The 102,568-nt window shown below is 67.6% G+C and carries 91 protein-coding genes and 1 pseudogene; 36 read left to right on the plus strand and 56 right to left on the minus strand.

The genetic code is table 11. The features are described from left to right. Nucleotides 1–361: 361 nt before the first annotated feature. From ahcY to GS4_RS00070, 13 genes are all read right to left on the minus strand, one after another. Nucleotides 362–1,870, minus strand: a complete 1,509-nt coding sequence (gene ahcY / locus GS4_RS00010; RefSeq protein ID WP_040508846.1) for an adenosylhomocysteinase — start codon at nucleotides 1,868–1,870, stop codon at nucleotides 362–364. Between the two features lie 132 nt (nucleotides 1,871–2,002). Then, nucleotides 2,003–3,559, minus strand: coding sequence for an amino acid permease (locus GS4_RS00015; protein ID WP_007616188.1), 1,557 nt, complete (start codon nucleotides 3,557–3,559; stop codon nucleotides 2,003–2,005). A 138-nt stretch (nucleotides 3,560–3,697) separates the two neighbouring features. Beyond that, entirely contained in the window at nucleotides 3,698–4,624 is a 927-nt protein-coding gene (locus GS4_RS00020) for a cation diffusion facilitator family transporter (RefSeq protein ID WP_007616189.1), read from the minus strand. Nucleotides 4,625–4,810: 186 nt separating this feature from the next. Beyond that, nucleotides 4,811–5,107: a WXG100 family type VII secretion target gene (locus GS4_RS00025; RefSeq protein WP_007616190.1), complete on the minus strand. Its 297-nt coding sequence runs from the start codon at nucleotides 5,105–5,107 to the stop codon at nucleotides 4,811–4,813. Between the two features lie 40 nt (nucleotides 5,108–5,147). Beyond that, the gene (locus tag GS4_RS00030; protein ID WP_007616191.1) at nucleotides 5,148–5,480 is read right to left on the minus strand and encodes a WXG100 family type VII secretion target; all 333 of its coding nucleotides are present in this window, start codon (nucleotides 5,478–5,480) and stop codon (nucleotides 5,148–5,150) included. A gap of 85 nt (nucleotides 5,481–5,565) precedes the next feature. Further along, nucleotides 5,566–6,372: an ESX secretion-associated protein EspG gene (locus tag GS4_RS00035; protein WP_007616193.1), complete on the minus strand. Its 807-nt coding sequence runs from the start codon at nucleotides 6,370–6,372 to the stop codon at nucleotides 5,566–5,568. Continuing rightward, nucleotides 6,369–7,424, minus strand: a complete 1,056-nt coding sequence (locus GS4_RS00040) for a PPE domain-containing protein (RefSeq protein WP_007616195.1) — start codon at nucleotides 7,422–7,424, stop codon at nucleotides 6,369–6,371. The genes GS4_RS00035 and GS4_RS00040 overlap by 4 nt, the downstream gene beginning before the upstream one ends. Before the next feature lie 97 nt (nucleotides 7,425–7,521). Further along, a complete protein-coding gene (locus GS4_RS00045; protein ID WP_007616197.1) occupies nucleotides 7,522–7,827 on the minus strand; it encodes a PE family protein in 306 nt (101 codons plus the stop codon). A gap of 77 nt (nucleotides 7,828–7,904) precedes the next feature. Next, nucleotides 7,905–9,230 carry a hypothetical protein gene (locus GS4_RS25915; protein ID WP_007616199.1) on the minus strand — a complete coding sequence of 442 codons (1,326 nt, stop codon included), beginning with the start codon at nucleotides 9,228–9,230 and terminating at the stop codon, nucleotides 7,905–7,907. Next, nucleotides 9,227–9,535, minus strand: a complete 309-nt coding sequence (locus GS4_RS00055; protein WP_007616201.1) for a type VII secretion target — start codon at nucleotides 9,533–9,535, stop codon at nucleotides 9,227–9,229. Before GS4_RS00055 ends, GS4_RS25915 begins: the two co-directional genes overlap by 4 nt. 96 nt (nucleotides 9,536–9,631) lie before the next feature. Then, nucleotides 9,632–9,955 (minus strand): YbaB/EbfC family nucleoid-associated protein, encoded by a 324-nt coding sequence (locus GS4_RS00060; RefSeq protein WP_007616203.1) that lies wholly within the window; start codon nucleotides 9,953–9,955, stop codon nucleotides 9,632–9,634. Nucleotides 9,956–9,965: 10 nt separating this feature from the next. Next, on the minus strand, nucleotides 9,966–10,334 hold the full coding sequence (locus GS4_RS00065) for a hypothetical protein (protein WP_157226431.1): 369 nt from the start codon (nucleotides 10,332–10,334) through the stop codon (nucleotides 9,966–9,968). Nucleotides 10,335–10,722: 388 nt separating this feature from the next. After that, nucleotides 10,723–11,934: an acyl-CoA dehydrogenase family protein gene (locus tag GS4_RS00070; protein WP_007616211.1), complete on the minus strand. Its 1,212-nt coding sequence runs from the start codon at nucleotides 11,932–11,934 to the stop codon at nucleotides 10,723–10,725. Nucleotides 11,935–12,072: 138 nt separating this feature from the next. On the opposite strand from GS4_RS00070, the gene GS4_RS00075 reads away from it, so the two are divergent. The 9 genes from GS4_RS00075 (at nucleotide 12,073) to GS4_RS25805 (ending at nucleotide 22,749) form a co-directional block, all read left to right on the plus strand. Then, a complete protein-coding gene (locus tag GS4_RS00075) occupies nucleotides 12,073–13,491 on the plus strand; it encodes a 4-hydroxyphenylacetate 3-hydroxylase N-terminal domain-containing protein (RefSeq protein WP_007616213.1) in 1,419 nt (472 codons plus the stop codon). After that, nucleotides 13,488–14,723, plus strand: a complete 1,236-nt coding sequence (locus tag GS4_RS00080) for an acyl-CoA dehydrogenase family protein (RefSeq protein WP_007616215.1) — start codon at nucleotides 13,488–13,490, stop codon at nucleotides 14,721–14,723. The genes GS4_RS00075 and GS4_RS00080 overlap by 4 nt, the downstream gene beginning before the upstream one ends. Before the next feature lie 75 nt (nucleotides 14,724–14,798). Then, entirely contained in the window at nucleotides 14,799–15,890 is a 1,092-nt protein-coding gene (locus GS4_RS00085) for a homogentisate 1,2-dioxygenase (RefSeq protein WP_007616217.1), read from the plus strand. Between the two features lie 47 nt (nucleotides 15,891–15,937). Beyond that, entirely contained in the window at nucleotides 15,938–17,089 is a 1,152-nt protein-coding gene (locus GS4_RS00090) for an acyl-CoA dehydrogenase family protein (RefSeq protein ID WP_007616219.1), read from the plus strand. A 21-nt stretch (nucleotides 17,090–17,110) separates the two neighbouring features. Next, nucleotides 17,111–18,325, plus strand: coding sequence for an alpha/beta hydrolase family protein (locus GS4_RS00095; protein ID WP_007616221.1), 1,215 nt, complete (start codon nucleotides 17,111–17,113; stop codon nucleotides 18,323–18,325). Continuing rightward, a complete protein-coding gene (locus tag GS4_RS00100) occupies nucleotides 18,322–19,566 on the plus strand; it encodes a CaiB/BaiF CoA transferase family protein (protein ID WP_007616223.1) in 1,245 nt (414 codons plus the stop codon). The genes GS4_RS00095 and GS4_RS00100 overlap by 4 nt, the downstream gene beginning before the upstream one ends. Further along, nucleotides 19,566–20,483, plus strand: coding sequence for a hydroxymethylglutaryl-CoA lyase (locus GS4_RS00105; protein WP_007616225.1), 918 nt, complete (start codon nucleotides 19,566–19,568; stop codon nucleotides 20,481–20,483). The genes GS4_RS00100 and GS4_RS00105 overlap by 1 nt, the downstream gene beginning before the upstream one ends. 31 nt (nucleotides 20,484–20,514) lie before the next feature. Continuing rightward, on the plus strand, nucleotides 20,515–21,114 hold the full coding sequence (locus tag GS4_RS00110; protein WP_007616227.1) for a TetR/AcrR family transcriptional regulator: 600 nt from the start codon (nucleotides 20,515–20,517) through the stop codon (nucleotides 21,112–21,114). A 105-nt stretch (nucleotides 21,115–21,219) separates the two neighbouring features. Then, entirely contained in the window at nucleotides 21,220–22,749 is a 1,530-nt protein-coding gene (locus tag GS4_RS25805; RefSeq protein WP_007616230.1) for an AAA family ATPase, read from the plus strand. Nucleotides 22,750–22,785: 36 nt separating this feature from the next. On the opposite strand, the gene GS4_RS00120 is transcribed toward GS4_RS25805, so the two are convergent. After that, complete coding sequence (locus GS4_RS00120; protein ID WP_007616232.1) at nucleotides 22,786–23,448, minus strand: DedA family protein; 663 nt, start codon at nucleotides 23,446–23,448, stop codon at nucleotides 22,786–22,788. A gap of 167 nt (nucleotides 23,449–23,615) precedes the next feature. Between GS4_RS00120 and GS4_RS00125 the strand changes: the two genes are divergently transcribed. The 3 genes and pseudogenes from GS4_RS00125 to GS4_RS00135 form a co-directional block, all read left to right on the plus strand. Next, nucleotides 23,616–24,668, plus strand: a complete 1,053-nt coding sequence (locus GS4_RS00125; protein WP_245555522.1) for an alpha/beta fold hydrolase — start codon at nucleotides 23,616–23,618, stop codon at nucleotides 24,666–24,668. Between the two features lie 41 nt (nucleotides 24,669–24,709). Beyond that, complete coding sequence (locus GS4_RS00130) at nucleotides 24,710–25,252, plus strand: TM2 domain-containing protein (RefSeq protein WP_007616237.1); 543 nt, start codon at nucleotides 24,710–24,712, stop codon at nucleotides 25,250–25,252. A gap of 49 nt (nucleotides 25,253–25,301) precedes the next feature. Then, nucleotides 25,302–25,661, plus strand: a pseudogene (locus GS4_RS00135) (hypothetical protein); the annotation flags it as partial. A 34-nt stretch (nucleotides 25,662–25,695) separates the two neighbouring features. Here GS4_RS00135 and truA read toward each other — a convergent pair. From truA to GS4_RS00180, 9 genes are all read right to left on the minus strand, one after another. Beyond that, nucleotides 25,696–26,592, minus strand: a complete 897-nt coding sequence (gene truA, locus GS4_RS00140; protein ID WP_040508809.1) for a tRNA pseudouridine(38-40) synthase TruA — start codon at nucleotides 26,590–26,592, stop codon at nucleotides 25,696–25,698. Continuing rightward, nucleotides 26,592–27,227 carry a 50S ribosomal protein L17 gene (gene rplQ / locus GS4_RS00145; RefSeq protein ID WP_007616241.1) on the minus strand — a complete coding sequence of 212 codons (636 nt, stop codon included), beginning with the start codon at nucleotides 27,225–27,227 and terminating at the stop codon, nucleotides 26,592–26,594. The genes truA and rplQ overlap by 1 nt, the downstream gene beginning before the upstream one ends. Before the next feature lie 60 nt (nucleotides 27,228–27,287). After that, nucleotides 27,288–28,343: a DNA-directed RNA polymerase subunit alpha gene (locus GS4_RS00150; protein ID WP_007616242.1), complete on the minus strand. Its 1,056-nt coding sequence runs from the start codon at nucleotides 28,341–28,343 to the stop codon at nucleotides 27,288–27,290. A 73-nt stretch (nucleotides 28,344–28,416) separates the two neighbouring features. After that, entirely contained in the window at nucleotides 28,417–29,022 is a 606-nt protein-coding gene (gene rpsD, locus GS4_RS00155) for a 30S ribosomal protein S4 (RefSeq protein ID WP_007616243.1), read from the minus strand. Between the two features lie 24 nt (nucleotides 29,023–29,046). Next, entirely contained in the window at nucleotides 29,047–29,454 is a 408-nt protein-coding gene (rpsK, locus tag GS4_RS00160) for a 30S ribosomal protein S11 (protein WP_007616245.1), read from the minus strand. Next, complete coding sequence (gene rpsM / locus GS4_RS00165) at nucleotides 29,454–29,822, minus strand: 30S ribosomal protein S13 (RefSeq protein ID WP_007616246.1); 369 nt, start codon at nucleotides 29,820–29,822, stop codon at nucleotides 29,454–29,456. Before rpsM ends, rpsK begins: the two co-directional genes overlap by 1 nt. Before the next feature lie 228 nt (nucleotides 29,823–30,050). Further along, complete coding sequence (gene rpmJ / locus GS4_RS00170) at nucleotides 30,051–30,164, minus strand: 50S ribosomal protein L36 (RefSeq protein WP_005207978.1); 114 nt, start codon at nucleotides 30,162–30,164, stop codon at nucleotides 30,051–30,053. Nucleotides 30,165–30,252: 88 nt separating this feature from the next. Continuing rightward, a complete protein-coding gene (infA, locus tag GS4_RS00175; RefSeq protein WP_007616247.1) occupies nucleotides 30,253–30,474 on the minus strand; it encodes a translation initiation factor IF-1 in 222 nt (73 codons plus the stop codon). A gap of 280 nt (nucleotides 30,475–30,754) precedes the next feature. Beyond that, entirely contained in the window at nucleotides 30,755–31,966 is a 1,212-nt protein-coding gene (locus GS4_RS00180) for an FAD-dependent monooxygenase (protein WP_007616248.1), read from the minus strand. Nucleotides 31,967–32,053: 87 nt separating this feature from the next. Here GS4_RS00180 and GS4_RS26290 point away from each other — a divergent pair, with 87 nt between their 5' ends. Together GS4_RS26290 and GS4_RS00190 are read left to right on the plus strand one after the other, a co-directional pair. Continuing rightward, on the plus strand, nucleotides 32,054–32,539 hold the full coding sequence (locus GS4_RS26290) for a MarR family winged helix-turn-helix transcriptional regulator (protein ID WP_007616249.1): 486 nt from the start codon (nucleotides 32,054–32,056) through the stop codon (nucleotides 32,537–32,539). Further along, nucleotides 32,536–33,030 (plus strand): hypothetical protein, encoded by a 495-nt coding sequence (locus GS4_RS00190; RefSeq protein ID WP_007616250.1) that lies wholly within the window; start codon nucleotides 32,536–32,538, stop codon nucleotides 33,028–33,030. Before GS4_RS26290 ends, GS4_RS00190 begins: the two co-directional genes overlap by 4 nt. A 17-nt stretch (nucleotides 33,031–33,047) precedes the next feature. Here the strand turns inward: GS4_RS00190 and GS4_RS00195 are convergent, their stop codons facing one another. Continuing rightward, nucleotides 33,048–34,262, minus strand: a complete 1,215-nt coding sequence (locus tag GS4_RS00195; protein ID WP_007616252.1) for an alpha/beta hydrolase family protein — start codon at nucleotides 34,260–34,262, stop codon at nucleotides 33,048–33,050. Between the two features lie 122 nt (nucleotides 34,263–34,384). On the opposite strand from GS4_RS00195, the gene GS4_RS00200 reads away from it, so the two are divergent. Then, entirely contained in the window at nucleotides 34,385–34,774 is a 390-nt protein-coding gene (locus tag GS4_RS00200; RefSeq protein WP_007616254.1) for a phage holin family protein, read from the plus strand. Next, entirely contained in the window at nucleotides 34,771–35,499 is a 729-nt protein-coding gene (locus GS4_RS00205) for an SIMPL domain-containing protein (RefSeq protein WP_007616255.1), read from the plus strand. The genes GS4_RS00200 and GS4_RS00205 overlap by 4 nt, the downstream gene beginning before the upstream one ends. Nucleotides 35,500–35,512: 13 nt before the next feature. Here GS4_RS00205 and GS4_RS00210 read toward each other — a convergent pair whose 3' ends face one another. The 3 genes from GS4_RS00210 to GS4_RS00220 are packed head-to-tail and all read right to left on the minus strand — an operon-like array spanning nucleotide 35,513 to nucleotide 40,057. Continuing rightward, complete coding sequence (locus tag GS4_RS00210; RefSeq protein WP_040508857.1) at nucleotides 35,513–37,315, minus strand: ABC transporter ATP-binding protein; 1,803 nt, start codon at nucleotides 37,313–37,315, stop codon at nucleotides 35,513–35,515. Nucleotides 37,316–37,341: 26 nt separating this feature from the next. Beyond that, nucleotides 37,342–39,111 (minus strand): ABC transporter transmembrane domain-containing protein, encoded by a 1,770-nt coding sequence (locus GS4_RS00215; protein WP_007616257.1) that lies wholly within the window; start codon nucleotides 39,109–39,111, stop codon nucleotides 37,342–37,344. A 49-nt stretch (nucleotides 39,112–39,160) separates the two neighbouring features. Then, nucleotides 39,161–40,057, minus strand: coding sequence for an LLM class F420-dependent oxidoreductase (locus tag GS4_RS00220; RefSeq protein WP_007616258.1), 897 nt, complete (start codon nucleotides 40,055–40,057; stop codon nucleotides 39,161–39,163). A gap of 132 nt (nucleotides 40,058–40,189) precedes the next feature. On the opposite strand from GS4_RS00220, the gene GS4_RS00225 reads away from it, so the two are divergent. The 4 genes from GS4_RS00225 to GS4_RS00240 all read left to right on the plus strand — a co-directional run bounded on the left by GS4_RS00225 (nucleotide 40,190) and on the right by GS4_RS00240 (nucleotide 44,533). Then, the gene (locus GS4_RS00225) at nucleotides 40,190–41,548 is read left to right on the plus strand and encodes an LLM class flavin-dependent oxidoreductase (RefSeq protein ID WP_007616259.1); all 1,359 of its coding nucleotides are present in this window, start codon (nucleotides 40,190–40,192) and stop codon (nucleotides 41,546–41,548) included. Between the two features lie 63 nt (nucleotides 41,549–41,611). After that, the gene (dtd, locus tag GS4_RS00230) at nucleotides 41,612–42,049 is read left to right on the plus strand and encodes a D-aminoacyl-tRNA deacylase (protein ID WP_040508824.1); all 438 of its coding nucleotides are present in this window, start codon (nucleotides 41,612–41,614) and stop codon (nucleotides 42,047–42,049) included. Nucleotides 42,050–42,121: 72 nt separating this feature from the next. Then, nucleotides 42,122–43,006, plus strand: coding sequence for a formate dehydrogenase accessory sulfurtransferase FdhD (fdhD, locus tag GS4_RS00235; protein ID WP_007616261.1), 885 nt, complete (start codon nucleotides 42,122–42,124; stop codon nucleotides 43,004–43,006). Nucleotides 43,007–43,108: 102 nt separating this feature from the next. Further along, nucleotides 43,109–44,533 carry an alanine--tRNA ligase-related protein gene (locus GS4_RS00240; RefSeq protein ID WP_007616262.1) on the plus strand — a complete coding sequence of 475 codons (1,425 nt, stop codon included), beginning with the start codon at nucleotides 43,109–43,111 and terminating at the stop codon, nucleotides 44,531–44,533. A 39-nt stretch (nucleotides 44,534–44,572) separates the two neighbouring features. On the opposite strand, the gene GS4_RS26360 is transcribed toward GS4_RS00240, so the two are convergent. Then, nucleotides 44,573–44,758, minus strand: a complete 186-nt coding sequence (locus GS4_RS26360; RefSeq protein WP_051989564.1) for a hypothetical protein — start codon at nucleotides 44,756–44,758, stop codon at nucleotides 44,573–44,575. 461 nt (nucleotides 44,759–45,219) lie between these two features. Here GS4_RS26360 and GS4_RS26365 point away from each other — a divergent pair, with 461 nt between their 5' ends. Beyond that, nucleotides 45,220–45,717: a hypothetical protein gene (locus GS4_RS26365; protein ID WP_369403288.1), complete on the plus strand. Its 498-nt coding sequence runs from the start codon at nucleotides 45,220–45,222 to the stop codon at nucleotides 45,715–45,717. A gap of 448 nt (nucleotides 45,718–46,165) precedes the next feature. On the opposite strand, the gene GS4_RS00250 is transcribed toward GS4_RS26365, so the two are convergent. The 13 genes from GS4_RS00250 to GS4_RS00310 form a co-directional block, all read right to left on the minus strand. Beyond that, entirely contained in the window at nucleotides 46,166–46,618 is a 453-nt protein-coding gene (locus GS4_RS00250; protein WP_040508866.1) for a hypothetical protein, read from the minus strand. Between the two features lie 163 nt (nucleotides 46,619–46,781). After that, a complete protein-coding gene (locus GS4_RS00255) occupies nucleotides 46,782–48,917 on the minus strand; it encodes a bifunctional lysylphosphatidylglycerol flippase/synthetase MprF (protein WP_007616268.1) in 2,136 nt (711 codons plus the stop codon). Then, the gene (locus tag GS4_RS00260) at nucleotides 48,914–50,206 is read right to left on the minus strand and encodes an alpha/beta hydrolase (RefSeq protein WP_007616269.1); all 1,293 of its coding nucleotides are present in this window, start codon (nucleotides 50,204–50,206) and stop codon (nucleotides 48,914–48,916) included. The genes GS4_RS00255 and GS4_RS00260 overlap by 4 nt, the downstream gene beginning before the upstream one ends. 462 nt (nucleotides 50,207–50,668) lie before the next feature. Continuing rightward, entirely contained in the window at nucleotides 50,669–51,466 is a 798-nt protein-coding gene (gene map, locus GS4_RS00265) for a type I methionyl aminopeptidase (protein ID WP_040508826.1), read from the minus strand. Nucleotides 51,467–51,487: 21 nt separating this feature from the next. Next, the gene (locus GS4_RS00270) at nucleotides 51,488–52,045 is read right to left on the minus strand and encodes an adenylate kinase (RefSeq protein ID WP_007616274.1); all 558 of its coding nucleotides are present in this window, start codon (nucleotides 52,043–52,045) and stop codon (nucleotides 51,488–51,490) included. Further along, nucleotides 52,042–53,370, minus strand: a complete 1,329-nt coding sequence (secY, locus tag GS4_RS00275; protein WP_007616276.1) for a preprotein translocase subunit SecY — start codon at nucleotides 53,368–53,370, stop codon at nucleotides 52,042–52,044. Before secY ends, GS4_RS00270 begins: the two co-directional genes overlap by 4 nt. 225 nt (nucleotides 53,371–53,595) lie before the next feature. After that, nucleotides 53,596–54,036, minus strand: a complete 441-nt coding sequence (rplO, locus tag GS4_RS00280) for a 50S ribosomal protein L15 (protein ID WP_007616279.1) — start codon at nucleotides 54,034–54,036, stop codon at nucleotides 53,596–53,598. Nucleotides 54,037–54,040: 4 nt separating this feature from the next. Continuing rightward, on the minus strand, nucleotides 54,041–54,220 hold the full coding sequence (gene rpmD / locus GS4_RS00285; RefSeq protein ID WP_007616281.1) for a 50S ribosomal protein L30: 180 nt from the start codon (nucleotides 54,218–54,220) through the stop codon (nucleotides 54,041–54,043). Between the two features lies 1 nt (nucleotide 54,221). Further along, a complete protein-coding gene (rpsE, locus tag GS4_RS00290) occupies nucleotides 54,222–54,890 on the minus strand; it encodes a 30S ribosomal protein S5 (protein ID WP_007616283.1) in 669 nt (222 codons plus the stop codon). Between the two features lie 46 nt (nucleotides 54,891–54,936). Continuing rightward, nucleotides 54,937–55,338 carry a 50S ribosomal protein L18 gene (gene rplR / locus GS4_RS00295; protein ID WP_007616285.1) on the minus strand — a complete coding sequence of 134 codons (402 nt, stop codon included), beginning with the start codon at nucleotides 55,336–55,338 and terminating at the stop codon, nucleotides 54,937–54,939. Nucleotides 55,339–55,341: 3 nt separating this feature from the next. Further along, the gene (rplF, locus tag GS4_RS00300; protein WP_007616287.1) at nucleotides 55,342–55,878 is read right to left on the minus strand and encodes a 50S ribosomal protein L6; all 537 of its coding nucleotides are present in this window, start codon (nucleotides 55,876–55,878) and stop codon (nucleotides 55,342–55,344) included. A 12-nt stretch (nucleotides 55,879–55,890) separates the two neighbouring features. After that, nucleotides 55,891–56,289, minus strand: a complete 399-nt coding sequence (gene rpsH / locus GS4_RS00305) for a 30S ribosomal protein S8 (protein ID WP_007616288.1) — start codon at nucleotides 56,287–56,289, stop codon at nucleotides 55,891–55,893. A gap of 288 nt (nucleotides 56,290–56,577) precedes the next feature. After that, the gene (locus GS4_RS00310; protein ID WP_007616291.1) at nucleotides 56,578–57,291 is read right to left on the minus strand and encodes an EthD domain-containing protein; all 714 of its coding nucleotides are present in this window, start codon (nucleotides 57,289–57,291) and stop codon (nucleotides 56,578–56,580) included. A 164-nt stretch (nucleotides 57,292–57,455) separates the two neighbouring features. Between GS4_RS00310 and GS4_RS00315 the strand changes: the two genes are divergently transcribed. The 6 genes from GS4_RS00315 to GS4_RS00340 all read left to right on the plus strand — a co-directional run bounded on the left by GS4_RS00315 (nucleotide 57,456) and on the right by GS4_RS00340 (nucleotide 66,288). Further along, nucleotides 57,456–58,544 carry a PQQ-dependent sugar dehydrogenase gene (locus tag GS4_RS00315; RefSeq protein WP_007616293.1) on the plus strand — a complete coding sequence of 363 codons (1,089 nt, stop codon included), beginning with the start codon at nucleotides 57,456–57,458 and terminating at the stop codon, nucleotides 58,542–58,544. Nucleotides 58,545–58,845: 301 nt separating this feature from the next. Then, nucleotides 58,846–59,121: a hypothetical protein gene (locus GS4_RS00320; protein WP_007616294.1), complete on the plus strand. Its 276-nt coding sequence runs from the start codon at nucleotides 58,846–58,848 to the stop codon at nucleotides 59,119–59,121. A 615-nt stretch (nucleotides 59,122–59,736) separates the two neighbouring features. Further along, a complete protein-coding gene (locus GS4_RS00325; RefSeq protein WP_157226433.1) occupies nucleotides 59,737–61,554 on the plus strand; it encodes a hypothetical protein in 1,818 nt (605 codons plus the stop codon). A 161-nt stretch (nucleotides 61,555–61,715) separates the two neighbouring features. Further along, nucleotides 61,716–63,086, plus strand: coding sequence for a hypothetical protein (locus GS4_RS00330; RefSeq protein WP_157226434.1), 1,371 nt, complete (start codon nucleotides 61,716–61,718; stop codon nucleotides 63,084–63,086). Beyond that, nucleotides 63,083–64,588 carry a glycosyltransferase gene (locus GS4_RS00335; RefSeq protein WP_007616299.1) on the plus strand — a complete coding sequence of 502 codons (1,506 nt, stop codon included), beginning with the start codon at nucleotides 63,083–63,085 and terminating at the stop codon, nucleotides 64,586–64,588. Before GS4_RS00330 ends, GS4_RS00335 begins: the two co-directional genes overlap by 4 nt. Nucleotides 64,589–64,620: 32 nt before the next feature. After that, nucleotides 64,621–66,288: a glycosyltransferase family 39 protein gene (locus GS4_RS00340; protein WP_007616301.1), complete on the plus strand. Its 1,668-nt coding sequence runs from the start codon at nucleotides 64,621–64,623 to the stop codon at nucleotides 66,286–66,288. A 5-nt stretch (nucleotides 66,289–66,293) separates the two neighbouring features. Here the strand turns inward: GS4_RS00340 and GS4_RS00345 are convergent, their stop codons facing one another. Continuing rightward, a complete protein-coding gene (locus GS4_RS00345) occupies nucleotides 66,294–67,406 on the minus strand; it encodes a glycoside hydrolase 5 family protein (RefSeq protein WP_040508834.1) in 1,113 nt (370 codons plus the stop codon). Between the two features lie 312 nt (nucleotides 67,407–67,718). Here GS4_RS00345 and GS4_RS00350 point away from each other — a divergent pair, with 312 nt between their 5' ends. Next, nucleotides 67,719–68,285, plus strand: coding sequence for a DUF4262 domain-containing protein (locus GS4_RS00350; RefSeq protein WP_007616305.1), 567 nt, complete (start codon nucleotides 67,719–67,721; stop codon nucleotides 68,283–68,285). A gap of 113 nt (nucleotides 68,286–68,398) precedes the next feature. Here the strand turns inward: GS4_RS00350 and GS4_RS00355 are convergent, their stop codons facing one another. Genes GS4_RS00355 through rplN form a run of 4 tightly spaced genes read right to left on the minus strand, consistent with a single transcriptional unit; the run spans nucleotide 68,399 to nucleotide 69,853 of the window. Continuing rightward, nucleotides 68,399–68,584 carry a type Z 30S ribosomal protein S14 gene (locus tag GS4_RS00355; protein WP_004019490.1) on the minus strand — a complete coding sequence of 62 codons (186 nt, stop codon included), beginning with the start codon at nucleotides 68,582–68,584 and terminating at the stop codon, nucleotides 68,399–68,401. A 1-nt stretch (nucleotide 68,585) separates the two neighbouring features. Beyond that, nucleotides 68,586–69,164, minus strand: a complete 579-nt coding sequence (gene rplE / locus GS4_RS00360) for a 50S ribosomal protein L5 (RefSeq protein WP_007616318.1) — start codon at nucleotides 69,162–69,164, stop codon at nucleotides 68,586–68,588. Between the two features lies 1 nt (nucleotide 69,165). Then, the gene (gene rplX / locus GS4_RS00365) at nucleotides 69,166–69,483 is read right to left on the minus strand and encodes a 50S ribosomal protein L24 (protein WP_007616319.1); all 318 of its coding nucleotides are present in this window, start codon (nucleotides 69,481–69,483) and stop codon (nucleotides 69,166–69,168) included. A 1-nt stretch (nucleotide 69,484) separates the two neighbouring features. Continuing rightward, on the minus strand, nucleotides 69,485–69,853 hold the full coding sequence (rplN, locus tag GS4_RS00370; RefSeq protein WP_040508872.1) for a 50S ribosomal protein L14: 369 nt from the start codon (nucleotides 69,851–69,853) through the stop codon (nucleotides 69,485–69,487). A 398-nt stretch (nucleotides 69,854–70,251) separates the two neighbouring features. Between rplN and GS4_RS00375 the strand changes: the two genes are divergently transcribed. From GS4_RS00375 to GS4_RS00390, 4 genes are read left to right on the plus strand one after another with little or no spacing between them, the layout of a single operon-like run. Further along, nucleotides 70,252–84,222, plus strand: coding sequence for a non-ribosomal peptide synthetase (locus GS4_RS00375; protein ID WP_007616325.1), 13,971 nt, complete (start codon nucleotides 70,252–70,254; stop codon nucleotides 84,220–84,222). Further along, nucleotides 84,219–84,479, plus strand: coding sequence for an MbtH family protein (locus GS4_RS00380; RefSeq protein WP_007616326.1), 261 nt, complete (start codon nucleotides 84,219–84,221; stop codon nucleotides 84,477–84,479). Before GS4_RS00375 ends, GS4_RS00380 begins: the two co-directional genes overlap by 4 nt. Next, on the plus strand, nucleotides 84,472–85,677 hold the full coding sequence (locus tag GS4_RS00385; RefSeq protein ID WP_007616328.1) for an ATP-binding cassette domain-containing protein: 1,206 nt from the start codon (nucleotides 84,472–84,474) through the stop codon (nucleotides 85,675–85,677). Before GS4_RS00380 ends, GS4_RS00385 begins: the two co-directional genes overlap by 8 nt. After that, nucleotides 85,667–86,449 (plus strand): ABC transporter permease, encoded by a 783-nt coding sequence (locus GS4_RS00390; protein ID WP_007616330.1) that lies wholly within the window; start codon nucleotides 85,667–85,669, stop codon nucleotides 86,447–86,449. Before GS4_RS00385 ends, GS4_RS00390 begins: the two co-directional genes overlap by 11 nt. Nucleotides 86,450–86,561: 112 nt before the next feature. Here the strand turns inward: GS4_RS00390 and GS4_RS00395 are convergent, their stop codons facing one another. The 5 genes from GS4_RS00395 to GS4_RS00415 form a co-directional block, all read right to left on the minus strand. Further along, nucleotides 86,562–88,361, minus strand: coding sequence for an alkyl/aryl-sulfatase (locus tag GS4_RS00395; RefSeq protein ID WP_007616332.1), 1,800 nt, complete (start codon nucleotides 88,359–88,361; stop codon nucleotides 86,562–86,564). A 188-nt stretch (nucleotides 88,362–88,549) separates the two neighbouring features. Further along, the gene (locus GS4_RS00400; protein ID WP_007616334.1) at nucleotides 88,550–89,398 is read right to left on the minus strand and encodes an anti-sigma factor; all 849 of its coding nucleotides are present in this window, start codon (nucleotides 89,396–89,398) and stop codon (nucleotides 88,550–88,552) included. Further along, the gene (locus GS4_RS00405) at nucleotides 89,391–89,966 is read right to left on the minus strand and encodes a sigma-70 family RNA polymerase sigma factor (RefSeq protein ID WP_007616336.1); all 576 of its coding nucleotides are present in this window, start codon (nucleotides 89,964–89,966) and stop codon (nucleotides 89,391–89,393) included. Before GS4_RS00405 ends, GS4_RS00400 begins: the two co-directional genes overlap by 8 nt. A 159-nt stretch (nucleotides 89,967–90,125) precedes the next feature. Beyond that, a complete protein-coding gene (locus tag GS4_RS00410) occupies nucleotides 90,126–90,407 on the minus strand; it encodes a LuxR C-terminal-related transcriptional regulator (RefSeq protein ID WP_245555524.1) in 282 nt (93 codons plus the stop codon). A 261-nt stretch (nucleotides 90,408–90,668) separates the two neighbouring features. Beyond that, entirely contained in the window at nucleotides 90,669–91,373 is a 705-nt protein-coding gene (locus GS4_RS00415; RefSeq protein ID WP_007616339.1) for a response regulator transcription factor, read from the minus strand. A 200-nt stretch (nucleotides 91,374–91,573) separates the two neighbouring features. Between GS4_RS00415 and GS4_RS00420 the strand changes: the two genes are divergently transcribed. Both GS4_RS00420 and GS4_RS00425 read left to right on the plus strand, forming a co-directional pair. Beyond that, nucleotides 91,574–92,362: an acetoacetate decarboxylase family protein gene (locus GS4_RS00420; protein ID WP_007616341.1), complete on the plus strand. Its 789-nt coding sequence runs from the start codon at nucleotides 91,574–91,576 to the stop codon at nucleotides 92,360–92,362. Between the two features lie 93 nt (nucleotides 92,363–92,455). Further along, nucleotides 92,456–93,496 (plus strand): pirin family protein, encoded by a 1,041-nt coding sequence (locus GS4_RS00425; protein WP_007616343.1) that lies wholly within the window; start codon nucleotides 92,456–92,458, stop codon nucleotides 93,494–93,496. Here GS4_RS00425 and GS4_RS00430 read toward each other — a convergent pair. After that, the gene (locus GS4_RS00430) at nucleotides 93,487–94,203 is read right to left on the minus strand and encodes a CE1759 family FMN reductase (protein ID WP_007616345.1); all 717 of its coding nucleotides are present in this window, start codon (nucleotides 94,201–94,203) and stop codon (nucleotides 93,487–93,489) included. The two genes, GS4_RS00425 and GS4_RS00430, sit on opposite strands and share 10 nt — an antisense overlap. Further along, complete coding sequence (locus GS4_RS00435; protein WP_007616347.1) at nucleotides 94,200–95,309, minus strand: LLM class flavin-dependent oxidoreductase; 1,110 nt, start codon at nucleotides 95,307–95,309, stop codon at nucleotides 94,200–94,202. The genes GS4_RS00430 and GS4_RS00435 overlap by 4 nt, the downstream gene beginning before the upstream one ends. Before the next feature lie 121 nt (nucleotides 95,310–95,430). Here GS4_RS00435 and GS4_RS00440 point away from each other — a divergent pair, with 121 nt between their 5' ends. Both GS4_RS00440 and GS4_RS00445 read left to right on the plus strand, forming a co-directional pair. Further along, entirely contained in the window at nucleotides 95,431–95,940 is a 510-nt protein-coding gene (locus GS4_RS00440; RefSeq protein ID WP_007616349.1) for an MTB12 C-terminal domain-containing protein, read from the plus strand. Between the two features lie 133 nt (nucleotides 95,941–96,073). Beyond that, the gene (locus GS4_RS00445; RefSeq protein WP_007616350.1) at nucleotides 96,074–96,664 is read left to right on the plus strand and encodes a hypothetical protein; all 591 of its coding nucleotides are present in this window, start codon (nucleotides 96,074–96,076) and stop codon (nucleotides 96,662–96,664) included. Between the two features lie 89 nt (nucleotides 96,665–96,753). Here the strand turns inward: GS4_RS00445 and GS4_RS00450 are convergent, their stop codons facing one another. The 3 genes from GS4_RS00450 to GS4_RS00460 all read right to left on the minus strand — a co-directional run. After that, the gene (locus tag GS4_RS00450) at nucleotides 96,754–97,071 is read right to left on the minus strand and encodes a hypothetical protein (RefSeq protein WP_007616352.1); all 318 of its coding nucleotides are present in this window, start codon (nucleotides 97,069–97,071) and stop codon (nucleotides 96,754–96,756) included. A gap of 381 nt (nucleotides 97,072–97,452) precedes the next feature. Further along, nucleotides 97,453–97,686, minus strand: a complete 234-nt coding sequence (locus GS4_RS00455; protein ID WP_007616353.1) for an MbtH family protein — start codon at nucleotides 97,684–97,686, stop codon at nucleotides 97,453–97,455. 3 nt (nucleotides 97,687–97,689) lie between these two features. Then, nucleotides 97,690–102,568, minus strand: a 4,879-nt coding sequence (locus GS4_RS00460) for a non-ribosomal peptide synthetase (RefSeq protein ID WP_007616355.1), incomplete at its 5' end; no start/stop codon positions are given.

Here is a 102,568-nt window from a genome sequence, read left to right on the forward strand (position 1 = left end):
AGGCGAACCGAATCGAATCTGTTGAGACCGTTGCGCCGTGAGGACGACTTCTGATCTGCAGTGAACGATGCCCTACTCGACACTAGCCGATCACCATGAGGTGGCGGAGACAACCTCTCGGAGGCTGGCAGGTCTGACCGCACGCCTGAGCGCGATCAGTCGACACCCACCGCACGATCAACTGCTTACAGCGCACGGTCGGCGACTTCGGGCGCACGATCAACACTTTCGAGCGCACGGTCGGCGACTTCGGGCGCACGATCAACGAATCAGAGCGCACGATCGACGAGAACGCCCTCGTACGAATCCGATTCGTACGAGGGCGTTCTCGAGGTCAGGTCGTGATGGGCGGCCGTTCAGCTCAGTAGCGGTAGTGCTCCGGCTTGTACGGACCCTCGACGTCGACATTGATGTACTCGGCCTGCTCCTTGGTCAGCTTGGTGAGCGAGCCGCCCAGCGCCTCCACGTGGATGCGGGCGACCTTCTCGTCCAGGTGCTTCGGGAGTCGGTAGACCTCGTTGTCGTACTGCTCGTTCTTGGTCCACAGCTCGATCTGCGCGATGACCTGGTTGGAGAAGCTGTTGCTCATCACGAAGGACGGGTGGCCGGTCGCGTTGCCCAGGTTGAGGAGTCGGCCCTCGCTCAGGACGAGGATCGACTTGCCGTTCTCGAACACCCACTGGTCGACCTGCGGCTTGATGTTGATCCGCTTCGAGCCCGAGCGCTCGAGGCCGGCCATGTCGATCTCGTTGTCGAAGTGGCCGATGTTGCCCAGGATGGCCTTGTCCTTCATCTGCTGCATGTGGGCGTAGGTGATGATGCCGAGGTTGCCGGTCGAAGTGATGACGATGTCGGCGTCGGCGATCGCCTGCTCGACGGTGACGACGTCGAAGCCGTCCATCAGCGCCTGCAGCGCGTTGATCGGGTCGATCTCGGTGACCTGCACGCGCGCGCCCTGGCCGGCCAGCGACTCCGCGCAGCCCTTGCCCACGTCGCCGTACCCGCAGATGAGGACCTTCTTGCCACCGATGAGAACGTCGGTGCCGCGGTTGATGCCGTCGATCAGCGAGTGGCGGGTGCCGTACTTGTTGTCGAACTTGCTCTTGGTGACCGAGTCGTTGACGTTGATCGCCGGGAAGGCGAGGTCGCCGGCGGCAGCGAACTGGTACAGCCGCAACACACCCGTGGTGGTCTCCTCGGTGACGCCCTGCACCGACTCGGCGATGGTCGTCCACTTGGTCTTGTCGTCCTCGAAACGGCTGCGCAGCAGGTCGAGGAAGACCTTGTACTCGGCGGAGTGGTCGTCGTCCGCGGGCGGCACCACGCCGGCCTTCTCGAACTCGGCGCCCCGCAGGACGAGCATGGTGGCGTCGCCACCATCGTCCAGGATCATGTTGGGGGCGCTGTGACCCTTCGACCCGCTCGCTTCGCTCCCGGCGTCGGCCGGCCACGTGAGCATCTGCTCGGCGGCCCACCAGTACTCCTCGAGGGTCTCGCCCTTCCACGCGAACACCGGGACGCCCTTGGGCTCGTCGACGGTGCCGTGCGGGCCGACGACGATCGCGGCGGCTGCGTGGTCCTGCGTCGAGAAGATGTTGCACGATGCCCAACGCACCTCGGCGCCGAGCGAGACCAGCGTCTCGATCAGGACAGCCGTCTGGACCGTCATGTGCAGCGAACCCGAGATGCGCGCGCCCTTGAGCGGCAGGACCTCGGCGTACTCGCGGCGGAGCGAGATCAGGCCCGGCATCTCGTGTTCGGCGAGTTCGATCTCCTTGCGGCCGAACTCGGCCAGCGACAGATCCGCGACCTTGAAATCGATCCCGTTACGGCTGTCGGCCTGTGGTGCGGAGTTCGCCACCGTGGTCATCTGATCCCCTTCGTCGTGGACGGCGCGCGCCACCGCGTCGCAGTCTTCTGCTGTGCTCGGACCCAAGGCTATCGGACCGGTGAGACGGCCGATCGGGGCGTCGGCCGGGGATGCGCCGACGCCCCCGGACGCCTACTCGCCGTCGGTCGTCCCGGTCGTGTTCGATGCTCCTGCGGCCGAACCGGCAGACGCCCCCGCGCCCTCGACGGACGGGACCTCGCCGCGCTCGCGCCGGCCGACCATCGAATGGCGCTGGCTGTACAGGAAGTAGACCGCCACACCGATGACCATCCAGATTCCGAAGCGGATCCAGGTCAGTGCCGACAGGTTCAGCATCAGCCAGATGCACGCGATGATCGCGAGCACCGGGATGATCGGTCCGCCAGGAACGGTGAAACCGCGCTTGAGGTCTGGACGTGTACGCCGCAGCACGACGACGCCACCGGCGACGACGACGAACGCGAACAGGGTCCCGACGTTGACCATCTCCTCGAGCTTGTCGATCGGGAAGAAGCCCGCGACGATCGCGACCACGACACCGACGAGTGCGGTGATCCGCGCAGGCGTGCCGAACCGCGGGCTGGTCTTGGCCAGACCTCGCGGCATCAGTCCGTCGCGGCACATGGCGAACAGGACTCGCGACTGCCCGAGCATCAGCACCATCACGACGGTGGTCAGACCCGCGAGCGCACCGATCGAGATGATCTTCTCCGCCCACGTCACGCCGTTCAGGGCGAACGCATCCGCGAGGTTCTTCGCGTCGTCGCCGTCGGTCGCGAGTTGCTTGTAGTTGACCATGCCGGTGACCACGATCGTGACCAGCACGTACAGGACCGTTACGATCGCCAGCGATCCCAGGATGCCGCGCGGGATGTCGCGCTTGGGGTTCTCGGTCTCCTCCGCGGTGGTGGCAACGACGTCGAAACCGATGAACGCGAAGAACACGATCGACGCGGCGGCCAGGACGCCGTACCAGCCGTATGAACTGTCACCACCACCGGTGATGAGCGAGAAGAGCGTCGAATCGACCGACTTCTCGGTGTCTCCGCCGGTCTCGGCGGGCGGCACCAATGGGGAATAGTTGGCGGCCTTCACATAGAAGAATCCGACGACGATGACCAGCAGCACGACGGCGACCTTGATCGCGGTGATGATGCCACTCACCCGCGACGACAGTTTGGTTCCCAGGATCAACAGGGTCGTGACCACGGCGACGATGAGGATCGCACCCCAGTCCACCTTGAGGCCGCCAATCTCGACGGTGCCGCCGGCGAAGCCGAAGACGTTGCCGAGGTAACTCGACCAGCCCTTGGAGACCACGGATGCACCGACCGCGAACTCGAGGATGAGGTCCCAACCGAGGATCCACGCGAGGAACTCTCCGAACGTGGCGTAGCCGAAGGTGTACGCAGATCCGGCCACCGGAACAGTGGATGCGAACTCCGCATAGCAGAGTGCGGCCAGCGCACAGGCGATCGCCGCCATCACGAACGAGATCGAGATCGCCGGTCCTGCTTTGTCACCTGCGGTGGACGCGGTGATCGTGAAGATGCCGGCGCCGATGACGACGGACACGCCGAAGACGATCAGATCCCGGTAGGTCAGGTTCTTGCGTAACTGGTGACCGGGTTCGTCGGTGTCGGCCATCGATTGCTCGATGGATTTCGTCCGGGTCAGTGGGTTTGCCATCGTGGGCCCTCCTCCGCCGGACCCGCCTGGACCCGACCTCGCGCTCGCGGATGAACGATTGCAGTCGCGCCTGCCAACGCTATCGGAGAAAGACTGAACCGCGAGTCGAATCCGAGCAGGCGGTCAGCCGGCGGTGCATCAGGACGGGGTCGACGAACGGTCCAGGTCCGGCTCGAGGTAGATGACCCGCGCCTGCGGGAGCGCGGCGCGGACCCGCGCCTCGGCAGAGTCGATGGCTGCGGCCACGGCGGCTACGTCGGTCTTCGGCGGGATCGCGATCTTGGCCGCCACCAACAGTTCCTCCGGGCCGAGGTACTGGGTACGCAGGTGGATGACGCGGTCGACGCCCTCGCCCACCAGCGCCGACTGCAGGGCGGTCTCCTCGTCCTCGGTGGCGCCCTCGCCGATCAGGAGGCTCTTCATCTCCACGATCAGGATCACGGCGATGATCCCCAGCAGCACACCGATGCACAGGGTGCCGACACCGTCCCAGATCGCGTTGCCGGTCAGCCACGTGAGGCCGACGCCCCCCAGGGCGAGGAGCAGACCGACCAGTGCGCCGGTGTCCTCGAGCAACACCACCGGGAGCTCCGGCGACCGCGAGTTGCGGATGAATCGCCACCAGCTGGCAGAACCCTTGAGCGGCTTGGACTCCCGGAAGGCGGTACGGAAGCTGTACCCCTCGAGCGCGATGGCCACCACCAGGATGACGACCGCGACGATGGGCGACTCGAGGCCGTGGTCGTGGGCGTGCCTGATCTTCTCGACGCCCTCGTAGATCGCGAAGAGCGAGCCGAGGGTGAACAACACCAACGCGACGATGAAGGAGTAGAAGTACCGGCTGCGCCCATAGCCGAAGGGATGCAGTCGATCCGCGGCCTTGGCGGCCCGACGTTGACCGAGGAGCAGCAAACCCTGGTTCGAGGTGTCGGCGACCGAGTGCACGGCCTCGGCGAGCATCGACGACGACCCGGTGATCAGGAAGCCGACGAACTTGGCCAACGCGATCCCGGCGTTCGCCAGCAACGCGGCGATGATCGCCCTCTTGGATCCCTCCACCGACACGGTCCGCTCCTGTCCCTGTTCGTCTGCCGCTGTTCGTGCTCGCCGCTGTTCGTACACAGCGGGCGGAGCAGTGGTCTGCCGGGCGGACTCTAACCCATCATGGCCCGATCGACATCTACCCGCGAGACGAATCGGCCCGCCCGCCGGTAGCCGGTGGGCGGGCCGATTCACCTCTGCGAGGTGGTACTAGGCCGAGTACATCCGGCCGATGCGCGTGTCGGTCTCGCGCATCAGGTCGCCGGCGTTGCCGACGCCCTTGCCCAGTCCGAGCAGCTGCTCGCGGGCCTCCATGAACACACGGTCCCAGTTGTTCTGGGACTCCTGGTAGGACACCGAGGCGCCGGAGTCCCAGCTCCCCTTCAGTCCTTCCACGGTGCGCTTGAGCTCGTCGGAGAGATCTCCGAGTCGCTTGAAGTGGTTGTTCAGGTCACCGGACAGGGTCTGGATACCGGCGAAGTTGTAGTTGATCGTGCCGTCGGCCATGAGAGGTCTCCTCGGTCGAGTTGAAGTGGTGGTCGGTCGGTCAGAGGCGGAGCAGGCCGCCGCCGGTGCTCTGCGCGACCGTCTGAGCCGACTGGTTGTCGTCCTCGTCGTAGGAGTTGAAGGAGACGCCCAGCTTCGACGCGATGTCGTCGAGCGCGGTCTGCAGCTTGGTCGCCGAGCCACTCCAGTCGGCGTGGGTGTTCACGAAGGCCACCTTGGCCTTGCCCGCCCAGTTGGCCGGGTCGGCACCGTTGTCGGCTGCAGCCTGGATCTGCTTGATGATCCCTTGCATCTCGTTGACGATGTTGTCGACCTTGGCCTTCCCTTGGAGACCGCCTGCAACATCGACATTCACCGAACCTGTACCGCTCATAGATGTCCTCCTGTGTTACGGCACCGCTCGGTGCCCGATGTCGGTATCCGCGACACAGATACCCTGATTCCCGCCCCGGCCGGTGTCATGGCATCCACCGCCCCTCGGGCACGGTCTCGATCAGCAGGCCGACTGCCTGCGCGATTCGATGACCGGTGCCCGGCGAGAGGGTGGTCCACACCCGTCCGTCCGGAGACCTACTGGGACTGGCGACGATTCGACCCCGATCGGTGTCGAGAACTGCCAGTGCTCCAGAAGACTGAGTGGAGATCCCGTCTGCGGACGACACCGCGACGATCTCCGTGCGTGCTCGGCACGATGCCAACGCGGCGCCGACGAGTCCTGCCTCGACCGGACCCGCACCGACCGCGTGCAGCGCGTCGGCGGTGTCGTTCGGTCCCTGGCACCGTGCGAGCCGGTCGGCGATCTCGCCTGCCGGCGCACTGATCCCGACGAAATCGGGCACCGGCGCGTCGCCGAGCCGGCGTCGGACGATCGCGCCGAGGTCGGCGGTACCGGTGACCAACTGTCCGCCGATCTCGACCGTGTCGCCGCGCCGGACGGCGACCGCATGATCGAAGCCGTTGCGTGCCACGCACATGCGCCACGAGTCGGTCTCACTGAACGTGCGTACCTCGAGGAGACGCTCGGGCGTCGACAACACCCGCAGGGCGGTGGCCAACCAGGTTGCCGGCTCTCCGTCGGCCAGCAGCCCGGTCGTCGCGATCTCCTGATCGGCCCGTCGCGCAGCGGCGAGAGCGGTCACGGCGTCGTCGTACCGGGGGCGCAATCCGAGAACCACCGGCCAGGTCTGCACCCCGCATCGCTCACCGAGGCGTTGCAGGACATCGGTGTCGAGCACCAGCGTCCGTTCGTCGGTCCGGGTCATCATCGCCCACCCCCCGACGATCCGAGAGACAAGGTCTCGGTGACATAGGGCGACGTCGGCGGCTGGTCGGCGACCGGCGTAACGGCGTGGTCGGCGACCGGTGTGGCCGCCACTGCGATGTCGGCCCAGGTGCGCGGCTCGTCATCCGACAGCGACTCGCCCGCCAGCGATTCCGTCGGAGCCGGGGCGGACTCGTCGGCGGCGCCGGCCATCTTCACCTGGACGGTGCGTTCGTTGGCGGCGACGACGCCATGCATGGGCATCGGCGGCGGCACGGCTCCGGTCGCCGCCGGGGCGGCCACGGGTGTCGGGCCGGGGACGACCGCTGCTGGGGCAGCACCGGCCACCATCGTCGGTGCGTACCGTGTTTTCTCCGCTGCCTGCGTGTACGAGCCCGCCCACATCGGACCGATCGCCGGCGAGACCGCAGGCGTCGGCGACGGCGTGGGGGCGACAGCGGCACGAGCAGCTGCCTCGCGGGCAGCCTGCTCGACGGAGAGTGCATGTCCGGAAACAAGGTTCGGTGCTGCGAGACCGGTGCCCCACGGCGTGCCGACCGGCTCGGTGGCACTCTCGTAGGTCTGCATCACGCGCGATGCACGTGCCTGCTGCTCGTGGATCGCCCGTTCGACGTGGGCTGCGGCACCGCCGAGTGCCGGCGCGACGGCCGAAGCAGCCGTGGCGATCTCGCGCATCTTCTCCGCGAGGTCGACCTCGGCGATGTTCGGCATCGACAAGCGTGCGACCGTGATGGCCGCCGCCTGGCTCTCCGAGCGGGCTGCATTGCGCCCAGCCTCTGCTGCGATCTCTCCGAACCAGGGCGCCAGCCGAGTGAGCTTCTCGAAAGCCGCACTGGCATGGACCGATTCCCAGCTCGTCGCGAGACGCGCGAGGATCGCAGAGTACTCGACCCCGGCGGCGGCCAGCTCCCGGCCCAGCCCGGCCCACGCCGCCCCGGCCTCGGCCAACGGGGCCGGGCCGGCACCTGCCGCGAGGTCGGCGGCGAGACGTTCGGTGGTGCGGGCGTCCCACACGACTCCGGTGAATCCGGTCATCTCGTCTCCTCTCGCTGATCAGGTGACCCGGTCGGGTCGGTGTGCTGGTGGATGTGCGGCTGGTGCGGTTCAGGCGGTGTGGCTCACGCGGAGTCGGTCAGATCTTGAAGGCTGCCGACACCTCGTCGTCGGCGGCATCGACACCCGTTGCCTGCGACCTCAGGATGGCGGCGATCTTGCGCAACTCGCGGACACCGTCGGCGGCGTCCTTGCCGAATCCATCTGCGACCGTGGTGAAGGAGGTCGCCGAAGCGGTCGAGACCTCGTCACGGCCCGCCGACGGAACGCGGAGCCTCTCCGCAGCGCCGTGGAGCGTCGATGCCAGCCGGTCGGCGAGCTTGTCCAGATCGGCTGCCGCAGAGACCAGTTCGGTCGGGTTGACGCTGAGGTTGGCGTCGGCCATGGCTGCTTCCTCTTTCTCGGGTGCTGGTGCGGATCGTGTTGCTCGGGGCGGTGTTGCTCGGGATGGTGCTGTCTGGGTCAGGTGCGGGCGGCGTCCCCGGCGGGCGGGCCCAGTCTCAGTTCGATGTCCGGCGCCGGCTCGGACTCGGCCGGCTCGTCATGACCGAGCACCGGGGGCGCGACGTCGGGTACCTCACCCACGACCTGCTGGCCGTGGTCCTGGGTGACGAGATAGTCCGGCACCTCGTGCTGTTCATCTGACGCACCGGCGCCCCGTGCGGCTCCCGCACCGGACATCGGGGCCATGGAACCCGGCATCGGAGCCGCCGTGGTGACCGACGGACGGGTCGACTGCGACGGACCGAAGCCCGCAGGTTCGGTCGCACCGGCGACGCCGGAGACCGCAGGACGACCGGCGAGCTGCGTCGCCATGCCCCCGATGCCGCCGAGGGCTCCGATCCCGCCGGCGCCACCTTTGCCTCCACCGCCGCCACCGCCACCGCCGTCGGGGCCACGATGTGGGCCGGGCGTGGTGGTCGGGACACCTGTGACGGTGTCGGGCTGGTTGATGCCGAGCATGGTGCTGACCGGCTTCGCGATCATCGAAGGCAGTTCGGTCACCGACGAGACGGCCGGGGTCACCGACTCCAAGACAGTGTTGGCGACCGCGAACGGAGATTGCGCGGCGCCGGCACCACCGGGAGCTCCCGTCACTTTGACCGGCGCGCCGTTGGCGGTCATGTGCGTCGTCGGTGCGAGCAACTGGGCGCGTGTCGCTGCCACGGCCGTGGTCGCCTCGGCGAGGCCGGACGAGGCGAAGCCGACCGCCATTCCCTGCCCAATCGGTGTCATGATGATCGGGATCGTGCCGGTGATCAGCGCGATGGTCTTGCCGATGATCGCCTGCACCGCAGCCAGTCCCGCGCCGACGATCCCGGCGGCCGCGTTGATGTCGAACGAGATCCCGGTCCCCTGTGTGGAGAGCACGGCGGTGTCGGCGCCTGCCTGGGCGCTCTTGCCCGCGGCAGCGATCGACGACTGCCCCATCCACAGCTGATCGGCGGCCTTCACCGCGCCGGTACCCATCTGCATACTCGTGTTGAGCACCTCGGACAGGCCCGAGAAGATCTGCGACGGATCGAAATCCGCCCCCGAGAGATTGCCCGTGCCGAACCCGCCGAGCAGATCTGTGAGCGGCTTGATGAGCAGGTCGAGGTTGATCGGAGGCAGCGGCGGCAAGCCGGGGAGCGGAGGCAGCGCGGGCAGCTGCGGAAGCGGCGGCAGGCCCAGGCCGTTCAGCACGTCGGCCACGGGGGTGTCCAGGATGGGCCCCAGCGGCGACGCGTTGATCATGTCCTGCACCGACATCTCGGTCAGTGCGGGAATCGAGGGTTCGGGGCTCACAGCACCGAACGGATCGCGGCACCGCTGCCGCCGTCGTTGCCCTCGAAGTCACTCAGCCCCGACAGCGTGGTGGCCGCGGTGCCGGCGTGGACAGCGGCGAGGCTGCCGACCGAGAACAGATGATTGGCCTGTGCGGCGATGAAAGAGGCGAGGAACTCCTGGCCGATGACCCCGAACACCGGCACCATCACGGCGGTGTTTGCTGCCGCATTGATGGATCCGGCGGCGGCGACCGCGGAGGCCATCGCGGCATGGGTCGACCCGAATGCTGTCAGCACCTCGGGTGCAACGGTCACCTTCTCCATGCTGTCCCCTCTTCTCTCGTCATCTCGTCGCTCTCTCCACAGTCGGACGCAGCGACGAGGGTTTCGGTTCCACCGGTCGCCATCGGGTTTCGCGGGTCATCCGCCGGGGCGGGAGTCGAGCAGTTCGGCGAACGACTCGTTGAACTCCTCGGTGATGTGTGCTCGCCGCGCGAATGCGCGTTGCGCAGCCAGTGCGGCTGTCGAGACGATCTGATGTCCGAGTCCATCGGTTCCGAGATCGTTCGCGCCCGGCGCGAGCCACAGTCCGGTCAGTGCACCGACACCGTCGACCTCGACGGTCACCAGGTCATCCGCGGAGGTCTCGCGAACCGAGATCGCCTTCAACTTCTCGTCGAGTTCGGCCAGTCCGTTGAGCTGTGCATTGGCTCGCGCCTCGAGTTCGTCCATCGCCCACGACATCACAGCCCCCTCAGACCCGACGCAGCCACGACGTCGGCGCATCGACCTCGTGGTCGTCGAGTTGTTCGGCACGGGCCAGATCGTCGGCGGTCGGGAGTCGCATCGCATCGACGACGTCGCGGGTCACCCCGGATGCGACGAGCTGATCGCGCAGCGCGATGCCCGCGGCCATCGCCGATTGACGGCACAGTCGGAAGATCTCGGCGCCGAGCACGGCGGGATCCTTGTCGAGCTGCGAGCGATCCAGACGGATGTGGGTCGGCAGTCCCTGCGCGGTGGTGGTGACCGTGATCCCGCCCGAGCGCGAACTCGCCTGAGATCCGCGGAAAGCGGCCGCACCATCGAATTCGACACCGACACCAGCAGTGGTCGATTCCACGCCGTCAGGAATGCGGTTTCCGAATGACGAACGACTTTCAGACGACATACTCTTCACCCCCCTCACGCCAGTTATGACGCCACCCGGACCACTTCGGTTCCATCGGCTCGTACCCCAATGTCAACGGCCGATTGTCGACGGCGGATCGATCACCTACGGACCAGCCCGCTGAGCAGCAGAAATGCGGTCGCACACCCCGCTGCGCGTCGACGCGTCCATGATCTTGCCATACCCGATGGACACCGACCAGGCAGGAAAGGAGAACCACTCGTTCGGGCGAATAAGGAATCGACGCGGGATGTGCGTGCGTCACCGTCGCAGAATTCAGCGCGATCGGGTATCGGTCGACGACGGTACCCGGAGAGCCGACAGATCCCGCCGGATGCGGTCACCCGACGGCGCGCACCAGACCGACAGCACCCCGGCGCACAGCCTGCTCGTCGAGTCGTTCGGGCGGCCCCTCCCACGCGCCCAACGCCCGGGACCGTCGGAACCAGAACTGCGCGTCGTGTTCCCAGGTGAAGCCGATGCCGCCGAGGACCTGCACCAGGGTCGCCGCCCCGGCGGTGGCGGCGCGGGCAGCCGCGGCCGCCGCCAGCGGCGCCCACGCGGGGAGGGTCTCGGTACCGTCGGGACCCTGGAGACCCCCGGAATCGTCCGGAATACACCGATCTGCCGCCGCAACAGCTCGCTGTGCGAGCGCGGACGCCTTCTCCACTGCGACGACATCGGTGGCCAATCGATGGGAGATCGCCTGGTTGACCCCGATCGGCCGTCCGAACTGCACCCGCTCGCGGGCGTACGCGGCGCCGGCGCGAGCACACGCGCGGGCGACACCCAGTTGCTCCGCGGCGACGAGCACCGAGGCGAGATCTGCTGCGTGCGAACGCGAGGACATCCTTCCCACGACGGTCGCCCGCACATGGTCGAGCAGCACCCGCGCATGTCCTCGGCCCGGGTCCATCGAGGCCACCGACTCGAGACGGCATCCGGTGCCGCACGGATCGACTCGGAGCAGGTGTCCGTCATCCGCGACCAGGAGCAGGTGATGCGCACCGATGACGTCGGGAACAGCCGGCAGGTCGGCCGAGACCCGCACCCCTGGCCCCGAGCCGCCATCGAGCACCGCGACAGCATCACCTGGTCGCACCGCGACAGCATCACCTGGTCGCACCGCGACAGCCACGACCTCGGAGCGCTCCGCGACGCCGACGTACAGCTCGCGCACCATCTCGGCGGAGACGGCGTCGGTCAGGCAGTCGATGGACGGAGACGCTCCGGACGACGCACGACCCCGTCCACCCGCACGCAGCAACAAGAGCCCCAGCAGGGTCGACCGCACCGGCGCCGGACTGACCGCGCCACCGGCGATCTCAACGACCACCGCAGCATGGTGCGCCGACAGCCCGAGGCCCCCGAATCCCGGCGGCACCACCAGTCCCCCGACGCCGAGGTCACCGCTCAGCAGGCCCCAGCGGCGATCGTCCCAGCGGTCGGCCACCCCGTCGGCGATCGCGCGCGTCTCCGAGACCGCCGTGCCATCGGCGAAGAACTCCTCGACCGCGGCCCGCAGCTCGTGCACCGACAGCTCGACGGTCATGTCACCTCCATCTGGTCGACCGGCTCGCGACCCTTGCCTCGACGTAAAACTAAATCTAACATCAGATTCAGTTCTGGCCTGCAATCTCGCGAACCGGCCGATCACCACGACCGATGACCGTCGACATCTGGAGTGACAATGGCGATGAAGACCCGGGCCGACTATCTGGCGTCGCTCGCCGACGGCCGGCGGTTGTTCGCCGACGGCGTCGAGGTCGGTCCCGACGATCTCTTCACCAATCCGCAATTCGCACAGTCGATCCGGCTCGTCGCAGACGGCTACGACAAGCACTACCGGCCGGGCGCGGAAGCCAGCGGACCGTACTTCACGATCCCGACGACGATCCCCGAGCTGCGGGAGACGCTGGCCGATCTCCTCGGATGGGACATGGTCACGGTGACCACCTCGCAGGGACTCCTCGCATTGCTCACCGCTGCGGCCAGGATACGCGCGGGTCTGCCCGAGCACGCCGATCGAATCGAGCGATACTTCCGCTGGTGCCGGGAGAACGACGTCCGCTGCGTGCAAGCGATCACCGACGCGAAGGGCAATCGCAAACTGCCACCGTCCAAACAGGACGACCCCGACCTCTACACCCGAATCGTCGAGCGCCGCCCCGACGGAATCGTCATCCGCGGAGCCAAACTGCACATCTCCTCGGCGGCCATCTCCCACGAACTCGTGGTGATGCCGACGAAGAACATGAAGCCCGGTGAGGAGGACTGGGCCGTGGCCTGCGGCGTACCGGTGAACGCGCCGGGCGTCCGCATCGTGAACACCAGCTACGCACCCCGCGACCGCGAGGACGACTTCCCGATCAGCCGCGAGCACAACATGCCCGAAGGGTTCATCGTCTTCGACGACGTCTTCGTCCCGAACGAGCGCGTCTTCCTCGACGGTCAGACCGAGCACTCGGCGACCTTCGCGCATGCCCTCGGTCTGTGGGAGAGGCTCGGCGGCACAGCCCATCTGGCCGAACAGGGCGACATCATGGTCGGCCTGGCACAACTCATCGCGGAGGCCAACGGCACCGACACCGTCTCGCACGTCCGCGAGAAGATCGCGGAGATGGTCATCTATGCCACGCTCGTACACGCGGGGTTGGAGGCGGCGATCACGAACGCCGAACCCTCGCCTGAGGGCTGGATGTTCCCGAGTGAGCTCTACACCAACGCGGCCAAGCACTATGGCGCTGCGGAGTACAGCCGGATGATCCGACACCTGCACGACATCGGCGGGGGCGCGATCCTCACCGCGCCGTCGGTCGCCGACTTCCGCAGTGCCGAGGTCGGCTCCTACGTCGCGAAGTACATGCGCACGATGGACGGGGTGGACGGCGAGTACCGGGCCCGTCTCTTCCATGCCATCCGCGACCTGACCGCGGACGCCTACGGCGGGTGGAACCTGGTCACGATGCTGCAGTCCGGCGGCGGTCTGTACGCGCAACGTCTGGTGGCCCGCAAGCACTTCGACATGGATCGGGCGAAACGACTGGCACTCGCCGAGGCCCGCATGCCCGCCCACCTCGTCGCCGCCGGCGGCGAGAGCCGATCGTGACCACCCTGCTCGACGCGGTCGACGTCGACGCCACAGTCGCAGCACTGGAGCGTCGCTTCGCCGCGAGCTCGCCGGAGGTCACCGGAGACGCGGCATGCGACCGGATCTCCGCCATCGAGGAGACCACCGAGGGCACCGCGCGACGACTCGGTTCCGCACAGGCGGTACAACGCGCCCTGTTCGATGCCGGCCTCGCCAACCCCTCCGGACCTCCCGAACTCGGCGGTCGGGGGCTGGATTCGGGCGCGGCGCATCGTGTCCGGGAGATGGTCGCGTCCGCTGACCTCCCCGACCGCGCGATGTTGTTCGTCGGACTCCACATCGTCGGCGCGGCAATCGCCCGACACGGGTCCGACGATCTCGTCGACCTCGTCCTTCCGGGCCTGTACCGCGGTGACACGGTGGGCTGTCAGCTGTTCTCCGAACCCGGTGCCGGCTCGGACCTGGCCTCGGTCTCCACCCGCGCGCGACGGGACGGAGACCACTGGGTGGTCCGTGGACAGAAGGTGTGGACATCGCACGCACACGTCGCGGACTGGGGAGAGGCGTTGGTGCGCACCGACTCAGTCGACGACGGCGGCACCGGCGGCAGCGACCCTGCTGGCAAACACACCCGACTGACGATGCTGCTGGTCGACATGCACGCACCCGGGGTCACGGTACGCCCGCTGCGACAGATGACCGGATCGGCCGCGTTCAACGAGGTGTTCCTCGACGACGTCGTGGTTCCCGACACCCACCGCATCGGCGAGGTCGGCGGGGGCTGGGCGATCGCGAGGACCAGTTTGTCGGCCGAGCGCGCCATGATGGGCACCCTCGAGGGCCCGCTCACTCGTCGGGTCGTCGACCGGATCGTCGGTCTGGTCGACGACAACCACGCGGCCGACGAGCCCGCACTGCGTGCACCCATCGCCCGGATGGTCGCGGCTGTGGCCGCCGTCGACGCCCTGTCCGAGCGGGAACCCGACGACTGGGATCCGTCGATCAGAGCGGTCGCCGGACCCGTTCACAAGTTGCTGATGACCGAGGCACTCGACGCCATCGCCGACCTCGCCATCGCGATCCTCGGCAGTCGTGCCGTGGCCGACGACGGCGCACCCGACGGCTTCGCGTGGTCCGAATTCGTGCTCAGCACACCGGGTCTGCACCTCGCCGGTGGGACCGACGAGATCCAGCGCAGCATGATCGCGCAACGCGGCCTCGGCCTGCCCAGGGATCGCGAGCCGGGCTGACGGCCCACCCCCCTGGCGGTTCACCACCGCAAGCATTCGCCCCGTCCGCAACCACCACACATCCGAAGGAGAGTCATGGAGTCGTTCATCCATCTGCGCCGGGGTACCACCCCGCACCGCGTGCACGCCGACCTGGACGGACTCAAGGACGACGAACTCGGCCGAGGCGGCTTCAGCGGCCGGACCGCACACCTCTACCACCGCAACGATCCGGCCGCGTTCCGCGCCGTGGGACCGTTGCAGCCCTCCGATGTCTCGTGTCTGGCGCTGACGCCCACGGACCTCGACGATCCGGCGGGCGAGCCGCTGTTGCTCTTCTCCAACGAGGACTGCCGGATCCGGCTCAGCCGACGCACCGCGGAGATGCCGTTCCACGTTCGATGGCTCGACGGCGACATGCTGATGTTCGTCCACCAGGGCACCGGCCGGTTCGAGACGGAGTTCGGGCCGCTGCAGTACCGTCCCGGCGACTACGTCTACATCCCCAAGGCGACGACCCACCGGCAGATACCCGACGACGGCGGATCGGTGATCCTGCTGATCGAGGCGACCGACGACTTCCGTGTGCCGCGCGACCCCTACCTCGGCAGACATTTCCCGTTCGACTCCGCGCAGGTGGTGGTCCCGGAGCCCGAGCCGGTCGACGACGACGGCCGCGACGAATACGAGGTGCGGCTGTACCACGAGGGCGGACCGACCTCGATCTTCTACCCGCACCACCCGATCGACGTCGAGGGCTGGCGTGGCGACAACTTCCCCTTCACCTTCAACATCGCCGACTACACCCCGCTGGGCTCCGATCGTGTGCACCTGCCCCCGACCGTCCACCTGTTCATGCAGGCCACCGGCGTGTACGTGATGAACTTCCTCCCCCGTCCGGCCGAGGGTGAGGCCGGCACCGAGCGGGTGCCCTGGTATCACCGCAACGTCGACTTCGACGAGATCGCTTTCTATCACGGCGGCTCGGTCTTCGGGATCGACATGCCGGCGGCGATGATCTCGCATGCTCCGCAGGGCGTTCACCACGGAGTTCCGGAAAGAGCGCGAGAACGCGCCCGACGACTGCACGACAAGGAATCATGGGTGCGGTGGGAGATCATCGCGATCGACACCCGTCGACGCCTGACCCCGAGCCCGGCCGTGCTCGACGCGTCGGGTGCCACCTGACAACCCCGCATCGACACCCCCTCCCCCCACCTACCGAGGAGTCCCCAATGAAACGTCTGGTCTTCGAGCCCGAACACGAGCAGCTGCGTGCCACGGCCAAGGAGTTCATCGCCCGCGAGGTCGCGCCGTATGCAGATCAATGGATCGCCGACGGCCAGGTCGACCGCGAGGTCTACAAGAAGGCCGGCGATGCCGGTCTCATCGGGTTCAACATGCCCGAGGAATACGGCGGCGGTGGCGCCGGGGACGACTTCCGGTTCAACGCCGTGGTGGTCGAGGAGTTCGCCAGATTCGGTGGCGCGGCCCCCGGCCTGAGCCTGCAGAACGACGTCGTGGCACCGTATTTCGCCAACCTCGCCAACTCCGAACAGCTCACGCGGTGGATGCCGGGCATCGCCTCCGGCGAGACCATCCTCGCCGTGGCCATGAGCGAGCCCGGCGCCGGCAGCGACCTCGCCGGCATCAAGACCGCCGCCCGCGAGGACGGCGACCACTACATCGTCAACGGTTCCAAGACCTTCATCTCGGCAGGCATCAACTCCGACCTCGTCGTGGTGGTGTGCCGCACCAACCCCGACCCAGCCGCGGGACACAAGGCGTTCTCGTTGCTCGTGGTCGAGCGCGGCATGGACGGGTTCGAACGCGGCCGCAAACTCGACAAGATGGGTCTCAAGGCCCAGGACACCGCCGAACTCCACTTCACCGACGTCCGCGTCCCCAAGGAGAACGTCCTCGGCGAGGTCGACAAGGGCTTTTACCACCTGATGCAGAACCTGCCCTCGGAGCGACTGTCCATCGGCATCTCCGCGATCGCCGGCGCCCGCGCGGTCTTCGACGAGACCATCACCTACGCCACCGACCGCAAGGCCTTCGGCCGGTCCATCGGGTCGTTCCAGGCCAACCGGTTCACCATCGCCGAGCTGGCCACCGAACTCGACATCGCACAGCAGTACATCGACCGCTGCCTGCAGGCCGTCGTCGACGGCGAGTTCACCGCAGTCGACGCCGCCAAGAACAAGTGGTGGTGTACCGAGCTCGCGAAGAAGGTGATCGACCGCTGCCTGCAGCTACACGGCGGCTACGGCTACATGAACGAGTACCGGGTCAGTCGCGCGTACACCGATTCCCGCATCCAGACGATCTTCGGAGGCACCACCGAGATCATGAAGGACATCATCGGCCGCGACCTCGGATTCTGACCCGGAGAACCGGAGAACCAGATGACAGCCACAACCCCGACCGCGACTAGCACTGAGTCCGTGCGATACGCCTACGACCGGGTCCCGTACCTGGTGGTCTTCGACGACACGTCCCGACACCGCGACACCTACGGTGGACCGGGTGGGATCGTCGCGTTGGAATGCCACCTGCTGCGGCCCGAACGTGCCTCGGACACGGTGCTGCTGTTCATGCACCCGATCGGCGGCGGCGCCTATCTGCCGATGATGAACGGGCTGGCGCGGGCCGGTCATCACGTCATCTATGCGAACAGCCGCTACCGCGGCGACGACTCGGCACTGCTGATGGAGAAGGTGGCCGAGGACCTGGGTGCAGCTGTCCGGGACGCGAAGGAGCGCCTCGGATACGAGCGGGTGGTGCTGGCCGGGTGGAGCGGCGGCGGTTCGCTGTCCGTGTTCTACCAGTCCCAGGCCGAACATCCGACGGTGAGGTCGAGCCCGGCGGGCACCGGCCCCGACCTCACCGCACTCGGTCTGATCCCGGCGGACGGACTCCTGTTGCTCGCCGCCCACGTCAGTCGGCACGGGACGCTCACCGAGTGGCTGGACGCGTCGATCCTCGACGAGTCGGACCCCACGGTCCGCGACCGCGAACTCGACCTCTACGACCCCGAGAACCCGAACCAGCCACCGTATTCCGACGATTTCGTGCAGCGGTACCGAGCAGCGCAGATCGCTCGTAACCGTCGGATCACCGCGTGGGTCGAGTCGAAACTCGAGGAACTGGCGGCGGCCGGACGACCCGATGACGAGTTCGCGTTCGTGGTGCACGGGACGATGGCGGATCCGCGCTGGCTCGACCCTGCGGTCGATCCCAACGAACGGGAGCCGGGCACCTGCTACCTCGGGGATCCGCAGACGGTCAACATGGGCCCGGTCGGCCTGGCGCGCTTCTGCACCCTGCGCGGTTGGCTGTCCCAGTGGAGTTACGACCATGCCAACGCCGACGGTGTGCGGTGCGGTCGGGACGTCAGCGTGCCCGCCCTGGTGATCGGCAACCTGGCCGATGACGCCTGCACACCCAGCCACACCCGCCGGCTGTTCGACGCGTTGGGTTCGGCCGACAAACAGATCCACGAGATCCCCGGTGCCACCCACTATTACGCCGGACGCGAGCAGCGCCCACAACTCGCCGAAGCGGTGGCGACGGTGTCGGAGTGGCTCACCGGGCACGGGTTCGCGACACTGGACCGATGAGCGACTCCCCCGCATCCGCACCGGCGGACGAGACGCGGGTTCCCGACGGCGCCCTCGACGGTGTGCGCGTCCTCGAACTCGGCACCCTGATCGCCGGGCCCTTTGCCGGCCGGTTGCTCGGCGACATGGGCGCCGAGGTCATCAAGATCGAGCCGCCCGACGCTCCCGACCCCATCCGGACCTGGGGGCAGGCCGAGCGCGACGGACACCGGTTCCACTGGACCGTCCACGCGCGCAACAAGAAGGCGATCACCCTCGACCTGCGCTCCGACGCAGGTCGGGGTCTGTTCCTGGATCTCGTGGACATCGCCGACATCGTCGTCGAGAACTTCCGCCCGGGCACTCTGGAACGCTGGGGTCTCGGCTATGAGGTTCTGCGGGAACGGAATCGGGGCATCATCCTGGTGCGCGTGTCGGGGTACGGACAGACCGGACCGTCGGCGCAGCGCGCCGGGTACGCCTCGGTTGCCGAGGCCGAGAGCGGTTTCCGTCACCTCAACGGCTATCCGGGCGATGCCCCACCGCGGCTCGCGCTGTCCATCGGCGACACCCTGGCCGGGATGTTCGCCGCCCAGGGCGCGCTCGCGGCGCTCTACCGGCGCACCGTCACCGGTGAAGGGCAGGTGGTCGACACGGCGTTGACCGAAGCCTGTGTCGCCGTACAGGAGTCGACGATTCCCGACTACGACGTCGGCGGGGTCGTCCGCGGACCGTCGGGCACCCGACTCGAGGGCATCGCGCCCTCCAACCTGTACCAGGCAGCCGACGGGACCCGGCTGGTCATCGCGGCCAATCAGGACACCGTCTTCCGACGCCTGTGTGGTGCCATGGGACGTCCGGAGTTGGCGACCGACCCGCGGTTCGTCGACCATCGGGCGCGCGGCATCCATCAGGACGAGATCGACACCATCATCGGCGACTGGGCGGCCACCCTGCCCAGCGAGGACCTGATCGAGTTGCTCGGCGCAGCCGGTGTGGTCGTCGGGCCGGTGAACACGGTCGCCGACGTCGTCCGCGACCCACAGATGCTGGCGCGGGACATGATCGTCCCGCATCACGACGAACGCATCGACGCGCCCGTACTCGGCCCCGGCATCGTGCCGAAGCTGTCGGCGACCCCGGGCAGTGTGCGGTCCGCCGGACCGCCGCGACCCGGATGTCACAACGAGGAGGTCTACCGCGGCCTGCTCGGACTCGACGACGGTGCCCTGGGCGAGTTGCACGATGCGAAGGTCATCTGATGACGCCGGATCTCGGCCCCGGCCTCCCCGCCCGCGTGACCGTTCGCGAGGTGTCGCTGCGTGACGGCCTGCAGATCGAGGCCCCGGTCCCGTTGGCGAGCAAGATCCGACTGCTCGAGGCAGTGGTCGCCGCGGGGGTACCCGAGGTCGAGGTCACGGCCTTCGTCTCACCGTCCAAGGTCCCCGCACTCGCCGACGCCGCCGAACTCGCCGTCCAGCTGCACCGGTTTCCCGACACCGCGTTCTCCGCTCTCGTGGCCAGCGCGAACGGTGCCCGACGTGCCGCGGACGCCGGCCTGGATGCCGTCGAGTACGTGGTGTCGGCGGCAGACGGTCACAGTCGCGCGAACGTCGGCCGGTCGACCGGCGAGGCGATCGCGCTGATCGACGAGATCGTCGCGATCGGACGGGAGCGCGCGATGTCGGTGGAGGTGATCGTGGCGACCGCCTGGGATTGTCCGTTCGACGGTCCCACCGACCCCGAGCGCACCCTCGACGTCGTGCGTGCGGCGGTGGGTGCCGGTGCCGACCGGATCGCCGTCGCCGACACCATCGGGACCACCACACCCCGACGAACAGCCGATCTGCTCACCGCGGTCCGGGAGATCACCGGAACATTGCCGCTGGGCGCGCACTTCCACGACACCCGGGGCGCCGGGCTGGCGAGTGCCTGGGCCGCGGTGTCGGTGGGGGTCGACCGGCTCGACGCGTCGGCGGGCGGACTCGGCGGATGTCCGTTCGCCCCCGGGGCGAGCGGCAACATCGCCACCGAGGATCTCGTCTACCTGCTCCGTGACAGCGGGGTCGAGACCGGGATCGACCTCTCGGCCGCCATCGACGCAGCCGTGGTCGCCGGAGACGTGGTCGGCCACGATCTGCCCGGTAGCTTGGTGCGCGCGGGCGATCGCGCGCGCTGACCAGACGCGAGGACCGGAGAGGAGCAGCGCCGTGGTTGTCACACCGAAGGGTCGACGGACCGAGGCGGCGTTCCATGACGCCGCGCGGCAGGTGTTCGCCGAGAAGGGCTACCTGAACGCCAAGATCGCCGACATCGCCGAGCGGGCCGGGCGGTCGACCGGGTCGTTCTACAACTATTACGACAACAAGCAGCAACTCCTCGAAGCGCTGCTGCAGGGTTTCGGTGAGGCCGTGATGGACCGCACACGGGCCCAGTTGACGTCCGACCCGGCCTCGAACATCGAGCAGGCGGTGCGCGTCTACCTCAGTACCTACCGCGAGTATCTGCCGGAGATGATCGCGGCCTTCCAGATGTCGATGACCGACGAGCAGTTCGCCCAGTGGTGGCGTCGTCGGCGGGCCGACGGCATCGGCGCGGTGATGGACGTGGTGCGTTCGGTCGAGAAGCGCGGTCTCCCAGTGGATCTCGACCACGGAGTGTTCGCCTCGGCGATGGTCTCGATGCTCGAGTCCTTCTGCTGGACGTGGTTCGTCGCAGGCGGTGACGAACACAGCGGTAGTCACGACGACGAGGTCGCGGTGGCGACGTTGTCCGAGATCTGGCGGCGCGCGCTCTACAACGGTCGGTGACCGGCCCGGTCGGTCGGGCGCAGACAGGCTCCGCGGACTGCGCATCGCGAACACCTGGGTAGACTCCACCCTGGTCACAGCCGAGCCACAGGGGGATGTTTCCGCATGACTTATGACGATCCCGAGGGTTCTCGCGACGCCGATGCGCCGAATCCGGCGTCACCGCCATGGCTGCAGTTCGCGAATCCGACCCCGGACGATGCATCGGACGAGCCGTCGCCGACCAGGGGGTCGGGCGCGCTGTCGGCCGACGCGCTCGGTGACGACCTGCCAGAGGACTCGCCGCAATCCCGGTTCGCGGATGCCCAGTACGCCGAACCTCACAGTTCTGGGCCCCAGAGTTCTGGAGCCCAGGGTTCAGGACTCCAGGGTCCGAGCCCGTTCGCCACACCCCAGTACTCACCCGACCAGTACTCGCCTGATCAATACGCGCCGGACCAATACGCCCAGCCGAACCAGCAGTTCGCGCCGCCGCAGTACTCCCCTGGTCAGCCGGGCCCCGGTCAGTCCGGTCCCGGGCAACCGGCTCCCGACCAGTTCGCGCAGCCGCTGTACGCGCCCAATCCGTACCCCGCAGGTCCTCAGGGTCCGGGCCCCCAGAACCCGGGCCCGCAGATCCCGGGCCCGCACAACGCCGGCCCCCAGTACGGCGATCCGCGGTATGGCGGGATGCCGGGGGCCACGCAGCCCGGCGGTCCCGGACTCGACGAGGTCGCCCTGATCCGCAAGGCTCGGCGGGCCCCCAGCCGCGGCTGGCGGCGAGCGGTCCACACGTTGTCGGCCGGTGCGATCAACCCCGGTGAGGCACCCAGCGACATCCAGTACCAGCAGTTGCTCGAGCGGGTGAACCGGCCGGTCCGGGGCGACTACCGCATCGCGGTGCTGTCCCTCAAGGGCGGTGTCGGCAAGACCACCACCACCGTCGGACTCGGATCGACCTTCGCGTCTCTGCGAGGCGATCGTGTCATCGCGGTCGACGCCAACCCCGACCTCGGGACGCTGGCGCAGCGCATCCCGCAGCAGACCCGGTCGACGGTTCGCGACCTGCTCGCCGACGACAACGTCTACCGCTACTCCGATGTCCGCGCGCACACCTCCCAGGCACCGTCGCGTCTCGAGGTCCTCGCCTCCGAACGCGACCCGGCCATGGCCGAGGCGTTCAACGAGGAGGAGTACCGCGGCGTCATCCGGATCCTGCAGCGGTTCTACAACATCATCATCACCGACTGCGGTACCGGACTGAGCCATTCGGCGATGAACGGTGTACTCGACCTCGCCAATGCGATCATCCTGGTGAGCTCCCCCGCACTCGACGGTGCCCGCAGTGCCGGCGCGACCCTGGACTGGCTCGAGGCCCACGGGTTCGGCCACCTGGTGTCCCGTGCGGTGGTGGTGCTCAGCGCCTCACGGCCGGGATCGTCGACCATCGACACCGAACAACTCGGCCAGCACTTCCTCACCCGCTGCCGGGCCGTACACACGGTGCCGTTCGACGATCACCTCTCCGAGGGAGCCGACGTCGACCTCGATCTGGTCGGCAAGCAGACCCGGCGGTCGTTCGTGGAGCTCGCGGCGACCATCGCCGACGACTTCTCCGGCACGAACATGCGTCGGGACGAGCCGTTCCTGGGGTGAGGTCTCTGGGGTGAGGCCGAACGCTGTCGTCCCGCCTCAGACCTGGGCGTCGGACGCCTGATCCGTGGTGTCCTCGGCTGCCGTCTCCCCGCGCTGCGCCCGCAGCTTCCGCCACCGCACGATCAGATGGATGCCCATCGGGATCACCACGGTCAGCACCGACGCGATGATGATGATGTCGATGTTGTCGCGGATGATCGCGACGTGCCCGAGGAAGTAGCCGAGCACCATGATCCCGGCGGCCCAGGTGAAACTGCCCAGGATGCTGAAGAGGGTGAACACCCGGTACGGCATACCGGTGAACCCCGCGACCAGCGGTGTCAGCGTGCGGACGATGCCGATGAACCGCGCGAAGAACACCGTCAGCGCGCCGTACTTCTCGAAGTAGCGGTGGGTGCGTTCCAGCGGCTCCGGGCCGATGAGCCGCATCAGCCGGCCCTCCAGCACGCTCGAACCAAGACGTCGGCCGATGAAGTACCCGCATTGGTCGCCCAGGATCGCCGCGATCGGCACCGTCACACAGAGCAGCCAGAGTGGGGCGAACGGATCCGGCTGCGCAGCAAAGATTCCCGCGGTGAACAACACCGAGTCGCCGGGAAAGATGAAGCCGATCAGAATGCCGGTCTCGACGAACATCAGTACACAGAGACCGATCAGTCCCCCGGTCGCGAGAAATGAGTCGATGTCGAACGGGTTCACCGGATCCAGCGTAGAGAACCGCACGGGTCCCGACATCCACGCACGACCGCCATGCGGGTGGAACCCCGAGGTGTTCATGCGATGGTCATGTCCGGCGGACGGCGCACATCTGGGGTTTACTCGCAGTGGGGCGGTTCGGCCCCGACCCGACCTGTGAGGAGATCCTCGTGCCCGTCGTCCACGACCGCGCTGCGTTGCGTTCGGTCACCGACACCGAGATCCGTCTCGCCGAGCACACCATCCACGGGTATCGCCGCGCCTATCGCATCGCCGGTAGCGGCCCGGCGATCCTGCTGGTCCACGGCATCGGCGACAACTCGTCGACCTGGAACGACGTCATCCCGCTGCTCGCGCAGCACTACACGGTGATCGCACCTGATCTGCTCGGCCACGGGCGATCCGACAAACCCCGTGCCGACTACTCGGTCGCGGCGTTCGCCAACGGGATGCGCGACCTCCTGGTCGTACTGGGCCACACCAAGGTGACGGTGGTCGGGCACTCGCTCGGCGGCGGGGTCGCGATGCAGTTCTGCTACCAGTTCCCGAGGTTCGTCGAGCGGCTCGTGCTGGTGGCGACCGGCGGCGTGACCCGCGAGGTCAATCCCGCGCTGCGAATCGTGTCCATGCCGGTCGCCAACGAGGCATTACGACTCCTCCGCGTGCCCGGCGTCCTCCCGGGACTCCGGCAGATCACGCGCGCTCTCGATGCGATCCCCTCGGCGCCCGCACTGCCTGATGCGATCTCGCCACGCCGGTTCATCAAGGACCACGACGACCTCCTGCGGGTACTCGCCGACCTGGCCGATCCGACCGCATCGGCCGCGTTCCTGCGGACGCTACGGGCGGTGGTCGACTGGCGGGGGCAGGCCGTCACGATGATGGACCGCTGCTACCTGACCGAGCGACTACCGGTGCTGGTGGTGTGGGGCGACGAGGACTCGGTGATCCCCTACGCCCACGCACAGATCGCCCATGCCGCGATCGGTCACTCCGAGCTCGAGACCTTCTCCGGTTCCGGCCATTTCCCGTTCCGCGACGATCCGGAGAGGTTCGCCAGGGTGATCATCGACTTCCTGCATCGGACCGAGCCCAACACCTTCGACCCGCAGGTGTGGCAACGCCTGCTCTCCGATGGTCGGAGCAGTGACGACCTCGAGGGCGACGATGCGACGGTCGAAGCGGTCCTCGACGCCATCGACGACGAGCGCAGTGCGACCTGACCTGGTGAGTCGCCGCCACCTCATCGTGCGATGATGTGCGCATGAGCTACCCCGGACACCCGGACCAGAACCCGGATCCCTACGGCAACCAGGGCCACGGCCAGGGACAGCAGCCCGGTTACCCCCAGTCGGGGTACCAGCAGCCCGGCTACCCGCAACAGGGGTACGGGCAGCAGGGATACCAGCAGCCCGGCTACCCGCAGCAGGGGTACCAACAGCCAGGTTTCCAGCAGCCCGGTCAACCCCAGCCGTATGCCGCGTACGGCGGCTACCCCGGTGCGCCGGATGCCGGTGCCCCCTACGGTCGGGACCCGCTGAGTGGCGAGCCGTTGTCGGACAAGTCGAAGCTCACCGCCGGCCTGTTGCAGATCTTCCTCGGCACCTTCGGCGTCGGCCGTTTCTACATCGGCGACAACACCATCGGCGGAATCCAGCTCGGACTGACTATCGTCGGGTTCGTGACAGCGATCTTTCTGATCGGTCTGCCGATCCTGCTCGGCGTCAGCATCTGGGCGCTGGTCGACGGCATAATGATGCTCACCGGCTCGGTGCGCGACGCCAACGGACTGCAACTGCGAAGCTGAACGGGCCGGGGGGCACCACGTCATGACCTATCTGAACCAGGGCCTTCCGGGGCACGAGCCGCCGCTCGTCGTGATCGGTGACATCACCTGTACCCAGACTCATGTCATCACCCCGTCGGGTACCTTCCCGATCGTCGGCAGCCAATGGGCGGTCACCGACATGTCGGTGACCACGGAGCGTATGTCGCAGGTCGGTCTGGTGCTCGCGCTGGTCGGCTTCTTCCTGGTCTGCTTCCTCAGCCTGTTGTTCTTGCTGATGAAGGACCGGCAGACCACCGGCTACGTACAGGTCACCGTGTGGGGCGGCGGCATCACGCATGTCGCGAACATCCCGGCCTTCTCGCCGGTCACCATGCCCGACATCTCCAACCGGGTCGCCTACGCACGCTCACTGGCCGGGCTCGCCTGACGGCCCAGACGCCGCAGCCTCAGACCCCGGGGCATCAGCCCCCGCAGCATCCGCCGGTGCTCGCATCGCCAGAGCGCACGTCCCGGGTGACGATGTTGCGTGCCGCGAGATCGGCCGCGTCCGGATAGTCGACGGCCACCAGGCTCAGTCCGCGCGCCTCCGCGACGGTGACGGCGCTGCTGCGCGCGCGCTCGTCCAACAGTCCGCGACACCACTCGACCGATCGCCGACCGTCGCCGACCGCGCCCACGGCACCGACGAGCGAACGCACCATCGACCAGCAGAACGCGTCCGCGGTGACCTCACCGATCAGGACGCCGTCGTCGGCGCGATGCCACGCGAACCGTTGCAGATCGCGGATGGTGGTCGCACCGTCGCGACGGCGACAGAACGCCGCGAAGTCGTTGAGTCCCACCAGCGTTGCGGACGCCGCGTTGAGGGCGTCGAGGTCGAGGGGGCGAGACCAGGCCGCGGTGATGCGGGCAACCGTGGGCTCGGCACCCCAGGCGGCATCGGTGAGCCGATAGCGATAGTGCCTGCGCAGCGCCGAGAACCGCGCATCGAAATCCTCGGACACCTCGATGATCTGCTTGACCCGCACGTCGTCGGGCAGCATCTTCGCGAGGCGTCCGACGAGACGTGCCGGGTCACCGCCGATCGACCGGGTGTCCAGCGCAGCCCGCGGGATGTCGGTGTGGGCGACCTGACCTTCGGCATGGACTCCGGCGTCGGTGCGGCCGGCGACAGTCAGCCGGACCGGTGCACGCAACACCGTCGTCAGCGCGGTCTCGACGGTCTCGACGACCGTCCGCTGCCCGATCTGACGTGCCCAGCCGGCAAATGCGGTCCCGTCGTAGCCGATGTCGAACCGCAAACGACAGGACCCGCCGTCCCCGATGGGGGCGGCGGGTCCCGAGGACTGATCGTCGATCAGTCGTCTGCCTTCTTGGTGTCGGCGTCCTCGACGATCTCGGTGGCGCTCTCCGCCGTCGTCTCGTCGGTGAGGCCCTCGGCGACCGCGTCGGCGTTCTCGACCGCGGCGTCGGACGCCTCGGCCTCGACAGCCTCGACGACGTTGTCGTCTGCAGGCGCGTCGGCGGTGGTGTCGTCAGCGGTGGTGTCGTCAGCGGTGGTGTCGGCGGCCTTGGCCTCGCTGGCCTTCTTGGAGGCGGCCGCGCGGGTGGCGCGGGTGGCCTCGTTGGACGCGGTGTTCTCGCGCACCAGCTCGATCACGGCCATGGGGGCGTTGTCACCCTTGCGCGGCAGCGTCTTGATGATGCGGGTGTATCCGCCGTTGCGATCGGCGAAGAACGGGCCGATCTCGTCGAACAGCGCGTGCACGATGTCCTTGTCGCGGATCACCTTGAGCACCTCGCGCCGGTTGGCCAGCGAGCCGGCCTTGGCGTGGGTGATCAGCTTCTCGGCGTACGGGCGCAGGCGCTTGGCCTTCGCCTCGGTCGTGGTGATCCGACCGTGCTCGAAGAGCGACGTGGCGAGGTTCGCCAGGATCGCCTTCTGGTGGCTGGCCGAGCCGCCGAGACGGGCACCCTTGGTGGGCTTGGGCATTGTCTTCTCCTAGAAGAAACTCACGATCTCTCGACCGGGAGTCGGGGTTGGGCGACAGCCTTACAGCTGCTCGGTTTCAGCGAAATCCTCACCGGAGTCGCCGTCGAACGACGACGCCTCGTCCGACCACGTGCCGGTGGCCGGGTCGTAACCGGCGACCTGCGACGGGTCGAAGCTGGCCGGGCTGTCCTTGAGGGACAGTCCGAGCGCGTGCAGCTTGACCTTGACCTCGTCGATCGACTTCTGACCGAAGTTGCGGATGTCCAGCAGGTCCGACTCGGTCCGTGCCACCAGCTCGCCGACGGTGTGGACACCCTCGCGCTTCAGGCAGTTGTAGGACCGGACGGTCAGCTCGAGATCCTCGATCGGCAGGCTGAACGACGCGATGTGGTCGGCCTCGGCCGGCGACGGCCCGATCTCGATGCCCTCGGCCTCGACGTTGAGTTCCCGGGCGAGCCCGAAGAGCTCCACCAGGGTCTTGCCCGCCGACGCCAACGCGTCACGCGCGCTGATCGAGTTCTTGGTCTCCACATCGAGCACCAGACGGTCGAAGTCGGTGCGCTGCTCGACACGGGTCGCCTCGACCTTGTAGGTCACCTTGAGCACCGGCGAGTAGATCGAGTCGACCGGAATACGGCCGATCTCGGCACCCGACGCCTTGTTCTGCACGGCCGGGACGTAGCCACGACCCCGCTCGACGACGAGCTCGATCTCGAGCTTGCCCTTGTCGTTCAGGGTGGCGATGTGCAGATCGGGGTTGTGCACGGTGACACCGGCCGGGGGCACGATGTCGGCACCGGTCACGGCACCCGGTCCCTGCTTGCGGACGTACATGGTCACCGGCTCGTCCTCTTCGGAGCTCACCACGAGGCCCTTGAGGTTCAGGATGATGTCGGTGACATCCTCCTTCACGCCCGGGACGGTGGTGAACTCGTGGAGCACGCCGTCGATACGGATGCTGGTGATCGCCGCGCCCGGGATGGACGACAGCAGAGTACGGCGCAGCGAGTTACCGAGGGTGTAGCCGAAGCCGGGCTCGAGCGGTTCGATGACGAACTTGGACCGGTCGTCGGCGAGGATCTCCTCGGTCAGGGTGGGTCGCTGTGAGATGAGCATTTCTGTTTCTCCTTTGGCCGACCGCTATATGACGGCCTCGAGGGTGAACCGAGCAGCGTGAGCTGCCGGAGGATTACTTCGAGTAGAACTCGACGATGAGCTGCTCCTGCAGGGGCACGTCGATCTGCGCACGCTCGGGCACCTTGTGCACGAGGATGCGGAGGGTCGACGGGACCACCTGCAGCCAACCCGGGACCGGACGATCGCCGAGGAGCTCCTTGGCGATCTGGAACGGGACGGTCTGCAGCGACTTCGGCCGGACATCGATGATGTCGTACTGGCTGACGCGGTAGCTGGGCACGTCGACCTTCACACCGTTGACGGTGAAGTGGCCGTGGCTGACCAGCTGGCGGGCCTGACGACGGGTCCGGGCGATGCCGGAGCGGTACACGACGTTGTCCAGACGCGTCTCGAGGATCTGCAGCAACTCGTCACCGGTCTTGCCGTTGCGACGGTTGGCTTCCTCGTAGTAGCGACGGAACTGCTTCTCCAGGACGCCGTAGGTGAAGCGGGCCTTCTGCTTCTCCTGCAGCTGGAGCAGGTACTCGCTCTCCTTGATCCGCGCGCGGCCGTGCTGGCCGGGCGGGTAGGGGCGACGTTCGAACGCCTGATCGCCGCCGATGAGATCGACGCGAAGACGACGGGACTTCTTGGTGGCGGGGCCGGTATAACGAGCCATTGCTTACTGTTCCTCCCTTTCCCGCTAGACCCGACGCCGCTTGGGCGGACGGCAACCGTTGTGCGGCTGCGGGGTGACATCAGAGATGGTGCCGACCTCGAGACCGGCGGCCTGCAGCGACCGGATCGCGGTCTCACGACCCGAACCCGGTCCCTTGACGAACACGTCGACCTTCTTGACGCCGTGCTCCTGGGCCTTGCGGGCAGCGTTCTCGGCTGCGAGCTGCGCCGCGAACGGCGTGCTCTTACGCGAGCCCTTGAAGCCCACGTGGCCCGACGAGGCCCAGCTGATCACGTTCCCGTTGGGGTCGCTGATCGAGACGATGGTGTTGTTGAACGTCGACTTGATGTGTGCATTGCCGTGCGGGACGTTCTTCTTATCGCGACGGCGAGTGCCCTTCTTGGGGCCTGCGCTACGTGACTTCGGAGGCATTACTTCTTCTTCCCGGCGATGGTCTTCTTCGGGCCCTTACGAGTACGGGCATTGGTCTTGGTGCGCTGTCCGCGGACGGGCAGGCCACGACGGTGGCGCAGACCCTGGTAGCAGCCGATCTCGATCTTGCGACGGATGTCGGCCTGGACCTCGCGGCGCAGGTCACCCTCGACCTTCACCGAGCTCTCGATGTACTCACGCAGCTTCGCGACGTCAGCGTCGGTCAGATCCTTGGCGCGGAGATCGGCGCTCAGACCGGTCCCCTCCAGGATCTCCTTGGAGGTGGTACGCCCAACTCCATAGATGTAGGTCAGTGCGATCTCCAGCCGCTTCTCGCGGGGGAGATCCACACCAGCAACACGTGCCATGTGGCGGATTCCTTTTCGTTCTCAGAGGTCTTCTCCCAGTCCGCCCCGAACGCTGTCGGGCTCCGGCCTCTGATCCGGAGGTAGGCGTGGACTCGTGTGTCCGCGCTGGTGTTGGGAGGGCTTCAGATGCTGTGGCGACCAGTCCGGTGGTGGCCGGCGCCGCAGCGGTGTTCAGTTGTCGGTATTCGGTTGTCGTCACTCGATCTCAAGCGACCTGATCGGTGTGGATCAGCCCTGACGCTGCTTGTGACGCAGGTTCTCGCAGATCACCATGACCCGACCGTTGCGGCGGATCACCTTGCACTTCTCACAGATCGGCTTGACGCTCGGCTGCACCTTCACGTCAATCTCTCCTGCTCATCGACCCGCGCGCACGACGCAGCGCCATGCCCACGGGTGTCGGGTTCCCCGAACTGTTGTCCGGGAGGTCTTACTTGTATCGGTAAACGATCCGGCCACGAGCGAGGTCGTAGGGCGAGAGTTCCACGACGACCCGGTCCTCGGGCAGGATGCGGATGTAGTGCTGTCGCATCTTGCCGCTGATGTGGGCGAGAACCTTGTGACCGTTCTCCAGCTCGATGCGAAACATCGCATTCGGCAGGGGTTCGACCACGCGACCCTCGACCTCGATGGCCCCGTCTTTCTTCGCCATGTCCTCCGCGATCCTGGCTGGCGTTCGGCGTGCCGAACAGTCCGGTGGACTGCGGACACGGTGGACGCGAAGCCGGGTTGACTCAGTGTTTATCCGTTAGGGTGATGGCACCTACCGGGACCGGAGCGAACATCGATCGGATCGGGACCCGGTCGATGACACGCGCAGATACCGGCGCGCGATGCGCACCGACGGTCCATGTTACGCGAACAGCCGCGAGCAGTCCAAATGCGCGTCAGACCCCGTCTGTGCTGCTCAGCTGGGCTGCTCAACCGGACCCTCAGCTGCCCTGCCTGGCGAGGCCGGCGCCCACCCGGTGGTCGAAGAGCCAGCGCTGCGAGCGATCGGTCACCACATGGGCGAAGACCTGGCGCATCGCGAACTCCGAGACGACCCTTCCCACGCGGCCGGGCGTCTTGGCACTGCTGGATCGTGCGCCGACCGCCACCACCTTCTCCACCCGCTTGCGGCGTGCGGCCTCGAAACCCGCGAACGCCGCCTGCGGGTCGGGTGCCACGGCCAGCTTCTCGGCGAGCACGACCGCGTCCTCGAGCGCCATCGACGCCCCTTGCCCGGAGCTCGGCGCCGGCGCGTGGATGGCGTCACCGATCAGCACGATCCGGTCGCGGTGCCAGATCGGGACCGACGCCAGGTCGTGGGTGTTGTCGGCGGCCAGCTCGACCTCCCCGGCCGCGATGAGGTCGGCGAAGGGACCGACGTCGGGGCGGGCGAGATCGACGAGCATCTCGCGCCACCGGTCCGCCGGCGTCGATGCACGCTCGGCTCCCGACACCGGCTCTCGGGGCACGTTGGCGAACCACACCACATCCCCCGAGGGGGTGGGCAGAGCGCCGAAGAACGCCCGCCGACCGAAGACGAACGTCCACGACCCGGGCGAGAGTTCTGTCGCGGGCACCGCATCTGCGCGCGTGACGCCGCCGAAGTTCACCAGACCGACGTACCGACCGGCCGGCGCATCCGGGTCGACGGCCCCGCGGACCACCGAGGAGATGCCGTCGGCCCCGACCACGAGGTCACCGTCGATCCGGCGCCCGTCCGCCAGGCCCAGCGACGCATCGCTCGGCGAACCCGTGACCGCGACGACCCCGACTCCGTCGACCACCTCCACCCCACGCTCGCGCGCCGCGTCCAGTAGCGCGGCCGCCAACTCCGGCCGCCGGAACGACAGCGCCGGGGTGCCGCCGGGCGTCCCGTCGTCGAGCGGGGCACCGAGTCCCAACTCCCCCAGCAGACGTCCCGTCGCACCGACCATCCGATTGGTCCGGGTCGGCACCCCGAGATGGCGGACCTCGTCGAGGACGCCGATCGCAGCGAGTGCGGCGAGGCCATTCGGCGTGATGGTGAACCACGACCCGCCCCGCCGGCGTTCCGGCGTCGAACGCTCGACCACCACCACATCCATCCCGATGGTCCGCAACGCCGTCGCCGACGCCGGACCCGCGATTCCGCCGCCGACCACCAGTGCGCGCATGGCACAATCCTTTCGTACGAAAAACGTATGTTTCGATCATCGTTAGATTCGATGATCGAATCATTCGGATATCGAAAGGAAAGCACGGTGGTACGCACCCGTCAAGAGGCCGTCGGCGAGGTCGGCCGGGCCCTACAGCGGTACCAGCGGACCGTGCAGGCCTTCGACGACGCGGTCGGTCGTGCACTCGGCGTCGGCGCCGCCGACCTGCGCTGCCTCGACGTGCTCAGTGAGAGTCCGCGCACAGCAGGCGAGCTCGCGGTGGCGGCCGGGTTGCGCCCGGCCGCTACGACCGCCCTGATCGACCGCCTTGCCGAACGCGGGCTCGTACGTCGCTCACCGTCGCCGACCGACCGTCGGCGCGTGATGGTCGAGCTCACCGATTCCGGGCGCGACCGGGTCTGGTCTGCGTACGGACCGATGGTCGTGGAGGGTCAGGGTCTGTTCGACGACACGACGATCGCCGAGCTCGATCGACTCGCGACATTGCTGGCCGACATGACCGCCCTCACCGAGCGCCACCGGGCGCGGGTCGAGGACGCACCACGCGACGAGACGGGACCGACCACATGAGCGCACCGCTGGAAGCATGGTCCGACTTCAACGTCGCGGTGGCGAGCGCCAGCGGAGCCCTGGCCGGTCTGTTGATCGTGGCGATGTCGGTCAACATCGAGAAGATCCTCGCCGCGCGGGGTGGCACCGCGCGCAGTGCGACCGCGATCGCGTCACTCGCGATCGGCCTGCTCGCCACCTGCCTGTGCCTGGTGCCGAACCAACCTCTGTGGGCTCTGGGTGCGGAGATCCTCGGCGGGACGGTGCTACTGGCCGTCTACGCCTGCTCCGCGGTGCGTTACATCGTCACCGACCGCACCCAACCGTGGCACCTGATGCCCGTCAAGGTCGTCCTCGCGGTCGCGCCGCTCGCGCTGTTCGTCATCGGTGGTGTGGCCCTGATCGTCACCGACTCGCCTGGTGGCTACGGCTGGGTCGCGGCGGGCGCCGTGATGGCGATGCTCAGCGGCGTCGCCTTCTCCTGGATCGCACTCGTCGAGTTCCTGCGGTAGTTCATCGCCGACCCAAGTCAGCGCGCCGCAAGGGTGTCGTCGATCCAATCCAGGACCCGACGGTTGAGCAGCGTGCGATTGGTCATCTCGCAGTGCTCACCCGCCCCCTCGGCGGCGGTGAACCGGATCAGCGTCGCCTTCTCCCCCACCGCGGCGACCAGGGTCTCCGCTCCCTTGCCCAGGATGTCGTTCTCCGCGGAGGTCGCCAGCAACGGGCAGGAGATCGATGACGCGACGTCCGAGATCCGATACTGCAACGAGGTCTCGATGAACGAGCGCAGATCGTCGACACCGTTCACCCAGAAGCCACGGTTCTCGATGCGCCACCGCATCGACGCATTGGACTCGATCATCGACTTCATCCCGTCGATGATCGACTGATCGATCTTCGACGGATCGGCCACCGCATCCGACGGGGCGCCCATCGCCTCGGCGAAGGCGCTCATCGCATCTCCGACGTCCCATGCACCCGGGTCGGCGACCACGGCCGCGAGCCGATGCTCTCCCGATGCGCCGCGTGGGGCGAGGTAGCCACCGAGACTCCACCCGCTGAGCACGATCGAGTCGGCGTCGACGATCGGCGAGGTCACCGCGAAGTCGACGACCGCCGAGATGACGGTCTCCCAGTCGGGACGCATCGGTATCCCCTGCTTGTACAACAGTTCTCCCTGCCCGGGACCGTCGAAGAGCAGGACGTGGTAGCCACGGCGCAGTGCGGCGACCGCCGATGCGAAGTACATGTCGGTGATGGTCGCGTCGTATCCGTTGGTGAGGATGATCAGCGGCCGCTTCGTGTCCGCGTGGCCATCGGCTGCAACGAGATAGCCCGGCAGCGTGGTGTCCTCGAACGGGATGCGCACCGGCTGCACCGGCGCGTCACCGAGGGCCAGTCCGGCGTCGAACATCGCGACCTGCTTGTCGAAGGCCGCCACCAGCCGAGCGTCGACCGGCGATCCGTAGAGCGGGTGGTATGCCGCCGCGTACGCGACGCTGGCCTTGAGGAAGAGCTCTCGGGCCGAGTCGCCATGTCCACTCGTCGAAGCGGAGTCGGCGTCTGCGGCGAGACGGTCGCCCAGTGCGACCCACGCCGCGTAGAACGCGCTGTCGTCTCCACCCCCGACGGCCTCGGCGACCGCTTGGATCTCGCCGAAATCGGCGCCGCCGTAGGGGATGTAGGCCAGGGCCCACGTGCCGAACTCGTCGTGCTGGTCGTTCTGGAAGAGCAGGGTCATCGATCCGCCTCTCGCGATGCACCCACGTGGGCTGTGCTCATGACTATGGCAAAGATCGGGTGGCGCGGCACGGCGTTTCCGGTCATGGGCTTTCCAGCACTGTGCTGGCACAATGCCTTTCCATGGTCGCGTTCCTCATCCGCACCGCCTTCACCGCCGTCGCGCTGTGGGTGGCCACTCTCATCGTTCCCGGGCTCGACTTCGTCGGCGGATCGGGAACCGCACAGAAGGTCGGCATCGTCGTCGTGGTGGCGCTGATCTTCGGTGTCGTCAACGCGATCGTGAAGCCGATCGTCCAGATCCTGTCGATCCCGCTCTACATCCTCACGCTCGGTCTGATCCACATCGTGATCAACGCGTTCATGCTCGAGATCACCGCGTGGATCACCCGCAACACCACCCACTGGGGTCTCGAGGTCGAGAGTTTCTTCTGGTCGGCGATCCTCGGTGCGATCGTGGTGTCCATCGTCAGTTGGGCTCTGGCGCTGCTGCTGAAGGAGCCGGTGGAGTGAGCCCGCGTCGACTGGCCCTCGCCGCCGGAGCCGTCGCGGCACTCCTGCTCGGGGTGACCGCCTGTGGCGACGACGGTGACAGCGGTGACAAGCCGCGCACGGTCACCGTGGTCGGCTCGGGCGAGGTGACCGGGACCCCGGACACCCTGCGCGCCGACATCGGCGTCGAGGCGACCGGCTCCGACGTCTCGTCGGCCTTGAACGCGGCCAACACAGAGGTCGGGAAGATCACCGACGCCGTGGTGGCGGCCGGGGTCGATCGCAAGGACGTCCAGACCCAGCAGGTGTCGCTCAACCCGCAGTACACCGGGACATCGCCGGGTGGCGCGCCTCAGATCTCCGGGTATCAGGCGACCAACACCGTTCGCGTCACGATCCGGGACATCCCCAAGGCGTCCAACGTGCTCGCCAAGGCGGCAGATGCCGGCGGCGACGACACCCGGATCAGCAACGTGTCCTTCGCCATCGACGACGACTCCGACCTGCTCGAACAGGCCCGGAAAGCGGCCTTCGACGATGCCCGCGGTCGCGCCGAGCAGTACGCGGGTCTGGCAGGCGACTCGTTGGGCAAGGTCATCACCATCAACGAGACGACCAGCGGTCAGGATCAGCCCGCAGCCCAGACGCTGCAACGTGATTCGAGCGCGGCCTCGTCGCCGGTGCCGATCGAGCCGGGCGAGCAGACCCTGCGTTTCACCGTCACGGTCACCTACGGCCTGAAATAGCGGCAGTTCGGGGTCAGCCGCTCTTCCACGCCGACCAGAGTCGCGCGTACCGACCACCTGCTGCGACGAGCTGATCGTGGGTTCCCTGCTCGAGGACCCGGCCGTCCTCGAGGACGACGACCCGGTCGGCCGCGACGGCCTGTGTCAGTCGGTGCGCGACCACCAGCGTGGTGCGGCCATCGGTGGCCGCCAGCGCCGCGGACTCGAGATCCCGTGCCCCCGAGCTGCCTGCCTCGGCGGTCGCCTCGTCGAGCACCGCGATGGCCGGATCTGCGAGGACCAGACGGGCCAGCGCCAACTGCTGCGCCTGCGCCGACGTCACGTCGTGTCCGCCCTCGCCGACGATGGTGTCCATGCCGTCGGGCAGATGGTCCACCCAGTCGTCCGCGCCGACCGTCTCGAGCGCCGCGCGTACGGCATCCCGATCAGCTGTCGGGGCGGCCAGCCGCAGGTCCTCGACGAGCGGTCCCGCGAACACGTGCACCTCCTGGCTGACGATCGCGATGTGCCGACGCATCTCGTCGGCCCCGAGCTCGGCCAGCGTGGTCCCGCCGATCCGCACCGTGCCCGACGTCGGGTCGATCGATCCGGCCGCGATCGCTGCGATGGTCGACTTCCCCGCACCGGTGGACCCGACCAATGCGACGGTCTCGCCCGCACCGACGGTGAGGTCGATCCCGTGCAGCACCTCGTGCGCACGCGGCGAACCGTCGTCCGGATCTGAGGTGTTTCGCTCGTAGGAATGACGCAGCCCGATCACGTCGAGAGTCGAACCCGACGGGCTACGGCCGGTACCGACGACGCGCTCGCCGGGCATGTCGATGACCCCGACGAGACGAGCGAGGCTGGCGCCCGCCGACTGGACGTCGTCGAAGGACATCATCAGCATCCCGATGGGGTTGAACAGTCGGTGGAACAGCAGCGCCGCCGTCGTCACCTGACCGACGGTGACGGTGCCCGCGGTGAGGTCGCTGCCGTCCACGAACAGGAATCCCGCCGCGAGGATCACCGACAACCCGACGCATTCGGCCCGGTTGCTGCGGGAACCGAATCTCGTCAACAGCCCGAAGACGCGGATGCTGATGTCGCGGGAGACACCCGACGCGGCGTCGATCTCGGCGAGATGCGCCTCCTCGAGACCGTAGGCGCGCACCGTTCGCGATCCCCGCATGCTGCTGATCAGCGCCTCCGACCGTCGGCCCATCGCGACACGCTCAGCGGCATAGAGCGGACCGGACCGCGGCAGGTACCAGCGCAGGGCGAGTACGTACATCGGCAACGCGACGAGACCTGCGAGTCCGAGCCGCCAGTCGAGACCGAGCATCGCGACCACGCTCAGCACGACCAGCAGCAGCGCCGAGACGATGTTGGGGATGACCTCGCCCACGGACTTGGCCATCACGGCGACATCGTCACCCACCCGCGAGAGCAGGTCGCCCTTGCCGACGTTCTCGAGCGTGCTGATCGGCAGGTGCAGCGCCCGGCGCAGCACCCTCTCCCGGAGCGACGCGAGGATGCCCTCACCGAGTCGGCTGATCAGGTAGGTGCTCAGTGCGGTGAATACACCACCGACCAGCGCAGCCGCCGCGATCACCACGACCACCGTGACGATCGTGGAGGTCGGGGCCCGCTCGGTGACGCGGTCGACGAGCACGCCGAAGACGTAGACCGGGATCACCGACATCGCCGCGGCCACCGCGCCGACGAGGATCGTCACCGCGGTCAGCCACGGTCGTCGTCGCAGTTCGTTCGCGAGGAAGACCCCGGAGCGTCGACCGGTGGCGATCGGCAGCAGCTCGGCTGCGGGACCGGTCATCGGGGCATCGGTCATCGGGGCATCGGTCACCGGAGCACCACCTCTGCGTAGCGCCGGTCGCCGTCGGCCAGCTGACGGTGGGTGCCCTCGGTGACCACGCGACCGTCGTCGACCACCACCACACGGTCGGTGACGGCAAGCAACGCCGGACTCGTGGTGATCAGGATCGTGGTGTTCAGGCGTGTGGTGTACGAGCCTGTGGTGTTCGAGCCTGTGGTGTTCGAGCCTGTGGTGTGCGGGTGTCCGCCACCGTGCCGGACGTCGCGGATCCCGGCGGCAACGGAGTGCTCGGTCACGGCATCGACTGCGGTGGTCGGGTCGTGCAGGACCAGGACCGGCGGCGCGGCAGCCAGGGCTCGCGCAAGCGCGACGCGCTGACGCTGCCCTCCGGACAGGCTCGCTCCGCGGTCGGTGATGACGTGTTCGAGTCCGTCGTCGTGCAACGCCACGACGTCGCTCGTCGCCGATGCCGCCAGATAGGGGTCGAGGTCACGGCCGTCGTCGGCGCGCGCGGTGATGTTGGAGCGGAGACTGCCGGCGAACAGGTCGGTGAGATGGGGCTCGACGAGCACCGAGCGTCGGAGTCCGGCGAGATCGAGGTCGCGGACCGGGATCCCGCCGACGGCGACGATGCCGTCGTAGTCGTCGACGGACACCTGTCCCGACAGGATCCGGGCCAGCGCCTCACCGTCCTGCGCGCGCAGTGGAACGATGCCCAGCACCTCGCCGGGGGCCGCCGACAGGTCCATGCCGGCCAGCGACCGATAGCTGACGCCCTTCACGGCGATGTCCGTGGTGGTCGGGACGGTCGACCCGCTGTCGGGAAGAGCATGCTCGGCGCCCAACACCATGGCGAGGCGGTCGGCCGAACCCCGGACGACGGCGGCGATCCCCGGCAGACGGGACATCGTGGTCAGGGGTTCGATGATGAACTGCGACAGGCCGACCACGGCGATCAGCTCACCGATCGAGATGCGTCCCTCCAGGGCGAACCACCCGGCCATACCCGCGACACCGGCGGCCAGCAGCGCGCTGATGGTCGTCGACACACCCTGGTAGACGCTGTTGGCACGTGCCATCGCGAGCGTCGCATCCAACGCGGACCGGCTCGACGCGGCGAACCGCGCCGAGGCGGCCCCCTCGGCGCCGATGCCGCGCAGCGGTCGCACACCGCTGACGAGATCGGTCGCCATCCCCGACACCGCTGCCACACGAGCCTGCTGTTCGGTGGCGCGGACGGTGAGCAAGGGCGCTACCCGGTGCAGCAGGTACATGATCAGCGGAGTGGCGACGAGTACCGCGACGCCGAGCGGGATGTCGACGACGAGCAGTGCGACCGCGCACACCACCGTGGCCGTGACCGCTGCAGCGGTCCGCGCGACGACGTCGAGGATCCAGGACGTCTTCTCGGCGTCGGAAGTGGAGACGGTCAGCAGTTCGCCCGACACCAGGTCGGTGCGGACCCCACGTGGGTGCAGCACCCGACCGGCCACCTCGACGCGCATGGCGTGGGCCTCGCGCTGGATTGCGACGACGATGATGCGGGCACCGAACCGATAGGCGTAGGACAGCACGACGAACAGAGCCGCCAGTGCGACGAGCGAGATCACCATGGCCCGGAGGTCACCGGTCTCGACGGCCCGACCGATGATGACGCCGATAGCCACCGGGACCATCGCCTCGCAGAACTGGTGCACACAGAACAACGCCGATGATGCGATCAGCCGACCGCGTTGGCGGGTCATCGTGCGCTTGAGCACCGCACCGCCGGTGACCGCCGGCCCCTCTGCTGACATGGGGGCCAGCCTAATGACGAGGCGATGGCCCGACCCTCGGCACCGGCCTTCAGGCGGCGGTGATGATCTCTCGCAAGGGTCCGACCGGATCACCGTCGCCCAGGACCTGGATGGCGACGTGGTCGGCGCCCGCGGTCAGGTGCGCGTCGACCTGGGCACGCACGCTCGCAGCGTCACCGTGGGCGACCAGTGCGTCGATGAGTGCGTCGCTGCCGCCGTTCTCGATGTCGGCGTCGGTCCAGCCGAGTCTCTTGAGGTTGCTGACGTAATTGGTCAGGTGCAGATACGGCTGGTCCACCGGCGGCCGACCGACCGCGCGTGCCGCCGCGGCGTCGGTGTCGACGACGACCTTGTGCTCGGGGGCCAGGAGGACACCGTCACCGAGTTCGGTCCGTGCGATCTCGGTGTGCGCCGGTGGCGTCAGATAGGGGTGCGCGCCGAGCGCGCGGTTCGCCGACAGTCGGAGCATCCGCGGCCCGAGGGCGGCCAGCAGTCGACGTTCGGTCGGCACGTTCTTCTCGTCGAGGACGTCGAGGTATGCGCTCACCGCGTCGTAGGGCTTCTGATACTCCGCGGTGGCCTCCGGATGGCCGGCGCCGACACCGAGATAGAAGCGACCCGGGAAATCGGCCTCCAACTCGTGGAATTCGTCGGCGATGGCGGCGGCGTCGGTGTTCCAGATGTTCACGATGCCGGTCGCGACGGTGATGTTCTCGGTCGCGTCGAGGACCTTGCGTACCGGTCGGAGGTGCTCGGGAGACCCGCCCAGCCAGATCGTGCCGTAGCCCAGTTCCTCGATGGCCCGTGCCTGGTCCGGGGAGAACTTCCCGAACCAGCCCCACGTGCCATGGGTGCCGAAGCGTGCGATGTGCGCGGCCCGATCGGCCGCGCCTGAGTTGTCGGTGCTCGTGGTCTCGGTGCTCGTGGTGTCGGGGGTGGGAGCCATGTCCCAGGCAACCGGGGTGTCGGAAACCGTATTCCCGATGCGGTCCCACCGCCCGCCGAGAACTCGCCCGACATCGGCTCATCGAGCGCGAAAGTGTTGGCCCCGAGCGTAACCCGACGGGAAGGTGGACCCGTGCCTGCGAATCCACCGTCTCTGCATCTGAACGCCTTCATCTATCCGGCGGGTCACCACGAGGCGGCCTGGCGACATCCGCTCTCGCAGCCGGAGCGGATCTTCGACGCCGACTACTACCACCAGATCGCGCAGACGGCGGAGGCCGCGCACTTCGACGCGATCTTCTTCGCCGACGGTCCGGTCCTCCATTCAGGTCCCCAGCACAGCACCGCAGGCCGGCTCGAGCCGATCTCGTTGCTCACCAGCATCGCCGGTGCCACGAGCCGGATCGGTCTGATCGCCACGGCGTCGACGACCTATTACGAGCCGTACAACCTCGCCCGGTTGTTCTCGACCCTCGATCACCTCTCGAAGGGTCGCGCGGGCTGGAACATCGTCACCACCGCGCACGACGCGGCGGCCGAGAACTTCGGTCTGTCGGGGCATCCGGATCCGGCACTCCGCTACGACCGCGCTCGTGAGTTCGTCGACGCCACCCTCCGCCTCTGGGACAGCTGGGAGGACGACGCGCTCGTCCTGGATCGCGCGAACGGTGTGTACGCGGACGCCGAGAAGATCCACCGCGCCGAGTTCGTGGGCAAACATCTGCAGGTGCGCGGCGCGTTCACGGCCCCGCGCACCGCGCAGGGCCATCCGGTACTGGTCCAGGCCGGTGCATCCAACGACGGTCGGGCGTTCGCGGCGCAGTACGCCGAGGCGATCTTCACCGCGCATCAGACGCTCGAGCACGGTCGGGCTTTCTACTCCGACATCAAGTCGCGGGCCGCCGCACTCGGTCGCAACCCCGACCATGTGGTCGTCCTCCCGGGGCTCAGCCCCTTCATCGCCGACACCGAGACAGCCGCCACGGAGCTCGAGCGGGAGTTCGACGAGCTCACCGTGCCCGCCTTCGGCATCGCGCAGTTGCAGGCACTGACGGCCGTCGACCTGTCGACGTACGAGTTGGACGCACCGCTGCCGGTGAACGTCTTCGGCGACTCCGGCGACGTCACCGACAACCAGCGGAGCCGGGCACAGGTCGTCGCGGGCATCGTGACGCGCGAACAACCGACGCTGCGACAGCTGCTGCACCGTCTGGCCGGCGCGCGCGGACATCGGGTTTTCGCCGGGACGCCGGAACAGGTCGCCGACACCATCGAGGAGTGGTTCACCACCGGGGCCGCCGACGGCTTCAACGTGATGCCGCCGTACTACCCGGGCGGACTCGAGGTCTTCACCGAGCACGTGGTCCCGATCCTGCAGCGGCGCGGACTGTTCCGCACCGAGTACACCGGGACCACCCTCCGTGACCACCTCGGCCTCCCCCGGCCGGACAGCCGCTTCAGCGATCCCGCGACCGAGTCGCACGCGAGCTGAACGGGTCCCACTCGACCCCGCTGCGGCGCCGTGGGTTCATGCTGGGGGCATGGGGCGCGAATCATGAGGGCGGTTCTCCAACGGGTGACGGAGGCGTCGGTGGCGGTCGACGACCGGATCGTCGGAGCGCTCGACATCCCCGACGGTTGCCACGGACTGGTCGCCCTCGTCGGGGTGACCCACGAGGACACGGCCGCCGACGCGGAGAAGCTCGCGGACAAGATCTGGCGGTTGCGCATCCTCGACGGTGAGCGGTCGGCCGCCGACCTCGACGCCCCGATCCTGGTCATCAGCCAGTTCACGCTGTACGCCAACACCGCCAAGGGCCGGCGCCCCAGTTGGAACGCTGCGGCGCCCGGACCGACCGCTGCGCCGCTGGTCGATGCGGTGGTCGCGTCACTGCGTGCAGCCGGCGCGACAGTGGCGACCGGCGAGTTCGGCGCCCACATGCGCGTCTCACTGGTCAACGACGGTCCGGTCACCATCCAGCTCGAGGTCTAGCCCTGCTGGAGGTCTGGCCCTGCTCGAGGTCTGGCACTGCCGGGGATGCCGACCGGCGAGTAGCGTGAGGCCATGGGACGCATCACGGCTCGACGACGGGTCACCAGGATCCGCCGCGGCGACGATGCCGTTCCTGCGCTCGTCTCCACCCGAGCGGATCTGTTGGCCGTCGAGGAGCCGCTCGAGATCCGGGTCGACGGCGTCACGCTGACGGTCACGATGCGGACCCCGGGCCACGATGTCGAACTCGCCACCGGACTCCTGTTGGCCGAGGGCATCATCGGCGCGGCCGACGACCTGGTCACCGCACGCTATTGCGCCGGGACCGACGCCGACGGCGCCAACACCTACAACGTCCTCGACGTGAACCTGGCATCGTCGGCACCGCCGTTCGATCCATCGATCGCACGCCACCTCACCACCACCAGCGCGTGCGGGATCTGTGGCACCACGAGCATCGACGCCGTACGTGCGCGATCGACCCACGACCCCGGCACCGATCCGATGCAGGTCGACGTCGACACCTTGCTCGCACTGCCGGATCGCCTCCGCGCCGGCCAAGCGGTGTTCGACAAGACCGGCGGACTCCACGCCGCGGCGCTGTTCGATGCCGGAACGGATGGCGGTGGTCTCGATCCCCTCGTGCTGCGCGAGGACATCGGTCGGCACAACGCGGTCGACAAGGTCATCGGCTGGGCCGCGCAACAGGGTCTCCTCCCACTGACCGGACACATCCTCCAGGTGTCCGGGCGCGCGAGCTTCGAGCTCGTCCAGAAGGCCGCCATGGCAGGCGTTCCCGTGTTGTCGGCGGTGTCGGCGCCGTCCTCGCTGGCGGCCGAGCTGGCCTCGGAGGTGGGTATGACGTTGGCCGGCTTCGTCCGGGACGACTCACTGGTGCTCTACTCTCGCGCCGACCGCGTGCACGTCCCTGTCGGCAATCCGACCCCGGCCGGGTAGCAGCACAGCCACCGGGTCGGAGGTACCTCGACCTGCAGTACAGCGGACCGCGAATCCGGCAAACTGCGCGCGCATCGACCGGTCTGCTGCAACACTTGCTCGATGGATGCCCAGCAGATCCGGTCGGCCTTCCTCCAACTCGTCGCCGAACGCGGCCACACGGTGATCGACCGCGCATCGCTGGTGCCGCGTGACGATCCGACCACCCTGTTCACCGGCAGCGGCATGCAGCCGTTGCTGCCCTATCTCCTCGGCGAGCCGCACCCGGCGGGCACCCGGCTCGCCGACGTGCAGCCCTGTGTCCGCGCACAGGACATCGAGGAAGTCGGCGACAACCGGCACACCACGTTCTTCGAGATGCTCGGGAACTGGAGCCTGGGTGACTATTTCAAGGCCGAGCAGATCCCGATGTTCTGGCACTTCCTGGTCGATGTCGTCGGGCTCGATCCGGAGCGCATCTATGTGAGCGTGTTCACCGGCGACCCGGAGCACGACATCCCGCGCGATGACGAGAGTGCCGACATCTGGACCGAGTTGTTCACCGCCGCGGGCGTTTCGGCGGACCGCGTGGAACTGCTCACCGAGGAGCACGGCAACGAGGTGGGCAACCAAGGAGCACGCATCGCGTTCTACCAGGACAAGAACTGGTGGTCGCGCGGCGGCGGCCCCGACCAGATGATCGTCGGCGACCCCGGCGGCCCCGACTCCGAGGTCTTCTACTACTTCCCGCAGGTGGAGCACGACACCGCCTTCGGCCGCTACCCGCACCAGAACTCCGACGGTGGCCAATATCTCGAGATCGGCAACTCGGTCTTCATGCAATACCGACGCACCGGCGGTGACGGAGTGGCACCAGGCTTCGCCGAGTTGCCGCACCGCAACGTCGATTACGGCGGCGGGTTGGAACGGATCGCCGCCGCCGCGATCGACAGCCCCGACGTCTTCCGGATCAGTCTCCTGTGGCCGGTGGTCGCCGAGTTGGAGCGGCTGTCGGGAAAGTCGTACGACGATGCGACGCATGCGATGCGGATCGTCACCGACCACGTGCGCGGAGCGGTGTTCCTGGCCGCGGACGGTGTGGTCCCCAGCAACAAGGAGGCCGGCTATGTCATGCGACGACTTCTCCGGCGCGCCATTCGATTCGCCGCCGAGCTGGGTGTGGAGAACAACGTCCTGACACCGCTGGTCGACGTGATCGCCGACCTGTACGCCGATGCCTACCCGGAGGTCGGCGAGAAGCGCGAGACCATCACCAAGGTGCTGCAGAAGGAGGAGCGCGCCTTCCGCCGCACGCTCAACAAGGGGCTACGCGAGCTGAGGCACATCGCGAAAGAACAGCGCACCATCACCGGTGACGACTTCTTCACCCTCAACGACACGTTCGGCTTTCCCGTCGAGCTCAGCACGGAAGAGGCAGGCCGCCAAGGACTATCGATCAGCTCCGACTGGCGTGCCGAGTTCGACGCCCGCCGCGAGGAGCAGCGCGCACGGTCGCAGGCCGCGACGAAGCTCGGTGCGCACGACTGAGCGTCGTCTGACGCATCACGCGGTCCTGACGTCGCGCTGTCATCGTGGGTAGGTGGTGTGGGTTCGGCCGGTGGCGTGATGTCGCCAGGTGATGGTGCGGTCGTGGTTCATGGTGGGTGTCCAGTGGCCGATGTGTTTGCGGTGGTGGTCGGGTGTGCACAGGGGTGCGATGTTTTCGGGCACGGTCCAGCCGCCTGCGACCGGGCTGGTGTGGTCGAAGGGCACGAGGTGGTCGAGTTCGCACTCGTGGGCGGGTGTGTCGCAGAACGGGTATCGGCATCGGTGGTCGGTGGTCGGTGGCGAGGATGTGTGCGCGCAGGGCCTGCGGTGGGTGCGTAGGTGAGAGCGCCCGGTGGTGGGTGGGCGTGGCCGCCGTGGCCGATGGGGTCGATCGGCGGCGAATCGGTGGTGGCGGGGATGTGCAGGGGTGTGTGGACGGCGATGAACCCGGGATGGGTGAGTAGGTGCGCAGCGTGTGCGGGGGTGATCGAGCCGTGTCCGCGTAGGCGGGCGTGCGCGGTCACCACGGCCGGAGTTTCGATGTCGGGGGTGCTGGTGGGGAGGACCACGACCTGAGGTGCTGGGGGTGTGAGTTCGGGGGGTGTCGGTGCTGTTGCCTTGTCTGGCGCGTGGGTATCGGGTGCGCTGCGTCGTGTGCAGGTGAGGTCGGTGCAAGTGCAGTGCAGGTGGGCGCCGGGAGTGCCGAGGAGTTCGGCGAGGGCGGCGACGCGCTGCTGACCGGTGGTGCGGGGATCGGACCGACAGATACGGGTGGCCAGCAGGGTGGTGATCTGGTGGCGGAGGTGGGCGGCGTGGTCGGCGGGGACGCAGGCGTCGATGGTGGCGTGGCCGTGGGCATCTGCGGTGATGGTGAGGTTCTGGTTGTGGTCGGCGAACTCGGCGCGCACCTGTTCGGCGAGGTCGGGATCGAGGTCGATGACGAGGGCGTCGAGTTGATCGCGCAGGGCGGGATCGGTGACCCGGCGGGCGGCGAGGTCGATGGCGATGGATTGGGCACGGTCGCGATCAGGGCCGGCGGGCAGGACGGTGAGGGCGTGGGCGATGGTGGACGCACGGTGGAAGCTGTAGCCGCCGGCGAGGAACCGGGCGTGGATGCGCGGAAGTTGCAGGAGCAGGGTGGCCAGTTCGATCCACCGTCCGGCCATCGATCGGGACACCCCTAATTGCAGGGACACCTCCCCGACGGCTGTTTTGTCGGCGACGTTGCCGACCCCGGGGTGCAGCGGCCTATCCGGGTCGGGGTGAGCATACGGTCGAACACCGCGAGCCCGATCCGATAGGCCAGCATCACCTTTCGCGCACCCGCTCGGCGTTCCAGGCGTTGAGCTTCTCGTCCGGCGTCGCCGAGATCGGTGTCCGCATCGCCACCGAGAGCCGAGTCGAGACAGAGGTCGTCAGCATCGAGCACCGTCGCAGCACCGGCGCCACGGTCGGGATCGCTGAACATCGGGAATGTCCCCTCGCTGATGAGATGAACTGACAGACACCACGATCGTCATCACCGACACCACACGGGTGTCACCATCATCAGCGGCACAACCTGCATCACTGCAACTTTCAACCACCATAACCCCACCCCCCGACAAGACCGTCACGCCGACTGCGTCGGCCTCACAACTCCCCGATCCGACTCCGGCTGCCCACCCGATGATCCGCCCATACTGCGATCCCATCGGAGAGCATCGGGGACATGAAGCCGTCAGCATCACCCCATGGCCAGGCGATCCGGGCACGTGCCACCTGATCCTGGACAAGGTAGGCCATCGACGCGACAATGGCCTCCTCGTCGGCGTCGAGTGCCGCACCACCACCGGACGCACCGAGCCCATCAGCGGCCCTGCCGGTGGCGGTGACGTCACTGAGCAGGAACACGACGCCTGTGTGATCGTCGTACTCCGCGACCCAGCGAATGTGCGCGATCGAACCGTTGTACTGCCGCACGTGCAGGTCGTGAGCGACGCGCCCGAGGGCGTCGGCGAATACGACCGGGAGATCCGACGAGTCGAGAGCCAGGCCATCGCGCGGAGTCCACGCTGCCGAGAGCACCGTCTCCCACCCCATCATCGAGCCCACTCCCCCACCATCGCAGGTCGTCAGCCAAACGACGGCCCGAAACGCCCCCCGGCGAGTTCCCGGTGGATGTCAGCACCGCGACCTCATCTCGTTCCCGCGGCTTCGACCGAGGTCGCGGAAACGAAACGAGGTCGCGTAAGGCGCGGACGACCCGCTACTCGCTCCGCGTTGACGCCGCGAGCCGCACGAGCTGGCCCGGCGTCGCGTCCGGCAGATAGGCCCGACTGATCGCCAGGCCGATGCGCGGCAGATCGCTCTCGTCACGGAACGACAGGAACACCGGCTCGTACCGCGGGTTGAACTTCTTCTTGAACGCGTGCAGCGAGCGGAAACCGTAGAACGGCTCCATCGCCGCCCCCAGGCTGTCGAGTACCCGGTCCATCCGCTCTGCCTCGGCGGCGTCGTCGCTGCGGGCCAGAGGCGCACCCGACAACGACAGGAACTGCGCCCCTTCGTCTTTGAACGCCAGCGCGGACGATCCGATCAGATACTCGATGACCGGGCCGAACCCGTCCGACCGACGGCGCATCACGTCGAGGGTCCACCCGCGCACGACCGGGGTCCCGCTACCGTCGGCGGGTGCGTACACCGGGAGCCACGACAGCACGCCGTGAACACTCCCACTCTCGTCGAGTGCCAGCGCCACGCGGACCTCGGGATCGAGCGCTTCGTCGACGCTGCCGAGCGTGAAACCCATCTCCGGCAAGCCCTTGTCGCCCACCCATTCCTCGGAGATGGCACGGACCTGTGACTTGATGGAGAAGGGTTCGTCGGCGAGCGCCACCAGGCGGAAGGTGATGTTCTCCTTCTTGGCCTTGTTGAGCGCCGACCGTACCCCCTGCCACGGCTTGCCCTTGAACGCCAGCTCCGGGAGATCGACGATGGTGTCCTCGGCGATCTGCACGCTGCGCCAACCGAGGTCGTCGGCGATCCGGGCGGTCGCCTCCCCCACCGAGAACCAGCACGGCGTCTTGCCGCTGCGCTCGGCGAAGTCGACGAAGTTGCGTACCGTTCCCCGGAGATCCTCGGATGCGCACACCGGATCCGCCAGCGCGAGCAGCGTTCCCATGTGTCGCTGATAGGCGACCGCACCGCTCCCGTTCTCCGCGAACAGGTATTCGTTACCCGGCCAGGTGATCATCCACGACATGGTCCCGCCACCATGCGTGTGCAGCAGGTCCTTGACCTGCGCCACCGGATCACCACCGTCGTCACCGCTGCGCTTGATGCGCCACGGTGTGGCGAAAGCGAAGCGGCCCGGGATCAGGATGGCCAGCACCACCACCCACAGCAGCGTGGTACCGACAGTCACGCCGCCCTCGCTGTCGAAGTCGGTGAAGGCGACCAGGATGACGACGAGGACGGTCACGACCACGTTGAGGAGGCCCAGCACAACCGCCACCCACCATGCCCACCGCCGGCCACGACGGAGTTGATCGGCGATCAGCAGATTGATGACCAGCACGATGAGCATCGTGTAGACGGATTCGTCGTTCCCGTCCGTCGGTCCGAGGGGGCCACTGCCCGGGAAGAAGAACACGAGCAGGTTGGCACCGGCGATGATCAGCACCCCCGCGCAACCCAGCATCCGGACCTCGCGACGTGTGCGCGGCAGGTAGCCGTGCTCGCGGGTGCTGAACCAGCGCTCGCCGATCGGCAGCATGATGATCGTCGCGAGAACGTACTGCAGTGTCCCGAACGTCCCCTCGAACAAGAACGTGATGGCCACGACCGCACCCAGGAACACCCGAACACGCAGTCGCCACGGTGATCTCAATGTCGCCGATGCCACGGCGACCGCCGCGACCACCATCGTGATGGTCCCCGCGCCACGCGTCCGCGCCAGGTGATCGGCCCACTCCCATGAGGTGAAGTCGCGACTGAAGAACCAGACCAGCAGCACCGAGAGCAGTTCGGCGATGATCTTGCCCCCGAAGGCCACGACGACGACCCGCGCGGTACCCAACCGCCACTCGGCCCAGCCGATCCCGACGGCGATGAGCAGCAACGCGATCAGATATTTGCCCGGACTCGGCTCGAAGACGGTGCTCGTGACGATGGTCCACCACTTGCCCTCCTCCAGCGCAGGCAGCCCGAAGGCCACATCGTGATACCAGGACAGGTGCGACGTGTGCCGCCAGAACGATCCCGTCGACAACCCGATCACGAACACCACCAGCCAGAGCGCGATGGTGAACGGGACGGCGGTGATCGCAGCCCGGACGCCGCGTAGCCGGTCGGCGACCTTCGGGGTCGCCTCGGGAGTCGGTTCGATGGTGGTGGATGTCATCCGGGGATTCCCAATCGTCGTGCGAGCCAGGGCAACTGTTGTTTCAGCGAGGCCGACCACACCGCGAAGGTGTGCCCACCGGGAACCTCGGAGTAGTGCACGTCCATGCCGGCCTTCCGCGCCGCCTCGTACGTGGTCTTCACACCCGGCTTGTACTCCCCGTCCGAACTGCCGACGGTGAACGCACCCGCCGAACCGGGGAACTTCCGGGTGGCCATCAGATCCATCGGATTCACCGCGCGGAATGCCGCGGCATCTCCACCGAAGGCGATGTCGATGGTGCGCTTACGATCTCCCAACGTCGGCTCGAGCTGACCCGACATGTCGAGGAAGGTCGGGTACTCGGTCGGATAGTTCGTCGCGAGTTGCAGCGCACACGTCCCGCCGTACGACAACCCGCCCGCAGACCAGTGTCGACGATCGGTGTCGGCGGCGGTGATCTCCGATGCGGCCCAGGCGCCGACGTCGGCCGTCAGATATGTCCCGACCTCACCGAGGCGCGAGTTCATGCAGAGCGGATTGCCCAGTTCTGTGCCGGTGCCGTCGGCCACGATGACGATCGGGGTCAGTCCGTGGTGTGCGCGGGCGAAGGCGTCCATCGTGTTCACCAGTTGCCCACCGAGCAGCCAGTCGTCGGGTGAGCCGGGTTGTCCGGCCAGGAGGACGAGCACGGGCAACCGGGGAGCGGGGCTGGTGAAGATCGCGGGCGGTAGATAGACCTTGGCCGGTCGCGCCGTGAAGCGTGACTTCGTCGGCGGTATCGTAGCCGTCAGGATCGCACCGCCGGCGGGCATCTCGGACGGCTTGTGCCACTGGTCGATCGGGACGACCTTCAGATCGTCGCGATCGAGCTCGGACAACGAGACCGACCGTGCGCCGACGTCACCTGCGAGCGCCCCGACCGTCGGGTACGAGGCGTAGGAGATGTTGATGTGCGCGAGTCCGAGGGCGATGGCGAGAATTCCGGCGATCACGGTGACGACCCGACCGGCGATTCCGGGTCCGACGATCAACCGCGCGATCACGAGCACGACACCGAGAACTGCGACGCCGCCCCAGGCGTAGACCTTGAGCGGGATCGGTTCCGGGAACGGACGCCACACCTTCTCCACGACGAAGTACGCGGCCACGGTCAGCGCCGCCGACACCGCGACCGCGATCGGCACCACGACGAGCAGGTAGCGCTTGCGTGGCAAGAGGATCAACCAGGCGAAGCCCAGGACACCGGCCACCGTCACCCCGAGGGGAACCCATCCGTCGATGATGGACAGTTGCGCGGCATCACCCATCGTCCTGGCCCTTCGCAGGAGGAAACCTGGACGTCAGATTAGCAACAGTTACGCGATATGGACCGTCAATGAACACTCTGGTCAGGCGTTGCGAGAAATCGACTTCGCACGCGAATCATGCGCCAGGCGAACGGATCACGAATCCAGGACATCAGCCGACAAATGATGTGTGAGAAATGCGCGAGCGATTCGACGAAACAGCGTCTGAATGACAGGTGAGAATCGGCGAAATGACGGGATGAACCCTACTCAGAAGTGACGCACACCGACGGAGGAGAACAAAGCATGCCCGATCAGGCTGTAGTGGAGGACATACGGATCGAACGTATCAAGGGCACCCCATCCGGCGCATCCCCCTCGATCTCTCAGCGAGACCACCTGATCGTAAGACACGATTCGTCGTCGTGTCGCCGTTTCGACACTTTTCGGACAGAACCGACCCGGAATCGCTGGTGGAACCGATCAGCTGCGCGGTCGGACGGTGAGGATGCGAGGACCGTCCTCGGTCACGGCGACGGTGTGTTCCCAGTGCGCCGCCCGGCTGCCGTCGTCGGTGACCACGGTCCAATCGTCGTCCAAGACGGTCGTCTCGGTGGTACCGAGGGTGAGCATCGGCTCGATCGCAAGTGTCGAACCGACCACGAGTACCGGTCCGCGGTTGGGTTTGCCCTCGTTGGCCAGGAACGGCTCGAGGTGCATCTCCCGACCGATGCCGTGTCCGCCGTATCCGGACACGATGCCGAAGGAGCGTCCGAACTTCTGCTCGGCGGCCTTGGTGCCGTTCTCGATGGCGTGCGAGATGTCGGTCAGCCGCGCGCCGTCGACCATCGCCGCGATACCTGCCTCCAGTGAGATCCGGGTGGCATCGCTGAGTTCGGCATCCGCGGTGGACAACTCGCCGACACCGAAGGACCACGCCGAGTCACCGTGCCATCCGTCGAGGATCGCACCGCAGTCGATGGATACGAGGTCGCCCTCGGCGAGCACCACGTCCGCGGACGGGATGCCGTGGACGACCACGTCGTTGACCGAGCTGCAGATCGACCCGGGGAAGCCGTGATAGCCCTTGAACGAGGGCACCGCACCGGCTTCACGGATCACCGTCTCGGCGACCTCGTCGAGTTCCAAGGTGCTGACCCCCGGCACGGACGCCGCGCGGACGGCCACGAGAGCGGCGCCGACGATGGCGCCGGCCTCGCTCATGGCCTCGAGCTCACCCGGCGACCTGAAAGGCACCGGTTTCGGCTTACGAAATCCCATGGCAGGACGCCGGTGTACGGCTCAGGACTCCCGGACGGCCGCGAGCGCGCCGAGCACGCGCTGATGGACGTCCTGGACGTCGCCGACGGCGTCGATGGTCTGCACCTGGTCGGCGTAGTACTCCAGCAGCGGAGCGGTCTCCTTGGTGTAGACCGCGAGCCGGTTGCGGATCACGTCCTCGGTGTCGTCGGCGCGGCCGCGGGCGAGCATGCGCTCGACCACGACGTCGGCATCGACGACGAAGGACAGGACGGCATCCAGCGAGTGCTCCGAGGACGCGAGGATCTCGGCCAGCGCGTCACCCTGCTCGGTCGAGCGGGGGAAGCCGTCGAGGATGAACCCCTTGACCGCGTCCGGTTCGACGATCCGGGCACGGACCATGTCGACGGTGATCTCGGACGGGACCAGGTCACCGGCATCGAGGTAACGCTTGGCCTCGATGCCGACCGCGGTTCCCTGCGAGATGTTGGCGCGGAAGAGGTCTCCGGTGGAGATGTGCGGGATGCCGAGAGCTTCGGACAGAAGTTCGGCCTGCGTACCCTTGCCGGCGCCGGGGGGCCCGAGAATGACCAGTCTCACTTAAGGAATCCTTCGTACTTACGTTGCATCAATTGACTGTTGACCTGCTTCATCGTGTCCAGACCCACGCCGACCATGATCAACACGGCCGTGCCCCCAAATGGCAGGTTCTGGACGCCGCCGCTGTTACCGATCTCGAGGAAGAGGTTCGGCAGGACGGCGATGATGCCCAGATAGATCGACCCCGGCAGGGTGATGCGGCTCAGCACATACCCCAGGTAGTCGGCGGTCGGCTGCCCCGGACGGATGCCCGGGATGAAGCCGCCGTATTTCTTCATGTCGTCCGCGCGCTCCTCCGGGTTGAAGGTGACCGCGACGTAGAAGTAGGTGAAGAAGATGATCATCAGGAAGTAGACGAGGATGTACACCCAGCTGCTGGGGTCCGTCAGGTACTGACTGATGTATCGCTGCCACGTCGACTGCTCGCCCTGATCGGAGCCCTGCGTCAGCTGCAGGATGAGTTGCGGCAGGTAGAGCAGTGACGACGCGAAGATGACCGGGATGACGCCGGCCTGGTTGACCTTGAGCGGCAGATAGGTCGACGATCCGCCGTACATCTTGCGGCCCACCATGCGTTTCGCATACTGCACCGGGATTCGGCGTTGCCCCTGCTCGATGAACACCACGCCTGCCACGATGAGCAGCGCCGCAACACAGACCAGGCCGAACACCAGTCCACCACGGGTGTCGAGGATCGTCTTCCCCTCGGCAGGGATGCGGGCCGCGATACCGGCGAAGATCAGCAGCGACATGCCGTTGCCGATGCCGCGCTCTGTGATGAGCTCGCCGAACCACATGACCACACAGGCTCCGGCGGTCATCACGAGCACGATGATCGCCAGCCCGAAGATGGACTGGTCGTTGAGGATCTGCTGCGACGTGGAGCAATCCTGGAGGAGCTGCCCGCGGTCGGCGAGAGCCACGATGCCGGTCGACTGGAGCAGCGCCAGCGCCACCGTGAGGTAGCGGGTGTACTGCGTCATCTTCGCCTGGCCGGACTGGCCCTCCTTGCGCAACTGCTCGAAGCGCGGGATGACGACGGTCAGCAACTGCACGATGATGCTGGCCGTGATGTACGGCATGATGCCGATCGCGAAGACCGACAGCTGCAGCAGTGCGCCGCCGGAGAACATGTTGATCAGCGAGTAGATGTTCGCCGAATCACCGCGGGAGACCTCGTCGAGACACTGACGGACCGCTTGGTAGTCGACACCCGGCGACGGGATCGTCGCACCGAGGCGGTAGAGGATGACGATGCCGATGACGAAGAGGATCTTCTTCCTCAGATCGGGCGTCCGGAAGGCCGCGACGACGGGGGAAAGCACTAACTCCTCCTTGGGACGACCACGCGGAGGATTTCCGGCCCCCACGTGCTCGGTCAATCGACGATGATCGAGAACAGCCTCACGACAACGGTTGAACTCTAACAGTCACGCCATCGTGCCTGATCTGAGGCGGTGTGCCCGTGCAACAGGTCCCTGACGACGTCGGTCCGTGCGGGCGGCCCCGACCCCGACGAGGTCGGATCCGCCCACACGGACACGGCGAAACTAGAGCTCGGTGGCGCTGCCACCGGCAGCGGTGATCTTCTCCTTGGCCGAGGCGGTGAACTTGTTGGCGGTGATGTCGACCTTGACCGACAGGTCACCGTCGCCGAGCACCTTGACCAACTGGTTCTTGCGGACGGCGCCGGCGGAGACGAGCTCGTCCACGCCGATGGTGCCACCCTGCGGGAAGAGCCGCGAGATGTCGCCGACGTTGACGACCTGGTACTCGATCCGGTTGCGGTTGGTGAAGCCCTTGAGCTTCGGCAGCCGCATGTGGATCGGCATCTGGCCACCCTCGAAGGCGGCGGGCACGTTCTTACGCGCCTTGGTGCCCTTGGTGCCGCGACCCGCGGTCTTACCCTTGGAGCCCTCGCCGCGACCGACGCGCGTCTTCTCGGTCTTCGACCCCGGTGCGGGGCGAAGATGATGGAGCTTGATGGTCATTGCGTCATACCTCTTCGACTGTCACGAGGTGGCGAACCGCATTGATCAGGCCGCGGTTGCCGGGAGTGTCCTCGCGGGTGACCGTCTTGCGGATGCCCTTGAGTCCCAGGGTCCGCAGGCTGTCACGCTGGTTGCTCTTGGTCCCGATGGTGCTCTTGATCTGTGTGATCTTCAGCTGTGCCATGTCAGGCTCCCTGTCCGGCACGGGCGCGCAACATACCTGCCGGCGCCACGTCCTCGATCGGAAGACCGCGGCGGGCCGCGACCTCTTCGGGGCGCTGGAGCAGCTTGAGCGCGGCCACGGTCGCATGCACGACGTTGATCGCGTTGTCGCTGCCCAGGCTCTTGGCGAGCACATCGTGCACGCCTGCGCACTCGAGCACGGCACGCACCGCGCCACCGGCGATCACACCGGTACCCGGGCTGGCCGGACGCAGCAGGACGACGCCGGCTGCGGCCTCACCCTGAACCGGGTGGGTCACGGTGCCGCCGATGAGCGGGACGCGGAAGAAGTTCTTCCGAGCCTCCTCGACGCCCTTCTGGATCGCGGCCGGGACTTCCTTGGCCTTGCCGTAGCCGACGCCCACGAGGCCCTGGCCGTCGCCGACGACGACGAGCGCGGTGAAGGAGAACCGACGTCCACCCTTCACGACCTTGGAGACGCGGTTGATGGCTACGACGCGCTCGAGCTGGTTGCGGTCCTGATCGCGTCCTCCGCGATCTCCACCGCGACGGTCACGGCCGCCGCCACCGCGACGATCGCCGCCGCGCTGGTCGTTGCCGCCACCGGCGTTTGCATTTGCGTTGTCGTTTCCGGCGGGTCCGTTTCCGCCGTCACGTTGACGTCCGGGCATCAGAGGTTCCCTCCGGTCATGTGGGTAATGCTGTCAAAAGTGGTCATCAGAACTTCAGCCCTCCCTCGCGGGCGGCATCGGCGAGCGCGGCGATACGGCCGTGGTACTCCTTGCCACCACGGTCGAACACGACGGCGTCGACGCCTGCGGACTTGGCGCGGGCGGCGATCAGCTCGCCGACCTTGCGCGCCTGCTCCGACTTGTCGCCGCCGGCTGCCCGCACGTCGGCCTCGATCGACGACGCGGCGGCCAGCGTCTTGCCGGCCAGGTCGTCGATGAGCTGCACGTGGATGTGGCGCGAGCTGCGCTTGACGGCCAGACGGGGCCGCTCGGGCGTTCCGTTGATCTTCTTGCGCAGACGGAAGTGACGACGGGTGGTCGCCGTGCGTCGGCGGGTGGAGACGTCCTTGCCCACCGGAAGGCGCTTGGTGGTTGCTGTTTCACTCATGGCTTACTTACCCGTCTTTCCGACCTTGCGGCGGATCTGCTCACCCTCGTAGCGAATGCCCTTGCCCTTGTACGGGTCCGGGCGACGCAGGCGGCGGATGTTCGCCGAGATCTGGCCGACTTGCTGCTTGTCGATACCCGACACCGAGAACTTGGTCGGCGACTCGACGGCAAAGGAGATGCCCTCGGGAGCCTCGATCGGCACGGGATGGCTGTAACCGAGGGCGAACTCGAGGTCCTTGCCCTTCGCCTGGACGCGGTAACCGACGCCGAAGATCTCCATCTTGGTCGTGTAACCCTGGGTCACACCGACCACCAGGTTGTTGACCAGCGAGCGGGAGAGACCGTGCAACGCACGGCTCTTGCGCTCGTCGTTGGGCCGACTGACGACAACGGCGTTGTCCTCCTTGGCCACGGTGATGGGCTCGGAGACAGTGAGGCTCAGTTCCCCCTTGGGGCCCTTGACCTTCACGTGCTGGCCGTCGACGGTGACGTCGACGCCGGCCGGGATCTCGATGGGGTTCTTACCAATACGCGACATTGTGAGACTCCCCTACCAGACGTAAGCGAGGACTTCGCCGCCCACGCCCTGGTTGGCTGCCTGGCGGTCGGTGAGCAGGCCGGACGACGTGGAGATGATGGCCACGCCGAGGCCGCCCAGCACCTTGGGCAGGTTGGTGGACTTTGCGTACACACGCAGACCCGGCTTGGAGACGCGTCGCAGACCAGCGATGCTGCGCTCCCGGCTGGGGCCGTACTTGAGGGCGACGACGAGGCTCTTGCCGACCTCTGCGTCCTCCGTGCGGTAGTCGGTGATGTAACCCTCGCGCTTGAGGATCTCAGCGATGTTCACCTTGATCTTCGACGAGGGAAGGGTCACCTCGTCGTGGTACGCCGAGTTGGCGTTGCGCAGACGGGTCAAGAAGTCTGCGATCGGATCAGTCATGGTCATGGTTGACCGGCAACCTTTCTCGTGGCGGTTCCCATACAGCGCAGTCCGGGGGATTCTCATCCCCTGGCCTCCGGTGGGCCTTCCACGAAGCGATTAGATTGGAAAAGGTTCTCGCCGTCGATGCCATCGGTTTGTCACCGGCACCGCCGACTGTTCAGTTGTGAGTGGTCGGCCTGGCACACACCGGTGCGCAGGCAACCGGTCTAGTGTAGAGAACCCGCGGCGCAGACCCAAATCGGCGCTGGTCGGACCCCTCGATCTGCGACCGGGAGTCGCCCACCACGGGTGTCAGGTCAGTCGCAGGTCGGTGCGCGAGGTCGGGACGACGTCGAGATGACGGTCGGCCCCGAACCGCGACACGCTGGTCAGCATCCTGTTCATCCGATCCTCCAGTTCGGCGTGGTCGCCACCGCTGCCGTAGAAGGCGTGCATGTCATGCACTGCCGCCGTCGGGAACAACTCTTCCACGATGGCGTCGACGTGTGGGGTCTCCGCGGTCAGCACGTCGTCGACGATGTTCTGGACATAGCCGAAGGTCGCCTGCGTCGCGATCGCGACCGGCGTGTGGTCATCGAGCCACCGTCGACGCCACTCCTCGTATCCCAGGTCGGGGGGACGCCGCAGGAAGGCGACGTTCGCCAACGCCTCCACGCGACCCCCGCCGTCGGGAAGTCCGGGGTCCAGCGGCACCCGTTCGCTGACGCTCCATCCGACGATGTCGGCAGTGTCGGCCACGTCAGCGATGTCGGCGACGGCGCGACGGACGGCCTCGACGACGGACGGCCCGCTCGGCTCTCCCACCACGGGGTCCGTCCAGACCGAGATCACCGCCACGACCGGCGGGACCATCTCGTCGATACGCAGCGCGCCGACGACCGCGTCGTCGGAGACGTTGAGTTGCAACCGGGTGGCACCCGCGGAGACCAGCTCGGACCGTAGGCGGTCGGCATCCAGCGCAGGTACCCCCGTCTCGCTGCGCACCGCGAACACCAGCTTTCCCATCGACCGCTCCTCTTCTCCCCTAGTCGTCCCCGCGGCTCGCCGTCCGACTCCTCGGCTCGGCGGCTCGTCTGCTCGTCGGCTCGGCGACCTGTTCCGCATCGCGAAGCTAACGCGCGGTCGGGCACACGGTGGGAAGATGTCGGATTTGTCGGCATCATCGGGTGATGAGCCGCCACCGGATCGACCGACGCCACTTCCTCGCCCTCGGTGTCGCCGGCGGTGCAGCTGCCCTGGTGAGCGCATGCGCCGGTGACGATGCGCGCACCACCTCCGGCCAGGCCTCATCGACCGACGCCGGCGGTGGCAGTGGTGTGCACACGATCGCCACCGGGCTGTACGTGCCGTGGGGTATCGCGTTCCTGCGGCACGGCACCGCGTTGGTGTCACAGCGAGACGAGGCGAGCATCGTCGCGATCGCGCCGGACGGATCGAAGCGGATCGTCGGCGACGTCGCCGGGGTCGCCCCGCGTGGCGAAGGCGGACTGCAGGGCATCGCGATGGCGCCCGGCGACGAATCGGTGGTGTTCGCGTACTACACCACCGACACCGACAACCGCGTGGCGACGATGACCTTCGACGGTGAGCGTCTCGGCGCGCCCCGACCGATCCTCACCGGCCTCGACGCCGCATACAACCACCACGGTGGAGCCCTGCTGTTCGATCGCGACGGCAGCCTGTTCGTCTCGGTTGGCGATGCCGCCCAGGCCGACGTCGCCCAGGACACTGCTGCACTCAACGGCTCGATCCTGCGGATCGACCGCACGGGTCGGCCGTGGCCGGGCAACCCGTTCGGCAACGAGATCTGGTCGTACGGACACCGCAACGTCGAGGGGATGGCGTTCGACGCGGCCGGCGGTCTGTGGGCGACCGAGTTCGGGGCCAACAGCACCGACGAGTTGAACCTGATCCGCCGGGGCGGCAACTACGGGTGGCCACGATTCGAGGGCGACTCCGACGCCCCCGACGTGATCGCCCCCGAGGTCACCTGGACCACCGAGGAGGCCTCGCCCGCCGGCCTGGCGATCGTCGGTGAACGCGCGTACATGGGTGCACTGCGCGGCGAACGCCTGTGGCAGATCCCGCTGGCCCGCACGTCGACCGGCAGTCCGGCGGCCCGCTACGTCGGCGAGTACGGACGCATCCGCGCCGTCGCCGCGGCACCCGATGGCTCACTGTGGTTCGGCACCAGCAACACCGACGGGCGCGGCCGCGCCAGCGCCGACGACGATCAGATCCTGCGCATCACCGTGTGAGTTACGACGAAGCGACAGCGCGACCGTCTCACGCCGTGGACACGGCCTGCCCCATCCGGGTCCAGCAAGCACCCTCACCGGCGTGATGGGACGAAGCAGACGTGCGTGCGGTTGTCCGTGACGGCCGGGCGGCGGGGACGTTTTCCCGGTACACCTGCCCGCCGACCAGGAGTCGGCGTGCAGGTCGAGATGAACCGGATGGCGAAGCAGCGAGTTCCGGGATTCGTGATTTTCGGCTCGTGCTCGCGCGACTCCGGTTACGGTCTCGCCATGAGATCGCACACTCGCCGATGACACGAGCGTGGTAACCGCTGCCGCTGCGATGATCTTCGCAGGCGCCGTATGCATCATCGCCGCGTACGCGACGCTCGGCTTGATGCGGGGGCTGCCACGGAGCAGCCGTCTCGTCGGCCGAGCGCGTCGAATCCGTGCACTTGCCCTCTCCGGCGCGGCCGGCGCTGCAGCCGTCGTCGCGCTCGCCTTCGATGCACTTGGCACGACAACCTGGTTGTGCGCCGCACTCATCCTCGTATCAGCCGCACTCATGGTCTACACGGCGCTCACCGCGGCGCCCTGACCGTTCGGAGGGATGCGGATCTCCGTGACGCCACGGCCGCCACGGATTCCGGCATCGACTCACCGTGTCCGCACATCGCCTCCACCGGTGACCCGAACCGGACCGCACGCCGAGACTCTCGACGGCCGACCGGTGACACATCACAGTGAAATCATCGCGCACAACATCTCGCGGCACTCTGGAGTCAACGTCGGCCATACGCGTCCGTCGTATCCCGACAGTGGCCGTCTCTTTGGACGATACGAATGAATCGTCACCATCGGATTGGCGCCGTGCTGCACAATGCAATCGACACATGACGGACTATCGCCAGCTGCGCACTCGCCAGTGTGACGCCGCAAAGGAAAAGCGGTATTGCGCACTGCGCGGAATACCGCTGTCGATTGACTCGACATTTCCAGGAGCAAACAGAAAGAGGTCTGCGTCAATGCGCCGATCAGGATAGCCTTTCGTCCGAAAGAACGATTGTGTCGGCAGACTCACGCGCAGAAACCACGGAAGTGAGGACTAGTGCCCGAACGTCCATCCCTCTTTCGCGTCATTGTCGTAGCCGCACTGGTGGTGTCGTTATCCTGCACGGGCGGGGCAGTCTCGGCTGCAGCCCCCACCGACCCCGTGCCCCAACAGAGCTTCCAGTCGATCGGAACCGCTCCCGATGCCGCCTTCTCTTCCTATCGTTCGGAGTACAGCGTCGTCTTGCCGGTTTCGCCGGGGATCACCCCCACTCGGATAAGCGGAACCACGCAACTCCCACCGGGGGTGGTCGGCGGGTACATCGATGTCTACGACGGCGAACGACTCCTCTCCCGAACGTCTGTGCCCAACGTTCCCAGCACCGGCATATCCCTGCCGTTGGTGGGTGTCGAGGTCGAGAACAACGCGATCGACATCACGCTGCGCGCGTTCCTCTCGGTCGCGGGTATCTGCCAGTTCGACAGCCAGACGCCGTTTCGACTCGTCGACCTCGGGGTGAGCTATCAGGGGCGACCCGCTGTCCCGACCACGGTTGCCGACTTCCTCCCACCGATCCTCGATGTCCTGGACGTCTTCGTTCCGCAGGCCCCTTCGCCCGCGGAAGGCTCAGCAGCCGTCGAACTGGCCGCGGCCGTGGTTGCTCGCTACGGGACCGCGACCGTCGACATCCGTGTTCGAGCTCTTCAGGCAGGGCGCGAGGAGCCCACCTCGGACTTCGCGCCGACCGAACGCCACATCGTCATCCGAGAAGACGCCGAGCCGGGCCTGCACCTCGAGAGCGGTCGATTCGGCCCCTACCTGATCTTGGGCGGGATCGGTCAACAACTACTTGCCCAGACTGCGCTTCTGACGTCGCAGCTCGAACAGATCGCGCTGACCTCGAGCGCGATCGCCGGACCGTCTGGTCCGGCACCCGAGTTGACTCCGCGCGCGACCACGCTCGCCGACCTCGGGGTCGGTGATCTCGACGTGGTTGCCGAGTCGCGACCGACCGTGAGTTTCGGCGTCGATCAGACCCGGCTCGGCAGGCCGGCGAAGAATGTTCGCGTGGAACTACGAGGGAGTTACACACCACCGCCAGAAGGCTCAGGTGGCCGACTCGCGGTGCGTGTCGGAGACACGGTGACAGACTCGTGGCCCACCGATCGGTCCGGGAACTTCGATCGGTGGCTCACCATTCCAGATCGCCTGCTCGAACGGTACACACAGGTTTCTGTCACCGTGGAGCGCGGCGACGACAACGGCGGGTGCGGACAAGGACAACGGACGTCGTTGTCCCTGGATTCGTCGAGTCCTCTCACCTTCGACAATGCAGATCCTCCACTTCCACCGGGATTGGGTTCGATACCCCAATCTCTGCAACCTCGCATCAGCCTGGGATGGTCGGTCGGCGACTTCGCAGATGTGGCGCGCGGGGTGGAGATCGTCTCGGGACTGCAGCGGATGACATCCGTACCGCTCGGGATCGACGTGCTGCCATTCCCAGACGCGAAATCATCTGGCCAGGGAACCATTCTGATAGACGCCCGAGGAGACGAGGCTCAGGATCTGCCACTGCCGGTGAGAGCCGACGGTGACACTGTGACCGTCACCGGCGACGGCGCGCCGAACACCCTCACGCTACAGCCCCAATTGCGCTTCGGAGCTCTGCAGGTTTATCGAGACGGGGCTCGAACGATCCTGGTTGCGACGTCGAATGGCGCCTCTAATCAGCTCGACGCGTTGGTCACCTGGCTCGGATCGGGTGCAGATCGGTGGCCGCAGCTGAGTGGCGACGCGGTGATCAAAGTGGCGGGCCGCGAGCCGCTGTCGGTGACTGCCCCGCCCGCACCGGAGGACACCTCAGCGAAGTGGTCACCCGGTAGGGTCGTAGCCGTCGCTGCCGCGGTCGTCGCCGTCGCAGTGATCGGACTGAGCGTTGCGTGGCTTCTGCGGCGCCGGTCGCGACGCACACCGTGACCCAGCCCCACGGTGCGGTCGACACGATCACCGATCCGAGCACCGCCAAACCCTCGCCATCCATTCGCGGAGTGGCATACACGATTGTCGGGCGATGGCTCCTGATCGCGACGTGCGCCTCAGTCGCCTACTCGCACACGGCGGTCGCAGTCATCCAGGAGATGGGCACCGGCAATCTGATGGTGTATCTACCCCTGGTGTTCGTTCTGGCGGGGGTCGCGGCGCTCGGCATCGCGCTGCGCGTCGGACGTGAACTCCCGATACATGATCGACAGGCCGACGCCATCGTCGGCGGGCTGCTCCTGATCATCGCGGTGGTGACCCAGGGCCTGCTGAATCCCCGGTACTCCAACGTCTACCTCCTCTTGCATCTGGATCTGCTGTCACTCTGGGTTTTCATCCTCGCGGGGTCGGTTCTCATGTTCGGCTTGCGGCCGACGGGCCGCTATTGGCAGGCATGGGTGATCTTGTTGACGATGTTCCCGTTCCCACCGAGACTTCTCATCCTCATTTTCGGGGGCTCCACAGTTGCGGCGGGCCTGGTTGTCCTGGTGGTGGCCGTCGTTGCAGCGGCAACAGCAACAGCACGGTCGTCGCGACGGGCGCTGACCGGCGCGCTCCTCGCCGCGCTGGTCGGGTTGACCGTGCTGGCGATCCTTCACGTCGGATTTCCGGGAGCTCCTCGCGCCGTGTACATCTGGTTGCCCTCGGTGGCCGCACCGGTGATCGCCGGTTTGATCATGTACCACGACAGCTCCAGAACAGGACTCGTCACCAGGCGGATGTTCGACAGGCTCGATCGGCCGCTCGCCACCTCCACAGCGAGGAGACCGGCAATCGTCCTCCTGTTGGTGGGTGCGGCCGTTCACTTCATCCAGGTACCGACATTCGCCGTTCAACCGGCCGTTGAGATACCGCACCTACAGATCGGGCGCCCGCTGACAGTGCCGCCGCAATGGCGCGAAGTCTCGGTGCGAGAGTACGACTGGGCGAGACGCGTATACGGAACCGACGGATTGATGTATCGCCAAGAACTTGTGGCGCTCGATGGAAACCCAGCCTGGGACAGGGCCAACCGACCTCGGAAAATCGTCGCGGACACCATTTCCACCAACCGTCCGATCTTGTTCAGCGTGTATCCGGTGAATGTCGTATACAACCTGGTCGGCGATCGGTTCAGTGACGATGTCCCGATCGATCTGGACCACGGGGTACAGGGCAGACTCAGCACTCTGGTCGACGACTCCGCGTTGCTCACCTACACCCGGATGACGTGGTGGTGGGGTGATGGCGCGCGAGCACAAGGGATCCAATTGTTGTCGGTGGACGATCATCAAGCGGGCGCGGTGTTCCCCCAACCCGAACTGACCACTGTCGCCAATGTCAATTCCGTACTGAGCGTGCTTTTTCGCGGTAACGCGATTGCTCAGGATCGAGATCCCAACTTCAAGGACCGTGATCTCATCGTGACCGCCGCCAACCAGATCATCGATGCCCAGGTGGAGGCAGCGGGACGAGCGGCAGCGTCATGACCGGCGAACCGTCGAGGAAGCCGACTGAACCGGACGCAGATCTGGCCTCGGTCGAATTCAAGCGGGCGGCGCTCGAAGAGTCGGTCAACGGCATCCGCCTGAAGACGCCGCTCCTGTCTGCGGCCGTTCCGTTCGTCCGCTGGCAGAAGGCGGCCTTTGCTCTGATCGCCGCGACGATCGTCGTAGGCTTTGCATTGGCTCCGGTAGCCACCGCCACTGTGATGGTGGGATTGGCGACCTTCACATACATAGCAACGATGCTCGACCGCCTGGTCATCTTCCGGCGCGGTCTCGCCGGGGGCGCGATACACATCAGCGACGAACAGGCCAGAGCTGTCCCTGACGACGATCTGCCGCCGTACACGGTACTGGTTCCCGCCTACGACGAACCCGAAGTCGTCGGCGATCTGGTGGCCGCAATGGAATCGTTGGAGTACCCACGTGCCAAGCTCCAGATAATGTTGCTCCTCGAGGAGGATGACGAGGTCACGATCGACGCCGCCTCCGGTGTCGATCGCGGTGGTCTCGTGACCGTCATTCTGGTCCCGCCCGCCGACCCGCGGACCAAGCCGAAAGCGTGCAACTACGGCATGCACTTCGCCACAGGCGAATTCGTCACGATCTATGACGCCGAGGACATCCCCGATCCACTCCAACTCCGGCGCGCCGTCGCGGCATTTGCTGAACTGGACGACACAGTCGCCTGTGTTCAATCGCGACTGGACTTCCACAATTCCACAGACAACATCCTGACTGCTTGGTTCACCGCAGACTACGGAATCTGGTTCGGATTCCTGCTACCCGGCTTGATGGCGAGCCGATCGCCAATCCCCCTGGGGGGCACATCGAATCACCTACGCCGTGCCGTTCTTGACGACATCGGTACATGGGACCCGTTCAATGTCACCGAAGATGCCGATCTCGGGGTGCGCATAGCGGCGAGTGGATATCGAACCGCGGTCATCGATTCGGTCACGCTGGAGGAGGCGAACATCGATGCCATCAATTGGATACGCCAGCGTTCTCGTTGGTACAAGGGCTACTTCCAGACCTGGCTGGTTCACATGCGTCGGCCACTAGCGCTGTTCCGGACACTCGGCCCGGTCGGCTTCTTCCGTTTCACGACACTGTTTGCGGGAACCCCCCTGATCGCTTGTGCCAACATGCTCTTCTGGCTGCTCATGATCACGTGGATCCTCGGGCAGCCAAGCATCATCGTCGAGATCTTCCCTCCGGCCACCTACTATCCGGCGCTGGTATCGCTTCTGATCGGCAACACCGCCACCGTCTACATGAACATCGTCGCGCTACGGGAAGACGACCGCAGTGATCTGTTCTGGCCTGCGCTGTTGGTTCCTGCGTATTGGGTGCTCATGAGCATCGCGGCCCTCAAAGGAATGTGGCAGATGCTTCGCAATCCTTCCTACTGGGAGAAGACGTTTCACGGCATTGGTTCATCCTCGCGGACGACGGAGCAGAATCCAGAGGTCGGACCGCCGTGAGACCGACATTTCGTCATTCGCATTCTGGCGTGATGATCTTTGTCGCGTGCTTCGGCCTGTATCTGGGGTGCGGAATCTGGCTGGCCGTCGACCAGCAGTTCTTCGTCGGCGATTCGCTGTCGCGCGTGCAGTCCGCGCAGAGTGTGCTGTTCAGTCGAGATCCTCACGTGGCAGCAATAGGTTTCATCTTCACTCCTCTGACCGCGCTGGCGCAGCTGCCGATGACGGCACTGACGCCGATGGTTCCCTCGATGACCGCGGACGCGCTCTCGGCCGTGATCATGTCAGCAGCATTCATGGCTGCGGCGGTGTACCACGTCTTCGGTGTGACCCGCGATCGGGAGACGGCCTGGTGGTACTCGGTGGTGATAGCGTCGCTGTTCGCGATACAGCCGATGATCGTCTTCTACGGGGCGAACGGGATGAGCGAAGCTCCGTTTCTCTGCTTCATGTGCTGGGCCGCGCGACGCTTGATCCGCTGGGTGGACTCCGACGACGTACACGACCTGGTCACTGCTGGCATAGCCCTCGGACTCGCGTACTTCACCCGGTATGACGCAGTCGCGGCCACTGTCGGTGCCGCTGTCCTGGTGTGCACGGTCACCTTCCGACGTAGAGGCCAGACGGGCGCACCTACCCGCCGCCGGATCCAGCGTGCTGCGGTCGACTCGTCGCTGGTGATACTGCCGCCCCTTTTCGCATTCGTCTTGTGGGCAGTCACCAGCTGGCTGATCACCGGGAACGCACTGGCTCAGTTCACGTCCGAGTACGGCAACTCCGCGATCATCGAACAGTCCGGTACATCCGCCGACAGCGCACTGGCCAACGCACGATTCTCACTCACCGAGCTCATCGTCTTGTTCCCGGCCCTCCCGGTGGGTCTGGTCGTCGTGGCCGCGCTGCGGATGCGGATCCACCGCTTCGCACCGTTTGCCGTGCCACTCCTCCTCTTTGGCTCCGTACTGGCCTTTCAGACATACAGCTACATCACGGGTTCGACGTTCGGCTTCCTGCGCTTCTACATCGCGGTCATCCCTCTGGGCGCCGTCGCGGCGGCACTTGCACTGCCGGCACAGGCCACCGTCCCGTCACGACGACCGGGAAGGTTCGCCGATCTGCCGCACCGCAGAGCTCTCACGCGCAGGGGACGTCACGCCAGGACCGTCGCGTCCATGGTCGTCATCCTGTGTACGGCGCTCAGCATCCCGACATCGTGGCAGGCGATGAAATCGCAAACCCTCGCGCCTCAGGAAGCCGCACTGCACACCGTGCTCGCCGACGACAGTGACGCCACGGGCGCGAGAGTGGCAGAAGACGAGCGCGCGGCGCGATCCTTCTCCACCGAGCGCCAGATTGCGCACTGGCTGGACTCACAGCAACTTCCGGAGGGGAGCGTCGTGGTCGACACTCTGTACGGTTTCGCGATCGTGGCACGCTCGTCCGATCCGAAACAGTTCGTCATCCCGTCCGACCAGGACTTCACCGAGATACTGAACGACCCCGCCGGTCACCGGGTGCGATACCTGCTCTCAGTGCCTCCGCGGGGCCGCGGGACCACTGATTCCCTCAACAAGCGTTACCCCACCTTGTTCGAGACCGGGAGCGACATCGGACGACTTCATCTGGAGGTCCCCAACGCGGGGGCCGACCTACCGACGTGGCGTGTGTACGAGGTCCTCGCCGGCGCGGATCCGCACTGACTGGATCAGTCGCGCCAGCGGGTGAACTCGGCCACCAGGTCGAATGTCGGATCTGCTTCGCCGATGTCATAGGTGCACATGCCCGGCCGAGGATCGGGTACGAATGCCCAGAAGAGCGCAGTGGCAGTCCCGGCCGCACGTTGTCCGACCACCTTCCTGCGGAAGTCCGCTGTCCGATCCTGCATCGATCGGCATGACCCTGCACTCTGCCCTATTTCGTTGACTGCCAGTGGTTTCCCCACTCGATGGGACTGTCGGAGTCGCTCGGCCAACCCATTCGATGAATCACCGGGAAGTGGAACTCCATCCGATCCGTAATCGTGGTAATCGAGAACGTCGACACCACTGGATCGGGCGACGTATTCGTAGTCGCGGCCGGCGGTCCCACACTGCCCACCACCGGTGAGCCCCGCCCAGATCGGATGCGTCGGGTCCAGCCGCCGCAGGCGATCGCCTGCTCTGTCGAAGAAGCTGCGCAGGATCTGTGCCGCGTCGGCTGGACACTCGCGTTGTTGCCAACGACACGAAGCGTCGCCACAGATGCTGGGTTCGGGCTCACCGACCATCTCCCAACCTGCCAGGGACGACGAATGGCGCCAGCGGACGACGGCCGTCCGCAGCCAATCCTCGAATGTCATGCGCCCGGCCGATCTGGTGTTCTGCCAACCGTCGACATACCAGCCGCGTTCCTTGAACTGATCGCCCTCACACGAACCCTCGCTCGCGGTGAGCACCGGCAAGAGCTTTTGGTCGTACCGGGCTGCAGTTGCGAAGATCGCATCCATACGACTGAAATCCAGTGCACCCGTGTTCTTGTCGACGGCCAATGCGGCAAACAGATTGAACCTGGTGAGAGCCTTGGCCGGCAGTGCGCCGAAGTACGAGTCGAGGTCGACCGTCCCGCCGCATCCAGCGTTCATCGTCCAATCGGTCGCGAGCTGATAAGCGTTGAATCCCGCCGGCCACCAGCGCTCACCACCAAGTGTGAGTCCATTGGGTAGGGCACGGACATCGTCAGAGGCACTCGAGTCCGATGGGCCGCCACACGCAAGCAACACGGCGATCAACACACCCGCGCAGACCACCCGGATGCCGCGACTTCGTCCGAACACCCTCATGGGTTCGAGGTTAGCCACACATCGACGGGTCCAACCGATCTCTGCATCCGCCGCGAGACCTGCCGTGTCGCGCTCAACGGGTTCGGCAGTCGGACCCGATTGCAGACCACGCCCGACCTTTCCCCGCCGGACGTGTACCCACCCGCTGTTCGCGTGCCCGCGCCCACAGGGCTGGCAACCGACGAATGAGTTCGCGGCATCGGCTCCTGCCCTTCGCGAAGCGGCGGTAGAACAGGCTGTGAATCGGCTCGCGCGTTTCTGTCGGACCCCGATGGTTTGCTCATCGACATCAGTCGAACAAAGGAGCGAACGATGTCCGACCACGCCGCCGCCATCCGCGGTCTGCCCCGGTGGCATCCCAACCCGCACGTCCGCGCGACCATCGACACCATCCGCCGCAGCGGTTGGCAGGTCACCGCGGTGTCCGACCTCTGCGCGTGCGCGGGACCGGACTGCACCGCGCCCGACTGTTCGTTCGCCTACACGTCGGGGCTTGCGCTGCACGACATCCCGGAGTTGGCGGTCTACGGCCTCGACCCGTTCACGAGCAACCGGGTGCTCAACGAGCTGGGGCATCTCCTGCATCGCTACGACTGGCGCGGCATCGCCGACGCCGGGGTCACCGTGGATCTCGACGCGCTCGACGTCCCGGTACGCCTCATCGAGATGATCGACAAGGACGATCTCCTGATGGCCAACCTGCTGTTCCCGGATGCGGCTGCGGTACAGGCCGTCTGGCCCGACGATCGCGGTCGGTGGCCGTGGGATCCCGACTACACGCTACGGCCCGAGCACCAGTACATTCGCGGCATCGTCGTCGACGGCTCGTCTCGCCTGCCCGATCCGCGGATCATCCGGCGCGGTCGCGACGCGAGCTGAGAGCCGACGATGGCGGCCCCACCTCCGTTATGGAGATGGGGCCGCCATCGTGAGTCTCATCGATCCGTGGCCCGAACACGCGATGACCGCGTGTTCACGCTACGGATTCGAGGTCACCAGCTCGACTTCTGCACGCCCGGCAGCTCACCAGCGTGAGCCATGTCCCGCAGGCAGATTCGGCACAGGCCGAACTTGCGGAACACCGAGTGCGGACGACCGCACTTGTTGCACCGGGTGTAGGCGCGCACGGCGAACTTCGGCTTCTTGTTGGCCTTGTTGACCAGAGCCTTCTTTGCCATGTCAGGCCTCCTTCACGGAGTTGTCTTTGAACGGGAAGCCGAGGTGACGCAGCAGCGCACGGCCTTCGTCGTCGTTGGTCGCGGTCGTCACGACGGTGATGTCCATACCGCGGGGACGATCGATGTTGTCGATGTTGATCTCGTGGAACATCGACTGCTCGTTCAGGCCGAACGTGTAGTTGCCGTTGCCGTCGAACTGACGGTCCGACAGTCCGCGGAAGTCGCGGATACGCGGCAGTGCGATCGAGACCAGACGGTCCAGGAACTCCCACATGCGGTCGCCGCGCAGCGTGGCGCGAGCACCGATGGGCATGCCCTCACGCAGCTTGAACTGGGCGATCGACTTGCGGGCCCGACGGATCTCGGGACGCTGGCCGGTGATCTTCGCCAGATCCTCGACGGCGCCGTTGATCAGCTTGGAGTCACGGGCGGCGTCGCCGACACCCATGTTCACGACGACCTTCACGACACCCGGGATCTGCATCACGTTGTCGTAGCCGAACTCGGAGTTCAGCGCGTCCTTGATCTCCGCGCGGTAGCGGGTCTTCAGTCGCGGCTGAGCGTTCTCTGTGGTGGTCATGTCAGATGTCCTTCCCGTTCTTCCGGGAAATGCGCACACGCTTGCCGGTTTCCTCGTCGGTCCGGTAACCGATGCGGGTCGGGTTCCCGTCGGAGTCCACGACCAGCACGTTCGAGACGTGGATCGAGGCTTCCTGGGTCACGATGCCGCCCGAGGAGGCACCGCGCTCGTTTGCCGAGGCCGCGGTGTGCTTCTTGATGCGGTTGACGCCCTCGACCAGGACCCGCTGCTCCTTCGGGAAGGCCTGGATGACCTTGCCCTTGGCGCCCTTGTCCTTGCCCGAGATGACGATCACGGTGTCACCCTTGTGGACCTTCATGTCAGATCACCTCCGGTGCCAGCGACACGATCTTCATGAACTTCTTCTCACGCAGCTCACGGCCGACCGGACCGAAGATGCGGGTACCGCGCGGATCGCTCTCACCCTTGAGGATGACGGCCGCGTTCTCGTCGAAACGGATGTAGGAGCCGTCGGCACGACGACGCTCCTTGGTGGTACGCACGATGACTGCCTTGACGACCTCGCCCCGCTTGATGTTGCCGCCGGGGATGGCGTCCTTGACAGTGGCGACGATCACGTCACCGATGCCGGCGTAACGCCGGGACGAGCCACCGAGCACGCGGATGCACAGGATTTCCTTTGCACCGGTGTTGTCGGCGACCCGCAGGCGAGATTCCTGCTGGATCACTGTCTTGGTCTCCTTGACCTGGATGTATCTGCACGCCGGATTTCCGACCCGACGCACACGGTCCGTTGCCACCGAGACCACGCCTGCCTGGTGTTTCGCCGATACGAAATCGGCTACCAGTGGGTTCGTGGATCGGCTCACGGCACGTGAATGCCGTAGGCAACCGCTCAAGTGTAGGGGAAGCCGCAGGTCGCGGCCAAATCCTGCCTTCGGCCATCGGGCACCGACCGGATGTGTGAGTCGCCACAACGAAAACATTCGACTCGGGACCCATCCGCCGCACACCCACAGGCGAAGCACCTGTGTGCGGCACAACAGCCAGCTCGAACCATCCGCGGGGGGATGCAGGGCGAAGCAACCCGTGTATGGCACATCAGCCAGATGGCAAGGAGGCCGGCGTGACCACCCATGACGCGATCCAGTCCATGACCGAACCCGACGTGGCGCTGCCCATGACTGCGGCGCAGCGAGGGATCTTCTACGCACAACAGATCGATCCGGACGTCCCCATGTCCGTGGCGGCGTTCGCCGAGTTCAGCGACGCGGTCGACGGCGACATCATGGATCGTGCCGTGCAGGTCACCAGCTCCGAGGTGGAGTCCGGCCAGATCCGCCTCGTCCCCACCGAGGACGGCGAGCCACTGGTCCAGGTCGATCACAGTCGAGACATCATCCTCGGCCATCGAGACTTCTCCGACCACAAGGACCCGCGCGCCGCGGCCGTCGCCTGGATGGACGAACACCGGTCGCGCCCCACCGACCTGTTCTCCGACCCGCTGCTGGAGACCTGGTTGCTGCACCTGGGACCGCAGCACGTCATCTGGTACTGCTGGGGCCACCACATCGCCTTCGACGGCTACGCCGCGATGTTCATGATGGTCCGTGTCGCACAGCACTACACCGCCATGGCCGCAGGCGAGGACAGCCCTGGGGTGCAGATGGCGTCCATCGCCGAGATCGCCGAGATCGACGACACGTACCGGAACTCGGAGCGGTTCAGCACCGATCGCGACTACTGGGCCGGACGCCTCACCGGAGACGACGCCGGTCCGGCCGGGCCTGAGCTCACCTCGTTCTCGCAGCGCAGTGACGTCGCAGCCCCCACCGCATCGGTCCGCACCGCGACGCTGCGCACCGACCTCGTCGAGCGCATCCGCACGGTCGCCCACGATCACCACGTCCGCCCCGCATCGGTGATCACCGCCGCGGTCGGGCTCTACCTGGCCCGGTTCAACGACCGGTCCGAGGCGATGCTCAGTCTGCCGGTTGCCGTTCGTGACCGGGACATCCTGCGCACCTCGGCGGGACTGACGTCCAACGTCGTGCCGATCCGCCTCGCCATCGACGAGTCGGCCGACCATCCGACCACCGTCGGCGACCTGCTCGAGCATGCCAATGCCGACATCAAGGGCGCGCTGAAGCATCAGCGCTACCGCCACGAGGACATCGTCGCCGACGTCCTGGCATCCCCCAGCGGCCGTCGCGGATTCTTCGGCCCGATGGTCAACGTGATGCTCTTCTTCGAGCACATCGACTTCGGTTCGCTGCGCGCACAGTTGAACGTCCTGTCCACCGGCCCGGTCGAGGACGCGTCGGTCAACGTCTACGACGGATTCAGCGGCGGCATGGCGCTCGACCTCGAGGCCAACCCGAACGTGTACCGGCCGTGGGAGATCGAGAGCCACCACCGCCGGCTCGTCGACTTCGTGGACCGCTTCGTCCACGCCGACGCCGACCTCCCGGTCACCGAACTCGAACTGATCACCGCCGACGAGCTGGCGGCTGTGGACCGGTCGATCCACGGCGACACCGTCGACCTCGGCGGCCTCACCCTGCCGGACCTGCTGGACGAAGCCGCCCGTCGCTTCCCTGACGAGTCCGCTCTGGTGGACGCCCACGGTCCGACGCTGGCCTACGCCGACCTGCAGACACGCGCCGAAGCAGGCGCGCAGACCCTGGCCGACCTCGGTGTCGGACCCGAGTCCGTCGTCGGCGTGATGGTGCCGCGCAGCGTCGACCAGGTGGTCGCGCTGCACGCGATCACCCGCGCCGGTGCGGCATTCGTGCCCATCGATCCGGCGGAGCCGGCCGAACGTCTCGAGCACATCCTGACCACCGCGGCGCCCGCATTGGTCATCACCGGGTCGGATGTGGACACCGACGCGGTGCCCGCCACCACCCTGCCGGTGGGCGAGCTCGGAGCGGGTCAGTCGGCCTCGGCCCGCTCGCTGCGCTCCCGGCGCCCGGACGATGGGGCCCGCTCGCTGCGCTCCCGGCGCCCGGACGATGGGGCCCGCTCGCTGCGCTCCCGGCGCCCGCACCCCGACCAGGCGGCCTACGTGCTGTTCACCTCCGGCTCGACCGGAAAGCCCAAGGGCGTCATGATCAGCCATCGCGCGATCGTCAACCGTCTGCGCTGGATGCAGGCCGCCTATGACCTGACCCCGAGCGACCGGGTCCTGCAGAAGACACCGTCGACGTTCGACGTGTCGGTGTGGGAGTTCTACTGGCCGCTGATCACCGGTGCCGCACTGGTCATCCCCCGCCCAGACGGCCATCGCGATCCCTGGTACCTGCGCGAGGTCATCGCCGAGCACGGCGTCACCACCACACACTTCGTCCCGTCCATGTTGGCGACCTTCGCCGACGCGCTGCGCGGCGACGAGCAGACCCGCGCCGACCTCAAGACGCTGTCGACCATCGTCACCAGCGGTGAGGCACTCACACCCACCACCGTCGGCGCCACCGCGGAGGTCACCTCCGCACCGATCCACAACCTGTACGGCCCGACCGAGGCCGCGATCGACGTCACCTTCCACAACCGTTGCCGCGCAGACGGTACGACGGTGCCGATCGGACGGCCGGTCTGGAACACCACCACCCACGTCCTCGACCACCGGTTGCAGCCGCAGCCGGTCGGCGCGATCGGTGAGCTCTACCTCGGCGGCGTCCAGCTCGCGCGGGGGTACCGCAACCGCTCGGATCTGACCGCGGCCCGCTTCATCGCCGATCCCACCGGCGCGGGCGGGCGCCTGTACCGCACCGGCGATCTGGTGCGCCGTCGCGCCGACGGTGCGCTGGAGTACCTCGGGCGCAGCGACTCCCAGGTCAAGATCCGCGGACAGCGTGTCGAGCTCGGCGAGATCGAGGCCGCGCTCGCAGCGCTCGACGGGGTCAGCTCGGCGGGCGTCGTGGTCCGCGACGACCTGGTGGCCGACTCCTCCGCGGTGGTCGGATACGTCTCCGGCACAGCCGACCTCGACGATCGTCGACTCCGCGAGCAACTCGCCACCGTACTGCCCGATCACATGATCCCGACCGTGATCATGGTCCTCGACGACCTGCCGACGACCGCCAACGGCAAGCTCGACCGTCGGGCGCTGCCCGAGCCTGCGATCCGTCGCGGCGAGACCGAGATGATCCGCCCGGAAGGCGATCTCGAACACCTGGTCGCCGCGACCATCGCGACCGTACTCGGCCTCGACGAGGTCTCGATGATCAGCGGCTTCTTCGAACTGGGCGGCAACTCGCTCTCCGCCACCCGCATCGCGGCCCGTCTGAGCAAGGCGACCGGTCATCGCATCGGCATCCGGACGATCTTCGACGGCGACCATGCCGCCGGGATCGTGGCAGCGCTGCGTGCCGACGGACTCGACGACGCCGACGCGCCGGCCGCGGGCACCGCCGCCGTAGAGGTCACCCATGTCGAGATCGACGGACCGGTCCCGCTCTCCCCCGCCCAGCATCGCCTGTGGCTCACCGCGCGTCTCGACCCGGACGAGGCCGGCACCTACAACATCCCGTTCACCGTCCGGCTGGTCGGCGACCTGGACACGGACGCCCTGCGCGCAGCTCTCAACGATCTGGTCGGGCGCCACGAGCCCCTGCGGACCCGTGTGCAGGAGATCGACGGGATCCCGCACCAGGACGTCACCGACGTCCGCGACGACCTCATCGAGCTCCCGGTGCTGTCCGAGGGACCGCATCAGGACGTGCGCGAGTTCGCCCGTACCGCCTTCGATCTCACCGCGGACCTGCCGATCCGGGCCCGACTCGTCCGGCACGCCGACAGTGACCACAGCCTCACCGTGGTGATACACCACATCGCCGCCGACGGCTGGTCACTCGCACCGCTCGCGGGCGACCTGGCCACCGCCTACCGCGCCCGCCGCGATGGCGCTGCCCCGGAGTGGGCACCGTTGCCCGTCGGCTACCGACAGGTGAGCGCGGATCGCCACGCCTGGTTGGACGACGAATCCTCCAGTGCTGCAGATCAGCTCCGCTTCTGGGCGGATACCCTGGTGGGCGCACCCGCCGAAGCCGACCTGCCGTACGACCGCCCCCGTCCACTGCGATCGGATCTCAGCGGTGGGACGGTCCACACCTCCTTGCCGCCGGCCCTGCACCGACGTCTGCGCGAGATCGCCGACCGCCACGACGCGACCATGTTCATGGTCCTGCACGCCGCGGTCGTCGCCCTCCTGCGCAACCTATCGCGCACCGACGACATCACGGTCGGCACCCCGGTGTCGGGCCGCGGTGACGCCGAACTCGACAGCATGGTCGGGATGTTCGTGAACACGCTGGTCCTCCGTTCTGCCGTGGACAAGTCGGCGTCGTTCGCCGATCTTCTCGCCGATCTCCGGACCGCGGATCTGGATGCCTTCGAGAACGCCGACCTCCCGTTCGACCGCCTGGTGACCGAGCTCAACCCGGTCCGCAGCGGCAACGGGCATCCCTTCTTCGGCGTCTCCATCGCCGTCGAGGACACCTCGGCGATCGAGCTCGACTTCGCCGGACTGTCGGCGACGGCGTCCCGTGTCGACACCGGCCAGACGAAATTCGACCTGCAGTTCACCTTCACCGAGCACGGCGAGAGGGACCCCGGTCGCCGCGGCCTGGGCGTCGAGATCGCCTACGCCAGTGCTCTGTTCGACCGCGAGACGGTCCGCGGCCTCGCCTCGCGACTCGAGCGCGTGCTCGACACCGTCGCGACCGATCCGGATGCGGTGATCGGCGACGTGACCATCCTCGAAGCGCACGAGCGTCTCGACCTCGTCCCCGCCGTCGGGCCGGGTCATCGTCCGGTCGCGCACTTCACCGAGATGCTCTCGACCGCCGTCGCGAGCGCACCCGACCGTGTCGCCGTGACATCGGGCGACCGATCGCTGACCTACGGTGAACTCGACCGGGCGTCGAACAGCCTGGCCCGACTGTTGATCGCCGAGGGCGCGGGACCCGAGCGCTATGTCGCGGTCTCGCTGCCGCGTGGTGTGGACTGGATGATCGCTCTCTGGGCCGTCGCCAAGGCCGGCTCCGCCTGGGTGCCGGTCGATCCCGAGTACCCCACCCAGCGCATCGCCTTCATGGTCGAGAACTCGCAGGCCAACCTGCTGGTGACCGACCACATCTCGCGCCCCGACCTCGACGGCATCGACACTGCTCCGACGGTCGTCGAGCTGGACTCCGAAGACGTTCTGGCCGCCCGTGATGCGGCCGATGGCGGCCCCGTGACCGACGCCGACCGTCGCTCGCCGGTCGAGGTCGACCAGCCCGCGTATCTGATCTACACGTCGGGCACCACCGGCACGCCCAAGGGCGTCGTGGTCAGCCACCGCGGCCTCGCCGACTTCGCGGCGGCCGAGGTGGCCCAGTTCGGCATCACCTCGTCGAGCCGCACCATGCACCTCGCCTCCCCCAGCTTCGACGCCTCGGTGCTCGAACTGCTGATGGCAGTCGGTGCGGCGGCGACGATGTACATCGTCCCGGCCGGCATCGTCGGCGGCCGCGAACTGTCCGATCTCATGGCGGCCCAGCAGGTCTCGCACGCGTTCCTGACCCCGTCGTTGCTCACCACGATGCGGCCCGAGGATCTCCCCGACCTGGAGACCCTGGTCATCGGCGGTGAGCACCCGAACCCCGAGGCAGTGCGCCGGTGGTCGGCCGACCGTCGGCTGTTCAACGCCTACGGTCCGACCGAGACGACCGTCGTCGCGACGGTCTCCGAGGACATCGATCCCGACGACTTCGTGACCATCGGCCGCCCGATCCGCGGTGTCGCGGCGATGGTGCTCGACGAGCGCCTGCAGCCGGTGGCGCCCGGTGCGGTCGGCGAGCTCTACGTCTGCGGCCCACACCTGGCCCGCGGTTACCACGGCATCCGCAACCTGACCTCGAAGCGATTCGTCGCCAACCCGTACGGCGAGCCGGGCGAGCGCATGTACCGCACCGGCGACCTCGTCCGGTGGCGCACCGACCACACGCTCGAATACCGCGGCCGGGCCGACCACCAGGCCAAGATCCGCGGGCATCGCATCGAGCTCGGCGAGATCGATGCCGCCCTGACCTCCGACGACGCGGTCCGCGATGCGGTCACCGTGGTCGTCGGCGAGGGCGATCAGGCACGTCTGGTCTCGTATGTGACGACCGAGGACGTCGCGGACATCCGCACCATCCGTGACCGGCTCGCCGATCAGCTGCCGCGTCACATGGTGCCGTCCACGTTGATCCCCCTCGACGAGATCCCGACCACCCCGATCGGCAAGGTCGACCGGCGCGCACTGCCCGATCCGAGTGAGGTCGACGCGGAGGGCGCACTGGACGTGAGCGGCGAGACCGCGTTCGTCGAGCCGCGCGGCGAGGTGGAGACCAGGATCGCCGCGGCGGTCGCCGACCTGCTCGGCATCGACGTCGCAGGTGTCGGTCGCGATCACGACTTCTTCGACCTCGGCGGCAACTCGTTGCTGGCCACGCAGATCGTCGGGCACCTGGAGCAGATCGGTGGACGTCGGATCCCGGTGCGCGCCATCTTCGATCACCCCCGCATCGCGGATCTCGCACGGCTGGCCGCCGGCAGCACCGGCGAGACGGCGAACGAGGCCGCGGATGGATCGGCCGACTCGATCGACGTCGACGAGCGACCGCTGGCGCAACTGCAGCACGACCCCGACGCCCCGGTGGCGCCCGGACCGGCCCAACAGCAGCTCTGGTTCCTCAACCAGCTCGCCGGTGACGGCGGCGCGGACGGAGCCGAGTCCGCGGACGCCGGCGCCTACACCATCGCCTTCGCACTCGACCTACACGGCGAGCTCGACGTCGATGCCCTCCGCGGCGCGCTGCGGCACGCCGTCGACCGGCACGAGCCGCTGCGGACCGTCTACCCGGAGTCCGACGGCCGCCCCCGTATCCGGATCCGTACGACCGACGAGGTCGCGCCGGAGCTCGAGGTGGAGACGATCGCGGCCGCCGACTGGACCGCCGAGTCGGAGAAGCTGGCGCGCGCGCCGTTCGACCTGACCGTCGATGCCCCGATCCGGGCACGACTGCACCGCATCATCGACGATGCCGGCACGTCCGAGAACGATGAGCAGGTCGACGGACCGCCACGACACAAGCTGACCATCGTCATCCACCACATCGCCGCCGACGGCTGGTCGATGGCCCCGCTGTCGCGCGACATCGCCGGCGCCTACGCCGATCTTCGTCGCGGGAACGAGCCCCGACAACAGCAGCCGGCCATCGACTACCGCGACTACCTGCGCTGGCAGGCCGACACCCTGGGCATCGACCGCGAGAACGCCACCGTCACACCGGAGGGCAGCCGACTCGCCGACCTCGCACAGTGGTGGCGCACCGAACTCGAGGACGTGGACGTCACGCCCATCCTGCTGCCGGACGCCCATCGCGAGGCGGACGCCGACCGGTCGGCCGGAGTGATCGAGGTGCCGTTCTCCGGTGACCTGCGGAACGCCTTGCGCGACCACGCCGGTCGCGAGGCCACCGAGTTCATGGCCGTCCACGCCGTGTTCGCGGCGTTGCTGCACCGCCTCAACGCCGACCCCGAGGTGCACGTCGCTCATCGCGCCTCCGACATCGTCATCGGCACCCCGGTGGCGGGTCGGACCGATCCGCGACTGGCCGATCTGGTCGGGATGTTCGTCAACTCGGTCGTCCTGCGGACCCGGGTGGAGCCCGACGCCACCTTCGCCGACCTCCTCGATGTGGTGCGACGCGGCGATCTCGAGGCACTCTCGCAGTCGGACATGCCGTTCGAGCAGTTGGTCGCGACGCTGAACCCGCCGCGCACCGGCCGACACCCTCTGTTCCAGATCGCCCTCACCTTCGAGAACCTGCCGACCTCGGCGGCCGGTTCGACGGTCGGTGCGATCGATCTCGACGGCGTGCAGGCCATCCCGGAGGAGGTCGACACCGGGGCCACCCGATTCGACCTGGAACTCCGCATCCGCGGCGATGTGGCCCGGTTCACCTACGACACCTCGGTGTTCTCCGAGGAGCGGATCGCCGGGCTCGCAAGACGTTTCGTCGCACTGGCCGAGCAGGTCGTCGAGGACCCCACCCTGCGGTTGGACGACTACACCGTGCTCTTGCCCGACGACGGCGAGGTCGCGACCCCCGCGGGCATCGCGCCCCGCCACCTCGCCGACATCATCGGCGACGCGGTCGCCGCGAATCCTGACGGCATCGCGGTCGACGACGGTCTGCGCACCCTCACCTACGCCCAGCTCGACGAGCTGTCGGCGCGGTGGGCGCACCATCTCGTCGATCTCGGTGTAGGGACCGAGGACGTCATCGCGACCGCCATCCCGCGCTCGATCGAGTCGGTGGCCGCGGTGTGGGCGGTCACCAGGGCCGGCGCGACCGTGCTGCCGATCGATCCGCAGTACCCGAGTGACCGCATCAACCACATGTTGTCGGATTCCGGTGCGCTGCTGGGGATCACCACCCCGGGCGGATTCGACGACGTCCCCCATCACATCTGGTGGCTGACCACCGATGCGCTGGAGATGGGCGCCCAGAACGGCGCCTCGGTGCCGGTGAGCTCGATCCCGCGCCACGTCGACAGCGCCGCGTACATCGTCTACACGTCCGGCTCCACCGGCACCCCCAAGGGTGTGTCGGTCACCCACCGCGGCCTGGCTCCGTTCGCGTCGACGCAGACCCATCGCTACGACGTCGCCGCCGACAGCCGCACGCTGCACTTCGCCTCGCCCAGCTTCGACGCGTCGATGCTCGAGTTGCTGATCGCGGTGGACGCCGCCGCGACCATGGTGATCGCCCCGCCGACCATCTACGGCGGCGACGAACTCACCGAGTTCCTGGACGAGCACCGGGTGTCGCACGCATTCATCACCCCGGCCGCGCTGGCGGCGGCGCATCCGCGCGAACTGCCGCACCTGCGGTCGCTGGGAGTCGGTGGTGAGGCATTCGGGCCCGAGCTGGTCGAGCGCTGGGGTCGAGGCCGACGATTCCTGAACGCCTACGGCCCCACCGAGACCACCATCGTGATCACGATGTCGGAGCCGCTGCGCCCCGGCGGGCCGATCACCATGGGCCGGCCGGTCGACAGCGCCCGCGCCCTGGTCCTCGACCACCGGCTGCGCGCGCTGCCGCCGTACACCCCGGGCGACCTGTACCTCATGGGTCCGGCCCTGGCCCGCGGCTACCACAACCGTGCGGGCCGTACGGCAACGGCATTCGTCGCCGCCCCCGACGGCGCTCCCGGCGCACGCATGTACCGCACCGGCGACATCGTGATGCGTGATCTCCAGGACGGCCTGGTCTTCCGCGGTCGCGGCGACAACCAGGTCAAGGTCCGAGGATTCCGCATCGAACTCGACGAGGTGGACTCGGTCCTGTCCGCCCACCCCGATGTCGACTTCGCCGTCACCGTCGTCCACGGGACCGGCTCGGAGGCGACGCTCGCGTCGTACGTCACACCGGCCGCCCCGACCGGTGCCCCCACGGATGCCCTCGTCGACGCCTCGGTGCTGCAGGCATTCGTCCGCGATCGTCTCCCCCGCCAGATGGTCCCGTCGACCATCACGGTGCTGGACGAGATCCCGTTGACCGGCAACGGAAAACTCGATCGCCGGGCGCTGCCCACCCCGCAGACCGCGGTCGCCGACGACGCCCCGAACGGTCGCCTGCCCGAGGACCCGGCCGAGCGCCTCGTGGCCCGCACGATCGCGGCGGTCACCGACCGCCCGGTCACCGAGGTCGCGGCCGAGGACGACTTCTTCGCGCTCGGCGGCACCTCACTGCAGGCGACCACGGTCGTGAGCCGACTCAACGTGCACCACCGCGGCGAGCCCATCCGCGTCCGCGCGGTGTTCGACAACCCGACGATCGCAGCCCTGGCGGCACTCCTCGACGTCGATCCGGAGACCGTCGACGCCGAGGTCGAGCCGACCGGCGCGGTCGTGGCCGACCGCCCGCGTCCGGACCGGATCCCGTTGGCGCCGATGCAGCGTCGGCTCTGGTCGATCGCCGGCAGCGGTCCGGCATCGGCGGAGTACGCCATGCCGTTCGCGCTGCGGCTGCGCGGCGAACTCGACGTCGCCGCACTGCGCGACGCACTCGCCGACGTCCTCGCCCGGCACACCAGCCTGCGGACGGTCTACCCGGCGACCGACGACGGCCCGATGGGCACCATCCTCGACGATCCGTACCGGATCATCGGCGCATTGGAACCGCAGGAGTCCGGTGACGTCGCCGACCACGTGCTCGAGATGTGCGCTCCCGGATTCGATCTGACGGTCGACGCCCCGGTCCGGGCTGCACTGGTGCGCTCCGAGGGGCACGCGGAGTCCGACGATCAGGCCGAATCTGATGGTCAGGCCGAGTCCGACGAGCACACGCTGATCCTGGTGGTCCACCACATCGCGGCCGACGGCGCATCGCTGCCGACCATGGTCGGCGACCTGATGACCGCCTATCGCGAACGGCTCGCCGGGCGCGACGAGCTGTGGGAGCCGGCCGATCTCGACTACCGCGACTACGCGGCGACGATGACCGGTTCGGACGGGGCCGCCGCGACCGCGGACCTCGATCGCGACTACTGGACCTCGCAGCTCGCAGGCGCACCGGCCGAGACCACGGTCCCGCCGGCCTTCGATCTGGATCGCCTGAACTCCTCCGGGGACGATGCCCGCGGAGTGGGAACGACCATCACCGTGCCGGTCGATGCGGATCTGCGGGATGCGCTGTCACGCTTCGCCACGGAGCGGTCGACCACGCCGTTCACCGTGCTGCACACCGCAACCGCGGTCCTGCTGCATCGCCTGGGGCTGGGTCGCGACCTCGTGATCGGCACGCCGGTGGCCAACCGGTCGCCGCGGTCCGGCTCGACCGTCGATTACCAGCGCGTGGTGGGCATGTTCGTGAACACGCTGGCCCTGCGCACGGTGATCGATCCGTCGGCGAGTGCCGCCGAGCTCATCGACCAGGTCCGCGACGCCGACCTGAACGCATGGGATCACCTCGACGCCCCGTTCGACGACGTGGTCGCCGACCTGAATCCCCAGCGTGAACTCGGACGGCACCCGCTGTTCCAGATCGCACTGTCGGTGCACGACTTCACCGACGGTGTCGCCGGCGCGAGCCTGCCGGCCGCCGAGGGGCTCACCCTCGACATCGCCGAGGTCGACGCACACGCGGCGAAGTTCGACCTGCAGTTCACCGCCACCGGGATGCACCAGGACGCGGACGCACCGGCGATCGCGCTCACCTATGCAACCGACCGGTACCGCGAGCACGACGCCGCAGATCTGATCACCCGACTGCTGCGTGTGGTCCGCGCGATCGTCGACGACCCGCAGCGTGCGGTCGGCGACATCCGGGTCACCGACCCGCTCGAGGTCGCGACCCTGAGTCCGGTCCCCGGCGACGCGCCCGCACAGCCGGCCACGTTCGGCGACATCCTCGCCGAGGCCGTCGCCGCCAACCCCGACGGCAAGGCCGCGGTCGCCGTGGGCGAGGGCGGGGTCGAGAAGTCGATCTCCTACGCCGAACTCGACGCACGGTCCAACCGGCTCGCACGCCTGCTCATCGGCCGGGGCATCCCCGCCGACCCGACGCCGGAGCGTCCGGAGACGGTGGTCGCCATGGCGATCCCGCGGTCGATCGAGGCCCTGGTCGCGATCTGGGCGGTCATCAAGTCGGGGGCGGCCTACGTGCCGGTGGACCCGACCTACCCGGCCGACCGCATCGCGCACATGCTCGCCGACAGCGGTGCGGTGTCGGTGTTGACCACCACCGCCGCGGCGGCGTCGATCGAGACCGACCTCCCGGTGATCGCGATCGACGATCTCGCGATCCGCACCCGGATCTCGCATTCGTCGCCCGCCCCGATCTCCGACGACGAGCGGTTCGCGAAGGTGTCGGTCGAGCAGTTGGCGTACGTGATCTACACCTCCGGATCGACCGGTACGCCGAAGGGCGTGCTGGTGCCGCATCGCGGTCTCGCCGCGGTTCGCGACGAGCTCCGCAACCGGATGGAGCCGCGAAACGCCTCGCGCGTACTGCATTTCGCGTCGCCGAGCTTCGACGCCTCCGTCTTGGAGTTCCTGCTCGCGGCCGGTGGTGCATCGACACTGGTCATCGTGCCGCCGACGATCTACGGCGGCGCCGATCTGGCCGACTTCATCTCGCGCCACAAGGTGACGCACGCGTTCATCACCCCGGCCGCGGTCGGGAGCATGGATCCGGCAACGGTGCCGACGCTCCAGCGTCTGGCCGTCGGGGGCGAGGCCGTCGGCGCCGAGCTCGTCCGCCAGTGGGCCCCGGGCCGGCATCTGCTGAACGTCTACGGCCCCACCGAGACGACCGTGATCACCACGCACAGTGCGGAACTGGACGCCACCGACCAGGTCACCATCGGCGCACCGAACAACGGTGTCGCGGCGTTGGTCCTCGACGACCGGTTGCATCCGGTGCCCGCCGGGGTCACCGGCGAGCTGTACCTGATCGGCGACCAGGTGACCCGCGGCTACCACAATCGCCCGCGACTCACCGCGATGCGGTTCGTCCCGGCGCCGATGGTCACCGGTCCCGAGTACGCGGGTCAGCGGATGTATCGCACCGGCGATCTGGTCCGATGGACGCCCGACGGTCGGCTCGACTACGTGGGCCGCGCCGACGACCAGGTCCAGATCCGCGGCTTCCGGGTCGAGCTGTCGGAGATCGACGACGTGATCGGCGCACATCCCGACGTGCACGTCGCGGCGACGATCGTCGACGACCGATCGGGGGCGGCGACCCTGCGGACCTACGTGACCGCCGAGGGTTCCGCGACCCCGGACCCGGCCGAGCTGCGCAGGCACGCATCCGGCCGGCTGCCGCGGCACATGCTGCCGACCACCATCACCGTCCTCGACCAACTGCCGATGACACCGGTCGGCAAGCTCGACCGCCGCGCCCTGCCGGAGCCCGAGGTCGGCGTCGGCCGCACCCCGGCGGAGGGGCTCGAGCGCAGCATCGCCGATGTGTTCGCCGACGTGCTGGGGATCGACGCAGTCGGCGCCGACGACGGCTTCTTCGATCTCGGCGGCAACTCGCTCATGGCGACCACCGTCGTATCCCGACTGCGCGAGCAGCTCGAGCAGGAGGTGTCGGTGCAGCAGCTGTTCGTCTCGCCGAGTCCGGCCGAGCTGGCCACCGCACTGTCCGGTGGCACGACCGGCGGTCCGGGATCGGCGGGAACGGGCAGTTCGCCCGCGCTCGCCCCGGTCCTGACGCTGCGCAAGCCGCCGGCACAGCGCAACGAGGGCACCCCCGCACCGCTGTTCGTGATCCATCCGGCCATCGGCCTGTCGTGGAGCTTCACCAGCCTGCTGCCACACATCGCCGGCGATCGCGCGGTCTACGGACTGCAGAACCCGTCACTGTCGGGCGCGCAGGCCCCGGCGACCATCGCCGACCTCGCGGCCGACTATGTGGCACGCATCCGCGAGATCGCCCCGCACGGCCCGTACCACCTGTTGGGCTGGTCGCTCGGCGGCATCGTCGCGCAGGAGGTGGCGGTCGCACTACAGCGCGACGGACATGACGTCGGCCAGCTCGTGCTGCTCGACTCGTACGTGGTCGCCGATCGTCCGGAACTGCATGTGGCACCGTCGGTGCGCGAGTTGCTCTCCGAGTTCGGACTCGACGTCGGCACCGAGGACGCCGAGCCGGATCTCGACGAGGTGGCCGACGCGTTGCACGGCACCGCCGGCCCGCTGGCGGAGCTGTCCCGCGACGACCTCGAAGCGGTCTACCGCGTGTTCGTCGACGCCTCGCCACTCGCCGAGAGTTGGCAGCCGCGCACCTTCTCCGGTGACGCCGTGTTCGTCAGCGCCACCGTCGATCCGCCGCAGGGACCGCCCGCGGTCTCGGACTGGATCGATCGCATCACCGGCACGATCACCGATGTCCGGCTCGACAGCACCCATGCTCGGATGCTGCTGCCGGAGAACGTCACCGGATTCCTCCACGCACTCGACGACGGGCGCGGTCAGCCGACTCGACAGCCGGCGGGACGCCACCGTCAGAACGACATCACCATCACTTCCGAGAAGGAGCAGCGATGACCAATCCGTTCGACGACACCGAGGGCACCTTCCTGGTGCTGGTCAACGGCGAAGGACAGCACTCGCTGTGGCCGGAGTTCGCTGCGGTCCCCGACGGTTGGACGACCGTCTTCGGCCCGAGTGGCCACGACGAATGCCTCGCCTATGTCGAGGAGAACTGGCAGGACATGCGGCCCGCCAGTCTGATCCGGGCGATGGACGATGCCGCCGACAGCTCAGAGAAAGAGGCTCAGCGTGGGGCGACACAGCATGGCTGACTCCGGGACCCTGACCGCCACGACCACATCCGAGCCGAGCGCGGCCACGGGCGCCGAGTCGATCGACCCGGCATCCACCGGTGCAGGTCACGCGCGGCACGGCGACACCACCGTCGAGCCGGCGCTGGTGCTGACCGGCCTGACCAAGACATTCCGATCCGGACTGCTGGGTCGGGGTCCGCGGGTGCACGCCCTCAACGGGCTCGATCTCACCGTTCCGGCCGGCACCGTCCACGCCGTGCTCGGCCCCAACGGTGCCGGTAAGACCACCACCGTGCGAGCGGTGGCGACCCTCATGCGCCCCGACTCCGGTTCGGTCGTGGTGGGCGGCATCGACGCCCTCGCCGATCCGGACGGCGTCCGCGACGTCATCGGCGTCTCCGGGCAGTATGCGGCCGTCGACGGCAACCTCACCGGCTTCGAGAACCTGCGACTGGTGGCTCAGCTCTACGGGCTGTCGCGCGGTGAGGCATCCGAGCGGGCACGGCAGCTGATCGCCGACCTCGACCTCGAGGCCGCGGCCGACCGTCCGATGCGCACCTACTCCGGCGGCATGCGCCGCCGCCTCGACCTCGCCGGCGCGCTGATCAACCGGCCGATGCTGGTGATCCTCGACGAGCCGACCACCGGCCTGGATCCCCGTGGCCGACGCCAGATCTGGGAGGTCATCCGGTCTCAGGTCGCCTCCGGCACGACGGTGTTGCTCACCACTCAGTACCTGGAGGAGGCCGACGAACTGGCCGACGAGATCACCGTCATCGACCACGGGTCGGTGCTGGCGCGCGGCACGGCCACCTCCTTGAAGGAGACCGCCGGACAGTCGATCCTGACCGTCGAGGTCGACGCGCGTGCGGATGCCGGCCAGGTGGCGGGCACGCTGTCGCACTTGGGTGTCGGCGAGCCGGAGCGTCTCGACGAGACCCACTGGACGGTTCCGGTGGCCGACGGCACGCGCAGCGCGGTCACCGCCGTCAAGGCCTTCGACGCCACGGGGATCGAGATCGTCGACGCCACCGTGATGACCCCGACCCTCGACGACGTCTTCCTCAAGCTCACCGGCCACGAGGCCTCGCCCGACGACGACACCGACGGCAGCGCGGATGGTGGTGACGCCGGCGACCACGGCCTCGCAGGCCGCAGCGCCGCGACCGGCTCCGAGTCGGAGACACAACGATTGGAGCGCATCGATGTTCGCTGACACCGCTGTACTCGTCGAGCGGAACCTGCTGACGGTCCGCCGCATCCCCACCCTTCTGCTGAGCGCGACTGTTCAGCCGCTGATGTTCGTCTTCCTGTTCGCCTATGTCTTCGGTGCGACCCTGGGCGGCGGCGCATACCGCGAGTTCCTGATGGCGGGTATCTTCACCCAGACCGTCGTCTTCAACGCGGCGATCACCACGGTCGGTCTCGCCAACGACATGGAGGACGGCATCGTCGACCGATTGCGGTCGCTACCGATGTCGCGGCTGGCGGTGATCGCCGGACGTGTCACCTCCGACATGCTGCTCGGCATCATCGGCGTGGTGATCATGGTCGCCTGCGGCCTGGTCATCGGTTGGCGCATCCGGGGCAGTGCCACCGATGCGGTGATCGCCTTCGCCATCCTGCTGCTGTTCGCACTCGCGATGGCATGGGTCGGTGCGGTCTCCGGATTGGCCGCCAAGAACGTCGAGGTGGCCACGAGTATCGGCTTCCTCTGGATGTTCCCGGTGACATTCCTGTCCAGTGCGTTCATCTCGGCAGGCAGCCTGCCCGGCCCGTTGAAGCCGATCGCCGAATGGAACCCGGTGACCGCGGTCGCCACGGCTCTGCGCGAGAAGTTCGCGAACGCATCGCCACCCGATTTCCCCGCACCGACGGGCTGGCCGGCCGAGCACGCGGCCGAGTACTCCATCATCTGCAGCGTCGTGATCCTGGTGATCTGCGTGCCGTTGTCGCTGTACCTCTATCGTCGGTCGGCCAACCGCTGACCGCGCCCGATGCCCGGGTCACACCACCCCGGTGACCCGGGCATCGTCGTGTCCACGGCAGTCATGTCCGAGGCCGCTGCCGGGGTGACGCTGCCGGGGGTGACGCTGCGGTTCAGGGGGTGACGATCGGGAACGACGGATCCGCTTCGTCGGTGACCCCGACGATGGTCGCGATGGCCGACGCGTCACCGTCGAGCGTGACCCCGTCGGCACCACCACCGGCCAACAGTGCCAACAACTGCGGCTTCGTGAGCGTCACCACGAGATCCGCCGGGTCCTGCCTCCGGGTCGGGTAGTGGATGAGGACCCCGTTCGAGAGTTCCATCCGGTAGACCTCGTCCAGGTCGGTGAAATGCCAACGGACAGAGGTCGACAGGTCCCATGCCCGCGATCCGTCGATGCGGATGGCCACGCTGTCGAAGACCTGGGTGATGGTGAGGGCGGCGGCTATCCCGGCCGCACTGACCTCCGCGGGGTGGGTCCGGCCGTCGACCTCGCTGGCGCCGACCAGGTAGTTGTTGCGCCAGGTCGCACACTCCGACCCGTATCCCAACGTCGTCAGCGTGGTCGTCAAGACCTCCCGTGCGCCGGGATGATCCGGCTGCGCGAAGACGATGTGACTCGCCAGCTCGGCGGCGAACCGGAGGTCGCCCTCGTCGGCGAACTCCCGCGCCCGCGCCACGGCGGCCTCGACACCACCCATCGCCCGTACGTAGCGCGCCCCGGCGGCCTCGGGCGGATGCTGCCACAGGTGCGCCGGGTTGCCGTCGTACCACCCGAGATAGCGCTGGTAGATCGCCTTCACGTTGTGGCTCACCGAGCCGTAGTACCCGTGCGTGTGCCAGGCGGCGTCGAGTGCCGGCGGCATCGGGAAATCCTCGGCGATCTCGGCGCCGACGAATCCCTGGTTGAGTCGGCGCAGCGTCTGGTCGTGCAGATAGGCGTAGAGGTCGCGCTGTTGCGTGAGGTAGCCCAACAGTTCGTCGGTGCCCCATGTCGGCCAGTGGTGAGACGCGAATGCGACGTCGGAGTCATAGCCGAACATCTCGATCGCCTCCGCGAGATATCTCGACCATATTCGGGCATCGCGTACCTCGGCGCCACGCAGCGTCAGAAGGTTGTGGAGGTTGTGGGTCGCATTCTCCGCCAGGCACAACGCTCGGTGATCGGGAAAGTAGAAGTTCATCTCGGACGGCGCCTCGGTACCCGGCGTCACCTGGAAGATCATCCGCACACCGTCGAAGGTCTCCTCCTGCCCGGTGTGGGTGATGTCGACGGTGGGTGCGATCAGACCGACCGTCCCGGTGGACGTACTCGGCCCGAGCCCGGCCCCCAGGGTGCCGGTCGCGCCGACGGGCAGGACGATCCCGGTGTGGAACATCCCGCGGCGGAGCATCGCATTTCCCGCGTATACGTTCTCCGACACCGCATGTTCGAGGAAATGCTCGGGCGCGATGATGGGAACAGAGGTGTCGGCATCGACGACTCCGAGAACCCCGCCGAAATGATCGATGTGCGAATGCGTGTAGATCACCGCGCTCACCGGGCGATCGCCCCGGTGTTCGCGGTAGAGCGCCAATCCGGCGGCGGCGCATTCCGCCGACACCAGCGGGTCGATGACGACCACCCCGGTGTCGCCCTCGATCAGCGTCATGTTGGACAGGTCGTACCCGCGGATCTGATAGATGCCGTCGGTGACTTCGAACAACCCGTGGATCGATGTCAGTTGCGCCTGCCTCCACAGACTCGGGTTCACGGTGTCCGGACACTCGCCGGCAGTGGCTGCGGCGAACCCGTCGGCGTCGTAGACGACGCGATCCCCGGGGCCGCGGATCTGCGCCGGTTCCAGGACGCCGAGCAGACCGCGGTTGGCGTTGTCGAGGTCGGTACGGTCGGCGAAATCTGCGGACATGAGGCCTCCTCGACGGCGCGATCATCAGACGTTAACGCCATGTCCGTGCGCAGATGAGACGAATTACGATTTCCGGACAGCGGCCGTCGAGAGACATTTCTCATTACAACGCCGAAATGGAATTCACGATTTCCACGCGGAGAAAGAAATTGCGGTGACACCGCAACCGGAATGGTCGGCGAATTCTCCTAGACGGGGATCTGCGTCAGGAGACGGGTGGTCGGCTGGGCCGAACCACCGCGCGGTTCCACCGTCACCGCGAGTACCGACGAGCCGTCGAGGGCGTCCACGAGTAGCGGCGGCGGGGTCTCGCCCGGCTCGAAGAGACCGGCGGACACCGGATTCGGGTCGCCACCGACCTTCCAGAGCTGCAACTGCCGGTCGGACGGAACCGGGTTGCGGACGTCGCGCAGGACCGCGACGGCTTGGTTGCGCACCTTGGACGTCACCACCGACACCGCGCCGCGCTGGTCCCCGAGTCGACCTGCGCTGAGTGAGGCGTCGGGAGCGGACAAGACGTCGAGGACCTGGCTGCGCTGCTGGTCGGCCTGGTTCGTTGTGGTCGATGGTTCGGGTGCGGTGACCCGGCCGACCAACACACCGGCACCGAGGGCGACCACGGCGATGGCCGCGGCACTGGCGGCGATCAGCGGCCACCGACGGGAGCGACGCTCGCGATGCTCGGCGAGCGACGTCGGCGGTGGCGGTCCGGCGACATCCGGGCCGGCGATCCCGGGATCTGCCGCGTGACGGCCCGAGGGGGCGGCGGGCGGCGCGACGGGCCCGGGCCGGGTGGCGTCCGCGGCGAAGACGTAGTCGAGAACCCGCGCTCGGAGCTCGTCGGCGGGGAGCAGGGCGTACGCGGAGGCATAGTCGGCGATGACGCCCTGGATCTCGGCCACTCGCGCGTCATAGATGCCACGCTCCACGGCCGCCAGCGCGCCCAGTTCGGTCTCCACGCGCGCACGCTCGTCGTTGGGCAGGACATCCACCGCGTAGAGTTCGATGTGATCGTCCAACCATCGGGTGTCAGGCATCCGTCTGGCTCCGCAGGCAGGTTCGTAACCGGCGGAGACCGTCACGGATTCGGGATTTGATGGTCGGCAGCGGCGTCGAGGTGTGCTCCGCCACCTCGGGGTAGGACATCCCACCGAAGTACGAGAGCTCGATGCTGTCGCGCTGGAGGTCGGTCAACCGGCTCAGACAGTCGCGGAGACCCTCGGTCTCTTCCCGGTCGACCACTATCTCCAGGGCTGCCGGTTGCGGGACGGAACCATTGGAGGCGCCGAACTCGGAGACCTTGCGACGCTGGAGTTCTTCGGTGCGAACGCGGTCGACGGCGCGGCGGTGCGCGATGGTCATCATCCAGGTCAGCACCGATCCGCGAGCGGCGTGGTACTCGCCGGCCCGCTGCCAGTACTGCAGATATGCCTCCTGGACCACTTCTTCAGCGTAGTGCCGATCGCGGACGATGCGGAACGCCAGGCCGTAGATGCGTGAACTCGTGAGGTCGTAGAGACGCGCAAATGCCCCCCGATCCCCTTGAGCCGAGTCCGCGAGGAGCACACGCAGGTCGGCCTGATCCACAGCCCCAATGGTTGACACGACCTACACCGTAACCATGTCGAGACACCGATGAACCACTTCAACCGCTCTGCGATACCGGACCGTGACCAGCGATGATCCTGACCAGCGGCGACATCGGCGGCCCTGCGATATATGTCACCGGATTAAGATTTTCGACGGTTGCGTCCAGGTTGCAGATCACCATTCGTCGAGTGTCGTGTACCCGTCCTGGAGGGCACGCGCGAACAGGTGCGTCTTGGTGGGGGCGGCACGCCCGACTGCGGCGTATTTGGCCCGGATGCGCGACAGGTGGGTGCTCACCGTCGACGCGGAGATGAAGAGGCCGGAGGCTGCGTCGTCCTTGGAGTCGGCGCCCAGCCACGCGATCAGGACCTCGATCTCACGATCGGACAGCTCGGGGCGGGGCAGCACCCGACGCGGCACACTCGGCGCGTGGCGATAATCGGCGATCCTGGTCACGGTTCCGGCCACCCCTCCCTGCGGCTCGCGGTCGTGTCGTGCGCCGTCCGGGTTCGCCCCCCGGCCACCGCGTATCCCGACGTCGGCCCCGGCTGCGCCGGAGGTTCCACCACGACTGACTGCAGACACCCCACTCCTCCATTCGTGCGCATGGCGAACCGGCGATCACGACACCCCCGCATCCGCAGGTCTCCAGCAAGTCACGCTAGGGATGGACGACGTGTGCGTGGTAGACCCAGTTCGGGTGACATCAGCTGTCGATCACGACTGCGCCCCGCCCTCGCCGCGGTGCGGCATCGGCAACCAGCCGTCCTCGACTGCACGTTTGAACAGGTCGATCTTGGTGCGGGTCGGTCGGCCGGCCTCTGCATACTTCTGCCGGATCCGCTTGAGGTACTCGTTGACCGTGTCCGGTGTCACATTCAATTCGCGGCCGACGCCCACCGATGTCTCGCCGGAGGCGTAGAGCGCCAGTACGCGCTGCATCTGGGGACTGAGGTCGACCGCAGCGAGGTCGGGGTCACCATCGATGGCGGCCGCCCAGGCCGTGGTGAGTACCGCTCGACCGTCGCCTGCCGCACGCAGCGCGTCCACGATCGCGTCCTCGGAGGCCGACTTGAGGATGACGCCGAGGGCGTTCGCGCGGGCGGCCGATCGGAGCAACGCCGGGTGCTCACCCGAGGTGTAGACGACGGTTGCGATCCCGTACTCGGACAAAGTCGTGACGTTCTCGCGCGGGGTCGTGCCGTCCTTGAGTCGGAGGTCCAGGATGACGACGTCGAGTTCGGTGGTCTGCGCGAGCAGGTCGCCGACAGTCGCCGCGGACGCCCGCAGGTCGAGGTCGTCGTGGTGGCGGAGCAGTCCCTCGATCCCCCAGATGGGCGACGGGTGATCGTCGACCATGCCGATCCGCACGAGCGCACATGACCCGACATCCGACTCCGCCTCGGACCTCTGGGACGACATCGCACCAACCCCCTGCTGGATGTATTCGTCTGAGTGAACGCGAACTTTGCAAAACTAACCGATTCGGGCGACGAAAGCACCTCGACCGGGACGGTTGACCCAAATCCGCTGACCGATATCTTGCCGGGATCGGCGTCCGCGCGGTACAGACGTCCGAATGACCTGGCGGTCGAGGTAGAACGTGTTCTAGATTTGGGCGCATGAGTGCCGCTGCTTCCACCCACGATGTCCTCGGGACCACGATCACGATGCCCGTGCAGATCCGCGATGCCCGGTGCTTCGTGGCCGGCTTCACCGCCGATGCCGCCGCCGTCCGCCGCGCCATCGCGGCCGCGAGCGGCCTAGGTGTTCCAGCCTCCGAGCCGGCCGTCCGGCCCTTGCTGATCCGGCCTGGTCGGACGATGTGCATGCTGGTGTTCGTCGAGTACGTCGACGGCGACCTCGGGCCGTATCACGAGTTCGGTGTCTGCTTCCTGGTCGAGGACCCGGCGACCCCTCCCGCCTCCCCGTGGGCGGCGTTGCGCTCGCTGGCGGGCGGCGACGCACGGGCACTGGTGCACCGGCTCCCCGTCGACGGCGAGTTCACGCTGGCTGCGGGACGCGGGATCTGGGGATTCCCCAAGACGATGGCCGAGTTCAGCGTCGACCACGATTCACCGCGCCGATCCGGGCGCGTGGTCGCCGACGGTCGGCTCATCGTCGACCTCGGTATCCGCCGCGGTGTGCCGGTACCCGACTCCACGGCCGACACCGTGCTGCACGCGTACTCCCAACTCGACGGCGTTCTCCGGCGGACCCCGTGGCGCCTCACCTCGACCACCGGCACCAGGACCCGCATCGGCGGCGCGTCGCTGCGCCTGGGCACTCACGAGATCGCCGACGAGTTGCGCTCGTTGCGCCTGGGCCGGCACGCGCTGATGACGTCGTCGGTGGAGCACATCACGATGACCTTCGAGGATCCTTCGGTCGTGTCCGAGGCACGCGACTAGCTCGGCGCCGGGCTCGGACGCTCGGACTCGTCGCGGGTGGGGTGCGACCTAGACTGGTCGCACAGCCCCAGCCCGGCCCGAGGTGTGACGACCATGAGCAATGTCGAGACCGACCCAGCAGAGATCGAATGCGGTTCGCGCGCAACGCACGCCACCGGCGGTGATCCAGGTGATGACCGCTCGGATGGTGAGCACGCGCGGTTACACGTGGAGGTGCTGACCGCCCGAGACGTGCCGCTCGGCGGTCCGCGCGCGATGACGGTGCACCGCACGCTGCCGCAACGCAGGCGGTCGCTGATCGGCGCCTGGTGTTTCGCCGACCACTACGGACCCGACGACGTGTCCACCACCGGGGGTATGGACGTGGCACCGCACCCGCACACCGGCCTGCAGACGGTGAGCTGGTTGTTCAGCGGGGAGATCGAGCACCGCGACACCATCGGCAATCACGCGATGGTGCGCCCTGGTGAGGTCAACCTGATGACGGCCGGACACGGCATCGCGCACACCGAGGTGTCGACACCGGAGACGACCGAGTTGCACGGAGTGCAACTCTGGGTGGCGCTGCCGGCCACGGCCGCGGACACCGAACGTGCCTTCCACCACCACGTTCCGCGGGTCGTCGAGTCACCGGGTGTCGCCACCCGCGTCTTCCTGGGCGAACTCGTCGGCGAACGTTCGCCGGTGCCGACCTTCACCCCGCTCCTCGGAGCGGAACTGACCCTCGACCCGGGCGCAGACATCGAGCTGGCCGTCGACCCTTCGTTCGAACACGGGGTACTGGTCGACACCGGCACCGTCAGGATCGCGGACTCCGATGTCGATGCGCTGCAGCGGACCGAACTCGGTTACGTGGGTGTCGGGGCGTCGACGCTCTCGCTGCGCAACGTCGGTGACGTCACTGCTCGCGTGATCCTGCTGGGCGGTCCGCCGTTCGACGAGGAGATCATCATGTGGTGGAACTTCGTCGGCCGGAGCCACGAGGAGATCGTCCGCTTCCGCACCGAGTGGATGGACCACAGCGACCGGTTCGGCCAGGTCCGCGGCTACACCGGCCGGATACAGCATCTGCCGGCGCCGATCCTGCCGGGCACCCGCCTACGGGCCCGGCAGAACCGGCCGGGTCACGTCTGAGCCTCTGCGCCCAGCAGCCGCGCGAAGTTGGCGATCCCGGCGGCCTCCACCGCGGTCTGTCGCGCCTCCTCCGGGTTGCCGAGAGCACTCCCGCTCACGCCTGATCCGGAACCTACGACCGCACCGGCGTCCGGTCGGGGGCGCCGTCCGATCATCAGATCGACCAACTCACCAGCCGCCCGCCGCACCCGGTCGCCGAGAACGGCCGTGTCCCCGTAGGTACCGGCCCAGTCCTCGGCGGCCGCGTAGACCCCGGTCGGGACGACGATCGTGCGGAGGTAGGCGAACAGCGGACGCATCGCGTGATCGAGGACCATCGAGTGTCGCGGGCTGCCGCCGGTGGCCGCGATCAGTACCGGCTTGCCGGCCATCGCATCGACGTCGACGAGGTCCACGAACGACTTGAACAATCCACTGTAGGAACCGTTGAACACCGGGCTGGCCACGATCAGCGCGTCGGCGGCGTGTACGGCTGCCAGTGCACGCCCCGCCGCTCGGACACCGAACCCGGCCGCGGTCGAGTCGCCGATGTCGGCGATCAGGTCACGCAGGTCGATCACCTCGACGGCCGGCCGCTCATCCGGGTGACCCGCGTCGCGTAGGACGACCTCGTCGACGACCGCCCCGACGAGCCGGTCGACCAACATCCGGGTCGACGACGGGTCGCCGAGCCCGGCGTTGACCGCCACCACGTGCTGCACCGTCATGCCCGCACCTCCAGACTCTCGTCATCGGCGGCCGCCGCGTCGCGAGCAGCGACCAGTGCGGCGTGGGTCGGAGCGTCCGGAACGTCGGCCGGCCGGTTCTCGGCGAACCCGGCCCGGAGGTCGGGCAGCACCTCACCGAGCAGGTCCAACTGCTCGAGGACCGTCTTCAGCGGCAGACCGGCGTGGTCGACCAGGAACAACTGGCGCTGGTAGTCACCGAAGCTCTCCCGGAAGGTCAGGGTCTTGTCCACGAATTCCTGCGGACTGCCGACCGTCAGGGGCGTCTCGTCGGTGAACTCCTCCAGCGACGGTCCGTGTCCGTAGACGGGCGCGTTGTCGAAGTAGGGCCGGAACTCCCGGACCGCGTCCTGCGAGTTCTTGCGGATGAAGAACTGTCCACCGAGGCCGACGATGGCCTGATGGGCCGCTCCATGGCCGTAGTGCTCGTACCGCTCGCGGTAGAAGGAGATCAGCCGCTGGTAGTGCTCCTTCGGCCAGAAGATGTTGTTCGCGAAGAAGCCGTCGCCGTAGTACGCCGCCTGCTCGGCGATCTCGGGGCTCCGGATCGATCCGTGCCACACGAACGGGGCGACGTCGTCGAGCGGCCGCGGTGTCGAGGTGAACGAGGTCAACGGGGTCCGGAACCGGCCTTCCCAGTCGACGACGTCCTCGGTCCAGAGTCGGTGCAGCAGTGCGTAGTTCTCGATCGCCAGCGGGATGCCCTGCCGGATGTCCTTGCCGAACCACGGATAGACCGGCCCGGTGTTGCCGCGTCCCAGCGTCAGGTCGACCCGACCGTCGGCGAGGTGTTGCAGCATCGCGAAGTCCTCCGCGATCTTCACCGGATCGTTGGTGGTGATCAGGGTGGTCGCGGTCGAGAGCTGCAAGCGCTGTGTCTGGGCCGCGATGTAGGCCAGCGTGGTGGTCGGTGACGACGAGAAGAACGGCCGGTTGTGATGCTCGCCGAGTGCGAACACGTCCAGGCCGATGTCCTCGGCCTTGCGCGCGATCTCGACGATGGCCTTGATGCGCTCGTTCTCGGTCGGCGCCCGACCGGTGGTCGGGTCGACGGTGATGTCACTGACGCTGAACAATCCGAACTGCATGTCGGGGCCTTTCTCATCGGCGGAACTCATCCAGGATAACCGGACCACGGTCCGGATAATTCCTCGTCGGTGTTGGTACGGCCGTGAGTTAGTGTGGGCTCACCCAAGAGGAGGAGTCCTGATGAAACTTCGCAAATCTGTTGCCGCACTCGCCGTGGCGGGCGCGGCGGTGTTTGTCGCCGCAGGGTGCTCGTCGAGCACCGACAGCGTCGACGAGGTCACGAGCCAGGCGTCGACCGCCATCGAATCCGCCGCCGACAAGGTGACCGATGCGGTCTCCGGGCTCGATGCGGACGGCGCACAGAAGACCCTGCGCATCGCGGTCGACCCGAACACCACGAGCGAGGATCTCGACAAGGCCGTCGACACCACGAACCCGGTGACGAAGGCGGCCCTGCAGGGCTTCGCCAAGGCATCGAACGCGGCCGGCTACACCCCCGAGGTGTACACGGTGAAAGAGGTCAAGGGCGACGGAGACAACAAGGCCACCGCCACGGTCGCCGTGAAGTCCCCGCACGCACCGCAACCGGTGGACATCCAGTTGTCCTACGTCAAGATCGACGGCGACTGGAAGCTCAGCGGCGACGCGGTCACCCAGCTCGGCTCGATGGGCGGCCAGCACGGCGGCTGATCGCAGCCGCTGACCAGCACGTGAGCGCCCCGGCACGGGCGATCGGGACCCCGGTCGCGATCCCGCGCCGGGGCGCTCTGCTGTGTTCGGCCGGTACCATCGAGGAATCTTCAGGCTCACCGCAGGAGGTGTCGTGCGCGCGACCGATCATCCGACACATCCCATCGAGCCGCCGGTCACCGACCGGCACCGGATCTGGCCGACCTCACTCGACACCGATCCGGAACGCCTCGGCCCACTGCCGGAGTCCCGACATGCGACGCTGATCGACACCTCGGCGCCGGCGTGGGCATCGGAATGGGCCGACGCTCCCCGACCGCGTACCGACGGTCCATTACCCGCAGTCGGCGATTACTGGGACCTCGAGCATCCCGATCCGCTGCCGGTGCCGGTGGCACCGACCATCCGTCCGCATCCCAGCGCCGTCGCGGCCTACGGCAGGAGCCCCGGGGTCGCGGTGGTGCGTTCGCGACCATCCGGGCGGGCGTCGGCGGCGTTGGCCCTGTCGCTGGTGTCGCTGCCACTTCTGCTGCTCTTCGGACTGGGTGCGATCCTCGGCTCGATCGCCGTGGTGCTCGGGATCTCGGCAGTGCGACAGATCAGCCGCCAACCCGATGTCCACGGAAACGGACGCGCGATCACCGGCGTGGTCGTCGGCACCGGAAGCGCGATTGTCGGGACACCGTTCCTGGTGATCACGCTGGGTCTCATCGCGCTGCTCTGAGCACCCGAGCATCCGAACAGACAGGAGCGGCCCGGACCGAGGTCCGGGCCGCTCGACTGGTTGTCTGCGTGAGGGTGTTGGAGGTGGCGTCAGCCGACCGCGCGCAGCGGCTTCGGCGACGCGACGGTCCGGTCGATATCGCGACCCAGCCAGGCGAGCACCTCGCCGAAGACCCGGGTGAACTCGACCACGCCGTCGATGTAGCTCAGCGAGGGGATGGCGTGCATCAGGCCCGCCACGAATGCCGAGTCCCGCGACATGGAATTGCGCTCCATGATCGCCTCGTAGGACTCGATGCTTTCCGCGAGGGCGCCATAGGTGACGGCTTCGCCGCCGAATCGCACCGCGGTCAGGCGAGGGGTCGCCTCGGCGCGCCGGATGATGTCGTGCCGGATATCGTGAATCATGAGAACGCTCCCCCGCGCTCGGTAACCTCGACCTCGGCCATATCGCCTCCCAGTTCGCTACGGCCCCTCGGTCCTTGGTACTACTTTGCCCTACCTGGTGTTCACGTGGAGCATGGGCCGCCTATTTGTGATTTGTTCCACACGATTTACGGTAACAATCTCACGTTCGCAATGCTACCCGTGTTACTGCTGTGTTTTAAGTGGCCAAAGTGCATGATGTGCAAGTGTTATCGCGGCGTCACGTCCCCGCGACCCTGCCCTTCGGTGCCGGCTGGTCGGTTCCGACCTGACGGCCCGTGACCTCGCCCCGTCACCACAGTCCGAGGGTCACCACAGTCCGAGGGGCACCACAGTCCGGGGGCCCGGCCGGCATCACCGCGGCTAGGCGTCGCCGCGTGCGGCCTTGTCTGCTTCCATTGCATCGATCAGGCTCTTCGGCCGCAGATCGGTCCAGTTCTGCTCGACGTACTCCAGGCACGCGGCGCGGCTGTCCTCGCCGAACACCTTGTTCCACCCGGCCGGGATGTCGGCGAAGGTGGGCCACAGCGAGTGCTGGTTCTCGTCGTTGACCAGCACGAAGAACCGGCCGTCCTCGTCATCGAAGGGGTTGGTCATTGGTCACTCCTCATCAGTTGTTGGATCAAGGATATTAGGTGGTCCGACGACGTCGTCGGAAGCGTTCACCGCAGCATCGAGCAGTGGCCCGATCACGGCGAGTGAGTCGGCATCGGCCATCCCCAGATGGTGTGTGTCGACGTCGACGTTGGTCACGGTCCCGGTGACGAACGGGCGCCAGCTCTCCGCCATCGCCGCGGGGTCGTCCTTGTCGGCGGTGGCCGTGAACACCAGCATGTCGCCGGTGAACACCGTCGGCCGGAAGTCCATCACGACCCGCGCCGACGACTCGAAGCTGTCCATGATGCGTTGCACCTGACCGGCGTCGAGCAGGCCCATCCCGGCGATCTGACCGCGGATGATCTCGGTGACCTCCTCGGGGGTGGCGGCATGGACGTCGTCGCCGAGGTCGAAGAGTTCGCGCCATCCGCCGAGGATGTCCACGACGACGGAACCGTCGGGTCCCTCCGCACCATCGGCCGCCTCGGTCGAGGACTCCGGCACCGAGGCCGCGTGGTCGAGTTCCTGCTCGTCCTCCGGACGCGAGTCCATGATGCCCAGGAAGGCAACCGACTCCCCCAGCTCCTGCAGTCGGGTGGCCATCGCCTGTGCGATGACACCGCCGACCGACCATCCGAGCAGGTGGTACGGCCCCGACGGCTGGATGCGGCGGATCTCGTCCACGTAGCGCTCCGCCAGACGGTGCGCATCGGTCTCGGTGGGTTCCCCGGTCACCACATGTGGGTCCTGCAGCCCGTGGATCGGACGGTCGGTCAGGTAGGGCGCCAGCCCGCCGTAGAACCACGCGAGCCCGCCGGCCGGGTGGACGCAGAACAATGCGGGTCTGCTGCCGTCGGGCCGCAACGTGATCACCACGTCGTCGCTGACCGCGTTGCCCTGCGCGATCCGTCCCGCGAGGCCGCGGGCGGTGGCGTCGGAGAACAACCATGCGAGTTCCACCGGCAGGTTGTGGCGATCGCGGATGCGGGCGATCACGCGGGTCGCCGCCAGCGAGTTGCCGCCGAGGTCGAAGAACGACTCGGTGACGCCGACCTGGTCGATCCCCAGCACGTCGGCGAACACGTCGGCCACCGCACGCTCCACCTCGTTCGCCGGCGCCACGTAGGTGGCCTCGGAGATCTGTGGCCGGGGCAGTTCCCGACGGTTTACCTTGCCCGCCGACGACAACGGCATCACGTCGAGCGGGACCCAGACCGACGGGCGCATGTACTCCGGCAAGGACCGCGCGACCGTACCGCGTACGGCGTCCAGGTCGACACCCTCCGCGGGTGCGACGTAGGCGACCAACTGATCCCCCGCAGGCCCCGACACGACGGTCGCCGCGGTGTGCACGACACCTGGTACGGCGGCGACCACCGCCTCGATCTCGCCGAGTTCGAGGCGCTGACCGCGGAGCTTCACCTGGAAGTCGATGCGCCCCAGGTACTCGAGCTCTCCGCCGCGGTTCCAGCGCACGCGGTCACCGGTGCGGTAGAGGCGCGATCCCGGCGCACCGGACGGGTCGGCGACGAAGCGTTCCGCCGACAGCGCCGGTTGCGCCGCGTACCCACGGGCGACCTGGACACCACCGAGGTACAACTCGCCCGCGACGCCCGGCGGTACCGGTCGCAACCGGTTGTCGAGCACCATGGCCGTCGTGTTCGGCACGGGACGGCCGATCGGCACCGTCGTCTCACCGGCCAGCACCTGATGTCCGGTCACGTCCACCGCAGCTTCGGTGGGCCCGTACAGGTTGTGCAGGCCGATCGCCGGCAGGGCCGCGAGCACCGACTGTGCGGTCGGGACCGTCAGGGCCTCGCCGGAGGTGAAGAGGAGTCGGACCGTATCGAGGGCCGCGAGCCGCTGCGGCCCGAGCACCTCGACGAAGGTGGACAGCATCGACGGCACGAAGTGCAGCACCGAGACCCGGTCACGGGCGATGACCTCGGCGAGATGCTCGGGATCGCCGTGGCGGCCGGGATCCAGGACGGTCAGGGTCGCACCGACCGTGAACGGCCAGAACAACTCCCACACGGACACGTCGAAGGTGTACGGCGTCTTCTGCGCGACCACGTCGCCCACCGCGACGGGATACCGGTCCTGCATCCATGCGATGCGGTTCGCGATCGCGCGGTGCGAGACCGTCACGCCCTTGGGCACACCGGTGGAGCCCGATGTGAAGAGCGTGTACGCGGCATGGTCGGGTCGCAGCGGCGTGATCCGTTCGGCGGCGGCGATCGCCGCCGTACCCGGGTCGACGGCCCGGTCGGCGGTGACCTGTGTGACACCCACTCCCAGCTCGTCGGCGACCTCCACGATCGCAGCCACCGCAGCACGGTCGGCGACCAGCAGTCGCTGCGCGGATGCCGCCCGCAGCATCGCGCGGGCACGATCGGCAGGTGCATCGACGTCGACGGGTACGTACTGCCCGCCGGCCGCGGCGATCGCATGGATGGCGAGCAGCATCTCCGCCGACCGCGGGATGCTCACCGCCACCGCCACATCCGGGCCGACGCCGACTGCGATCAACTCGCGAGCCAGTTCGGCTGTCCGGGCGCCGAACTCACCGTAGGTCATCTCGCGGCCACCTGCGGTCAGTGCCACGTCGTCGGGCGCCTCCGCGGCGCGCGCAGCGATCGCATCCGGCAGCAGTTGCCCGCCCTCGGAGACCGTGGCCCCGCGTGCCCAGCCCGCCACGTCGGCCTGCTCTGCGGCCGAGGCGATCTCGACGTCCGCGACACCGACGGTCGGATCGGCGGTCAGGTCGTCGAGCAGGCGGACGAACCGTTCGGCGAGTCCGGCGGCCGTGCTCTGGTCGAAGAGGTCCGTGGCGTAGACGACCGATCCCGTCCAGTCCTCCGCCGCCCCGGCGGCGCCGACAGTCACCGTCAGGTCGAGTTGCGCGGGGATCTGCGGCGGTTCGACGGGAGTGACCTCGAGACCCGCGACGGTGCCGCCCACCAGACCACCGGACGCCGTCGCGGGGACCGCGACCTGGTCGAAGGTCAGCATGACCTGCGCCAGCGGTGAGAACGCCTCGGAGCGTGTCGGGTTGAGGGACTCGACGACCGTCTCGAACGGGACGTCGGCGTTGGCGAATGCGTCCAGCCCGGTGGTCCGCACCTCGTCGACGAGCCCCGCGAAGTCGGTGTCCTCACGCAGCCGCGCGCGCAGGACGAGCGTGTTGACGAACATCCCCACGACCGGATCGAGAACGCGCTGACCGCGTCCGGCGATCGGGGTCGCGACCGCGACGTCGTCGGTGGCGGCGAGTCGGCCCAGCAGGACCGACAGCGCGGCCTGGACGACCATGAACGGGGTGGCCGATCGTGCGGCGGCCAGGTCCGTGATGCGTTCGACGACCCGGGCCGGGATGGTGAAGCCGACCTGCGCGCCGCGGTGCGACGCAACCGCCGGACGAGCACGATCGGTCGGGATGTCGATGACGTCGGGCAGACCCGCCAGCTGATCGGTCCAGTACGCGAGTTGCGCACCGACCACCGAACCCGGGTCCTGGGCCGATCCCAACACCGCGTGCTGCCAGATGGCGTAGTCCGCGAACTGGACCTCGAGCGGCGTGAACGTCGGTGCCACACCGGCGGTCCGCGCGGTGTAGGCGGCCACCACGTCCCCGATGAGCGGGACCATCGACTCGCCGTCGGCAGCGATGTGGTGTACCACCACGGCGAGCACGTGCTCGCCCTCGGCGGCCGTCCACAGCCGGGCGCGGACGGGCCACTCTCGCGACACGTCGAATCCACGGGTGAGGGCGCGCTCGAGGTCGGCCTGGGAGTCGACCACGGCCCAGTCGAGCCGAGCCGTAACCGATTCGGCATCCTCGACCACCTGGTACGCCACACCGTCGACCGACGGGAACGTCGTGCGCAGGACCTCGTGGCGGACGACCGCATCGCCGAGCGCGGCATGCAGCGCGTCGACATCCGGCGTGCCGCTCAACCGCAGCACAACCGGGATGTTGTAGGTCGCGGAGGTCGGATCGAACTGGTTGATGAACCACATCCGCTGCTGCGCGAACGACAACGGGATGTGCGACGGACGGGGGCGGACAGCGACGACCGGGGCCAGTCCGGCCGCCCGTCCCGCGACCGCCGCGACCAGCTCGCGCACCGACGGCGCTTCGAAGAGATCACGCACGGACACATCGGTGTCCAGCACGTCACCCACCCGGGAGGCCAATCGCATCGCCGACAACGAGTTGCCGCCGGCATCGAAGAAGCCTGCGGTGACGCTGATCTCGTCGAGTCCGAGGACGTCGGCGAAGACCGCGGCGACCGCCTGCTCGTCACCCGATGCAGCAGCGACGAACTCACCCGATGCTCCGCCGAGGTCGGGCGCCGGCAGTGCCCGACGGTCCAGTTTGCCCGCGGAGTTGAGTGACACGTGCTCGATGGGCATCCACACCGACGGGCGCATGTACTCCGGCAGCGACTCGGCGACCGCCGTACGCACAGCGTCAAGGTCCACCGTGGCCGGCGACACGTAGGCGACGAGGTGCTGGGCACCCGAGGGGGCCGCCACCACGGTCGCTGCCGTGTGGACGACGCCCGGCACGGAGGCGATGACCGATTCGATCTCGCCGAGTTCGATCCGCTGGCCGCGCAACTTCACCTGGAAGTCGGTGCGACCCAGGTACTCGATCTCGCCGGTGGTGTTCCAGCGCACCAGGTCTCCGGTGCGATAGAGGCGTTCACCGGGGCCACCGAACGGATCCGCGACGAATCGTTCGGCCGACAGGTCCGGACGTCCCGCATAGCCGCGCGCGATCTGGACACCGCCGAGGTAGAGCTCACCGGGCACCCCGGCGGGAACCGGTCGCAGCCGGGCATCGAGGACCCACGTGGTGGTGTTCCACACCGGGTGG

Origin of the sequence: Gordonia soli NBRC 108243 (assembly GCF_000334455.1) — a bacterium.
Classification (GTDB): Bacteria; Actinomycetota; Actinomycetes; order Mycobacteriales; family Mycobacteriaceae; genus Gordonia; species Gordonia soli.

Bases quoted from the DNA above. Each gene is read 5' to 3' on its own strand.
- GS4_RS00180 (WP_007616248.1), bottom strand. From the start codon at position 31,966: ATGCGCGCACTGGTGGTCGGCGGCGGAATCGCGGGTCCGGCGTCGGCG.
- GS4_RS00395 (WP_007616332.1), bottom strand. From the start codon at position 88,361: ATGTCCGCAGATTTCGCCGACCGTACCGACCTCGACAACGCCAACCGC.
- GS4_RS00350 (WP_007616305.1), top strand. From the start codon at position 67,719: ATGTCCGACCACGCCGCCGCCATCCGCGGTCTGCCCCGGTGGCATCCC.
- rpsD (WP_007616243.1), bottom strand. From the start codon at position 29,022: ATGGCTCGTTATACCGGCCCCGCCACCAAGAAGTCCCGTCGTCTTCGC.
- rpsM (WP_007616246.1), bottom strand. From the start codon at position 29,822: ATGGCACGTGTTGCTGGTGTGGATCTCCCCCGCGAGAAGCGGCTGGAG.
- GS4_RS00450 (WP_007616352.1), bottom strand. From the start codon at position 97,071: ATGATTCACGATATCCGGCACGACATCATCCGGCGCGCCGAGGCGACC.
- rplQ (WP_007616241.1), bottom strand. From the start codon at position 27,227: ATGCCCAAGCCCACCAAGGGTGCCCGTCTCGGCGGCTCGGCCAGCCAC.
- rpsH (WP_007616288.1), bottom strand. From the start codon at position 56,289: ATGACCATGACTGATCCGATCGCAGACTTCTTGACCCGTCTGCGCAAC.
- GS4_RS00385 (WP_007616328.1), top strand. From the start codon at position 84,472: ATGGCTGACTCCGGGACCCTGACCGCCACGACCACATCCGAGCCGAGC.
- GS4_RS00045 (WP_007616197.1), bottom strand. From the start codon at position 7,827: ATGGCCGACGCCAACCTCAGCGTCAACCCGACCGAACTGGTCTCTGCG.
- GS4_RS00315 (WP_007616293.1), top strand. From the start codon at position 57,456: ATGAGCCGCCACCGGATCGACCGACGCCACTTCCTCGCCCTCGGTGTC.
- GS4_RS00380 (WP_007616326.1), top strand. From the start codon at position 84,219: ATGACCAATCCGTTCGACGACACCGAGGGCACCTTCCTGGTGCTGGTC.
- GS4_RS00415 (WP_007616339.1), bottom strand. From the start codon at position 91,373: ATGTCGTCCCAGAGGTCCGAGGCGGAGTCGGATGTCGGGTCATGTGCG.
- GS4_RS00430 (WP_007616345.1), bottom strand. From the start codon at position 94,203: ATGACGGTGCAGCACGTGGTGGCGGTCAACGCCGGGCTCGGCGACCCG.
- GS4_RS00090 (WP_007616219.1), top strand. From the start codon at position 15,938: ATGAAACGTCTGGTCTTCGAGCCCGAACACGAGCAGCTGCGTGCCACG.
- GS4_RS00055 (WP_007616201.1), bottom strand. From the start codon at position 9,535: ATGGAGAAGGTGACCGTTGCACCCGAGGTGCTGACAGCATTCGGGTCG.
- GS4_RS00340 (WP_007616301.1), top strand. From the start codon at position 64,621: ATGATCTTTGTCGCGTGCTTCGGCCTGTATCTGGGGTGCGGAATCTGG.
- GS4_RS00200 (WP_007616254.1), top strand. From the start codon at position 34,385: ATGGTCGCGTTCCTCATCCGCACCGCCTTCACCGCCGTCGCGCTGTGG.
- GS4_RS00095 (WP_007616221.1), top strand. From the start codon at position 17,111: ATGACAGCCACAACCCCGACCGCGACTAGCACTGAGTCCGTGCGATAC.
- GS4_RS00210 (WP_040508857.1), bottom strand. From the start codon at position 37,315: ATGACCGGTCCCGCAGCCGAGCTGCTGCCGATCGCCACCGGTCGACGC.
- GS4_RS00240 (WP_007616262.1), top strand. From the start codon at position 43,109: ATGGATGCCCAGCAGATCCGGTCGGCCTTCCTCCAACTCGTCGCCGAA.
- rplR (WP_007616285.1), bottom strand. From the start codon at position 55,338: ATGAGTGAAACAGCAACCACCAAGCGCCTTCCGGTGGGCAAGGACGTC.
- GS4_RS00330 (WP_157226434.1), top strand. From the start codon at position 61,716: ATGGGCACCGGCAATCTGATGGTGTATCTACCCCTGGTGTTCGTTCTG.
- GS4_RS00025 (WP_007616190.1), bottom strand. From the start codon at position 5,107: ATGGCCGACGGCACGATCAACTACAACTTCGCCGGTATCCAGACCCTG.
- GS4_RS00345 (WP_040508834.1), bottom strand. From the start codon at position 67,406: ATGAGGGTGTTCGGACGAAGTCGCGGCATCCGGGTGGTCTGCGCGGGT.
- GS4_RS00040 (WP_007616195.1), bottom strand. From the start codon at position 7,424: ATGACCGGATTCACCGGAGTCGTGTGGGACGCCCGCACCACCGAACGT.
- GS4_RS00030 (WP_007616191.1), bottom strand. From the start codon at position 5,480: ATGAGCGGTACAGGTTCGGTGAATGTCGATGTTGCAGGCGGTCTCCAA.
- dtd (WP_040508824.1), top strand. From the start codon at position 41,612: ATGAGGGCGGTTCTCCAACGGGTGACGGAGGCGTCGGTGGCGGTCGAC.
- rplE (WP_007616318.1), bottom strand. From the start codon at position 69,164: ATGACCACCACAGAGAACGCTCAGCCGCGACTGAAGACCCGCTACCGC.
- GS4_RS00400 (WP_007616334.1), bottom strand. From the start codon at position 89,398: ATGCCTGACACCCGATGGTTGGACGATCACATCGAACTCTACGCGGTG.
- GS4_RS00150 (WP_007616242.1), bottom strand. From the start codon at position 28,343: ATGCTCATCTCACAGCGACCCACCCTGACCGAGGAGATCCTCGCCGAC.
- ahcY (WP_040508846.1), bottom strand. From the start codon at position 1,870: ATGACCACGGTGGCGAACTCCGCACCACAGGCCGACAGCCGTAACGGG.
- GS4_RS00085 (WP_007616217.1), top strand. From the start codon at position 14,799: ATGGAGTCGTTCATCCATCTGCGCCGGGGTACCACCCCGCACCGCGTG.
- GS4_RS00420 (WP_007616341.1), top strand. From the start codon at position 91,574: ATGAGTGCCGCTGCTTCCACCCACGATGTCCTCGGGACCACGATCACG.
- GS4_RS00190 (WP_007616250.1), top strand. From the start codon at position 32,536: ATGAGCGCACCGCTGGAAGCATGGTCCGACTTCAACGTCGCGGTGGCG.
- map (WP_040508826.1), bottom strand. From the start codon at position 51,466: ATGGGATTTCGTAAGCCGAAACCGGTGCCTTTCAGGTCGCCGGGTGAG.
- infA (WP_007616247.1), bottom strand. From the start codon at position 30,474: ATGGCGAAGAAAGACGGGGCCATCGAGGTCGAGGGTCGCGTGGTCGAA.
- GS4_RS00425 (WP_007616343.1), top strand. From the start codon at position 92,456: ATGAGCAATGTCGAGACCGACCCAGCAGAGATCGAATGCGGTTCGCGC.
- GS4_RS00100 (WP_007616223.1), top strand. From the start codon at position 18,322: ATGAGCGACTCCCCCGCATCCGCACCGGCGGACGAGACGCGGGTTCCC.
- GS4_RS00250 (WP_040508866.1), bottom strand. From the start codon at position 46,618: ATGATGGGGTGGGAGACGGTGCTCTCGGCAGCGTGGACTCCGCGCGAT.
- GS4_RS00215 (WP_007616257.1), bottom strand. From the start codon at position 39,111: ATGTCAGCAGAGGGGCCGGCGGTCACCGGCGGTGCGGTGCTCAAGCGC.
- GS4_RS00220 (WP_007616258.1), bottom strand. From the start codon at position 40,057: ATGGCTCCCACCCCCGACACCACGAGCACCGAGACCACGAGCACCGAC.
- GS4_RS00335 (WP_007616299.1), top strand. From the start codon at position 63,083: ATGACCGGCGAACCGTCGAGGAAGCCGACTGAACCGGACGCAGATCTG.
- GS4_RS00435 (WP_007616347.1), bottom strand. From the start codon at position 95,309: ATGCAGTTCGGATTGTTCAGCGTCAGTGACATCACCGTCGACCCGACC.
- rpsE (WP_007616283.1), bottom strand. From the start codon at position 54,890: ATGCCCGGACGTCAACGTGACGGCGGAAACGGACCCGCCGGAAACGAC.
- GS4_RS00035 (WP_007616193.1), bottom strand. From the start codon at position 6,372: ATGATGACCCGGACCGACGAACGGACGCTGGTGCTCGACACCGATGTC.
- GS4_RS00105 (WP_007616225.1), top strand. From the start codon at position 19,566: ATGACGCCGGATCTCGGCCCCGGCCTCCCCGCCCGCGTGACCGTTCGC.
- GS4_RS25805 (WP_007616230.1), top strand. From the start codon at position 21,220: ATGACTTATGACGATCCCGAGGGTTCTCGCGACGCCGATGCGCCGAAT.
- rplO (WP_007616279.1), bottom strand. From the start codon at position 54,036: ATGACCATCAAGCTCCATCATCTTCGCCCCGCACCGGGGTCGAAGACC.
- GS4_RS00260 (WP_007616269.1), bottom strand. From the start codon at position 50,206: ATGGGTGATGCCGCGCAACTGTCCATCATCGACGGATGGGTTCCCCTC.
- GS4_RS00195 (WP_007616252.1), bottom strand. From the start codon at position 34,262: ATGACCCTGCTCTTCCAGAACGACCAGCACGACGAGTTCGGCACGTGG.
- rplX (WP_007616319.1), bottom strand. From the start codon at position 69,483: ATGAAGGTCCACAAGGGTGACACCGTGATCGTCATCTCGGGCAAGGAC.
- GS4_RS00075 (WP_007616213.1), top strand. From the start codon at position 12,073: ATGGCGATGAAGACCCGGGCCGACTATCTGGCGTCGCTCGCCGACGGC.
- GS4_RS00310 (WP_007616291.1), bottom strand. From the start codon at position 57,291: ATGGGAAAGCTGGTGTTCGCGGTGCGCAGCGAGACGGGGGTACCTGCG.
- GS4_RS00440 (WP_007616349.1), top strand. From the start codon at position 95,431: ATGAAACTTCGCAAATCTGTTGCCGCACTCGCCGTGGCGGGCGCGGCG.
- GS4_RS00255 (WP_007616268.1), bottom strand. From the start codon at position 48,917: ATGACATCCACCACCATCGAACCGACTCCCGAGGCGACCCCGAAGGTC.
- rpsK (WP_007616245.1), bottom strand. From the start codon at position 29,454: ATGCCTCCGAAGTCACGTAGCGCAGGCCCCAAGAAGGGCACTCGCCGT.
- GS4_RS00355 (WP_004019490.1), bottom strand. From the start codon at position 68,584: ATGGCAAAGAAGGCTCTGGTCAACAAGGCCAACAAGAAGCCGAAGTTC.
- GS4_RS00060 (WP_007616203.1), bottom strand. From the start codon at position 9,955: ATGTCGTGGGCGATGGACGAACTCGAGGCGCGAGCCAATGCACAGCTC.
- GS4_RS00130 (WP_007616237.1), top strand. From the start codon at position 24,710: ATGAGCTACCCCGGACACCCGGACCAGAACCCGGATCCCTACGGCAAC.
- GS4_RS00390 (WP_007616330.1), top strand. From the start codon at position 85,667: ATGTTCGCTGACACCGCTGTACTCGTCGAGCGGAACCTGCTGACGGTC.
- rpmD (WP_007616281.1), bottom strand. From the start codon at position 54,220: ATGGCACAGCTGAAGATCACACAGATCAAGAGCACCATCGGGACCAAG.
- GS4_RS00455 (WP_007616353.1), bottom strand. From the start codon at position 97,686: ATGACCAACCCCTTCGATGACGAGGACGGCCGGTTCTTCGTGCTGGTC.
- fdhD (WP_007616261.1), top strand. From the start codon at position 42,122: ATGGGACGCATCACGGCTCGACGACGGGTCACCAGGATCCGCCGCGGC.
- rplF (WP_007616287.1), bottom strand. From the start codon at position 55,878: ATGTCGCGTATTGGTAAGAACCCCATCGAGATCCCGGCCGGCGTCGAC.
- GS4_RS00070 (WP_007616211.1), bottom strand. From the start codon at position 11,934: ATGACCGTCGAGCTGTCGGTGCACGAGCTGCGGGCCGCGGTCGAGGAG.
- GS4_RS00015 (WP_007616188.1), bottom strand. From the start codon at position 3,559: ATGGCAAACCCACTGACCCGGACGAAATCCATCGAGCAATCGATGGCC.